Genomic DNA, 114,544 nt, shown 5'->3' with positions numbered 1-114,544 from the left:
TTCATATTGCCCTGGGGGCAAAAATGACTGATAAAAGAGTCGTTGACCTGCGCAGCGATACCGTCACCCGGCCCACGGCCGCCATGCGTGAGGCCATGCTGGCTGCACCGCTGGGTGACGACGTTTTCGGCGACGACCCGGCCGTCAATGCGCTGCAGGAAAAGATTGCCGGATTGCTGGGCTTTGAGGCCGCGCTCTTCGTGCCCACCGGGACGCAGAGCAATCTTTGCGCGATCCTCTCCCACTGCCAGCGCGGTGACGAATACATCGTCGGCCAGATGGCGCACTGCTACCGCTGGGAAGGCGGCGGCGCGGCGGTGTTCGGCAGCGTGCAGCCGCAGCCGCTGAACCACCACACTGATGGCACGCTGGCGCTTGCCGAGATCGAGGCAGCGATCAAGCCCGACGACGCGCACTTCGCGCGCACCCGGATGCTGGCGCTCGAGAACACCCTGGGCGGCAAGCTGCTGCCGTTTGCGTATGTGCAGCGGGCGACCGTGCTGGCGAAGAAGCACGGCCTGGCCCGCCACCTGGACGGTGCGCGGCTCTTTAACGCCGCTGTGGCGCAGGCTGCGCAAACGGGCAGCAACCCGCTGGCGGAGGCGCGCCGCATTGCGGATTGTTTTGACAGCGTATCGGTTTGCTTCAGCAAAGGCCTGGGCGCGCCGGTAGGTTCGGCCCTGTGCGGCTCGCGCGAATTCATCGCGCGGGCGCACCGCATCCGCAAGATGGCCGGCGGCGGCATGCGGCAGGCGGGCATGCTGGCTGCAGCAGCGTCGCATGCACTGGACCACCATGTCGGACGTCTCGCGCAAGACCACGCCCTGGCCAAATACCTGGCCGACGGCCTGGCGGGCATTGACGGCCTGCAGGTAGAGGCACCACAGACCAACATTGTGTTTGTCGACCTGACCGGCGCGGCGCGGGACCGGTCCGCTGCCTTGCTCAAGCACCTGGCCGGCCAGGGCATTGAGGCCACGGGGCTGTACCGCCTGCGTTTTGTCACCCATCTGGACGTGGACACTGCCGGCGTGGACCGTGCCATCGCTGCCATCCGGCAGTTTTTTAACTGAAAGGACTTAGCCATGCCTGACTTTCAACACCTGTTGCTTTTCATCGCGGCTGGCTGGCTGCTGAACCTGACGCCGGGCCCTGATGTGCTTTACATCGTGACCAATTCACTGCGCTCGGGCGCGCGCGCCGGCATTGTTGCCGGCCTCGGCATCACGGCTGGCTGCTTCGTCCACATCTTCGCGGCGGCCGTGGGCGTCGGTGCCTTGCTTGCCACTTCGGCCACGGCATTCACCGTGCTCAAGTGGATAGGCGCGGCGTACCTGCTGTGGATAGGTGCGAAAATTTTGTTTTCCAGGGCACCGCAGGCCACCACCGACCTCGCCGCGGCGGCTGCCGCCCAGCCGGAGCGGCGCCTGAAAGCGGTGTTCATGGGCGGCTTCTGGACCAACGTGCTGAACCCCAAGGTGGCGATTTTTTTCCTGGCCTTCGTGCCGCAGTTCATCGCCCCCGGCACCGACAACAAGGCCCTGGCCTTTGTTTTGTTGGGGGTGCTGTTCAACCTGAACGCCATTCCGGTCAATTCGGGCTGGGCCCTGGCCGCGGCCTGGATGGCCCGGCGCGATGCCGTGCAGCGCGGGATGCACTGGCTGGACCGTGCAGCCGGTGCCATGTTCATTGCCTTCGGCCTCAAGCTCGCCTTGACCGACCATCCAGCGAGCTGAGTCATTTTCTTCCAGCCCAGAATAAAGAAACGAGACACGCCATGCCCAACACCCACAAGATCACTCCGCAGGAAGCCCTGCAGCGCACCATCGAACACCGCGAAATCTTCCACGACGAAATGCTGCACATCATGCGGCTGATCATGAGCGGTGAGATGTCGCCCGTGATGATGGCCGCGCTCATCACCGGCTTGCGCGTCAAGAAGGAAACCATCGGCGAGATCACGGCCGCCGCGCAGGTGATGCGCGAGTTTTCGACGAAAGTCAATGTGGCCGACAAGACGCATCTGGTCGATATCGTAGGCACCGGCGGCGACGGCTCGCACACCTTCAACATCTCGACCTGCTCCATGTTCGTCGCGGCGGCGGCTGGCGCCAAGGTCAGCAAGCACGGCGGGCGCAGCGTCAGCAGCAAGTCGGGCAGCGCTGATGTGATCGAGTCGTTGGGCATCCATATCGGCCTGTCGCCTGAAGCCATTGCGAAATGCATCGACGAGGTCGGTGTGGGCTTCATGTTTGCGCCCAACCACCATCCGGCCATGAAGAACGTTGCGCCCATCCGCAAGGAACTCGGCGTGCGCACCATCTTCAACATCCTGGGCCCCCTGACCAACCCGGCCAGCGCGCCCAACATCCTGATGGGCGTGTTCCATTCGGACCTGGTCGGTATCCAGGTTCGCGCTTTGCAGCGCCTGGGCGCCGAGCACGCGCTGGTGGTCTACGGCAAGGACGGCATGGACGAGGTCAGCCTGGGCGCGGCCACCGTGGTTGGCGAGCTCAAGAACGGTGAAATCACCGAGTACGAAATCCATCCTGAAGACTTCGACATGCCTATGGCCAGCAACCGCGCATTGCGCGTAGACACCCCCGAGCAGTCCAAGGCCATGCTGCTGGGCGTGCTGGACAACCAGCCGGGCGCGGCGCGCGATATCGTGGTCCTGAACGCCGGGGCGGCGCTGTATGCCGCCAATGTGGCCGACTCCATGAAGGCTGGCATCGTGCTGGCGCGTGCGGCGCTGGAGTCGGGCGCGGCCAGAGCCAAGCTCGATCAGCTGGTCAGCCACAGCCAGAAGCTCGCCTGACGGCTTGCCGGCTGCGCAGCTATCTATTCCCGTGCGGTCACGCGCGCGTCGGTTGCGGCGAAATGCAGGCCGACCGTGCTGCCTGGTTCGGCCACGCTCAGCAGGGCGTCACTGAACACCAGCAATTCACCCAGCGGCGTGAGCACCACGCTTTCGATCCGGCTACCCAGATAAGCCTGCCGCAGGACTTTTCCTGTCAGCGTGCTTGCTTCCAGTTCGCCGATACGGATGCGGTGTGGGCGTATGGCCAGCGCCACAGCGCCGTCCGGCATGCCTAGCGGCGGCACCACCCGCACATCAACCTGGTCGGCGCGGAAGAAATGCTGGCCCTGCAGTGTGACCAGTTCGCCGTTGATCAGGTTGGCGTCGCCGATGAAGTCAGCCACAAAACTTGAGACGGGCGCTTCGTACAAATCGCGCGGCGCGCCCATCGTTGCAATGCGTCCCTTTTGCATGACCACAATGCGGTCCGACACCGCCAGCGCTTCTTCCTGGTCGTGCGTCACGTAGACCACGGTGAGCTTGAGGTTCTGCTGAAGGTCGCGGATGTCCTGGCGCACCTTGCGGCGCAGCTTGGCATCCAGGTTCGACAAGGGCTCGTCAAACATCAGCACGGCCGGCTCCAGCACCAGTGACCGTGCCACTGCCACACGTTGCTGCTGCCCGCCGGACAGCTCCGACGAGAGCCGGTCGGCGTAATCGGCAATGCCGAGCAGATCCATCTTGGCTTTTGCCAACGCCACGGCCTGCGGTTTCTTCATGCCGGATGCGAGCAGGCCGTAACACACGTTCTCCAGCGCACTCATGTGCGGGAATAACGCGTAGGACTGGAAAACCAGGCTCACGTCGCGCTGGTTGGCCGACCTGCCGGTCACGTCCCGTCCATCGATGCGGATCACGCCCTCGGAAGGTAGCTCCAGGCCGGCGATCAGCCGCAGCAGTGTTGTCTTGCCGCAGCCGGAAGGCCCCAGCAAGGTCACCAGCTCTGCCTTGTCGATGGTGAGATCAAGCGGATGCAGCGCAACCACCTTGCCGAAACGCTTGACGACGCCTTGAAACTCCACAGCGGCGGGGGACGGGGTCATGGCAGGGCCTGTTAAAAAATAAGTGAAACGAAAAAGATGTGACGATGGCGCAGAGGCTCAAGCGGTCGACACCGCGCGCCGCCCCAGCTCCGCATTGCCAATGAAGCGCTGGATCAGCAGGACACAGGCCAGCATGATCACGATGAGCACGGACGAATAGGCAATGGCCAATGCGTATTCGCCGACTTCGACACGGCCCGCGATGTAAACCGTCGCAAGGTTGTGCTGGGCGGTCGCCAGGAAAATCACCGCGCTGACGGCTGTGATGGCATGCGTAAAACTGAACACCAGGCTGGCAATGATGGCCGGGCGCAAGAGCGGCAGGATGACCCGCGCGAACGTGCGTGATGTGCTGGCGCGCAATGTGGCGGATGCTTCGTCCAGCGACCGGTCAAGCTGCGACAGGGCTGATACCGTGGCCCTCACGCCCACCGGCATGTTGCGAAACACCAGGCACAGCACGATGATGGCGAAGGTGCCGGTGAATTCAAGGGGCGGCACGTTGAAGGCGACGATATAGGCCACGCCGATGACGGTGCCCGGCACGGCGAAGTTCACCATGGTCAGGAACTCGAAGGCCCGCCGACCCTTGAATGCATGTCGGCTCACGACATAACCTCCCAGCAGGCCCAGCGCGGTGGTCAGGGGTGCGGCAACAGCGGCAACGCCGAGCGTGGTGAACAGGCTGTTCCACGCCGAGCCCGAAAACACCAGGCCCCCGGCGCCCCAACTCAGCCCAAACCCGGTCTGAAAGTGCTGCAGCGAGGGCGTCAGGTCAAACCTTCCGATGTCCTTGACCACGCCGCCGATCAGGATGATGCCGTATGACAGCACGGTCAGCGCGACCCAGGGCAGAACCAGCGCCAGCGCCCCCCACTTGACGCCGGTGGGCAGTGCGGCGGGCAGGCCGCTATCGCCTTTTCCGCTCACGGATGTATAGGAAGCTTTGCCGATCCAGCGCTGCTGCAGTGCAAAGATGCCGACCGTCAGCAGCAGCAGGGTGACGGCGAGGATGGCGGCGCGCGAAGCGTCGTGCTGCGCCCCGGCGATGGCGAAGAAAATCTTCGTCGACAGCACCTCGAAATTTCCGGAGAGCACCAACGGGTTGGCAAAGTCCGCCAGGCTTTCCACAAAGCCCAGCAGGAAGGCATTGGCAATGGCGGGGCGCACCAGGGGCCAGGTCACGGTGCGAAATACATGCCACGGCGAACCCCTCAGCACCTGGCCGGCTTCTTCCAGCGTCGGGCTGACCAATCGCAAGGCGCCGCTGATCAGCAGGAAGGCCAAAGGCGTAAAGCAAATCACCTGCGCCAGCAGTACGCCCGGCAGGCCGTAGATCCAGCGCGACCTTGCAATGCCGAACCAGTCGCTCATCAGCTGCGTCACCATGCCGGTGCGGCCGAAGAGAATGATGATGGCCAGGCCGATGACGAAAGGCGGCGTGACCACCGGCAGGATGGACAGCACGCGCAGGCTGCCGCGAAAACGCTGACCGCCGCGCTCGGCCAGCAGGGCCAGCGCAAAACCGAAAAGCGTGCTTCCGATGCCTGCAAGGGTGGCCAGCACGATGGAGTTGATGGCCACGCCGCAACGGACGTTGCCGGCGATGCAACCCGCGCCCCAGATGTCCTCGCTGAAAAACCGGGCGGCGGCAGTCTGGATCAGCCAGTTCCCCCGCTCGTCCACAAAAGCCGCCAGCAGCATGCGCCCGATTGGGTAAATGACAAAAATGGCCAGCAGCAGGGACAGGATGCAGACAATGCCGGAAATGGCGGCATCACTCTTGAAAGCGCCGGCGCGTGTTGCCAGTAGGCTTGCGACGGCGGCCAGCACGCACCCGCCGGCAACATAAGCTGAGCTCTGGGTCCACGGCATCAGCAGCACGCCCGCTGCAATGCCCAGTGCTGCCAGCAGCCAGCTCAGCGGATCAGCCCGCACGCGTGGGGCGGCTGCCATCACTGCAATGGGTGTAGTCAAGGTGCGACGTGATTCATCAATGAGCAATGGAATTGCGGGATGTGCTCAGCGCTCACTTGGGCAGTGCCCCGATGTCCTTGTCCCATTTGCCCAGCAGGCGCGAGCGTTCGGCCGAAGCGCCGTACTTGGCGAAGTTGTAGTCGATCAGTTTGACGTCGGCCAGCTTGGGCGCCTGCGGCGGCAAGGATGCTTTTTTATTGGAGGGGTTCTGGTACGAATGCGCGACCGTGGCAATGTCCTGCGCTTCAGGTGTCAGGGCCCAGTCGTACCATTTTTTGGCGTTGGCCAGATTTTTGGCACCCTTGATGATGCTCATGCTGCCGATCTCGTAGCCCGTACCCTCGCACGGTGCGACCACCTTCAGGGGCGCGCCTGCCACGGCGTGCGTGACGGCGTCGTGCAGGAAGGTGATGCCGATCATGCTTTCGCCGGTGGCTGCCGCACGGGCCGGCGCAGCGCCCGACTTGGTGTATTGGTTGATGTTGCGATGAAGGGCCTTCAGGTAGTCGAACGCCTTGTCTTCTCCCATGATCTGCACGAGTGTGGCGAGCAGCGTGTAGGAAGTGCCCGAGGAGTTGGGGTTGGCGACCTGGACTTCCCCCTTGAACTCCGGCTTGATGAGATCTGCCCAGCATTTGGGTTCGGGCAATTTGCGTTTGGCCAGCTCGACGGTATTGAAGCTGAACCCCAGGGCGCCGGCATAAACGCCGACCGTGCGGTACTTGGAGGCCTCGGCTTGCCGTACTGCCCAAGGGTGCAGGTCGGCCAGTTTGGGCGATTTGTAGGGCTCGGTCAGACCTTCTTCAGCGGCCTGAAGATGAGGGTCGCCCGTGCCACCCCACCACACGTCACCGCGCGGGTTGGCTGCCTCGGCCTTGATCTGGGCATAAGTTTCGCCCGAGCTCTTGCGTGTCATTGACACCTTGATGCCGGTGGCCTTTTCGAAGGCGGTCACCATGGGCCGGCACCATTCTTCCTGGACGTTGCAGTAAACCACCAGTTCTTCGGCTGCGCGGACCGAAGGCGATATCGCGCACGCCATGGCCGCCAGAAGCAATCCCGGAACGAGTGATTTGAATGTGAACTGTCTCATCTATGTCTCCTTCTTTATGTCGTCAATAGCGCCTGGGGGTGCGGCGTTGAGGCCACCTTAGCAGCCGTCAGCGCAGCGGTATACCCGTTAAAACGCTTAGTTCGGAGGCCAGCCTGGCGTTGGTGGCCAGCACCGCGCTACCTTGGGTCAGTCCGCCTTCGGCCCAGAAATCGTTAACGCGGCCGCCTGCCTCGCGCACCAGCAGCAGGCCAGCCGCGACGTCCCATGAATTGATATGCGCTTCGGCGTAGGCTTCGCAGCGCCCGGCGGCCACATAGGCCAGCCCCAGCGCGCCGGAACCCGCGCGGCGCACCGAACAGCCCGCATGCATGCACTGGCTGACCAGCGCGAGGTAGGGGTCTGGCGACAGGCGCGAAGACCAGCCAATTTCGACCGTGGAGGCGGCCAGCTCGGCCAGCTCGCTGACCTGGAGCCGAACGCCGTTGCACCATGCGCCATGGCCGTTTTGCGCGATGAAGAGCTCGTCGTGCATGGGCTCATAGATGGCGCCGGCTTCGAGCTCGCCGTTGACCATCAGGCCCAGGGAGATGCAGAAATGCGGGATGGCCCGGGCGAAATTCGCCGTTCCATCCACCGGGTCGACAATCCAGAGGCGAGCTGTGCCGCCGGTTTCTCCTCCTGCTTCCTCCCCCAGCACGGCGTCTCCCGGAAAGCGCCGTTCGATCTCCGCGCGCACATACTGTTCTACCGCACCGTCGGTGACGGTCAGGTAGTCCTGCCGGCCCTTGAGCGAGTAGGCGGGCTTGTCTGGCGCGTTGAAGGCGTCGCGCATCATGGCGCCGGCCGAACGGACAATTTCTTCAATGGCATCAGTGAGTGCGGTCATGGGAAGGGTGTAGGGGATATCCGATGGAAGTCGCCTTGTGTGCGAGCCGGGTCAGGCGTGGCACCTAAAGCGGGTAAAACGAAATGTTAGTGCCGGGGCGTATCCGGCTGTAGCGGGTTTGCGCTAAGACGCCGCGAAACCTGGCCCTGCGAGTCGCCCGGCCGCATCTGCCAAAATCGGGGCATGTCCGATATCCTGAACCAAATCATTGCCGTCAAGCGTCAAGAAATTGCCGATGCCATCCGCCGCAAACCGCTGGACGTGATGCGCGAAGATGCCGAATCGCGTGTCCTGACGCGTGACTTTGTGGGTGCGCTGCGCGCCAAGATCGCAGCGGGTCAGCCCGCGGTGATTGCCGAAATCAAGAAGGCCAGCCCGTCCAAAGGCGTGCTGCGCGCCGACTTCATTCCAGCCGACATCGCGCAAAGCTATGCCGAAGGTGACGGCGAGATCAGCGCCGCCTGCCTTTCGGTGCTGACCGACAAGCAGTTCTTCCAGGGCGGCATTGATTACCTGAAGCAGGCGCGGGCCTCCTGCAGTCTGCCGGTGCTGCGCAAGGACTTCATGGTGGACCCTTACCAGGTGTATGAAGCGCGCGTCATGGGCGCTGACTGCATTTTGCTGATTGCTGCCTGCCTGGACGACGCGCAGATGCAATCGCTTGAAGCGCTGGCCATGTCGCTGGACATGGCGGTGCTGGTCGAGGTACACGACGAAGCCGAACTGGAGCGTGCGCTCAAGCTCAAGACGCCGCTGATCGGCATCAACAACCGCAACCTCAAAACTTTCGAGGTCTCGCTGGACACCACGCTGGGCATGCTGGCCAGGGTGCCGGCGGACCGCCTGCTGATTACCGAGTCGGGCATTGCCACGCCGGCGGACGTGCAGCGCATGCGTCAGGCAGGTGTGAATGCATTCCTGGTCGGCGAGGCCTTCATGCGCGCGGAAGAACCCGGCCTTGCACTGGCTCAATTGTTCGGTAAAAGATAGGCTGTAAAGCCATGAACCAGCTGCTTGACGCCATGAAGGCGCCTTTGCCCAACCGGCTTACCACTGCTGACCCCGCCGCCTGGCCGGTAGCGCCCGGCTGGCGGCCGACCACCGATGCATTTTTTGGCAGTCCCACCGGCGAGAAGTTGCTGGGCTTTCTGCGAGGCCGCCTGGCGGAGGGTGTGACGATCTTTCCGCCGCAGCCGTTGCGCGCGCTGGAGCTTACGCCGCCCGAAGAAGTGCGTGTTGTCATCCTCGGTCAGGATCCGTACCATGGGTTGGGCCAGGCCGAGGGGCTGGCGTTTTCCGTCGCACCCGGTGTGGCCCTGCCGCCCTCGCTGCGCAACATCTTCAAGGAGTTGCAGCGCGACCTCGGGACGCCGCCGCCCCAGTTTCCGGTGCCCGGCGGCAGCCTGGTGAAGTGGGCGACACATGGGGTGCTGTTGCTCAACACCTGCCTGACGGTCGAGGAAGGGCTGCCGGCCAGCCACGCCGGCAAGGGCTGGGAGGTATTGACCGATACCCTGATCCGCCAGGTGGCGGAAGGCGACCACCCGGTGGTGTTCATGCTGTGGGGTGCACATGCCCAGAGCAAACGGTCGTTGATTGATGCGAAGCGTCACAAGGTGCTGGTGGCCAACCACCCGTCGCCGCTGTCGGCCATGCGGCCACCCTTGCCCTTTATTGGTTGCGGCCATTTCTCACAGGCGCGCGACTGGCGTGATGCACACCCAAAGGCCTGATTTGCTATTGTTTTAATAGCTGCTCGCGCTTGTCCTGTTTGGTTTGAAGGCCGAAAATCCATAAATTCTGAAGATGGGCTAAAACTCCGCCGGAAGGCTGCCCACGTAGTCGCGCCGGATATTGACCGTGCTTTGCAGGCCCAGCGCCTCGAAATGGCGGCGCAGCCAGCGTTTGGCCGCGCCCTGGCCCATCTCAAACAGTTTTTCGATCATGGCCGTATCGGCCGACATCTTGCTGGACGAGGGCAGGCTTTCCAGCGCCTCGCCGCCGTCGATGCGGTGCAGCAGCAGGCTCTTGTATTTCTCGCCCTCCTGCAAGCGGCCATCGGCCAGCAGGCGGTTGATGAAATCGATGGTCCGCATCTGGGACAGCAGGCTGGCGTTGAAGGTCAGCTCGTTCACCCGGTCTGCGATGTCGTGAGGCGTGTGGGGAATCTCGGGGCGCCGCAAGGGGTTGATCTGGACAACGATGATGTCGCGGCTGCTGCAATCACTGATGAGCGGCAGCAGCGAGGGATTGCTCGAAAACCCGCCATCCCAATAGTGCTGGTCGTCAATTTCAACCGCCTGAAACAGCGTGGGCAGGCAGGTGGACGCCATCACCGCCTGCAAAGTCAGGCGTTTGCCGGCAAAGATCTCTGCCCGGCCGGTGGTGACGTGGGTTGCCGATACGAAAGCCTTGGTTGTGTGCATGGCCGCAATGGCGTGAAAGTCGATTTCTGCCTCCAGCAGTTTGCGCAAAGGGTTGATGTCCAGCGGATTAGACTGGTAGGGTGACATCCACTGTGTCATTGCACTATTCATTAAGTTTGCACTCACTTTGTTAGCGGCCCAGCCCCCAATGAGCATCTTGCTGATGCTGTCAGCCATGGAGCCGAGGCTGCCCATGGCGGCAACGCCCTGCCAGACCCGGCTGAGCGACGCACGTGCCGCCTCCCGCGGGTTGGTTTTTTCGGGGGAATTGTCTTTTTGGGCGGTAGCGAATCCGTGTGCCAGCGCTACGGCGTTGACCGCCCCGGCGCTGGCACCGCTGATGCCGTCAAACTCGATGCGCTCGTCCGCCAGCAGGGCATCCAGCACGCCCCAGGTGAATGCACCGTGCGATCCGCCGCCTTGCAAAGCAAGATTGACCCGGCGCAGGGAAGACGGCTCAGCGGGGGAGGAAGGCAGTGCGGGTACGGTGACAGTGCTCATGCGTAGACGGTCTCACGTTATCCAGGTTGGCCGGTGGCGCGGGAGGGTGCCCGGGACGGCAATATCCATGCGACTCACTCTGGCATTGATGAAAGGCTGCCACATCATGCCCGAAGCCTGGCCGCAGCCGCCACGGGAGTGCGGCAGGGTCTGGGGATTAGGGCCGGACCGGGTTATGCCGCGTTTTCGGGGGCTTTCCGCGGTACCCACGGGCATCCCGGGGTGAAGGTTTGGTCGGGAGATGCGCTGGCGAGGCATGCGGCAGCTTTTTTTAATGCTTTTTGCCATGCCTTGGCATTTCGTCCGACATAAAACCGTGGCATAATCCGAGGTTCGCTTGAAGGATGGGTGCCCGAGTGGCTAAAGGGGGCAGACTGTAAATCTGTTGGCTAACGCCTACGCTGGTTCGAATCCAGCCTCATCCACCAGATTTTGTTTTGATTTTGGCAAGCGGGCGGCGCAAAGTAATCACGTAAAAGTGTGTCGCGTAAAGCGTGTTTTGGGTCGTAAGTGATTTTGGTGTGAGTTGAATTTGGCAGAGCTGCGCGGGAGTAGTTCAATGGTAGAACCCTAGCCTTCCAAGCTAATGACGCGGGTTCGATTCCCGTCTCCCGCTCCATAAAGCTGCTTTATGGTTCTGCTTTTGAATCTTGCGCCGGGTTGCAATTGTGGTTTTGAGTTCAGCCCTTTTGGCTCAGTGGTAGAGCACTCCCTTGGTAAGGGAGAGGTCGCGGGTCCGATTCCCGCAAAGGGCACCAAATTTTGAGTCGGTGTGGCGTACGAGGCGCTGTTGCTGGCTGTAGTGGTAACTGGTTTTGTAACTCTTTATAAATTTCTGGAGTTGAAAAAATGGCAAAAGGTAAATTTGAGCGGACCAAGCCGCACGTCAACGTAGGCACGATTGGCCACGTGGACCATGGCAAGACGACGCTGACGGCGGCGATCACGACCGTTCTGGCATCCAAGTTCGGCGGCGAAGCCAAGGGCTACGACCAAATTGACGCGGCGCCCGAAGAAAAAGCGCGCGGCATCACCATCAACACCGCCCACGTCGAGTACGAAACGGCCAACCGCCACTACGCCCACGTCGACTGCCCAGGCCACGCCGACTATGTGAAGAACATGATCACCGGCGCMGCCCAGATGGACGGCGCTATTYTGGTKTGYTCSGCCGCTGACGGCCCCATGCCCCAGACCCGCGAGCACATCCTGCTGGCCCGCCAGGTGGGCGTGCCYTACATCATCGTGTTCCTGAACAAGTGCGACATGGTTGACGACGCTGAGCTGCTCGAACTCGTCGAAATGGAAGTGCGCGAGTTGCTCGACAAATACGATTTCCCTGGCGACAAGACCCCCATCATCCACGGCAGCGCCAAGCTCGCCATGGAAGGCGACAAGGGCCCCCTGGGCGAAGAAGCCATCATGAAGCTGGCCGAAGCGCTGGACACCTACATTCCCCTGCCAGAGCGCGCTGTTGACGGCGCCTTCCTGATGCCCGTGGAAGACGTGTTCTCCATCTCCGGCCGCGGCACCGTCGTGACCGGCCGTGTCGAGCGCGGTGTGATCAAGGTCGGCGAAGAAATCGAAATTGTCGGTATTGCCGACACGCAAAAGACCACCTGCACCGGCGTGGAAATGTTCCGCAAGCTGCTCGACCAGGGTCAAGCTGGCGACAACGTCGGTATCCTCTTGCGCGGCACCAAGCGCGAAGACGTCCAGCGCGGCCAGGTGCTGTGCAAGCCCGGCTCCATCAAGCCACACACGCACTTCACCGGCGAGATCTACGTTCTGAGCAAGGACGAAGGCGGCCGCCACACGCCATTCTTCAACAACTATCGCCCCCAGTTCTACTTCCGCACGACGGACGTGACCGGTGCGATCGAGTTGCCAGAAGGCAAGGAAATGGTCATGCCAGGCGATAACGTGTCGATCACCGTCAAGCTGATCAACCCGATCGCCATGGAAGAAGGCCTGCGCTTTGCCATCCGCGAAGGCGGCAAGACCGTCGGCGCCGGCGTCGTTGCCAAAATCATTGCGTAATTTGTAAGGTTTGATGGAGGGGTATAGCTCAATTGGCAGAGCGTCGGTCTCCAAAACCGAAGGTTGTAGGTTCGATTCCTACTGCCCCTGCCACCCGGCTTTGATGAGTGTCGATGCTGAGGGTGGTTTGAAAAGATAAAAAGCAAGCCCGCCAGGAGTCAAAAACTCCAGGTGGGCTTAAGCGTCTGCAGAGACGCATGAAGATTGAACAGGAAATCGGCGACCATGGCCTCTTCTCAAGTTGAAACTGTCAGTACCAACGCCGACAAGGCCAGGTTGGCTGTGGCTGTCGCGCTGGTGCTGGCCTCGCTGGTGGGCTTCTATTTCTTTGCCAAGCAGGGTCAATTAGCCCAGTGGGGTGCCTTGATTGCTGGTTTGGTGGCGGCGGTTGCTGTGTTCATGACTTCGGAGTCGGGCAGGCAATTTGTGGCTTTTGGGCGCGACTCATGGCGCGAGGTCCGGAAAGTTGTCTGGCCGGCTCGTAAAGAAGCCATCCAGATGACGGCCTATGTATTCGGTTTTGTGGTGATCATGGCCTTGTTCTTGTGGCTTACGGACAAAACGCTCGAATGGGTGTTTTACGACCTGATCCTGGGATGGAAAAAATAATGAGCGATCTGAACGGCACGGTAGTCAGCGAAGTGGCGGCGGGAACGTCTCTCACGCCGACCCCAGGCATGCAGTGGTATGTCGTCCATGCCTATTCCGGCATGGAAAAAGCGGTCGAGCGCAACATCGTTGAGCGCATCAACCGCGCGGGCATGCAGTCCAAGTTTGGTCGTTTCCTGGTGCCCACTGAAGAGGTGGTTGAGATCAAGAACGGTCAGAAGAAGACGACCGAGCGCCGATTTTTTCCGGGCTATGTGCTGGTTGAAATGGTCATGGATGATGAGACCTGGCATCTGGTGAAACACACCAACAAGGTGACGGGTTTTGTCGGTGGCGCCAAGAATCGTCCGGCCCCGATCTCTGAGGAAGACGTTCAGAAGATCGTCAGCCAGATGCAGGTTGGCACCGAGAAACCGCGCCACAAGGTCGAGTTTGAAACGGGCGAATACGTCCGCGTCAAGGATGGTCCTTTCACCGACTTCAACGGTACGGTCGAAGAAGTCAATTACGACAAAAACAAGGTTCGCGTTTCAGTCACGATTTTCGGACGTGCAACGCCGGTAGAGCTGGAATTCAGCCAGATCGAAAAAACGTAATTTCGATTCGGTAAATAATTTCGCGCCTTGCAACTCGGCGCGAAACGGTCCTTGCGGATTGTTTTTGAGTTGTGTAACCCCCGGGGAGCCCGGACCTGCCTTGGCAGCGTTCAGGCGTTATGACCCGCAAGGAGAAAAGTATGGCGAAAAAAATCGTCGGCTTCATCAAGCTGCAAGTGCCAGCTGGTAAGGCCAACCCGTCCCCCCCGATCGGCCCTGCGCTCGGTCAGCGTGGCCTGAACATCATGGAATTCTGCAAGGCATTCAATGCGCAGACCCAAGGTGTTGAGCCAGGCTTGCCACTGCCTGTGGTGATCACGGCATTTGCCGACAAGAGTTTTACCTTCGTCATCAAGACGCCTCCGGCAGGCGTCCTGATCAAAAAAGCCATCAAGCTCGACAAGGGTTCGTCCACGCCGCACACGGTGAAGGTCGGCAAGATTTCCCGCGCACAGCTTGAAGAAATCGCCAAAACCAAAATGAAAGACATGACGGCTGCTGACCTCGACGCTGCAGTTCGTACGATTGCTGGCACGGCCCGCTCCATGGGCGTGTCGGTGGAGGGTGTTGTATGAGCAAACTGACCAAACGCCAAAAAACCATTGGCGACAAAATCGACAGCAACAAGCTGTACGCAATCTCCGACGCCCTTGGCCTCGTGAAGGAATTTGCTGTCGCCAAGTTCGATGAATCCATCGACGTGGCTGTGCAGCTCGGCATCGATGCCAAGAAATCCGACCAGGTCGTTCGCGGTGCTGTCGTGCTGCCAAACGGCACCGGCAAGACCAAGCGCGTGGCCGTGTTCGCCCAGGGTGCCAAGGCTGAAGAAGCCAAAGCCGCTGGCGCAGACATCGTCGGCATGGACGATCTGGCTGCCGAAATCAAGGCAGGCAAGATGGACTTCGACGTGGTGATTGCTTCCCCTGATGCCATGCGTATCGTGGGTACGCTGGGCCAAGTGCTCGGCCCCCGCGGCCTGATGCCCAACCCCAAGGTTGGCACCGTGACGCCTGACGTGGCGCAAGCCGTCAAGAATGCCAAAGCCGGCCAGGTCCAGTTCCGTGTCGACAAGGCCGGTATTGTTCACGGCACGATTGGCCGCCGCTCGTTCGACACCGCCAAGTTGCAAGGCAATCTGGCTGCACTGATCGACGCGTTGCAAAAAGCCAAGCCGGCTTCGAGCAAGGGTGTGTATTTGAAGAAAGTTGCGGTTTCGTCAACGATGGGTGTGGGCGTTCGCGTCGACACGCAAACCATCGCGGCGTAATCGCAGAAATTTGGGTGCCCCGCAAAGGGCGCCCAATGTGGTGGGCTGCCGGGGTTCGTTCCGGCAGGTCATCAAAGACCGTTGGCGTGGCAGGCTTTTTGGGCTTGCCGCTTAATCGAAAGACAGCCAACGCAGATGGCGGTCCCGCTGCAGATGGTTTTGCAAAGAATCTGAAACAGTTGGTCGCTGAACATGAGCGTGTTGAAGGTTGAAGGTGGTGAAAGCCGCTGGAAGCTGACCACACATTTTTAAGGAGTAGACCTTGAGTCTCAACCGCAGTGAGAAACAAGCCGTCATTGATGAAGTGACTGGCCTCGCCGCTAAAGCTCAAACGCTCGTGATGGCGGAATACCGTGGTATCACGGTCGCTGACATGACCCGTCTGCGCAGCCAAGCCCGCGACAAAGGCGTGAACCTGAGTGTTCTGAAGAACACCCTGGCTCGCCGTGCCGTGGCAGGCAGTGCATTCGAAGTCGTGTCCGACCAGATGACGGGCCCGCTGATCTATGGCTTTTCCACAGATGCTGTGGCTGCTGCAAAAGTAGTCGCTGACTTCGCAAAAACCAATGACAAATTGGTGATTCGCGGTGGTGCATTTGGCGGTAAATCCCTGGACGTGAACGGCGTGAAGCAACTGGCCAACATTCCTTCCAAGGAAGTGTTGCTCGCCCAGTTGTGTGGCTTGCTGATGTCGCCTATGTCGCGTACGGCCGTTGTGCTGGGCGCCCTGGCGGCCAAAAAGGGCGGCGGCGCAGCCGATGCCCCCGCAGCAGCTGAAGCTGTAGCAGCGTAATTTGTACCCAACTTTTTAGGAAATTCAAAATGGCATTCGATAAAGACGCATTTTTGACCGCGCTGGATAGCATGACGGTCCTCGAACTCAACGAACTGGTGAAATCCATCGAAGAGAAATTTGGCGTGAGCGCAGCTGCGATGGCTGCTCCCGCTGCTGGCGGTGGCGGCGGTGCTGCTGCAGCTGCTGAAGAGAAGACCGACTTCAATGTCGTGCTGCTCGAAGCTGGCGCCAACAAGGTGTCGGTCATCAAGGCCGTTCGCGAAATCACCGGTCTGGGCCTCAAAGAGGCCAAGGACCTGGTTGACGGCGCTCCGAAGAACGTCAAGGAAGGCGCTCCAAAGGCTGACGCAGAAGCTGCGAAGAAGAAGCTCGAAGAAGCTGGCGCGAAAGTCGAACTCAAGTAATTCTTGGTGTTTGAGAAGGCTGGAAGACCGTAGTCGGGCTTCCAGCCTTTCGTGTTTCAAGGAACACACCGAAAAGCAGACTTAACCGTCTGCTTTCCAGTGTTCTTCGAACCCTGACAGGCCTGCAGCCTGTTCAGTGTTTTGTAGAAACACTGGAAAAATGATTGATACCAGTCCTTTTTCCAGTGTTTTCTGACCCCGACTGCAGAAAACGCCTTGGTTCGGGTGACGTGCAATGCGTCACCGTCCGCCATGGTTGGTAGTGGCCAACCACCAAGCTGCCTGAATACGTGGTGTATTCGGGCACGAGAGTCGCCAGAGCCCATCAACGCGGAGAACTCATGGCCTATTCCTACACCGAACGTAAACGCATCCGCAAAAGCTTCGGCAACCGCGAAAGCGTGTTGACTGTTCCCTATTTGCTGCAAATGCAGAAAGACGCGTACACAGCGTTCCTGCAAGCCGACCGTGCGCCTCAAAAGCGGACCGTTGAAGGCCTGCAGGCAGCGTTTGAAAACGCCTTCCCCATCGTCTCGCACAATGGTTTTGTCGAGATGAAGTTCATCGAGTACAACCTGGCCAAACCCGCATTTGACGTGCGCGAGTGCCAGACTCGTGGCCTTACTTTCGCCTCGGCCGTACGTGCCAAGGTGCAGCTGATCATTTATGACCGCGAATCCTCCACATCGCAGTCCAAGGTGGTCAAGGAAGTCAAAGAGCAAGAGGTCTACATGGGCGAAGTGCCGCTCATGACCGACAAGGGCTCTTTTGTGATCAACGGGACCGAACGCGTGATCGTGTCCCAGTTGCACCGGTCGCCTGGCGTGTTTTTTGAACACGACAAGGGCAAGACCCACAGCTCGGGCAAGCTCCTGTTTTCGGCCCGTATCATTCCCTACCGCGGTTCGTGGCTCGACTTCGAGTTCGACCCCAAAGACATCCTGTACTTCCGGGTTGACCGTCGTCGCAAGATGCCTGTCACGATTCTGCTTAAGGCCATTGGCCTGAACCCGGAATCCATCCTGGCCAATTTCTTTGTGTTCGACAATTTCCGCCTGATGGATAGCGGTGCACAGATGGAATTCGTAGCCGAGCGCATGCGCGGTGAAGTGGCCCGTTTCGACATTACCGACAAAAACGGCAAGGTCGTGGTCGCGAAAGACAAGCGCATCACGGTTCGCCATACCCGCGAGCTGGAGCAAAGCGGCACCACGACGATCAGCGTTCCCGAAGATTTCCTGATCGGCCGTGTGGTCGCCAAGAACATCGTTGATGCTGAGACCGGTGAAATCATCGCCAAGGCCAATGATGAACTGAGCGAAGTGCTGCTGAAGAAGTTGCGCGTTGCCGGCGTGCAGGACCTGCAGGTTTTGTATACCAATGAACTCGACCAGGGTTCGTACATTTCCCAGACTTTGCGCTCCGACGAAACCGCAGACGAGTTTGCTGCGCGCGTTGCCATCTACCGCATGATGCGCCCCGGCGAGCCACCCACCGAAGATGCCGTGCAGGCCCTGTTCCAGCGCTTGTTCTACAACCCGGATACCTACGATCTGTCCAAGGTCGGCCGCATGAAGTTCAATGCCCGCGTGGGCCGTGATTCGTCCACTGGCCCCATGGTCATGACCAACGAGGACATCCTCGCTGTCGTCAAGATCCTGGTGGACCTGCGCAACGGCAACGGTGAAGTCGATGATATTGACCACCTCGGCAATCGCCGCGTGCGTTGTGTCGGCGAACTCGCTGAAAACCAGTACCGTACCGGTCTGGCACGTATCGAAAAGGCCGTGAAAGAGCGTCTCGGCCAGGCCGAGCAAGAGCCGCTGATGCCGCACGATCTCATCAACAGCAAACCGATTTCGGCTGCGCTGAAAGAGTTCTTCGGTGCATCGCAACTCTCGCAGTTCATGGACCAGACCAACCCGCTGGCCGAAATCACCCACAAGCGCCGTGTATCGGCTCTTGGCCCGGGCGGTTTGACCCGCGAACGCGCCGGTTTTGAAGTGCGCGACGTGCACGTGACCCATTACGGACGCGTCTGCCCGATTGAAACGCCTGAAGGTCCGAACATCGGTCTGATCAACTCGCTGGCCTTGTATGCCCGCCTCAACGAATACGGTTTCATTGAAACCCCGTATCGCCGTGTGGTGGACGCCAAAATCACCGACCAGATCGACTACCTGTCGGCCATCGAAGAAGGCAAATACGTCATCGCCCAGGCCAACGCGGCTCTGGACGATGCCGGCAAGCTGACCGGTGACCTCGTGTCTGCCCGGGAAAACGGTGAGTCCGTACTGGTGGGCGCAGAACGCGTCCAGTACATGGACGTGTCTCCTGCACAGATCGTCTCGGTGGCGGCTTCCCTGGTTCCGTTCCTCGAGCATGATGACGCCAACCGCGCGTTGATGGGCGCCAACATGTCCCGTCAGGCCGTGCCTGTACTGCGCCCTGAAAAGCCGCTGGTCGGCACGGGCATTGAGCGGGTTGCTGCGGTTGACTCCGGCACCGTGGTGACTGCCAATCGCGGCGGTGTGGTGGACTACGTTGATGCAACCCGTATCGTGGTGCGCGTCAACGACGCAGAAGCCCTCGCCGGCGAAGTCGGTGTGGACATCTACAACCTGATCAAGTACCAGCGTTCCAACCAGAACACCAACATCCACCAGCGTCCTATTGTTAAGATCGGCGACAAGCTGGCCAAGGGTGACGTGATTGCCGACGGTGCATCGACTGACCTGGGCGAAATCGCCATTGGCCAGAACATGCTGATCGCGTTCATGCCATGGAACGGCTACAACTTCGAGGATTCGATCCTGATCTCCGAGCGCGTAGTGGCCGAAGACCGCTACACCTCGATTCACATCGAAGAACTCGTCGTGATGGCCCGTGACACCAAGCTGGGTGCCGAAGAAATCACGCGCGACATTCCCAATCTGTCCGAGCAACAGCTGAACCGCCTCGACGAGTCCGGCATCATTTATGTCGGCGCTGAAGTCCAGCCGGGCGACACGCTGGTCGGCAAGGTCACGCCCAAGGGCGAGACCACGCTGACACCGGAAGAAAAGCTGCTGCGCGCCATCTTCGGCGAAAAAGCCAGCGATGTGAAAGACACTTCGCTGCGCGTGAGCCAAGGCTCGCAAGGCACCGTGATCGACGTGCAGGTCTTCACCCGTGAAGGCATCGTGCGTGACAAGCGCGCCCAGCAGATCATTGACGACGAACTCAAGCGCTTCCGCCTGGACCTGAACGACCAGTTGCGCATCGTCGAGGCCGATGCGTTCGACCGTATCGAAAAACTGCTGATAGGCAAGGTTGCCAACGGCGGCCCGAAGAAGCTGGCCAAGGGCACCAAGATCGACAAGGCCTATCTGGCCGATGTCGAGAAGTACCACTGGTTTGACATCCGTCCTGCCGATGACGAAGTGGCTGCGCAGCTCGAAAGCGTCAAGAACTCGATGGAGCAGACGCGCCACAGCTTCGACCTGTCTTTCGAAGAAAAGCGCAAAAAACTCACGCAGGGCGACGAGTTGCCAGCGGGCGTGCTCAAGATGGTCAAGGTTTACCTGGCCGTCAAGCGCCGCCTGCAGCCTGGCGACAAGATGGCCGGCCGTCACGGCAACAAGGGTGTCGTGTCCAAGATCGTTCCGGTCGAAGACATGCCGCACATGGCCGATGGCACACCGTGCGACATCGTGCTGAACCCGCTGGGCGTGCCTTCACGGATGAACGTGGGCCAGGTGCTTGAGGTGCATCTGGGCTGGGCCGCCAAGGGCCTGGGCCATCGCATCGGGGACATGCTGCAAGCCGAAGCCAAGGTGCAGGAAATCCGCAAGTTCATGGAAACGATCTACAACAAGTCAGGCCGCGCAGAGGACCTGGCGAAGTTGTCGGATACCGACATCATCGAGATGGCCGGCAACCTCACCACTGGCGTGCCTTTTGCCACTCCCGTGTTTGACGGTGCTTCCGAGGCCGAGATCATGGGCATGCTCCAGCTGGCGTATCCGGACGACATTGCCAAGGCCAAGGGCCTGACGGCAACGCGTACCCAGGCCCAGCTGTATGACGGCCGTACGGGTGATGCGTTCGAGCGCACGACCACGGTGGGCTACATGCACTTCCTGAAACTTCACCACCTGGTGGACGACAAGATGCATGCACGGTCGACCGGTCCTTACTCGCTCGTCACCCAGCAGCCGCTGGGCGGCAAGGCGCAGTTCGGCGGACAGCGTTTCGGCGAGATGGAGGTCTGGGCGCTGGAAGCGTACGGCGCCGCCTACACGCTGCAGGAAATGCTCACCGTCAAGTCGGACGACGTGCAGGGCCGTACCAAGGTCTACGAAAGTATCGTCAAGGGCGAGCACGCGATCACGGCCGGCATGCCCGAGTCGTTCAACGTGCTGGTCAAGGAAATCCGCTCGCTCGGTATCGACATCGAACTCGAACGCAGCTAATCAACAGGAAAGAAAAGGATTTAACTCATGAAATCATTACTCGACCTGTTCAAGCAATTCACGCCGGATGAGCATTTTGATGCCATCAAGATCGGCATGGCTTCGCCCGAGAAGATCCGTTCGTGGTCTTTCGGCGAAGTGAAGAAGCCTGAAACCATCAACTACCGTACCTTCAAGCCAGAGCGCGACGGTCTTTTTTGCGCCAAGATCTTTGGCCCCATCAAGGACTACGAATGCCTGTGCGGCAAGTACAAGCGCCTGAAACACCGCGGTGTCATCTGCGAAAAGTGCGGCGTTGAAGTCACACAAACCAAGGTTCGCCGCGAGCGCATGGGTCACATCGATCTGGCCGCACCGTGCGCGCACATCTGGTTCCTGAAGTCGCTGCCGTCGCGCCTGGGCCTGGTGCTCGACATGACGCTGCGCGACATCGAACGCGTGCTGTACTTTGAAGCATATGTAGTCACCGACCCCGGCATGACCCCGCTGAAGAAATTCAGCATCATGTCGGAAGACGACTATGACGCCAAGCGCAAGGAATACGGTGATGAATACACCGCCAAGATGGGCGCGGAAGGCATCAAGGACCTGCTCGAAGGGCTGGATCTCGACGTTGAAATCGAGAAGCTGCGCAACGACCTGACCGGTTCCGAAATCAAGATCAAGAAGAACGCCAAGCGCTTGAAATTGATGGAAGCGTTCAAGAAGTCCGGCATCAAACCGGGCTGGATGGTGCTCGACGTGCTGCCTGTGCTGCCGCCGGACCTGCGTCCGCTGGTGCCACTGGACGGCGGCCGTTTTGCGACCTCCGACCTGAACGACCTGTATCGCCGCGTGATCAACCGCAACAGCCGTCTGCGCCGTTTGCTGGAGCTGAAGGCGCCTGAAATCATTGCCCGCAATGAAAAGCGCATGCTGCAGGAAGCTGTGGACTCGTTGCTCGACAACGGACGCCGCGGTAAGGCCATGACGGGCGCCAACAAGCGCGCACTGAAGTCTCTGGCCGACATGATCAAGGGCAAGTCAGGCCGTTTCCGCCAGAATTTGCTGGGCAAACGCGTCGACTACTCCGGCCGTTCCGTGATCACCGTGGGCCCAACACTCAAGCTGCACCAGTGCGGCTTGCCCAAGCTCATGGCGCTGGAACTGTTCAAGCCCTTCATCTTTGCGCAGCTTGAGTCGCGCGGCATCGCCACGACGATCAAGGCAGCCAAGAAGGAAGTCGAATCCGGCACGCCAGTGGTGTGGGACATCCTGGAAGAGGTGATCAAAGAGCACCCTGTGATGCTGAACCGTGCGCCTACGCTGCACCGTTTGGGCATTCAGGCCTTTGAACCCATCCTGATCGAGGGCAAAGCCATCCAGCTGCATCCGCTCGTCTGTTCGGCCTTCAATGCCGACTTCGACGGTGACCAAATGGCTGTCCACGTACCACTGTCGGTAGAAGCACAGATGGAAGCCCGCACCCTGATGCTGGCTTCGAACAACATCCTGTTCCCTGCCAACGGCGAACCGTCCATCGTTCCTTCGCAGGACGTTGTGCTGGGCCTGTACTACACGACCCGCGACCGTACCAACGGCAAGGGCGAAGGCCTGGTGTTCTCCGACACCGGCGAAGTGCGCCGGGCATTTGACGCGGGTGAGCTTGACCTGAACGCCCGCATCAGCGTGCGCCTGACCGAGTACACCAAAGACAAGGCCACCGGCGAATTTGTGCCGTCGACCAAGCTGTGGGAAACCACGGGCGGCCGTGCACTGCTGTCCGAGATCCTGCCCAAAGGTTTGCCTTTCTCCAACATCAACAAGGCGTTGAAGAAAAAGGAAATCTCCAAGCTGATCAACGTGTCTTTCCGCAAGTGCGGATTGAAAGAGACCGTGGTGTTTGCCGACAAGCTGCTGCAGTCGGGCTTCCGCCTGGCGACAAAAGCCGGCATCTCGATCTGCATCGACGACATGCTGATCCCCAAGGAAAAGCCCGCCATCATTGCGCGCGCACAAAAGGAAGTCAAAGAAATCGAGCAGCAGTATGTCTCGGGTCTCGTGACGTCCGGCGAGCGCTACAACAAGGTGGTCGACATCTGGGGCAAGTCCGGCGACGAAGTGTCCAAGGTGATGATGGCCCAGCTTTCGAAAGAAAAAGTACTGGACCGCAACGGCAAGGAAGTCGAGCAGGAGTCCTTCAACTCCATCTACATGATGGCCGACTCCGGCGCCCGCGGTTCCGCTGCGCAGATTCGCCAGGTCGCCGGTATGCGCGGTTTGATGGCCAAGCCAGACGGCTCCATCATCGAAACGCCGATTACCGCCAACTTCCGTGAAGGCCTGAACGTGCTGGAGTACTTCATCTCCACCCACGGTGCCCGTAAGGGTCTGGCCGATACGGCGCTGAAAACGGCCAACTCCGGCTACCTGACGCGCCGCCTTTGCGACGTGGTTCAGGATCTGGTGGTCACCGAAGAAGATTGCGGCACGCAAGAGGGTTCCCTCATGCGCGCCATCGTCGAAGGTGGTGAAGTCATCGAATCGTTGCGCGACCGTATCCTCGGCCGCACAGCGGTCGAAGACATCCTGCACCCGGAAAACCGCTCGGTGCTGGCCAAGGCCGGGGTCATGCTGGACGAAGACCTGATCGAAGAGCTCGAAGCAGCCGGCGTGGACGAAGTGAAAGTGCGCACGGCACTGACCTGCGAAACCCGTTTCGGTCTGTGCGCCAAGTGCTATGGCCGAGATCTGGGTCGCGGCGGCCTCATCAACATCGGCGAAGCCGTCGGTATCATCGCCGCGCAGTCGATCGGTGAGCCCGGCACGCAGCTGACGATGCGGACCTTCCACATCGGCGGCGCCGCATCGCGCGCAGCGATTGCCTCCAGCGTCGAAGCCAAGTCCAACGGCGTGATCGGTTTCAATGCGCCGATGCGCTATGTGACCAACAGCAAGGGCGAGCTGGTCGTGATCGCCCGTTCCGGCGAGATCATCATCCATGATGAACACGGCCGTGAGCGTGAGCGCCACAAGGTGCCGTACGGTGCCACGTTGACCGTCAAGGCCGACCAGACCATCAAGGCCGGCGCCATTCTGGCCAACTGGGATCCGCTGACGCGCCCCATCATTACCGAGTTCGCCGGCAAGGTGGCCTTCGAGAATGTGGAAGAAGGCGTGACGGTTGCCAAGCAGGTTGACGATGTGACGGGTCTGTCCACCCTGGTGGTGATCGATCCGAAACGCCGCGGCGCCACGAAAGTGATCCGTCCGCAGGTCAAGCTGATTGACGCCTCCGGCCATGAAGTCAAGATCCCCGGCACCGATCACTCGGTGACGATTGGCTTCCAGGTGGGTGCGCTGGTCCAGGTGCGTGACGGCCAGGACGTGGGCCCCGGCGAAGTGCTGGCCCGCATCCCGATCGAAGGCCAGAAGACCCGCGACATTACCGGCGGTCTGCCGCGTGTTGCCGAGCTCTTCGAAGCCCGTACGCCGAAAGACAAGGGCACGTTGGCTGAAATGACCGGTACTGTGTCCTTCGGTAAAGAAACCAAAGGCAAGGTCCGCTTGCAGATCACTGATCCTGAAGGCAAGGTCTGGGAAGACCTGGTTCCGAAGGAAAAGAACATCCTGGTGCACGAAGGCCAGGTGGTCAACAAGGGCGAGTCGATTGTGGACGGCCCGGCCGACCCGCAAGACATCCTGCGCCTGCTGGGTATGGAAGAGCTGGCACGCTACATCGTCGACGAAGTGCAGGACGTTTACCGTCTGCAGGGCGTGAAGATCAACGACAAGCACATTGAAGTGATTGTTCGCCAGATGCTGCGCCGCGTGGTCGTTGAAAACGTGGGTGACTCCAGCTACATCGCTGGTGAACAGGTCGAGCGTTCTGCCATGCTGGATGCCAACGACGCCCTGCGCGCTGACGGCAAGATTCCGGCAACGTTCAGCAACTTGTTGCTCGGTATCACCAAGGCTTCGCTGTCGACCGATTCGTTCATTTCTGCGGCTTCCTTCCAGGAAACCACCCGCGTGCTCACCGAGGCTGCCATCATGGGCAAGCGCGACGAGTTGCGTGGCCTGAAAGAAAACGTGATCGTCGGCCGCCTGATTCCCGCCGGTACCGGCATGGCCTACCACGAGGCACGCAAAGCCAAGGACCAGATGGACGACGCAGAGCGCCGCGCCATCGCTGAAGCCGAAGCGGCCGAGCTCGAAGCCATGCCCGCCGCAGCCGAAGCGGGTGGCGACAGCGCGGCTTCCGAGTAAGCCAGACTGACTCCCGCGCCGTAAAAGGCGCCAGGCCCCACATCCCGCAAGGGTGTGGGGCTTTTTTTATGGCAGGACGTCCGTCGCGTGGCAATCATGCAGGCGGGGATCTAAGCGAAATTGGGGTTTTGCGCATATCGGACGTGCGCAATCAGCTATAAAAATCATAGCGTTTGGTGGCAATCAAAAACAGCCTGCAAGCTTGCCGATTGAGCCCAAAAACAGTTAACCTCGCGGCAGTCGCCCGCCGAGCTGTCGGGTGAGTGTCAGCTCATGTCGCACCAAGGAATATCCATGCCTCTTAGCACGCTTGTTTTCGTCATTGTGTTTGCCTTGCTGGTTTTCTGGGCCGTAGGCGCCTACAACCGGCTGGTTCGGCTGAAAAACATCATTGCCAACGCTTTCGCCCAGATCGATGTGCAGCTCAAGCGCCGCTACGACCTGATTCCCAATCTGGTCGAAGCCGCCAAAAAATACCTGCAGCATGAGCAAAGCACGCTTGAGGCGGTGATGCTTGCGCGCAACCAGGCGCGCACGGCCAGCGATGCGGTGCGCAGCCGCCCGGCCAATGCTGGCGCCGTTGTGGCGCTGGCCGCCGCCGAGCAGTCGCTGGACGGCAGCCTGGGGCGGCTTTTTGCCGTAGCCGAGGCCTACCCCGAACTCAAGGCCGACCAGACCATTCGTGAACTCAGCGAAGAGCTCACCAGCACCGAAAACAAGGTCGGTTTTGCCAGGCAGGCTTATAACGATGCCGTGCTGGACTACAACAATGCGCAGGGGCAGTTTCCCGCGCTGCTGATTGCCCGCACGTTCGGTTTTGCGCCCTCAGCCATGCTGCGCGCAACCGAAACACCGGCCGAGCGTCAGGCTGTGCGTGTCCAGTTCTGAAAACGTGGCCCCCACGCTTGTCACTTCGTGTATCACGCGAGGCCTTGCAGGCCGCGGCTCKCGAGACGCTTCGCCTCTGTCGCCTGTCCAAAGCTGCTCAAGCAGCTTTGGAGCCGCAGGCTCCAGCCCCTCGGGGGTCGCTACGCCTGCGGCCCGGCAAAGCCGGTTCCGCGGCCCTGGCTGGTTTGGATCCTCTGTAAGCTGCCTGCGTGCTCCTCGGGTATTGAAGGGGCGGGCTGTGAATGCGCTTTTTTGAGCGCCAGGAGACAGCGCGCGGGCAGACCACGCGGCTGCTGGTGCTGTTCGGCTTGACAGTGCTTGCACTGGTTGTGGCGGTCAATGCCGCGCTGGCGCTCACCTGGCGCCTGGTGGCCCCCGGCTTCAGTGGCTACCCCGGCTACTTCTTTGCGGTCAACACGGGCATGACCCTGCTGTTCGTGTTTGGCGGCTGGTGGCTGGAAACCTCTGCGCTGAAGGGCGGCGGTGAGAAGCTGGCGCGCCGTGCGGGTGCCCGGGAAGCCTGGCCAGCCAGCCGGGAGGCCGAACAAAAGCTGTGCAACATCGTGAGTGAGCTTGCCATTGCCGCCAGCATGCGGCCGCCCCAGGCCATGGTGCTCGACCGGGAAGAGGGCATCAATGCGTTTGCCACCGGCTGGAATGAGGACGACTCGGTGGTGGCGGTAACGCGCGGTGCACTGGAGTATCTGACACGCGACGAGCTGCAGGGCTTGGTGGCACATGAATTCAGCCATATACGCGAAGGCGATACGCGTCTGAACATGCGGCTGGCCGGTATGGTGTTCGGGCTTGAGATGGTCTTCAACCTCGGACGCAGCATGTGCGCGCAGAACGACAGCGGCGGGCGTTCTTTCCTTGCCTTGCCCGGCTTTGCCATCATGACCACAGGCTCGCTCGGATGGCTTGCGGGGCGTGCACTGAAGGCGGCGGTGTCGCGCCAGCGCGAGTTCCTGGCAGATGCGCGAGCCGTGCAGTTCACGCGCAGCAAGGATGGCCTGGGTGGCGTGCTGCGCAAGGTGGCGGGCCAGCAGGCGCAGGGGCTGATGCCGCGCAGCGTGCACCCGGCCGTGCAGCACATGCTGCTGGTGGGCCTTCGTGCAGATACCCACTGGTTCGCCAGCCATCCTCCATTGGCCGAGCGCATTCGCCGCATCTATGGCCGGTCAATGGAGGCGCTACCCACGCAGCGCGATGATGAAATGCCGACGCGGCCGGACGCCATTTTCTAGATTCGCCATGGCAGCAATAACTTTCCAATAAGCACATCGCCATTGGGTTGAACGGCAGGGCTCCAACTGCTGCCGAAGTACTGGATACTCCCTATAGGGTGCAGGGAGCGCGACGTTAAATTGTCAGTTGAAAAGACGGCTGCCCCAAAACGACAGGAGAACCTATGAGAACGTTACGTCTTCCAATATTCAGGAGCTTCAAGCGCCTTGCGCTGCCCTTGCTCTGCCTTGCGCTCAGCCCCATGGCGCAGGCGCAAAACGCCGGCACCAAAGAAGCGCTCTACGCCAGGGGTCTGGCGGCAACCTGCGCCAACTGTCACGGTACCAATGGCAAAGTGGTTCAGGGTTCCGCGGTCACTTCGCTTGCAGGCCTCGACAAGGGTTACATCGTTGCGCAGATGAACGCCTTCAAGGCCGGTACGCGGCCCGCCACGGTGATGCACCAGATCAGCAAGGGCTTCAACGACGCGCAGATCGAGTCGCTGGCCAGCTACTTTGCTGCACAGAAGAAGTAAGGAACAGACACCATGAATACGTCTCCTCACACTGTTTCGCTGGCGGGCTTCAAGCGCCGCTCTTTCCTGCAGTCAAGCGCTGCCCTGGGCCTGCTGGGCCTGGCCGGTTGCGCCAGCACCTCGATTCCTTCCAAGGCCAAAGTGGTTGTTATAGGCGGCGGCTACGGCGGCGCCACAGCTGCCAAATATGTGCGCCTGCTCTCGGACAACAAGATCGACGTGGTGCTGATCGAGCCGCAGGACGCGTTTATCTCCTGCCCTATCTCCAACCTCGTGCTCAGCGGCGGCAAGCAGATCGGCGACCTTACGACGTCGTATGCGGGCCTGTCGCGCAACCACGGCGTCACCGTGGTGAAGGACTACGCCAGCGCCATCGATACCGCGAAGAAAACGGTTACGCTGGCAGGCGGCGCCACCATCGCCTATGACAAGCTGGTGGTCTCGCCTGGTGTCGAACTGATGTTCGGCAGCATCGAGGGCCTGAAAGACGCCAATGCCTCCGGCCAGGTCCTGCAGGCCTGGAAGGCCGGCGCGGAAACCGTGGCGCTGCGCCGGCAGCTTGAAGCCATGCCCGACGGCGGCGTTTACGCGATCACCATTCCCGAAGCGCCATACCGTTGCCCACCCGGCCCGTACGAACGCGCCAGCGTCATTGCCGGCTACTTCAAGGCCGCCAAACCGCGCAGCAAGGTGCTCATCCTTGATGCCAATCCGGACGTGACATCCAAAGGGCCGCTCTTCAAGAAAGTGTGGGCCGAGCAGTACAAGGGCATCGTCGAATACCGGGGCCAGCACAAGGCCACGTCGGTCGATGCGAAGGCCGGCCTTATCAAATTTGATGTGCAGGACGACGTGAAAGCCAACGTGCTCAATGTGCTGCCCGCCATGCGTGCCGGCACGATTGCCGTGCAGGCAGGCCTCAACAACCAGGCCAACAACCGCTGGTGCGGCGTTAATTACCTGACGTTTGAATCCACTGCCGCAAAGGACGTGCATGTTCTCGGCGACTCCATTCAGGTCGCGCCGGCCATGCCCAAGAGCGGCCACATGGCCAACAACCATGGCAAAGTGGCGGCCGCCGCCATCGTGGCCCAGCTCTCGGGCTGGGAGGTCAACCCCGCGCCCATGCTCACCAATACCTGCTACAGCTTTGTCGACAACAAGAATGTGATCCATGTGGCCAGCGTGCATGAGTATGTGGTGGCAGAGAAAACTTTCAAGGCGGTAGCCGGCTCCGGCGGCGTCAGTGCCGGGCCTACCGAGCTTGAGGGCGTCTACGCGCTGAACTGGGCGAGCAATATCTGGGCAGACAGTCTCAGTTAGCCCCCACGGTCGTTCGCTTCGCGTAACTCCCTGCCCCCCGAGGGGGCCGCTGCGCCTGCGGTCCGGCAAAGCCGGTCCCGCGGCCCCTGCTTGCAATTCGGGGTGGCGCGGCGGGGACTTGCTACTGGTCTAATACAGGTTGCCGTCCCCTTCGGGCGGTATCCGTGAGACAAATGCAAGACAACCCGACCCAAGTCCCCCTGTGGCGCCAGCTTCAGGGCGCTGCTTCCCTTTTAATGGCCGTGCGTGATGGCCAGTCCATGACCGCCGCGCTGGAAGATGTGGATGCCGCGTTGCGGCCCGGCGTCCAGGCGCTGGGTTTTCACACGCTGCGCTGGCTGGGCCGCGCCGAGGCCTTGCGCCAGCAACTGGCGCGCCGCCCGCCGCCGCCCGAGGCAGATGCGTTGCTGTGTGTCGCCCTCGCCTTGGCCTGGAACGAAATCGATGTCAGCTGGCCGGAACAATTTTCCGGCGGGCCGCCCCCAGGAAAATTAGCCCCTTCTTCTTCTGAATGGGGCAGCGCACCGCCGAAGGCCCGCGAAGCGACAAGCGCGGGGGCCAGATACACGGCACACACGTTGGTCGACCAGACCGTTGAAGCCGCCAAGCGCGGCGACGCCACACAGCACCAGGCCAGCTTTATCAATGGGTGCCTGCGCCGGTTCTTGCGCGAACGCGAGGAGCTGGTGGCACGCACCGAGAAAAGCCCGCAGGCCGTGTGGAACCATCCCCAGTGGTGGATAGACCGGGTGCGCAAGGACCACCCCGGGGACTGGCAGGCCATACTGCAGGCCAACAATACCCAGGCACCGCTGATCTTGCGCATTAATGAGCGAAAAACGACTCAAGCCCAATACCAGCATGCGCTGGCAGCTATCAATATTGAAGCAACACCGGTCGGCAGGCAGGGAGTCATCCTCGCCCGTGCGCAGGCCGTGAGCTCGTTGCCGGGCTTTGCGGAAGGGCATTTTTCGGTTCAGGACGCCGCGGCGCAGCTGGCTGCGCCTTTGCTTCTGGATGGTTTGAAAGCCGAGGGCGGTGAAGCCGGGAGGCTGAAAGTGCTGGATGCCTGTGCTGCACCGGGCGGCAAAACCGCTCACCTGCTTGAACTGGCCGATTGCGACGTGACAGCGCTGGACATTGATGCGCGCCGCTGCGAGCGCGTGAAGCAGAATCTGCACCGCCTGGGTCTGCAGGCTGACATCCGTGTCGGCGATGCCGGCCAGCCTGATTCCTGGTGGGATGGGCAGGCATTCGACGCGATCCTGCTGGATGCACCCTGTACGGCTTCGGGCATCGTGCGGCGCCACCCGGATGTACGCTGGCTGCGCCGGCCCACGGACATCACCCAATTGGCCGACATCCAGGCGCATTTGCTTAAAACGCTCTGGCTTTTGCTCAAGCCCGGCGGGCGCCTGCTGTATTGCACCTGTTCAGTTTTTCGCGCGGAAGGCGACAACCAGATACAAACGTTTCTTACGCACCACACCGACGCCTTATTAAAGCCTTCGCCGGGGCATTTGCTCCCCCAAAGTGGCGTCGGAGCGACGGTCTTCCCGGACAATTTGATGCGTGAACACGACGGTTTCTATTACGCCCTCCTTGAAAAACGCAGCCGCTGACAGCTGGCGGCGTGCGGTGGGCATCATGGGGCGTTTTCTGCCAGGGCTGTGCCTTTGCATCGCGATGGCCGCACCGGGACCGGCGTTGGCCACCGAGATCACGCAGCTGCGCGTGGAGCGCGGTGACGATGGTGTTCACCTGTCCGCGCAGGTCCGGTTTGAGCTTCCGGCGGTCGTGGAAGACGCCCTGCTCAAGGGGATCCCGATGTTTTTTGTGGTCGAAGCCGACATTTACCGCGACCGCTGGTACTGGACGGACCCGCGCGTGGCCAGTGCGGCCCGCACCGTTCGCCTGGCATACCAGCCATTGACCCGCCGCTGGCGCGTCAACATTGCTTCGGGCCTCATCACCAGTTCGGCGGGCCTGCGCGCCACACTGAACCAGAATTACGAGACCCTTCCCGAGGCCCTGTCTGCCATCCAGCGCGTGGCGCGCTGGAAAATCGCCGATGCGGCCGAGGTCGACCCCGACGCCGCCCACAAGCTTGATTTCAGTTTCAGGCTCGACCTGACGCAGCTGCCGCGCCCCTTCCAGATCGGGGTAGCCGGGCAAAAAGACTGGAATATCTCCGCGCAGGTCAGGGAGCGGCTGAAACTGGAGCCCGCCACGCCTGTGGTCTCCAGCGCCGAGGGCGTCAAGTGAACCTGCAGGTCAGCGGCGGCTCCCTCAAGAGCAGCAAGGCTTTTCGCTGGACGGTCGGTGTCGGGGTGGGGGCCATCGCGGCGCTCGGCCTGGTGCTGATGTTCCTGCTGACGCAGGCCACCGGCAATCGCGAGCTGTACGAGCGCAATTACGCACTGCTCTTTGTGCTCAACGTGGCCGTTGCCGGCTTGCTGCTGCTGGTCATCGGATGGATTGTGGCGCGCCTTGCACTGCGGCTGTACCGCGGCCGCTTCGGCAGCCGGCTGCTGGTCAAGCTGGCCGCCATCTTTGCGCTGGTCGGCCTCATGCCGGGGCTGATGATTTATGTGGTGTCCTACCAGTTTGTGTCGCGGTCGATTGAAAGCTGGTTTGACGTGGAAGTGGAGGGGGCGCTGGCGGCCGGGTTGAACCTGGGCCGGGCCACGCTGGACACCCTGGCCGCCGACCTTGGCAACAAGACACGACAGGCCGCCACCCAAATTTCCGAGACGCCGGACGCCATGGCTGGCCTCGCACTTGAACGCCTGCGCGACCAGCTCCAGGCCAGCGATGTGGTGCTCTGGAGCCCCTCGGGCCAGGTGATCGCCAGCGCAGGTGAGTCGCGATTTCTGCTGAAACCCGAACGCCCTTCGGTGCAGCAACTGCGCGCAGCACGCACACAGCGCGTCGTCACGCAGATTGAAGGCCTCGATGAGGTGGTGTCTGCCGGCAACGGCGAGCTGGCCGCAGGTGGGGCTGCCGGTACCGCGCCGGGGGCCGTTGCGCGGGTCAAGGCGATTGCCGTGGTGAACAACCCCAATGTGAACGTGCTGGGCGACGCGCGGTTTTTGCAGGTGACCCAGCTGCTGCCTGAGGGCCTGGTGGCCAATGCTGTCGCCGTCCAGGAAGCTAACCGCGAATACCAGGAGCGCGCGCTGGCACGCGGAGGCCTGCGCAAGATGTATATAGGCACACTCACGCTCAGCTTGTTCCTGGCCGTATTCGGTGCGGTACTGCTGGCCGTGGTGCTGGGCAACCAGCTGGCCAAGCCGCTGCTGGTGCTGGCGGAGGGCGTGCGCCAAGTGGCCCAGGGCGACTTGACACCCAAGGCCGCCCTGCAGGGCAAGGACGAGCTGGGCGGGCTCACGCGTTCTTTTGCCGACATGACACAGCAGCTGGCCGATGCCCGCTCGGCAGTGCAGCAAAGCATGAGCCAGGTTGATGCCGCGCGCGCCAACCTGCAGACCATTCTGGACAACCTCACCGCCGGCGTGATCGTGCTGGATGTGCATGGCCGCATCCAGTCCAGCAACCCTGGGGCTACCCGCATCCTGCGTGCGCCGCTGGCGGCATACCACGGAAAATCGCTGGGCGAAGTGCCAGGCCTGGGCCTGTTTGCCAAAGATGTGCTGGCCCAGTTCACCGATTACCTCAGCGATGGTGCGCCGCACGGGCTTGAGCATTGGCAGCAGTCTTTTGAGCTCAACGCGGCCGTGCCCGGTGCGCCCGACAACGCCATCACGCTGATCGCCCGTGGCGCCAAGATGCCGGGCACCGAAGAGTTTTTGCTGGTGTTTGACGATGTTTCCGAAATGGTGTCGGCCCAACGCGCGCAGGCCTGGGGCGAGGTGGCGCGCCGCCTGGCCCACGAGATCAAGAATCCGCTCACGCCGATCCAGCTGTCGGCTGAGCGCCTCGAAATGAAACTCACCGGCAAGGTCGGCGAACCCGAGCAGCTGTTGCTCACCAAATCCGTCAAAACCATCGTCGACCAGGTCGACGCGATGAAGCGGCTTGTGAATGAATTCCGCGACTACGCCCGCCTGCCGGCAGCCGAACTCAAGTCTGTTGACCTCAATGCATTGATCAACGATGTGATGCAGCTCTACCTCAGTGACGATCACAGCGAACTGCGCAGCGGCAGTGCCGCGGTTCCGGTCGTTACAGAGCTGGACCCCAAGGCCCCGAAAATCCAGGGCGACGATCAGCAGCTGCGCCAGGTCATCCACAACCTGCTGCAGAACGCCCAGGATGCGCAGGAAGGCAAGGAGGACGGACGGGTTACGCTCAAGACCGAATACTCTGAAACGTCCAGGCGTGTGCGTCTGACGGTGCGCGACAACGGAACGGGCTTCCCCGAACATATCCTTAAACGCGCGTTCGAGCCCTACGTCACGACCAAGGTAAAGGGCACGGGTCTGGGGCTCGCGGTCGTCAAAAAAATTGCAGATGAACACGGAGCCCGTATCGATATTTCAAATCGCGTAGCAGACGGTTTGGTGCAAGGGGCACAAGTGTCGTTATCATTTGCAGTTGTGGCTTAACAACACATTCAGTAACACTTCGATATCCGCACGGCATTCGCAATAACAGGCAGGCAGCAATTCAATCATGGCAAATATTCTGGTGGTCGACGACGAGCTGGGCATACGCGACCTTCTCTCAGAAATTCTTAATGACGAAGGGCATCAGGTCGAGCTCGCCGAGAACGCCGCTCAGGCCCGCGCCGCCCGCGGACGTTCCAGGCCCGACCTCGTGCTACTGGACATCTGGATGCCCGACACTGACGGCGTGACGCTGCTCAAGGAGTGGTCTTCCAGTGGCTTGCTGACCATGCCCGTCATCATGATGAGCGGCCACGCCACGATCGATACGGCAGTCGAGGCTACCAAGATCGGTGCCATGGCGTTTCTTGAGAAACCCATCACCCTGCAAAAACTCCTGAAGGCCGTGGAGCAGGGCCTCACCAAGGCAGCTCCCCGCAAACCCGCCGTAATGAACAGCAGCCCCGCGGCACACGCAGCCGACCTCACGGTAGAAGCCGTGATGACCGGCGGGACCTTGCCGACACCCGTCGACCTGGGTCCTCAGGCCACACAAAGCTTTTTGCTTGAAAAGCCCCTGCGCGATGCACGTGACGAATTTGAAAAAGCCTACTTCGAATTTCATTTGGCCAAGGAAGGCGGCTCCATGACCCGTGTGGCGGAGAAAACCGGCCTTGAGCGTACCCACCTCTACCGAAAGCTCAAGCAACTCGGCGTGGATCTGACCCGCGGCAAACGCGGCGTCTGACTCGCCGGCCCCCAGCGGGCCGGGCCTCCCTTTCTGGTGATATATAATCTGAGGCTCAGGCCCGGTAGCTCAGTCGGTAGAGCAGAGGATTGAAAATCCTTGTGTCGGTGGTTCGATTCCGCCCCAGGCCACCATATTCCATGCGCCCCAGCGCCCTTTTAGGGTTCTGGGGCGTTTCTACAATTCTTGTAGGTTTTCTACAATCCCATGACTTCCAGGTTGTTCGGTGTTAGCTTGGAAAGCTTCAAAGCAACCTTCGACCTGGAAAGGTCGCGCATAGGATCAGTGGATGGTTTACGGGCGTTGGCAATACTGATGGTATTCAACGTCCATTTTTTTGGCTTCTATTCCGCCCAAAACTACTTCCTGGCCAACGACAGTCTGCTGAGCAGGGTGATTGGCATCCTTCGCGCAGGGCATTTGGGTGTTGATCTGTTTTTTGTGATCAGCGGATATTTAATCTATCTGAGCATTCGCGGTAAGCGCCAAGGGTTTTCATTCTTTAAAAAACGCGCACTTCGGTTGCTTCCTGTTCATGTCCTTGTTTGCCTCTACGTTGCAACCGGTACCACAGGAATCAGCATTGGAATTGTGGCGTTGAATGCCAGTTTTCTTGCCCCCCTATTTGGAGTACCACTACTTAACGATGTAACGTGGTCATTAACATGGGAATGGCTTTTTTACCTGTTCATTTTTGCAGCGGCGGCACTGAACTTTAAAAACGAGATTTGGTTGATTGTCACGGTAGCTCTACTTGCAGCCAGTTTCCCATATCTGGCACGTGAAGTCATTGGCTGGCCAGTGTTTTTCCAACCGGAGCGATTCATTGGATTTTTGTTTGGTGTCGCCCTGGTCTTGTTTCAAAGGTTTAAGGAGTCAATTGTCCAGTCGGCTGTCTGGCAGGCTGCAGTAGGCACGTCATTTTTGGGCATTTTGATTTTGCAAATAATTTGGTCTCTTTGGAGCGGACGAATTGTGACTTATCCTTTTCAAGCAGGTTTTTACATAATTGCGGGTATTTTTTTTACCGTCATTTTGCAAGCTTGCTTACAGGAAGGAAGTAAAGTGCAGCGGTTTTTTGCTCATACATTGTTGCGCTTCATTGGGAAAATCAGCTACTCTTTTTACATCATTCACGCGATAGTAATCGGCACTTTTCTTAACCGCTTTTCGCCCGCTGATTCAATCGGCATGGTGTTTTTTTATTACGCCGTGGTTCTATGCGCCGTCATAATTTTGGCTAGTGGACTGTATTACCTGCTTGAAAAACCATACTTCAATAGAGCCGTTGAAGGCTGAGTTTCGATTTTGGCGATGATGACAAGCCTGCTGGCGTCCGGTTTCACCCGCGTTCCCGTTCGGGCTTTCAACGGAACTCAACAGCCTTCGAGTGGCCCGTCGCTCATGTCCAGCCTCCATCGATGACCAGGTCCTGCGCCGTCATCATTTCACTGTCATCGGAAGCCAGGAACATTGCTGCCTTCGCAATATGTTCAGGCATCAAATCCCCCGGCAGGCATTGCGCACGGGCCAGGTCTGCCTTGGACTCGGGTGTGACCCACAGCCGCAACTGTTTTTCCGTCATGGTCCAACCCGGCACCAGGGTGTTCACCCGAATGCGGAAGGGCCCGAAGTCTCGCGCCAGGCTCCTGGTGAGCCCTTGCACGGCCGCCTTGCAGGTGGTGTAAACCGGCATGCCGCCTTGCTTGAGCATCCAGCTGACCGAGCCGAAGTTGACGATGGAGCCACCGCCCAGCGCTTTCATGTCCGGCGCGACTTCCTGTGCCGCGAAGAACTGGTGCTTCAGGTTCACGGCGACACCCGCGTCCCAGGATTGCGGTGTCGTGTCCTCGATCAGGTGTCGCTCGTCGTTGGCCGCGTTGTTCAGCAACACCCGGATCGGCCCGATCTGGGAGCGAAGCACTTTGATCGCCTGGCGCATTTCGTCAGTGTCGGTGACGTCGCTGCGCATGAAATGCACGCGCTTGCCGAGCTCCTTCGCCACACTTGCCTGAAGGGCGAGTGCGTTGTCCACGTCGATGTCGATGAACCCGACCTTCGCATCTTGCGCTGCGAACTGCCGCACCAAGGTGGCACCGATGCCGGTCGACCCCCCGGTGATGAGGACGGACCGGTCTTTCAGGCTGGGATAGCGAGTTTGCATGTTCATGTGAATCGTCTCCTAAATTGCGATGTGCAGCGGCGGGGGGCACGCGCGATGCTAGGCTCGACTCGGGCCCGGCACCAATTCAATTTCCGGTGCGAGCGATAGCAATCCGCGCATCGTGCGCTCATGGATGCACACCTCAGGGGACGGGGTCAGTCCCCCACCCAACGCAGCTCGGAGGCGCGCAGATGGGCGAGCATGGCAGCCTGTGCGGCTATCGGATCGCGTGCATCCAGAGCGCTGAGAATAGCTTCATGTTCCTTCAGCGCAGCCTTCCAGGTGCGTGGGTTCTCGTATTTCGAAGACAGCTTGGCCGAGATCGGGCTGTGCCGTTCATCGAACAACTCGGCGATGATGCGGGCCATAACCGAATTACCACTCATCTGCGTGAGCGTCATGTGAAAGCGTCGATCAAGATCCAGCGGGGCGCGGTTGCGATCCGTTTCAGCCCTCATTCTCGTGACGATCGTCCTAAGCTGCTTGAGCTGCTCAGGGGTGCCGCGCGCGCAGGCAAGGATCACCACCGCGCTCTCCAGGGCGGAGCGCGTCTGCATCAGTTCCCTTGGGCTCTCGCCGAGTGCGGGTGTGGCCTTCCCGGAAGTGCGTTTAGGTTGAGGGCAGACGTAGACACCCGAGCCGCCACGGATCTCGACACTGCTCTGGACGTCCAGGGCAATCAATGCCTCGCGCAGCGAAGGGCGGGACACGCCCAGGAGCAATGCCAGCTCGCGCTCGGCCGGCAGACGGTCGCCGACCTGGAACGATCCTTTGGCGATCAATTCCCTGATCTGATCGGCGATCTGCTGATACAGGCGGCGGGGTTCGGCAGGCTTGGTAACTCTCATGACGGGGAAGGTGTAACGAAAGGATCATACCGTCGGGCGGTGCCCCTGCGTGGCCATGGCCGGTAAGTTGTGGTGGAAAAACCTTGTCTGGTCAGACCAAAATTGGTACATTCAAAAAATTGGCATGACCAAATTTATCAACCTTCAACGCTTCGATCTCGCTTCGATCCGGCTCGTGGTGCTTTGCGCCGAGTCCGGTTCATTGTCGGAAGCTGCGCGTCGCTGCCACTTGTCCCTGTCGGGCGCCAGCCACCGGCTGAAAGCTTTCGAGGACGCGGTCGGGGAGCCCGTCTTCCAGCGCCACCGCCGGGGACTGCGCATCACCATCCGTGGGCGCCACGTGGTGTACTGCGGCATGCAGCTTCTGGACTGGGTCGACCGCCTGGCCGGGCCGGCCTTGTTTGATGGCGAGATGCCGGAACGAATTTTGAACGGAGTATCAGAGGCTGCGAAAGTACCGCTTCCGCTGCTGGGAGTCTCCCCAGGTTTTCCGAGATTCGAAAGCTCGCTGCCGAGAGTGGTCAGTCCAAATTAGCAAATATATCGTTACCGGCCTGACCCCTGCACAAGGCCAATCATGCTGACGTGATCCGTGAAGGAACGCGGATTCCGGTTCCTCGCCCACGATGGAAAGTACGTCCTCGTTTCCATCGTCCGCGACAGTATTACTCTCTCCGATCCTGAGTTCCACAAGCGCGAAGCCACGTTACTTGGCGGCCGCAACGCGACGGTCGAGGATTTCCGGACTGTCATGTCGCCCCGCTCCTGGAGCTCGCCGTCCGTGTTGGCGTCGCAGGCAGGCTGACCCGCCTGCGGCGCCTTGGGCCCTGAGGGGCGATGCAGCCTTCGAAGCGGCGCAAGTCAAGGGAAAGCCCTGATGCGGTCCGTTATGGCCAGACCAAAAATGAATTGGTTAAGTTTTGGCCTGGCCAAATGCTTCGCGCAATCCTGCGCCGTTGTCAGCTCGCCGGCTTCAGAGACCGGCTTACTCTAAACAGGAGACAAGCATGCAAACGAGACGAGATATTCTGGCCGCGGGCGCGGCCGCAACACTGGCCGGCCTGGGCGCGCCGGCGCTGGCGCAGACCTACGAGCCGGCCTGCTTCAAGCCGTTCTCCGGCAACACCAAGACCATTCAGTATCCGGCCAAGAAGGGGCCGTACCGTATCGCGCTGGCCAATGGTTATGCTGGCAACAGCTGGCGCATCCAGATGATCAAGTCGCTGAAGGCTTATGCAGCAACGCCGGAGATGAAGCAACACATCAAGGAGCTGAAGGTCGTGTCCACCGGCACGGACGTGGCTGCTCAACTTGGTGCCATCGACAACTTCATCAATGCGGGTTTCGACGCCATCCTCACGATCGCGGTGTCGCCCACCTCGTTCAAGCCGGTGATCAAGCGCGCCAAGGAGGCCGGTGTCGTGCTGATCCCGTTCGACAATGTGCTCGACACCGACGAGGTGATTCAGGTGAACGAAGACCAGCTGGAGATGGGCCGCCTGATGGGCCGCTGGCTGGAGAAAAATGGCGTGACCAGCGGCAAGGTGCTGGAGATCCGCGGCCTGCCGGGCAACTCGGTGGACCGCGACCGCCACCTGGGTTTCCGCGAGATCATGGACAAGCACAAGCAGGTCCAGATCATCGAAGTGGTGGGCAACTGGGACGACGGCACTTCGCAGAAGGTAGCGGCCGACGCGATTGCCGTGCATGGCCGCTTCAACGGCATCTACACGCAGGCTGGATCCAACGGCACCATTCGTGCGCTGATCGAGGCCAAGCACCCGTTCGTGCCGATCGGTGCGGAAGGGGAAAATGGCTTTCGCAAGATGGTCTATCAGCACCATAAGGACGGCCTCAAAGGCGCTTCGGCCGCGCAGTCGCCTGGCCTGGTCTCCGTGGCCCTGAAGGCGGCCATCGCCGCACTGCAAGGCCAAAAGCTGCCGCAGTACATCTCGGTGCCCATTCCCTACGTGGAATACCAGAACATGGCACCCGGCAAGAACTTCTACCCGGATTTGCCCGACACCTTCTACGTGGCCAACGAGTTTCCGCCTTGCAACATCAACCTGACGGCGCCGGACATCATGAAGCAGAGCGAGGGAAATACCTGAGATCAGCCTTGGAGTTTTAACGCCGGGCTGTGTGGCCGCGCCCGGCTTTTTCCTGTTTGGAGGCTTTTCTTTTCGTGACCCAGAAACTCTTGCTCGAACTCCAGGGCATCACCAAGCACTACGGCGGCGTATGTGCGCTTGACAGCGCGGACTTTGCTTGTACGGCAGGTGAAATCCACGCTGTTCTGGGCGAGAACGGTGCCGGCAAGTCGACCTTGATCAAGATCATCGCCGGCGTCGTTCAGCCCGACGCGGGTCGCATCCTGCTGGACGGCAAGGAACTGCGGCTGGACTCTCCGAACGCCGCGCGCGAGCGCGGCATCGTCTGCGTGTTCCAGGAACTGTCGCTGGTCCCGGACTTGTCCGTGTGCGACAACATTTTCCTGTCCAGGCCCCCGATGAAGTACGGCCTGATCGACGCCAGGACTCAGCAAGAGCGAGCTACCGAGCTACTCTCCTTGCTGGGTTGCGGCGACATCCATCCCATGGACCGCGTGCGCGACCTGCCGCTATCCCGCCGGCAGGTCGTCGAAATTGCCAAGGCGCTAGGTGCGCAGCCGCGCCTGCTCATCCTGGACGAGGCGACCTCCGCCCTCAGCAGCGAAGACGTGGAACGCCTGTACCGCCTGCTCTTCAGTCTGCGAGACCAGGGCGTCGCAGCGCTGTTCATCTCGCACCGCATGCACGAGGTCAAGGCGCTCGCTGGTACCTGTTCGGTCTTTCGCAGTGGTCGCCGCGTCGACACGTTTGCCAACGGCACGCGGACCGACGCTGAAGTGGTGCAACTCATGATCGGTCGTGACGTCGCCAAGTCGTACCCGCCCAAGACCGGTCCGGCCACGGATGCACACCCGGCTGTCACGGTCAAGTCCTTGAGCTGGGAGCCCAGCCTCCGGGACATTTCGCTGGAGATTCTGCGAGGCGAGATCGTCGGCCTGGGAGGGCTGGACGGACAGGGGCAGCGCGAATTGCTGCTGGCGCTTTTCGGCGTGCTTAAGGGTGTGCACGGCGAAATCGAGGTTTTTGGTCAACCGGTCGCCAATCTGGCGCCACACATATGCAAGCAACCCGGGCTGGGGATTGCCCTCATCCCGGAGGATCGCAAGACCGAAGGGTTGGTCTTGCCCATGAGTATCCGTGAGAATGCGAGCCTTGCCCGGCTGGAGGCGCTCACGCGCTACGGCTTGCTGAGCCCGGGGGGCGAGCAGGCGGCCGTGGCGCAGATGGTGGACAAGTTGCGCATCAAGATCGGTTCCGTGGAAGACCCGGTGCAGACCTTGTCCGGCGGCAACCAGCAGAAGGTGGTGATCGCCAAGTGGCTGATGACCCAGCCGCGCGTGCTCCTGCTGAACGATCCCACACGCGGCATCGATGTGGCCACCAAGCAGGAAATCTATGTCCTGTTGCGCCAGCTTGCTTCCCAGGGCGTGGCCATCCTGCTCTACTCCACCGACTACGAAGAACTGATCGGCCTGGCGGACCGCATCCTGATCATGTACGAAGGACGCATCGCGCGCACGCTTGTCGGGGAGGAGATCACCGAGCAGGCGATTGTGGCCTCATCCCTCAACGTATCCCTCGCTTCAACCGAACCGGAGGCCGTCACATGAACAGGGAAGAATGGCTGCGAGGGCTGCGCCGCAACAGTGGTCCGCTGAGTGCGCTGGTGGTGTTCATCCTGATGTTTTCGCTGTACCTGCTGGAGCATCCGCGCTCGATATCGGTCGGCATCGTCACCACGGCCTCGAACAAGGCGGCGCTGCTGGCCATCGTTGCGATGGCCCAGACCCTGCCTGTCATCACGCGCGGCCTGGACCTCTCCGTGGGGATGGTGATGGTGCTCACCAGTTGCCTGGCCTCCGTCGTGGTGAACGGTGCGCCTTGGCAAGTGGCACTCGGGGTGGTGCTGGTATTGGCCTCCGGGGCGGCGGCCGGTGCCCTGAATGGTGCAATCGTCGTATTCGGGCGCCTGCAGCCGATCATCGTCACGCTCGCCACGGGCGCAGTGTTCTTCGGCCTGGCCTTGCTGCTGCGTCCTGCGCCGGGCGGGGAGGTCAGCGAGGGCTTGTCAGACGCGCTGACCGGTCGTCTCTTCGGCACGATTCCCACAACGCTGGTGTTGCTGGCCGTGGTCATCGTGCTGGGCTGGATGCCCTTCAGGCGCACGGTCATCGGCCGCGCCTGTTATGCCGTGGGGTCGTCCGAGCAGGCGGCTTATCTTTCGGGCGTTCCGTCGCAGCGGGCCAAATTCATCGCGTACACCGCCGCGGGACTGCTTTCAGGGCTTGCCGGGTTGCTGCTGTCGCTGATCTCCCTGTCGGGCGAGGCCAGCTCGCCGCAGGCGGGCCTGTACACCCTCAATTCCATCGCGGCGGTCGTGATCGGCGGAACCTCGCTCTATGGGGGCGCAGGGGGCATGGTGGGATCGGTGTTGGGTGCCTTCGTGTTGCGCACCATTGGCGACCTGCTGTTCGTGTTCAATGCGCCTGCGCTTTGGCAGCCGCTGTTCGAAGGACTCATCCTTCTGGCTGCTGTGTGCGTCGGCGCGCTCCACGTGCTTCGCCTGCGAAACCGCCTGGACCTGTTCTGATGACCAGCCTCTCCGTTGACACTCCGCGCTCCTCCGCCACCAGCAAGCGTGTGTTCCAGCGACTGCTGTTGAATCCGCCGGCCATGGTGGCCCTGTGTTCGCTGGCCCTTCTGCTGGCCGCCAGCGTCGTCAACAGCAACTTCCTGATGCCGGGCTACCTGCTGCTGCAACTGCAGATCGCCGCCTTCCTTGGCATCACAGCCGCCGGGCTCATGGCCGTCATCCTGTTGGGCCACATTGACCTGTCGGTGCCCTGGACCATCACCACCGGGGCAATGATGGCCGCCGCCGCGGGCGCCACCTATGGCGCCGGCTGGGCGATCCCCGCAGGCATCGCCTGCGGCGCGTTGATCGGCCTGGTCAATGGGTTGGGGGTTGCGATCCTGCGCATCCCTTCGATGATTTTCACGCTGGGCGCGAACGCCGTGCTGCAGGGCTTGATGGTCCTTTACTCAGGCGGGCATGCACCGGTGCACGGCGCTACCGAGCTGATGCGTGCATTGGGCGTCGGCAGGACGTTTGGCGTGCCCAATGCCGTGTGGACCTGGGTGGCCGTCTCATTGCTGTTCTACCTGGTGCTGACGCGCACTGCCATCGGCCGCTACGTGTACATCATCGGCAACACCGAGCGCGCCGCCTACCTGTCCGGCGTGCGCACCGGCAAAGTCATCGTGCTGTGCTTCGTGGCCTGCGGGGCTCTGGCAGCGCTCGCCGGCATACTGCTCGCCGGCTACTCGGCCAACGCCTACCAGGCCATGGGTGATCCCTACGTACTGCCCGCGATCGCCGCGGTCGTGCTGGGCGGCACCAACATCCTGGGCGGCCGCGGCAGCTACCTGGGCACCGTTGCAGGCGTAGTGTTCATCGTGCTGCTGCAAAGCGTGCTTGCGGTGCTGCAGATGCCCGAGGCGGGCCGCCAGATCATTTACGGCGCGCTGATCCTGTGCATGCTGCTGCTGTATGGCCGTTCGGCCAGGGTGAGGTGATCTTGGCTGACCGCTATGGCATCCGGGGCGATTTCCTGCTGCACGATGTGCGTTTTCGCGGACTGGTTCCGCCGAACGGGTTTGTAGAAAAGCTCTTCACCGGCACGCGTTGGGCGGAGGGCCCCGTGTATTTTCCGGCCGGCGACTTCCTGCTGTTCAGCGACATCCCCAACAACCGCGTCCTGCGGTGGGTGCCTGACGGCGCAGGCGAGGGCAACGTAGTAGAGTTTCGCAGGCCCTCCAACTTCGCCAACGGCCATACGCGTGATGGCGAAGGCCGCCTGATCAGCTGCGAGCATGGCACGCGCTGCGTCAGCCGCACCGAGCTCGATGGCAGGCGCATCGTGATCGCAAGCGCCTTTGAAGGCAAGCGGCTGAACTCGCCGAATGACGCCGTTGTCGCGCCCGATGGCGCCGTGTGGTTCTCCGACCCGACCTACGGGATCCTGTCCGATTACGAGGGTTATGCGGCCGAGCCCGAGTACGGTGGCCGCTACGTGTTCCGGGTCGACGCCGGGAGCGGGCGAATGGAAGCTGCCGCCACGGACTTCGTGCAGCCCAATGGATTGGCGTTTTCTCCGGACGGCACCCTGCTGTATGTGGCGGATTCCGGGGCATCGCATGATCCGCAGGGGCCACGACACATTCGGGTGTTTGACGTGGCAGCCGGCGGCCGGCTGCGAGGCGGCGAAGTCTTCGCCACCGTGGATGCGGGCATACCGGACGGCCTTCGCGTGGACCTGCGCGGCAATGTGTGGACCAGCGCCGGAGACGGCGTGCATTGCTTCTCGCCGCAGGGCGAACTGCTTGGCCGGATCCTCGTTCCCGAGCCGGTGGCCAATGTAGAGTTCGGCGGGCCGCGAGGTAACCGCCTTTTCATCACGGCCACGACGTCGCTGTACGCCTGCTACCTGGCGACGTCTGGTGTCTGGGCACACAGCCTGGTGTAGCTCACGACTCGCGGCGACTCTGAGAATGATGAGCCGCAGCTGGGCCCGCCGCTGTGGCTTGCAGCGGGCCCCGACTGTCAGTGTCAATACTTGCGGTTCGGGAATTCCTTGGCAGCCACTTCGGCCGGGAACACGCCCTCGATCGACTTGATCCAGCGTGGCAGCGTTTGCCCCGAGGCGGCTTTGGCTGCCGCTTCCATCAGCTGGGGACCAAGCAGAGGGTTGCACTCCACGCTGACATTCATCTTGCCGGCGATCATCGCCTCGAAGGCGCCCTTGACCGCATCCACGCCGATTACCAGGATATCCTTGCCCGGCTTCAGGCCCGCTTCCTCGATGGCCTGAATCGCGCCGATGGCCATGTCGTCGTTGTGCGCGTACAGCACGTTGACCTTCTTGCCTTCAGCCTTGAGGAAGGCCTCCATGACTTCCTTGCCCTTGGCGCGGGTGAAGTCGGCGGTCTGCGAGCGGATGATCTTGTAGCGCGGATTGGCTTTGAGCCCTTCCTCGAAGCCTTTCTTCCGTTCGATCGCGGGATCGGAGCCCACGGTGCCCTGCAGTTCGACGATGTTCACGTCGCCCGTGGTGTTCTTGGTGTTATCAAGCAACCACTGGGCGGCGCGCCGGCCTTCCTCGACGAAGTCCGAACCCACGAAGGTGGTCCAGGTGGAGGGATCCTTCACCACCACACTGCGGCTTTCCAGAATGACGGGGATCTTGGCGGACTTGGCCTCCCGCAGCACGGTATCCCAGCCCGTCGTGACGAGCGGCGCGAGGATGATGACGTCCACCTTCTGGGCGATGAAGGACCGGATTGCCTTGATCTGGTTCTCCTGCTTCTGCTGTGCGTCAGAGAACTTCAGTTCATAGCCGGCCGCGCTGGCAGCGGCCTTGACGGAGTCCGTATTGGCTGTGCGCCACTCGCTTTCGGCGCCGGTCTGCGCGAAGCCGATCACCAGCTTCTTGCCTTTCGCCTGGCTCCAGGCCGGTGTCGCCCAAGCGTATGCCAGGCCGGCGGCCGCCATGATGGCGGCAAAGCTGCGTCGTTTCATCGGGTTCATCTTGTGTCTCCTGTCTTCGTATCTGTTCGATCGGGTGCAGCACTCTTGCCTTACTGACCGCCCGGTGCTGTGGCGGGCGGCTGAACTCAGCCGGGATACCAGACCATGCGAGGGTCGTCGGGCGCTCGTTGGTACGTCCACGCGGACTCGACCATCCGGGCCATGTCGAACTGGGGGCGCCAGCCCAGCAGGAACTTCGCCTTGGTGTTGTCCAGCCACGTGGAGTGGTAGGGTGTGCGGACTGGCACGAGCGGCAGGCCCCGCGTGCGTGCCAGGTATGTGCCAAGCTCGCCATAGTCGAGTGGCTCGTCCATGCACACGTTCATCAGTTGCTGCCGGGCGCGTGGTGCGTCCAGGGCCAGCAAGATGGCATCCACAAGATCGCATACATGGACGAAGTTGCGCTTCACCGGTTGCCCATCCGGATCAAGCATCACCGGGACGGCGCCGCTGCGTACATGGTCGCGCGCTTCGCTCTGTGTCACCAGGTCCCGCCAGCGCGGGCCTCCGAACACGTCGTCGCCGAAGGACAAGGTGAAGCGGAAATCGTCTTTCTCCATGATCCAGGGTGCACGCAGGCAGCAGCCGTTCAGGTCATACTGGGCCTGGTACTGCTGGAGCATTACTTCTTCCAGTACTTTGGACAGGGCATAGCATCCAGGGTAGGCGGTATGCGGCTGGCTTTCTACCACCGGTACGGGGTGCGCGTAGTGGAAATGCCCGACAGCGGCGTCGCCGCCGACCAGCACGAATTGCCGGAAGGTGGTGCTTGTCCGGCAGCCCTCGAGCAACCAGAACATGCCCTTGACGGCGACATCCATCACCTCGTCCGGCGTTTCCTTGCTTGTGGCCAGGTGCAGCACGTGTGTCACGCCTTCGAGCGCGCGCTGCACGTCCGCGCGATCCTGAATGGAGCCCCGCACGCACTCCAGGCGTTCGCGGGGCTGCAACACACGGTTGTGGCAGAGCGCCCGCACGCGGAAGCGCTCGAGACTGGCGTCCTCCAGTACTCGCTGGATGAACGCGCGGCCCACCTTGCCGGTGGCACCCGTGACGAGAAGGAGTCCGGAAGAAGGTGGTTGCATTCGGGCCCTCTGAATGGCGCGGATGATAGCAAGCCGGCCCTGCTTTGGCGATCATGTTTTGGGCTTGATCCATACACGAATTCGTATGGGTTGCAACCTATATCGATCCGGAGTTGTCCTCCTGGCTGTGCGCTTCAGAGGAGAAAAGACTTCGCTGCAAACGACATGGCGAAGCCAGCAGGAAAGAAAGTGGACTTGGCCTCGGGCGCGAGCCTTCACCGATTAGAGAGGGTGGCGGCTCTCTACGACGCCGGCGCCGTCCCTGTTTCTCGCCGGGTCACTGCGTTCGGGCGCTTGCACCGAGTGAAAACCACTTGCCGGGGAGGTGCCGGTTATTTCCGATCCATCGTTGCTTCTCTGTGGGCTTCGCGGGTCTGCGGTGTTGGTTGGTCAGGCCAATATTGACACATATGTAATATTGGTCTTACCCTGATCCGCGATCCTGCCGGAGACGTGTCACCGTCCAATGGCGTCTCGATCAGCGTCAACACTGTGTCAGCCATCACTGACTTACCGTATGACAGGGTTCGTTCCGGAACACCCATCAACCCGACAAGGAGGGGACCATGAAGGAGACAGTAAGCAAAGGCCTGAGGCACTGTGCGGTAGCAGCGGCGGCGCTGGCATGACGTGGCTCGCAACGGCGCGCGGGGGGCGTGGTGCCGTCGATCAGGCGCTGCAGGCTGCGATCGAATCCGCCGAACGCAACGCCTCGCCCGGCAAACGGCCCATCGTCGAGACACATATTCATTTCTGGCAGATGACGCGGCCCGGCGGTGTGCCATGGCCCACAGCGGCGGAAGGGCCGATCTTCCGCGACGTGCTGCCGCCGGAGTACAGCGCATTCGCCAGGTCCCAGGGCGTGGTGGCGGCCGGGATCGTGGAAGCGAGCGGCATTGTTCAGGACAACCAGTGGGTCCTCGACCTCACCAAGAACGATCCGTTTTACGCGTTCTTCGTCGGGAATCTCGAGATTGGCGCGCCGAACTTTTCCGCTGACCTCGCGCGTTTCGCAGCTGACCCGCGCTTTGTGGGAATCCGCGGCTATCTCACCGGCCCGGCTGAGGGCATCACGCTCAGCGCGGCACAGCTTACCAGCCTGCGCGACCTGGCAGCGCGCGGTATGACGCTCGACATCATCAGCCGGGGGACCAGGAACCCGAAGAGCCAGGTGCAGGCGCTTTGTACCGCGGTGCCCAATCTGCGCGTCATCATCGACCATTTGGGCGGCGCAACCGGGCCGGCGGTGGACCCCGCCTGGGCGTCCGACGTTCGTCACCTCGCCAGCGACTGCCCGAATCTGTACATGAAGTTTTCGTCGTTCTATGACATGTACGCTCCCGGCGACGTGGTTTTTCCGTCTCCCACCGACCTCGCTTCGTACAAGCCGCACTTCGACGTGCTGATGTCCGCGTTCGGCAAGGACCGCCTGATCTGGGGCAGCAACTGGCCGGTAATCACCCTGCACGGGACTTTCGAAGCCCAGATCGCTGTCGCCGAGGCGTATCTGGCCCCGTTCGGTGCCGGCGTGCGCGACAAAGTGATGTTCAAGAACGCCCTCGCGTTCTATCGCCGGCACAAGGCGTAGCGGACCAGAGAAACTGCCGGCTCAGCTCCGACGGCTTTCCCGCCACGAAGCCGGCGTTGCTCCCAGTTCCCGTTTGAACACTGTATTGAGGTACTGGACGGAACGAAAGCCGCTCGCCCGCGCGATGTCATCGATGCCCATTTGCGTGTTGCTGAGCAACTGAAAGCAACGCTGCAACTTGTACAGCAGGATTTCGTCGTGGACGGAGCGCTTCAACTCGCGGCGAAAGTACATCTCCAGCGATGAGCGCGAAAGCCCCACCGTTTCGGCAACCTGCTCCGTCTTGATGCCCTGGCAGGCGTATTGACGGATGTAATGGAGAGCACGCATCACGGTTGCGCTGTGTTCGACGTCGCGCGCGGTGGACGCGCGCGAATGCACGCCAGCCGGGGGCACGACCACACGCACGTCGTTCACCGGCGAGCCGCTCAGGGCTTGGTGCAACAGGTGCGCCGCGCGATGGCCCATTTCGTGGGTTCCCTGGCTGACCGAGCTGAGCTGGATTCTCGTCAGGTGCTGGCCCAGTGTGTCGTTATCGATCCCGATGATGGCGACTTCGTCGGGAACTGCGATTGCGCCGACGATGCAAGCCTGCAGCACCTGCCGTGCGCGCGCGTCTGTGACGGCGACTATGCCAACGGGCTTGGGCAGGCTTTGCAGCCAGGAGAGCAGTTTCCTTGTCGCGCTGCCCCATGTGGGCGCGCTGGTTGCCAGGCCCCGGTGGATCTCACCAGCCAACCCATCGCGGGCAAGGCGGGCAGTGAACGCTTTTTCGCGCTCCTGGGCCCAACGGTTGAGTGGCGATTCCGGCAGGCTGTAGCAGGCAAAACGAGAAAGCCCGGACTCCACCAGGTGGGTCAGCGCATGCGCGACCAGTTCGCGGTTGTCCGTCGCAACATACGGCACATCGACGGGGTAGCACGCTGGATCCTCGTAGGAGCCCCCGACGGCGACGACAGGTACGCGTACTCCTGTGAGGGCATGCGCCACGGCCGGATCGTCGTAGTCCGCGATGATCCCGTCGCCGTCCCAGTCGTGGATGCCGTCAAGCCGAAAGCGGAAATCCTCTTCAAGGAAGAGATCCCAGGCGACGCGCGTGTGGTTCACATAGTCGCCGATGCCCGTGATGATCTCACGGTCGTACACCTTGCTCGCATGGAAGAGCAATGCCACGCGCAGCACGGTGGGGCCACTTTGACGTAATGACGATTTCATGGTCGGGTCGGTTGACCATGAGGATACCGGCATATCGGACAGATTGCTGCGCTGCAGAAAGCAATTTCGCAAGCTGCCCTCGCAAATTTCGCAATCGCGGGCGGAGGCCGGCGGTTCTAGGATGGTGCCATTGGAAGCTGTTACCCACCACAAACATGAACTTTCTCGAATCCATCGCACCCGTACGCTATGAAGGCCCTCAGGCCACGACGCCCCTGGCCTACCGTCACTATGACGCCAGTGCCGTCGTGCTAGGCAAGCCGATGGCACAGCACCTGCGGCTTGCCGTCTGCTACTGGCACACTTTCGTGTGGCCCGGCAGCGATGTCTTCGGACAAGGCACGTTTGCGCGGCCCTGGCATGCCGGTGGAGACGAGTTGACGATGGCGCGGAAGAAAGCGGACGCAGCCTTTGGCCTGATTTCCCGGCTCGATGTCCCGTTCTACACTTTCCATGACACCGATGTGGCGCCGGAAGGCGCGAACCTGGCCGAGTACCGCAGCAATCTGTCCGCGATGGTGGATGTGCTCGCCCAGAAGCAGAAAGAAACCGGCATTTCGCTGCTATGGGGGACTGCCAACCTGTTCAGCCACCCCCGCTACGCAGCCGGCGCAGCGAGCAACCCGGACCCCGACGTCTTCGCGTACGCGGCGACGCAGGTTTTCAGCGCACTCAATGCCACCCAGCAGCTTGGCGGTGCCAACTACGTGATGTGGGGTGGGCGCGAAGGCTATGACACCCTGCTCAATACCGATCTGCAGCGCGAGCGCCAGCAGCTGGGCCGATTCATGCAATTGGTGGTGAACCACAAACACAAGATCGGTTTCAAAGGGCAACTGCTTATCGAGCCCAAGCCGCTGGAGCCGACCAAGCACCAATACGACTTCGACAGCGCCACTGTGTATGGCTTCCTGAAGGAGTTCGGCCTGGAAAAGGAGATCAAGCTCAACATCGAGGCCAATCACGCCACGTTGGCGGGCCACAGCTTCCAGCACGAGATCGCAACCGCTGCCTCCCTCGGAATTTTCGGCAGCATCGATGCCAACCGTGGCGACCCGCAGAACGGATGGGACACCGACCAGTTTCCCAACAGTGTGGAGGACCTCACGCTGGCACTCTACGAAGTCCTCCGCGCCGGCGGAATCGGCAGTGGCGGGTTCAACTTCGACGCGAAAGTGCGGCGCCAAAGCATGGATCCGGTTGACATTCTGCACGGGCATGTGGGTGCGATCGATGCGCTGGCGCTGGCACTCAAGAGTGCCGCGCGTTTGATGGAGTCCCGCGAGCTTGAGCAGTTCCGCCAGCAGCGCTACGCGAACTGGGACGGTGAACTGGGGCGGCGCATCATCACTGGCGACATGAGCCTCAGCCAGCTCGCCGAACATGCCTTCGTCAACGATCTTCGGCCCAAGCCTGTGAGCGGCCGTCAGGAGTGGCTGGAAAACCGGGTCAATGCCGCGATCTTCGCCGGCGCGGCCTGAAGAACCGAACGCAGGAGCACTCAGTGAGTTTGACGGTCGGCTTCAAAGACGTGAGCAAGAGCTTCGGCCCCGTGCAGGTACTGCATGGGGTCAGTTTCGAACTCGCACCGGGCCGGGTGTACGGGGTGCTTGGAGAAAACGGAGCTGGCAAGTCGACGCTGATGAAAATCCTGGCCGGCTACGAGGCCGCCAGTGAGGGTGTGGTAGAGGTGGGCGGGCATGTCGTACGTTTCAAGGGGCCGCGCGAGGCCGAAGCGGCCGGTGTGGTGATGATCCATCAGGAATTCAACCTTGCTGATGACCTCACCATTGCGCAGAACATATTCCTCGGCCATGAGCGCAAGCGCTACGGGCTGCTGGATGAAGACCTGATGACCAGGGAGGCGGGCGCCGCATTGCGTCAGGTTGGCCTGAATTGCAGCCCCGCGCGCCGCGTGGGCGACCTCATCGTGGCCGAGAAACAGCTGGTGGAGATCGCACGCGCGCTCAGCCGGCGCGCGCGCGTACTGGTGATGGACGAGCCCACCGCCACATTGACGCCCTCCGAGACCGAGCGCCTGTTTTCCCTCATCGGGCAATTGAGAGCGGCAGGCTCCACCATCCTCTATATTTCCCACAAGCTGGACGAAGTCGAACGCATCACCGACGAGGTGGTCGTCATGCGCGACGGTCGCTTCGTGGCTCGCCGGTCCACGCAGAGCGTGACACGCCAGCAGATGGCCAGCCTGATGGTGGGGCGCGAACTGGCCGATCTCTTTCCGGGCAGGCTTCCCGTGGCGGCCGGCGCGCCCGTCCTGCTGGACGTGAAAGGACTGACCGTACCCGGGTGGTGCCACGACGCAAGTTTCCAGGTGCGCGCCGGGGAGGTGCTTGGCTTTGCAGGGCTGGTCGGTGCGGGCCGGACCGAGCTGTTCGAAGGGCTCCTGGGGTTGCGCCCCTCCAGCGCGGAATCTGTGCAGGTAGCGGACAAAACCTGGATGCGGCGCAATCCGCGTTCGGCCGCACGGCTGGGGCTCACGTATCTCAGCGAGGACCGCAAGACGCGTGGCCTGCACCTGCGCATGGGGCTGGCGCAGAACCTCACGCTGATGGCGCTGGAGCGTTATGCGAAGCCGCTGCTCGACCCGCAGCGGGAACAGGCAGCCCTCGTGGCCGCGACCACGGCATTTGGCATCCGCACGCAACGCTCTGACATACCGGCTTCCGCCCTGTCCGGCGGCAACCAGCAGAAGCTGGCGCTCGCGCGGGTGTTACAGCCCGATCCCAAAGTCGTGGTGCTGGATGAACCGACGCGAGGAGTTGACGTCGGCGCCAAGCGCGATATCTATTTCCTGATCCAGCGGCTGGCCAGCGAAGGCCGCGGGATCATCGTCGTGTCCTCCGAGCTGCTCGAGCTGATCGGGTTATGTCATCGCGTCCTTGTGATGCGCCAGGGAAGGCTCACTGCCGAGCTCGCGCAGGATCAGCTGTCCGAAGAACTGTTGATTGCCCATGCAACTGGAACCCACTGATACCGCCGCCGCTCCAGTGCCTGTCGCCAGGCCGGCACTGCGCAAATGGCCCTCTTTCACGGGAGCCGGGCCACTGGCCGGGTTGGCACTTATGTGCATCGCGGGTGCGATTCTCAACGAGAACTTCGCCAGCCTCGACAATGCGATGAACGTGCTCACCCGCACGGCTTTCATCGGAATCATCGCGGTGGGGATGTGCTTCGTCATCATTTCCGGCGGCATCGATCTCTCGGTGGGATCCATGGCCGCGCTGATTGCGGGCAGCACGATCCTGCTGATGAATGCGACAGCAGGCGCCGGCTGGAACCCCATGGCGGCCGTGGTGACCGGCATGGCCTTCGCAGTCGTACTTGGCGCACTGTTCGGCTTGGGCCACGGGCTGCTCATCAGCAAGGGTCGTATCGAGCCTTTCATCGTGACGCTGGGAACGCTGGGCATCTTCCGCGCGTACCTGACCTACTTCTCCAACGGCGGCGCCATCACGCTCGACAGTGCACTGGTCGATGTTTACAGCCCGGTGTATTACGGCAGCTGGCTGGGGGTGCCGGTGCCCGTGTGGGTATTCGCCGCTGTCGCTTTGCTGGGAGGCCTCGTTCTCAACCGCACTGCCTTTGGCCGTTACGTTCAGGCCATCGGTTCCAACGAGCAGGTTGCGCGCTACGCGGCCGTCGAGGTGGACCGCGTCAAGGTTCTCACATACATGTTGCTGGGCATTTGCGTGGGTATTGCCACCGTGCTCTATGTGCCGCGCCTGGGTTCGGCCTCGCCGAGCACCGGGCTGCTGTGGGAGCTGGAAGCCATCGCTGCGGTCATCGTCGGAGGCACTGCCTTGCGTGGCGGCGCCGGCGGCATCACCGGCACCGTAATCGGCGCCGTGCTGCTCTCGGTGATCGGCAACATCCTCAATCTGACCAGCATCATCAGTGTGTACCTGAACGCGGCGGTGCAGGGCTTCGTGATCATCGCCGTCGCGTTCTTCCAGCGCGGGCGCAAGTAACCGGTTCCCCACAGGTGGCAAGGCTGCCGTTTCTCACAACATAAGGAGACAAACCATGAAATCACTGATAAGTCTGATGGCCGCAGGCGCCACAGTTCTCGCGGCGCTGGGTGCGGCGCCCTCCGCCATGGCCCAGGGCAAGCCCCACATCGGCGTCTCGATACCGGCCGCCACGCACGGCTGGACGGGCGGGGTCGTGTACTGGGCCAACCGGACCAAGTCCGAGCTGGAAAAGCAGTACCCGGGCCTGAAAGTCACCATCAAGACGGCCGGGTCTGCTTCGGAACAGGCGAACCAGGTACAGGACTTGCACACAGCCAACAAGATCGACACCCTCGTGATCCTGCCATTCGAGTCGGCGCCGCTCACGCAACCGGTCGCGCAGGTCAAGGGCAAAGGCGTGTACGTCACGGTTGTCGACCGCGGCCTGACGGATGCGAATGCGCAGGACGCCTACGTTGCCGGCGACAACCCCGGCTTCGGCAAGGTATCGGCGGAGTACATGGCCAAAGCCCTGGGCGGCAAGGGTAACGTCGTAGTACTGCGGGGCATTCCCACGGTCATCGACAACCAGCGCGTAGACGCGTTCACGGCTGTGATGAAGAACTATCCCGACATCAAGGTTCTGGATGCCAAGCACGGCAACTGGAACCGCGACGATGCCTTCAAGGTGATGCAGGACTACTTGACCCGTTTCAAGCAGATCGACGCCGTCTGGGCCTCGGACGATGACATGGCGGTCGGCGTGCAAAAGGCAATCGCGCAGGCCAAGCGAACCGATGTCAAGCTCGTGCTGGGCGGCGCAGGTTCCAAGGACTACATCAAGAAGGTCATGGACGGCGACAAGATCGTGACGGCCGACGTCACCTACTCGCCCGCCATGATTGCCGATGCGATGAAGCTAACGGCCGCCGCACGGGTGAAGGGTGAGAAACTGCCGGCCACCACCATCATCCCGTCGGTGCTGGTGACCAGGGAAAACGCCAAGCAGTATTACTTCCCCGATTCCCCGTTCTGAGGCAGCCATGGCAAGACCTGTCACTCTTTTTACCGGGCAATGGGCGGACCTGCCTCTCAAGGAGCTGGCACCCCTGGCACGCAGCATGGGCTACGACGGCCTGGAGCTGGCATGTTGGGGCGACCATTTCGATGTGCAGGCGGCCCTGGCGAGCGATCGCTACGTGCAGGACCGGCGCGATCTGCTGGAACAGCACGGGCTGCGCTGCTTCGCCATCGGCAACCACCTGGTGGGCCAGGCGGTGTGCGACCTCATCGACGAGCGGCACAAGGCCATCCTGTCGCCGCAAGTCTGGGGGGACGGCGATCCGGAAGGCGTGCGGCAGCGCGCCGCGCGGGAAATGCAGGACACCGCGCGTGCCGCCGCCAAGCTGGGCGTGAAGGTGGTGACGGGCTTCACCGGCTCGTCCATCTGGCATTCGCTGTACGCGTTTCCGCCCACTTCGCAGGAGTATTGGGACAAGGGCTTCGTCGACTTTGCCAACCGGTGGAAACCCATCCTCGATGTGTTCGAGCAGTGTGGCGTGAATTTCGGGCTGGAAGTGCACCCCACGGAAATCGCCTTCGACATCGCTTCGGCGCAGCGCGCCATCGACGCCGTGGGAGGTCACAAGCGTTTCGGTTTCAACTTCGACCCCAGCCACCTGGGCTACCAGGGCGTGGACTACGTCAAGTTCATCCGGACATTCGGTGACCGCATCTATCACGTGCACATGAAGGACGTGTGGTGGGGCCGGGGCGACGGCACCGTGGGGGTCTTCGGCGGGCACACCAATTTCGGCGACGCGCGCCGCCACTGGGACTTTCGCAGTGTCGGGCGCGGGCAGATCGACTTCGAATCCATCATCGTCGCGCTCAACGACGTGGGTTACAACGGGCCCTTGAGCGTTGAGTGGGAAGACAGCCGCATGGATCGGGTGCATGGCGCCACAGAAAGCGCGGCCTACAGCAAGCGGCTGGACTTCAAACCTGCCGCGGGTGCTTTCGATGCCGTGTTCGACAAGGCCAAGCAGGGCGGGATGGCGGGCTCATGAGAAAACTGCGCTATGCAATGGTGGGCGGCGGGCAGGGTGCTTTCATCGGCGCTGTGCACCGCAAGGCCATGGCGCTGGATGGGCAGATGGAGCTGGTGGCCGGTGCACTGTCCTCCGATGCTGAGCGCGCGCGCGCATCGGGCCGCGACCTCGGCCTGCGGGATGAACGCAACCACGGTCGCTGGGAAGACCTGCTGGAAGGCGAACTGCGGCGCAGCAAGGACGAGCGCATCGATTTCGTTTCCATCGTCACGCCCAACCATGTGCATTTCCCCGTCGCCCGCGCGTTCGCCGAGGCGGGCATCCATGTGGTGTGTGACAAGCCGCTGGTCCATACCAGCGAGGAGGCAGCGGAGCTCGTTCGGGTTGTCAAGCGCAGCGGCTCCATCTTCGGTGTAACGTACAACTACACGGGCTATCCTATGGTGCGCGAGGCGCGTGACATGGTTGCGTGCGGCGCGATCGGCGTGGTGCGCAAGGTCATCGTCGAATACAACCAGGGCTGGCTTGCCACCCACCTGGAGGCAAGCGGGCAGAAGCAGGCCGACTGGCGGACGGACCCGGCGCGCAGCGGCGTGGCCGGCGCCATCGGCGACATCGGCTCGCACGCGGAGAACCTTGTGGCGACGGTGACGGGGCTGGAGCTGGAAAGCATCTGCGCGGACCTCACCATCTTCGTGCCGGGCCGGCGCCTTGACGACGACGGCAATGTCCTGCTGCGGTTCAAGAACGGCGCCAGGGGCGTGCTGATCGCGTCCCAGATCGAGGTGGGCTGCGAGAACGACCTGCGGCTGCGCGTGTTCGGCACCACCGGTACGCTGGATTGGCGCCAGGAGGAGCCCAACCGGCTGCTGCATGCCCCCATCGACGGCCCGGCCCGCATGTTGACGCGGGGCTCGCCGTGGCTCGGTGAGGCAGCCCGCCGCGCGACACGACTGCCCACGGGGCACCCCGAGGCCTTTATCGAAGCCTTTGCCAATGTCTACCTGGGAGTGGCTGCGCACATCCGCGCGCTGCAATCCGGCAGTACACCGGATCCGCTGGACGCCGACTATCCCCGCCTCGAAGATGGCGCCCGCGGTGTGCGGTTCATCGAGAAGGTGGTGCAGTCTGCGGCCAGTACGGCCAAGTGGACGCCGTTCGGGGACTGACCGATGTTCATGGGCATTGATCTGGGCACCTCCAGTGTCAAGGCGGTCGTGCTGGACCGTGGCCACCGCCTGGTGGCCAGCGGCTCCGCGCCGCTGTCGGTGGATGCCCCCCATCCCTTGTGGCGCGAGCAGCATCCTTCCGAATGGTGGCGTGCGTGCGATGCCGCCGTAGGTGCCGCGTTGCAGGAGTTGCGGCGCGGCGGCCGCACAGGCAGCGAGATCGAGGCCATCGGCCTGACCGGGCAGATGCACGGCGCAACCTTGCTGGATGGGCGCGGTGAAGTTCTGCGGCCGGCCATCCTCTGGAACGACGGCCGGGCGGCGGCGGAATGCGCGGAACTGGAGCGGGCGGTGCCGCAGTCGCGGCAGATCACCGGCAACCTGATGATGCCGGGTTTCACGGCGCCCAAGCTGCTTTGGGTGTCCAAACACGAGCCCGGCGTGTTCGACCGGATCCGGCAAGTACTGCTGCCCAAGGATTGGCTGCGCTGGCGTCTGACCGGCGACTATGCGACCGATCTGTCCGACGCATCCGGCACGCTGTGGCTGGATGTCGGAAGGCGCGAATGGAGTCACGAGCTCCTGGCCGCTTGCGGTCTGTCCTCCGACTGCATGCCCAGGTTGTATGAAGGCCCGGAGGTCACCGGAACCCTGCTGCCCGAGGTGGCGCAGCATTGGGGCTTGCGCGAAGTGTCGGTGGTGGCCGGCGCCAGCGACAACGCCGCAGGCGCACTGGGCGCCGGCGTGGTCAACCCGGGCGACGCGATGCTGTCCCTTGGAACGTCCGGCGTGGTGTTCGTGGCTACCGGCGCTTTTGTCGCGAATCCGCAGCAGGCGGTGCACAGCTTCTGCCACGCGCTGCCGCAGGCCTGGCACCTGATGTCCGTGATGCTGTCGGCCGCCTCGTGCCTTGAGTTCACAGCGGGGCTGCTGGGAGAGCGCGACGTGGCCGTGCTGCTTGCGCAGGCGGAGCAGCGCGGCTTGCGTGAAGATACGCCGTTGTTCCTGCCTTATCTGAACGGCGAACGCACGCCGCACAACAATCCGCATGCCAAAGCCGTGTTCTTCGGCATGCACGCAGGCACGCAGCGCGAAGACATTGTGAATGCCACGCTCGAGGGTGTGTGCCTGGGCATGGCGCAGGGGATTGCCGCGCTGCAGTCGGTTCAGCCTGGCCTGGCGTGTGTCAGCCTGATTGGCGGCGGCTCGCGCAATGCCTATTGGGCTCAAATGCTGGCCGACGCTACCGGCCTGCAGGTAGTCCGGCACGCGGATGCCGAGGTTGGCCCGTCGCTGGGCGCGGCCCGGCTGGCCTGGCTGGCCTGCGATCCGGGCGAAGCGGCGGGAATATTTCGTGCGCCAGAGGTGACTGGCGTATTCGAGGTGCGAGCGGCCGAGCGCACGCGGATGCAGGACCGCGCCGCCCGTCTGGCAGGGTTGTACAGCAGCCTCGCACCTCACTTTCAGCCATAGAAAGTGGAGTCACCACCCGTGCGTTGGCGTGGCGATGGCATCGGCCACAACCTGCAGGCGCAGCTCCGGCCAGGTTTCGAAGTCAGGATGCCTGCGGAAGGTAGCTGGGTCTGGCCGCCGTCATCCCGGCTTTGACATGTTGGGTGATTTCATCGGCCAGCACTTCATCAGCCCCCGATTCGAGTCCGTCGAGCGCACGCTTGACGATGTCTTCAGGGCTGGACTTCGGAACCTCGAAGCCGCGCGTGAGGTCGGTATCTACATAGGCCATGTGCAGCCCCAGCACCTGCGTCTTTTGCGCCGCCAGTTCACTGCGCAAGGCATTGGTGAGCGACCAGGCCGCGGACTTGCTGGCTGAATAAGCTGCCAGCTCACCGCCGTTCACCCACGAGGCTACCGACAACACATTGAGCAGGGCGCCGCCGCCGTTGCCTTTGAGCAATGGCGCGAAGGCCTTGCTCATGCGCAACACGCCGTAGACGTTGGTCTCGAAGATGCGCCGGGTGATATCTTCACTGTCGGCCGCCAGAAAACCGCCCGGCTGGGCAATGCCGGCATTGTTGATTACCAGCGTGACATCCGACGCCAGTGCCGCGGCGGCCGCTACGTCTTCCGGCTTGGTGACGTCGAGCTTCAAAGCCTGAACGCCTGGCAAGGTGATGGTGGCAGGGTCGCGAGCGGCCGCGTAGACCTTGCGGGCATCGCGGGCGAGCAGCTCGCGCGCGAATGCCAGGCCGATGCCGCGATTGGCGCCGGTGACGAGAACAACAGCGTTTTTGATTTGCATGAGAAAACTCCAGTAGGTGGGAAAAGCTGATGAGGGAAAACTGGCTCACTTGACCTTGATGACGACCTTGCCTTTTGCACGGCCCGCCTCGACGTAGGCCAAGGCCTCGTTGGTTGCTTCGAACGGAAAGACCCGGTCCATCACTGGACGGATGGCTCCAGCATCGAAGAGCCGCGTGATCTCGCGCAGTTGGCTGCCACTTGCCTTCATGAAGAGGAACGCGTAGTCAACTCCACGGCTCTTTGCCCTGCGCCGGATGCCTGAACTCAGCATGCGAATCACCAGCTTTACGAATGCAGGAGCACTGCTTTCCTTGCCGAATGCGGGATCGGGTGGGCCGGAGATGGAGATGAGCTTCCCGCCGGCCTTGAGAATCCGCAGGGATTTTTCAAGCGTCTTGCCGTCCTGGCTGTTCAGGACCACGTCGTAGTCGCGCAAGATGTCTTCGAAGTCCTGCGTCTTGTAGTCGATCACGACGTCCGCGCCCAGACTCTTCACAAGTGCGACATTGCCCGTGCTGGTCGTCGTGGCGACGGTGGCGCCCAGGTGCTTGGCCAACTGGATGGCAAAGGTGCCAACGCCTCCTGAGCCAGCCTGGATGAAGACCTTCTGCCCTTTTTTCAGCTGGGCCTTTTCAACCAGTGCCTGCCAGGCCGTCAAAGCCACCAGCGGGATGGACGCGGCTTCTTCCATCGTGAGCCCCGCAGGTTTGAGCGCCAGGGATGCCTCTTTGACCGGGACAAATTCCGCAAATGTGCCAATCCGGAAATCATCGGACCGCGCATAGACCTCATCGCCCGGCTTGAACTGCCGCACGCCTGGGCCGACCTTGACGACCACTCCGGCGACGTCGTGGCCCAGAATGAGAGGCAGGCGATAGGGCAGTATGAGTTTGAACTCGCCGTCGCGGATCTTGAAGTCCAGCTGGTTCACGCCAGCGGCATGCACCTGGACCATGACCTCGTCATCGCGCAGCTCCGGGCTCGGCATGTCCGTCAACCGCAAACTGCTCTTTTTTCCATAACGTTCAACGATGAATGCTTTCATGATGTTGTCACTGTTGGCATCACGTCGAGCCGCAGATCTTTTCGAATCCCGGCATCCACCAGACCCGCAGGCGCAAATGTCCGGAGCAATCGCAGGCGACTCGCGAGTCCGCCAGCGGTGTATCGGAGTTTGGGGCGAGCGGCACTGGCAGCTTTCAGCACGACGTCCGCCACGACGCCTGGCTGTTCCGCAGTTGCCATCACTTCCTTCACGCGCTGGCTCACGGCAGCGCGAACCTCGCGGTACTCATCGAGCTGAGCGTCGGGTTCCAGGAAGTTCGCGTCGAACGGCGTCTTCGTGTATGCAGGCTCGATGACCGAGACCCGGATGCCCCTCGTGCGCAGCTCATGGTCAAGCGACTCGGAGTAGCCTTCGATGGCATGCTTCGTCGCCGCATACAGTGCCCCGTACGGCATTGGCAGGAAACCAAGCACCGAGCCGATGTTGATGATGCGTCCCGCGCCCTGTCGGCGCATGTGCGGCACGACGGCGCGCGTCATTCGGACGATCCCGAAGAAGTTGGTGTCGAAGATCGCCTGGGCCTGCGTGATCGAACTTTCCTCCGCACCAGCCGGGGCGACGCCGAAGCCCGCGTTGTTGACCAGCAGGTCGATGCGGCCCTCAAGCTGAATCAGCTGTTGCACCGCGGCTTCAACCGACGCGTCCTGGGTCACATCCAGGGCCAGCATCTCGAAGGGCTGCCCGCCCGTCCGGCCGCCGCGCCGGCTGGTGCCGTAGACCTTGTAGCCGGCTTTTGCAAGCCGCTCTGCCGTCTCTTTTCCGATGCCTGAGGAGGCGCCCGTCACAAGGGCAATTTTGTTTTGGGTGTTCATGGTGTTGTTCTTTCAGTGTGAAGTGAATTTGAAATGATGATCGTCATATATGATGGCGAAGAAAAAAGCAGGCGTGGCTCAAAAAAGGAATTCAGTGGGAGACCGGTACCAGCTGCTTCAGCGCGGCTTCGCAAAAGCTGTCCGCCAGCGCGGGCTCGTCGACCACGCGCGCCAGCAGCAAGGTGCCGACCATGGTGGCGACCGTCGCCAGCGCGCGCTCGTGGGCGCCGGGCTGGCCCCAATCGGGTGACTGGCGGGCGACGAAATCCACCATTTCCTTGACATGCCGGGTGGTCGCGCGGCGCACTTCAGGCGCCTGGCGCGGCGTCTCCGAACCCAGCGCGGCCAGGGGGCAGCCCATCTCAACCTGCTCCCGGTGCTCCGGTGAGAGGTAGGCGCGCAACATGGCCGCCATGGCCTGTTCAGGCGGCGAGCCGGCCGCAACACCCGCCACCACGGCCGCCGATTCGGCACAGGCCCGCGTTGCGGCTTCGGCCAGCATGGCCTCGCGCGACGCGAAGTGGGCGTAAAACGCACCATGGGTCAGGCCGGCCTCTTTCATGATGTCGGCCACGCCGGTGCCGCTATAGCCGCTGCGGCGTATTGCCCGCGCGGCTACGGAGACGATACGTTCGTGGGAGGCCTCCTTGGCGGCCGTTCTGGCGTTGATCTTGGTGTTTCGCATGATACGCATCATACATGATTTGCAACTATGCGTGCCAAGGCAATTTTGATCGCTGACTTGTTGAATGTCCTTCACGCGACGCCAGGATGGACAACAGGGAAGGAAGGGACGGTGCTGCGCGCAGGCCAACGTCCAGAAAGCCGGAGGCTTCCTGGACGTTGCAATGCGGTTTAACGAGAGATGCACACGCCGGCTGGCGGTGCGGCGCTGCTTAACCCGCGGAGTGTGCCCTGCCGTGTGCGGCAGGTACGTTGAAGTCGCTGGGGTAGGAGTTGTCAACGCTCAGCTTGTAGCCTTCGTGCTGTGCCTGCTCCAGTTCAGCGCGGACTTCGGCGCGGGTCTTGGTGCCTGCAACGGGGGTGGCATCAGTGCCAGGATAGCTGCTGTCGCTGTTGACCTGGTATGACGCGCGCGGTGATTGCAGCAACTCTGCGCGGACGTCGGCGCGGGTCCTGGTGCTGGCGGCGCTCACTTCATTGCCGGGGTAGTTGCTGTCCTGGGCAAAGCTGTTCGCCGAGGCGAGCGCTGCAAGGGCAAGAACGGATGCGGAAACAAGTTTCGTCGATTTCATGGTGAATTTCCTTTAAGAACAATTGTGAAAACAGGTCGGACGGGCGTTCTGCCCGTGAGGCCTTCATCGCTGAGTCGCTTTGAATAGGTGGCTCACCGATGTATCAAACCTTGTTCCGCGGCGCAGATACACAAGTGCGTATTGGCAGAACATTCAATTGTCGAAACCGGAACAATAACGGCGTGTAGTCCTGGAACTTTTTGGTGTGCAAAAAGTTCGTTCACGTCTTCGCGATTGGCGCAACGTGTTTGGCGAGGGGTGGAGTTTCACGGCATACGCCGGCAAACCGGGCAAAGGCTGCCGTTGATACATGGGGCCGCAAGGCCGCATTTCCACACCGGCCGCTGGCGTGAGTGCTTTTGCCGTGCGCCCGGCGCAGGCTCAGTCCTGCCGCGCTTCCATCTTTTTGAGCACAGCGCGCGTGTACTCGGTCATGAACTCCAGAAACACGCTGGTGCGGGCAGGAATGAATTTGCGGCTGGGCAGCGCTGCATACAGCGTGTTTCTTCCCGTGATCCAATGCGGCAAAACCCGCTGCAGCTCGCCGTTCTGGAGGTACTTCGCCACGATGTCGATGGCCTGGATGCTGATGCCGGCGCCGTCAAGGCAAGCCCGAATCAGCGCGGTGGTGTTGTTGACCAGCAGCGCGGGTTCGATCTGAACCTCCACTTCCCGGTTGTGTTCCTCCGGGTTGATGAGGCGCAGGGTGCGGTGCCGGTTCGCCTGGAGCTTGACGCGCAGGCAGCGGTGGCTGGCGAGATCTTCCGGTTGCAGCGGAATGCCATGCTCCCGCAAGTAGTCGGGCGAGGCGCACAGGATGCCGTCCGAGGAGGCGATGGGCCGCGCAATGATGTTGGCGTCGAAAGTATCAGCGGCGCCCAGCAGGGTCAGGTCGTAGTCTTCAATGGGCGGCACCAGTGGCGAGTCCGCATGGATGTCCAGCACGACCTTGGGGTAGCGCCGCCCGAACTCGGCCACCAGCGGCGCCAGCACATGGGTGGCGAACACCGGCGGCGTCAGGATGCGGATGACGCCTGACATTTCCTGGGCGTGCGCCTGGGCGGCGGCGTGGGCTTCATCAATGTCGTTCAGGATATGGCGCACGCGGGCCAGGTAGGTTTCCCCCGCATCGGTGAGTGCCAGGCGGCGGGTGGTGCGCTGCAGCAGCCGCACCCCAAGGTGATCTTCCAGGTCGCCGACCAGCCGGGTCACCACGGCGGAAGACATGTCGAATTTGCGCGCTGCCGCTGCAAAACTCCCGTCATCCACCACTTGCTGAAAAACGCGCATTGATTGAAGCCGGTCCATGGTTTACCCCTAAATAATGCCTCTATTGTTGCTGATTCGACAGTAATGCATTGTTGAAATTGCTATTTTTTGATTGATTTGAATGGAATAAAGTTCATACATCGATGAGCCGAAGCCCACTACAAGGCGACTCACCGAGGCTGGACAGACGGGAAGATGAGCCCGCCATGCCCGGAACGTCACTTAACTTTGAGAGGATATTCATCATGAAATCGAACTTTATCGCCGCTTCCGTTGTGGCTGTTGCCGCCCTGACTTCCGTGGCTGCTTCTGCCCAAACCTTCAACTCCTATCTGTTTGACCAGATGCAGGCACCTGCGACCAGAACCCGCGCGGAAGTCAAAAGCGAAGTGGTACACGCCCAAAATGCCAGCTCTGCTTCCAGCTACAACGGCGCCACCGCCCAGCAAAACCTCGGCGCTCCCCGCGCCGAGAAGGCCGGTGCAGCACCCCAGGCTGCTGCTGAACTCGTGAAGACCAGCCAGCAATAAGCCTGCTAAGGCGCCGGTAGCAGCCGGCTTCAGCACTATCGCCCCGGTAGCCAAAGGTTGCCGGGGCGATGGCATTTGGGCGTACGGGATTCACTCAGGTCCGCATACGGAAGTATCCCGGCCGCACTCTAGAATCCCAGACACCTTGAAGACCTCCAACGCACCTTACGCCTTTGCTTTTGTCGCCGCACAGCTGTTGGCCCTGCCGGGCCTGGGTCTGGCGCTTTACCTGTACACCGTTGGCAAGGTGGCGGGCAGTGGTGGCTGGCTGCTGGGCGTGTTCGAACTGCTGTTTTCAGGCGTGGTGGTCCTGCCCGCGGTGTTGCTGTGCACGGTGCTCTTGCTGATTGCTGGCTTGTTCTCCCGGGTGCGGCCATGGGCTTGCCTCGTGCTGTTGCTGGTCAATGCGGCCGTGCTGGCTGTTGGCTGGACGATCAGTCCAGCCACCGAAGCCGCCGAGCTGCTGGTCTGGGTCGCCACAGCGCTTTCGGCCGCGGCTGCTGCTGCGCTGGCGTGGCAGGCGTTTTCACCGGTGACAAGGCCTGAGCGGAACATGCTGTGGGGCCAGCTCCTGCTGGCTGTTGGGCTTGGGATTGGATTGGGGCTGGCAGGCGGCGGCAGTGTCCCGGCTCCGTCACCTGCCGAGCCGGACCCCATGGCAGCGATACCGCCGGAGCGCGTATTCAAGGGACTGTTGGAGGGTAAGCCGGTGCACCTCGCGGTGCATGATTGCAAGGTCTACCGCGCCATACCAAAGGAGGCCAGGGAGCCCGGAAAGGGCGGCGAGGGCGACTGGCAGATGGTGCTCGAACCCGATCTCTATCCCTTCTTCACGTATTGCGAGCGGCAATCGCTGCAGGCAGACAACGGTGTCGTCACCGTCACCCTCGGACGCATCGCCTTCGGTGCAGGGGGCTGCTGCGCCACGGGTGGCACTTACCGCTCCAGGGATGGCGAGCTGTGGAAGAAGCTGTGAAGTCCGCCGAATAACGGTGCCGAATAGGGCGCCGAATAAGCTGCGTTCGAATCCGCAGGTCATCGGGGCGCTATAAAAACAATAGCTGCTTGCGCAGGACCCGCTTGGGTCAAAGCCGTTTTTCGCTTTGAAAATAGCCTTTTTTGGTTGTCCGGGGGACGACAAAAATCCGGAAAAATCCCTGCCAGGACGCGGTTTCAGGGCCTTTTTGTTTGCCAAATGTGCCGGTAGCCCAATAAGAACAGGCGCGAGCAGCTATCAAAAAGATAGCGATTCATCGATGCCCCCAGCCAGCCCAACCGTTATCTAACCCGCAAGCGGCGCCCAGTGGTTGTCCAGCCGCACATTTTTGACCGCCGGCAAAGCTGTGTGGCCTGCGCCGTCGCGTGTCAGTGCGGCGAGCCGCCCGCCTGCCCACAACATGGCGTCAGCCTGGCCCGCGGCCGGGGCCGACGTGACGGCGCAGGCTTCTTCCAGCGGAAAAAAACCTGTCCAGCGCCCATCGGCCTGCCACACGGCCACGCCGTTGGCGCGCGGGCAACCCACGGCAAAACCGCCCGCGGCCCAGGCGATGTCGCCGCCGTAACCGGCCAGCACGCGCCCGTCAGCAGCGGCGCAGGTTTGCAACTTCTGGCCGTCAAAAAGCGCCAACACAGGCGCGGCGGTTTTGGTTGCCGTGTCGTCATGCTCGGCCTGCAGTGCGATGCCCAGGACACGCGCCCCGCCTGCCGCCGGTGCGCGGCCCCAGGCCATGTGCCGCAGGCTCAGGCGTTTGTCGGCCAGTCGCCACTGTCCCAGCAGCGCGCCGCGTCGTGTGTCCAGCCGCACCAGCGAGGCATCCATGCGGTCCATGTGAATTTTCAGCCGGCCGGTTTCAGGCAGCGCGGGGATGCCGCCGTTCGCCACGACCAAACTGCCGTCGTCATCCAGCAAAAGTTCATGCGGGTCCATGCCGTGGGTCGGCCATTCGCCAAATTTCTCCAGTGTGGCGGCATCACGCAGGCCGATCAGGCCTTCACCGGTTTCGAGATTCGTTTCTGTGGTGTAGAGCGTTTTGCCGTCGGGGCTGGCGATCACGTGGCCATTGAAGGCGCGGTCAGGGTCGGTCCAACCCCAGGCGATGGCCTGGCCGGTGTCTTCGCCTTCGGGCCTCCAGCGCAGCAGCCAGTCGCCCGGCCGGCGGGCCACCGCCAGCAGCGTGCCGCTGCGCTCGACCCACACGCCATGGGCGCGCGTCGGCACATTGAGTGCGGCGCTGACCTGAAGCGCGGCGCCGCGGTACGCCAGCACACCGACCTGGTAGCCGTGCGTTGCCTCCCAGGCGGCGGCCAGCTGTTGCGAGGGGGTCGCCGTAGTGGCAGCTGCCAGGGCCGGTTGGAGCCAGGCACTTGCGCTGGCCGCCAGCATCAGCCATTGCCTGCGCCGCAGTGTTGTCAGGGCCTGTGCGTTCTTCATGATGGGGCTTCTAGTCGCCGTCGGCGTCCGAAAAGCCGATGCTCACTTCCAGCGCGGGTGCGATGTCGGCTTCGGCGAGTTTTTTCAGGTCGGCCAGCGAGCGCCCGGCGCTGCCCATGCCGGCCTTGTTGGCGGGCGATGCGCTTTGCATGGCTTTGTCGGTTTTGTTCACCGCTTGCGCGAGCTGGTTGGCCGGCTCGTTGCGGCCCAGTCCGCGCAAATAGGTTTCCAGCGGCGCCAGGCCGGCGCCGGGCAAAGGGGCTTCACGCGCCTGCGATGCGCCCAGTGTGCGCAGCGCCTGCCATTGCGCGGCCCAGCGCGCCGCCGTCTGGCCGCTGGCGCTGCGCGCGTAGGCGGCATTGCGGTTGCCTTGCACCCCGGCCATGCGGGGCTTTTCCATCTCGGCCCAGCGCAGGCGTTCCAGCGCACCGGTCCACTGATTGACCAGCTCGCTCATCGCCGGCCCATTGCTTTCTTCCGACTCGCCGGGTTTGCGCGCCGCCAGTTCGCCGAAGGCTTTGGCCAGCGTGTCGGCTTCGCGCTGGATGTCGGCGGCCACCTGCACCGCGTAGCGGCAGGCCGGTGTGGCGGGTGCAGACGACGAAACAGGCTGGCTCCACAGCAGCCACTCCAGCGCCGGCAGGCCTTTGGCCGGCGAGCCTATGCTTTCCAGGGCGGTGGCATCTTGCGGCGCTGACTGAATTGCCCGCTTGATGAGCTCGGGCCGCGTCGGCGAAAAGTCGATTTGCCGCGCCGAGCGCCGCTGCACCAGCGGGCCGGCCTGCACGCCGCTCAGACGGTCCCAGGCGAGCGCGGTGGTTTTCCAGCGCTCTTTGGCTTGCTCCAGTTTTTCGGGTGCGGTGGTGGCGGTCGCGTCGCACACGGCTTGCATTGCCGCAGGCAGGCCGCCGGCCTGCTCGGCAAATGCGGCGGCTTGCGGCGCATACCAGAAGCGATGGATGCCGCGCATGAAATCACCCGCCGTGTAAAACGGCACGGCAACGTTGGGCGCGACCACTTGCGCCTGCGCCGCGCCGCCGGCCAGCAGCATGGCGATGGCCGGCACGGCTCTGCGCCAGGCCGGCTGCAACAAAGAGGTGAGGGAATTCATCGGGCTGCTCCCTGGTTCAGGCGCTTGATGTCTTCATGGCACTCATAGCGATTCAAGGAATTTCACCAGCGCGGTGCGTTCCTGCGCATTCATCCGCAGGACTTTGTCCTTGCTGGCTTTGGCTTCGCCATCGTGCCAGAGCACGGCTTCCAGCGCGCCGCGCGCGCGGCCGTCGTGCAGCAGGCGGTTGTGGCCGTTCACGTCGGGCACAAGGCCGATGCCCCACAGCGGCGGCGTGCGCCATTGGCGGCCATCGGCCAGGAAGTCGGGCCGGCCGTCGGCCAGGCCTTCGCCCATGTCGTGCAGCAGCAAGTCGGTGTAGGGCCAGATGGTCTGGCCCTGCACGGCCTTGCTGCCCAGCCGCGGAAATGGGCTTTCGCCGGTGACGTAGCTCGGGCGGTGGCAGGCGGCGCACTGTGCGTCGGCAAACAGTTTCTGGCCGCGCACCACCTGGGCATCGCGCGGATTGCGGCGCGCCGCCGGTGCCAGTGTGGTTTCATAAAACACCACGTCGTTGAATGTTTTCTCGTCAATCTCGCTCGCCTTGCCCCGTGCGCCGCGCGGCGCCGCCAGGCAGTCTTTCTGGGCGGCTGTGCAGGTCTCTTTCGGAAAGACCGGCGAGGTGATGCCCATGTCGCCGAGGAAGGCGCCCGCGGTCTGGTGGGCCAGGGTGGCGACGTTGGCCTTCCAGCCGAAGCGGCCTGTGCGCATCTGCTGCGTCGGCGCGTCCCACACCTGGTTGACGACGCCGCGCACCGGGCTGTCGGAGGCGGCTTGCTCGCGCGCATTGCGCAGGATTTCCGCTTCGGGAATCGCTTCGAGCAAACCCACGCCGGCCATCTGCGGCGCGATGCGCGGGCTCACCATCACATCTTTGGCCATGGGGCCGTAATGGAGTTTGCTGAAACCGTAGCGGGGTTTTTGCAACTGGTAGGGTGTGCCGTCGGCAAACTTGCCGCGCACCACGTCGTAGCGCAGGGATATCTGCCCCTCGGGCATCACGCCCTGCACCGCGAAATTGGAAAACTGGTCGCCGTACACCGGATCCGGCAGCGGCCCGCCGTGTGCGTCCTTGCCCGGCACCGACAGGCGCAGCAGCAGGCCGACCGGCTGGTCGGCCAGGCCGCGGTTGAAGTCGGGCGGTGCGCCGCGGCCGTCCTGCACATGGCAGCCGCCGCAGGAGCGGGCGATGAAGTGCGGGCCCAGGCCGTCACGCGCGGTGGTGGAGGAGGGCGCCTGCACCCAGTTGCGCTTGAAGAAAGAATTACCGATGACAAAACGCGTGCGTTCCTCGTCGCCCAGGTTGGCCAGCGGAAATGAAAACGCGTTGTGGCCGGTGGCAAACACCGTGGTGTCGCCGCCGGTTTTCTCGTCGTCGGGCGCCGTGCCGGCTTGCGCACCCGGCCCTGCCGACGCCCAGAAGGCCAGTCCTGCCAGTCCCGCTGCGGCCACGCAGGCAAGCACTGCACGCGCAGGGCGCGTGACCATCCGGGACGACGCGGCCTTGGCCATTAAGGTTTGACCAGCGTCAGCTTGGTGATGCCGGCGGCGTTGGCGGCTTCCACCAGGTCCTTGCTTTGCTGCACCAGGCTGTCGACGGTTTTTTGCACGCGCAGCCGGCCGGGTGCGTCTTTGGCGCCGACGATTTCGCGGTCAAACGGTGCCTGAATGCCTTCGGCGGCGGCGACGGATGCTGCGATCTGCTTGCTGGTGCGGTCTGCCAGTGCCGGGTTTTTCACCGCCACCAGGTCACGCAGCGACGGGCCGGCCAGCGTCGTGCCGTCGGCGCGCTTGTACTGGCCCAGCCAGGTGTTCTGGATGCCTTTGGCGTTGTTCACCACGTCGCGGTGCGTATTGTCGGAAAAGCATGAGTGCTCATCTTCCTGGTCCTGGCTGGCCAGGGCGACTTCGAGGCGTTCACCGGCGAGTTCACCGCGCGAAAGCGAGCCCAGGCCGACAAACATCTTGCGCACCGACTCCATGCCGCCGCGCTCGAACTTCGCGCGGTAGGAGGTCGACGTGGGCGCCCAGGCTTTGGTGAGGGTGCCGAGGTCGTCGACCAGCAGTTCGGTCACCACCTTGAGGTACTGGCGGCGGCGGTCGGCGTTGGGTTTCTTGCCGTCCACAAAATCTTCAAACGAACGGTTGCCTGGGCCGGTGGTGCTCAGGTCCTGGCCCCACAGCAAAAATTCAATCGCGTGCCAGCCGGTGGCGATGTTTTCTTCGCCGTTGCGCTCGTTCAGGCTGGCCAGCCGTTTTTTGTTGATCACGGCCTTGCGGTTGTTGATGATGCCGGCGTTGGGTGCGTCTTTCACGTAGTCGACATAGGACTCGTCCATGGGCCAGGCATTGATGCGGCCTTCAGGGCCGTTTTTGTCATCGATCGGGCCGCCGTAAAAACGGAAGGCCTCGGTCTGGCCGTAATACTCGCGCGCGTCCAGCCAGGCCTTGCGCGCGGCCTTGAGGCCGTCGTCAGACGGTGCGTCGGTAAAAGCCTGCACTGCTTTTTGCAGGATGAGCGTGCTGGCCAGCGTGTCGTCATAGTTTGATTGCACCAGGTGGGCGTAATGCTTTGCCACGGCGGCCGCCGTGGTGGCTGGTGCCGCCACTGTGCCAGGCGCGGTACCGGCCGCTGCCGTTGCTGCGGGCTGGGCCATGGCCGGCACGGCAAGCAGGGCCACCAGGGCGGCAAGGATGGCGGGTTTGATTGCTGGTTTCACGACGACTCCTGTGTCTTTGTTAATCGGTCAAAGTGCGATTATACAAATGAGAATCGTTATCGTTATCAATAAGGTGACTTTCTGTGACGCTGTGCGGACGCCCGCCGGACCGCTTGTTCAGGGCCCGCGGCGTTTACCCGGTTTGCGCGCCTCATAGCGTTTCATCAGCGGCGTGACAGAAATGCCGTGGGCAATCACCGAGGCGACGACCACCGCGAGCGTGATGGAAAGCAGCCGTTGCGCCAGCGCGGGCGGGAGGTGGTGGTTGATGGCATAGAGCAGGTAATACAGCGAGCCGATGCCGCGAATGCCGAACCAGGCCATCAGGCGGCGCTGCGAACCCCTGACCGGCGTTCCCAGCAGTCCGATAAAAACCGCCGCCGGCCGGATCACCAGGAACAGCGCCGGGATAAACCACAGCACTTCAGCGCGAAAGCGTGTGGTGGCGACCAGCACGCCCACCGCCAGCACGATGGCGACTTCCACGAAGCTTTCCAGCTGGCTGTTAAAGCGCTCTACTGCGCGCATCATGTGGGCGGGCGCTTCCGCGCCCGAGGCTTCCTGGTCATCGGGGCTCAGCGTTTCATCGGGTGCGGCCGCAGCCTGGGGTACGGGCCGCGCATCGGGCTCGTCGATGCGGCGCAGCGCCAGGCCCGCCGCAAACACCGCCAGGAAGCCGTAAGTCTGAAAGAGCAGCGCCAGGCCGTACGTCAACCCGATGAGTCCCAGCGCGATGAATTCGTCCGAGCCCAGCGCTTCGCGGTGGCGCATGCGCAGGTAAAGAATGGCGCGGCCCACCAGCGTGCCCAGCAGCCAGCCCAGGGCCAGGCCGCCGGCCACGGCCCACAGCACATCGACGGCCCACCAGCGCCAGCCGCCTTCGCCGAGTTCGTGCAGGCCCAGCAGGCCCAGCCCGAGCATCACAAATGGAAATGCGGTGCCGTCGTTCAGGCCGCCCTCACCGGTGAGGCCGAAACGCAGGCGGTCGCGGTCGCCCGGGTTGGCCACCTGCACGTCGGAGGCCAGCACCGGGTCGGTCGGCGCGAGGATGGCGCCCAGCAGCACCGCGGCGCCCACGGGCAGCTCCAGCACATAAACGCCCAGTGCGGTGATGGCGGCCACGGTGACCACCATCGACACGGTTGCGAGTTGCACCGGAATGCGCCAGCGGCCATCCCGTACGCGGAACTCGAGCTTCATGCCGGCGGTGAACAGCGAGATCAGTACCGCCACCTCCGTGAGGCGCTCCAGCAGCACCGTGTTCTTGAGGGCGTCGAGTTTGAGCAGCCCCAGTCCAACGGGACTGACCGCCACACCAACACCGAGGTACAGCATGGCGGCACTCAGAGGTAACCGTGCAATGAAAGAGCCGCCCAGTGTCATGGCAATCAGCAGCGCACCGGCCACGATGCAGGCCAGCGTGAAAGTGGTGGGCTCGGCAAAAGTCATCGCCCCACCTTACGGCAAGCGCAGGCGTCCCGGTATCAGCCGACGCGCCGTTGCCGTGGTGCCTGGATGCGCCCTGTAGACACGTTTGTGTCCGATTTTTTTAAGCGAAAAGCGCTCTGAGGCCAATAAATAAAAGCGCGATAAGCTATAAAAACTATAGCAAACCGCGGAATGCCGTTCCAGCGCCTACCAGTCCACCAGGCTCAGGCCGATGCTCAGAACATTGCGCTTTCGGTTGTAGTCCACGAGGCTGTCACCGTAGCCGCTGAAAAGCTGCACGTGGTAGCGCAAGCCGGTGTAGTTGGGCGACGAGGCCGGCGCCATCATCCAGTCAAACCGGGCCGAGCCGCGGGCTTCCTTGCGCAACGAGTGGCGCAGCGTGACGCCCACCGTGTTGGCTTTGTTGATCTGCCAGCTGCCCGTGACTTCCGCGCGGCCCACATAGTTTTCGATGCCGGGGTTGTCGTCATTGCCCGAGGACTCCTTGAGCCGGTCCCAGATACGCCCCTGAAGGATCAGGCCCGAGTCCTGGCCCAGTGTTTTCTCGGCGGCGCCCATCAGGTAGACGCGGTTCCAGCTGCGCGACAGCGGCAGCGACTGGCCGTTGGACTGGTGCACCAGCCCCAGGCCCGAGAGCCGGTAGTTCCAGCCACCGGCCAAAGGGATCTGGTGCGGGTAGATGTAGATCACCTCGGGCTCGTGGTCGGTGGTGCGAAACGGCCGCGAGATGCTGCCGTTGAACAATTGCCAATAGCTTTGCTGCGTGTAGCCGAACCATACCGAGTCATGGTCGTCGTCGTCGTTGTCGCCGCTTTTCAGCAGGCCTTTGGCGACCTTGGTGCGCACCGACAGCTGGATTTTGTTTTCAGTGCGCATATAGGGCACAGAGGTCAGCGCGGTATGCCCTGCGGCGGGTGACGAGGGTTGCGTGTTCACGCTGTCGGCGGTGGAGACGGCCAGCGTGATTGGCCGGTAGCCGCGCAGCGAAAACGTATCGCAGTCGGTGCCGCGCTGCAGTTCCCAGAAGCGGGACAGTTCCGAGTACCTGGTGTTTTTGCAGCCGATCGGCTTGCCGTCCGGCGCTTCGGTGTTCAGTGATGGCAGCAGCAGCACCGGGGTGGCCGGCTGGCCGGTCTGGGCATTGGCCGGCGCTGTGGTCAGGCTGGGCGCGGGCGTGTTGGCGGGCGTTTGCGCATCGGCCCATTGCTGGAAGCAGGTGAGCTGCGCCGCAGGGTCGCCCTTCATGGCCTGGCAGGTTTGCCAGCCTGTGCTGGATGGGCGGTTTGCCGGCGTGGCCTGTGCATGTGCCGCAGCCGTGGTGCCAAGACCCAGGAGGGCCAGAAGCACCGTGCAAAGCGATGCAGCAGCAGGATTGAGAGATTTCAGTGGCATGGCTCGGTCTTGAAAATTGCGCTGTTCAGGGTAGCCGGGTCAGCGTGAAGGGCACATCGGGTGCATTGTCCGGGGCGCTGCTGCTGGTGTCTTTCCAGGTGCCCTTGAAGGCCTTGCCGCAAGAACCTTCGACCATTTCGCCGTTCCAGGTGCCGGTGATGCTGACATTGTCGGAGGACTCGTCGAGCAGCAACATGCCGCCCTCCAGGTCACCGGCCAATGCGGCCTTGGCCGCATGTCCGGCAATGGCTTTGGAACCGACGGCCGGCCCCAGGTCGCGGCTCACGATGCCGGCCAGGCTTTCGGCGAATTCGGCATGCCGTTCCAGCAGCATGGTGGCGCGGGCCGGCAAGCCGGCAGGTGGGCGGTCAAAGCGCACGGCCCACAGGCCATGGAGTTGTGCGGCCTTCATCTCCGTGGCGGCCGGGCAAGCGGCGGCAGGTTTCGTTTGGGCCGTAGCGCTAGTGGATATTGCGCAAGCGGCGATTAAAAAAAAAGCGGGTCGAAGAAAAAGCAAAGTCATGAACAAGTGAGTGCACGGCCTGGTCGTGCGGTACGGGCTGTAGCAACGCAGCAAGGCGGACGGAGCGGCCAAGGCTGCAGTGCAGGGGGTGAAACGGAAAACTCGGGCACGCGAGTGCGGGGTTGATGCAACGCGCAGGCCGTGGAGCTTGCGCACTATCTCACGAATACATCTCAATCAGGTAAAGCACCGGTAAAAACCCGTGGCCTGAAACGGTTTGTAACCACGGCACTGAAAACGCCTTCATGCGGCCCGGCACCTGATCTCGCGCCGAATTAACCACGGAACAGGGCAGCGCTAGCGCGTCTCTGCCGCCGCTGCCGCCGCCGCAATCCCGTCTGCTGACTTCTTCGCAAACTCCGCACGCAAGGCCTTGATCTTTTCGCGCGGGTCTTCCTTCACGGTGGCCTTGTCCAGCGCCATCTCGGCGATGAAGCGGCTGGGTGCGCCGGGAATCATGTCGCGGCCCTTCTTGCGTTTGCGCAGCCAATTCACCGCCAGCGTGCGCTGCGCGCGGGTGATGCCCACGTACATCAGGCGGCGCTCTTCCTGCAGGCGCAGTGCGATGCTGTCGGTGTTGACTCCGTCATCGTCTTCCAGCTTGAAGGGCAGCAGGCCTTCGTTCACGCCGGCCAGTACCACGTGTGGCCATTCCAGGCCTTTGGCGGCGTGCAGGGTTGAAAGGGTGACCACGTTCTGGTCGCCTTCGCGTTCGCTGATGGTGGAAAGCAGTGCAATCGTCTGCACCACTTCCAGCATGGTTTTGGTTTCGGCTGCCACCACGGCACCAGATGTGTCGTCAATCTGCCCGCCGCAGCGCTGGGCCACCCAGTCGCAAAAATCCATCACGTTGGTCCAGCGCGCGGCGGCCAGCTTTTCGCTGTCTTCGCCGTCGTACAGGTGCTTCTCGTAGTCGATTTCCTTGAGCCAGTCGTTCAGAAAAGCGCGCGCGTCTTCGGCGCCCACAGTGCGTTTGGCGCGGTATTCCAGGTCGTTGAGGTAGCGGCCAAACTCGTGCAGCGAGCCGACGGCCTTGGCCGGCAGAACCGAGCCCAGCGAGTTGCTGAAGAGCGCTTCGAAAAGACTTTGCTTCGACTGGCTCGCGAAGGTGCCGAGTGCGCCCAGCGTGGTGTGGCCGATGCCGCGCTTGGGTGTGGTCACCGCGCGCATAAACGCCGGGTCGTCGTTGTTGTTGACCAGCAGCCGCATCCAGCAGCAGAGGTCTTTGATCTCGGCGCGGTCAAAAAAACTTTGCCCGCCTGAGACCTTGTAGGGGATGTTGGCCTTGCGAAAGGCTTTCTCGAAAGGCTTGGCCAGATGGTTGGCGCGGTACAGCACGCAAAAATCTTTCCACTCCTTGTACTGCCCGCCTTCTGCCTGCAAGCTGCCTTCGGCACGCAGGCTCTGGATGCGGGCCACCACGCGTTCGGCTTCGTGCTCTTCGCTGTCGCAATCGATCACGCGCACCGGCTCGCCTTCGCCGAGCTCGCTGAACAGCGTCTTGGGAAACAGCTTGGGGTTGGGGCCGATCACGTTGTTGGCCGCGCGCAGTATGGCGCTGGTGGAGCGGTAGTTCTGCTCGAGCTTCACGACCTTGAGGTTGGGGTAGTCCTGCGGCAGCTTTTTCAGGTTGTCCAGCGTGGCGCCGCGCCAGCCGTAAATCGACTGGTCGTCGTCGCCCACGGCGGTGAAGCGGCCGCGCGGACCGACCAGCAGTTTGAGCATCTCGTACTGCGTGGCGTTGGTGTCCTGGTATTCGTCGACCAGCACATGGCCCAGCGACTGCTGCCATTTTTCGCGCACGCTGTCGTGCTCGCGCAGCAGCTTGAGCGGCAGGCCGACCAGGTCGTCGAAGTCGACGCTCTGGTAGGCCGTCAGGCGCTCTTCGTAGTGCGCCATCACGCGGGCGATGGCGCGCTCTTCGTCGCCATTGGCCTGCACCATGGCTTCTGCTGCATTGAGGCCCATGTTCTTCCACAGGCTGATGGTCCATTGCCATTGCCGCGCCGTGGCCGCATCGGTGCTGCCGCCGGCGTCCTTGATGATGCTGGTCACATCGTCGCTGTCGAGAATCGAGAACTGGGGTTTGAGGCCCAGCGCCGCGCCGTCCTGGCGCAGCATGCGCACGCCCAGTGCGTGGAAGGTGCAGACCAGCACGCCCTTGGCGCTTTTGCCGATCAGCGCCTTGGCCCGTTCGCGCATTTCAGCGGCGGCCTTGTTGGTGAAGGTGATCGCGGCAATCTGCTCAGGCTTGAGCCCTGACTGGATCAGCCGGCCTATCTTGTGTGTGATCACTCGCGTCTTGCCGGAACCGGCGCCCGCCAGTACCAGGCAGGGACCATGCAGGTAGTTCACGGCTTCTTGTTGGGCGAGGTTCAGGCCGTGGGTCATGAAAACAATCGATTCCAAGGGGAAAAATGCGCGGGACCGGCCCTGTCAGGGACAGCCAGGGAACGGCAAATCATAGCGGCTGCCCTTTTGGAGCCTGTAGCTCGGTTTGGACCGCACCGCAGGTTTCATGCCTGGCGCTTTAGCTGGATGAAAAAAGACCGCGCCCGCACGGAACCACCACAAGCCCCGGATTCAAGCAATAAATGCTTGCAGCGCAGTGCTGGTCTGCGCTGGCAGCTATCGAATCAATAGCATAGGAGCAGGCGCGGCTTCATGCGTTCCGGCTCGCCGGGGCGAACCCACCCTGCGTCAACGACAGTGCCTGGGCTGCCTGCTGCAGCAGCAGGCGCACGGTTTTCTGGTCGGGGCCGACGTGGCGGTCTATGCGCCGCACGTAAGGGCAGGTCAACGCGGCCAGGGCGCTGTGGTCGGGCCCGAAGATGGGGCAGGAAATATCGGCCACGCCGAAAGACTGCAGACTGTCGCGCTCGAAATAGCCTTGCTCCCGGATGACACCGAGGGCGGCAGCCAATGCATCGGACCCGATCGGCACTTCGCCTTCGAGTGCGGTGTGCTGGGTCAGCATTTGCTGAGTCTGGCTGGCATCCGCGAAAGCCAGCAACACCCGGCCCGAGGCGGTATCGACCAGCCCGACATGCACGCCCACGCGGATCGTCATGCTCCAGGTGCCGGGGCCGTTGACCTGTGCGGTGATCAGCACGTTGCCCTGGTCATAGACGCCCATGTGGCAGGCCTGCTCAGCCTTGTGCGCAAAGGCCTCCATGATGGGAATGGCCTGGGTCACCAGCCGGTTGAGCGGTGGATGCATGTGCGCCAGCGTGAAGAGTTTCAGGCTCAGCGAGTAGCGGTCGCCCGAGAGCGAGCGCATGACATATTGCCGTGCCACCAACCGCTCCAGCATGCGGTAGATCTCGCTCGCGTTGCGGTCCATTTCCTTGACGATCTCCGCGCGCGTCAGGCCCTGCGGCTGGCGAGCCAGCAACTCAAGGATGTCCAGGCCCTTGTCAAGCGCCGGTGCCCGGTAGCGGTCGTCGGCAAGAGGCGGGGATGCGGTGACGACGGCGTCGTTCGTGTTCTGGTCATTCGTCGGGAGAACGGAATATTTTTGTGTCATGGCGGCAGGGTGGGTGAGGTCAAAGGCATTGCAATTTTGATATGTAACGCAGCGCTCTTGATATGGCACGCGGCGCTCGCGAAGACTTTCGCCTTCATTGTTTTAGATTTATTTACTTTTGCACTTAATGTTCATCAATAAATTAAATCTTGACCTAGGGAAAGTCCGGGGCTTGGAAAGATGAGCAAATTTCTATGATTCACACCGCTTCAATCCATAAGTGAATAGATTGTTCATCAATGAACCATTTGTAACAATAAGTTTCCTGATTTTGGTGCCTTCGCCTCATTGAACGGTTCCGTCAACGCAAAAAGGTTTTTGTCATGCACCCAGGAAGTTTGGAAGGAAAAACAGTATCGATCTGCGCGGCCGCCCAAGGCGTCGGCCAGGCCCGTACAACGGTTTGCCTGGCCCCGGGTGATTCCGGGCGTTGCTGCAGCGCCTGGTTTGGGCGCACTCCGGGCCGGTCGACGGGCCGTCTGGCCACGGTCAACGACATCGCGCCGATCTGAGCGAGCACCGCGCCTGTCCGGAACCGCCCATGACACCTCTTGTGAGCATCAGCAACCTGTGCAAATCCTTTCCGGGAGTGCGCGCGTTGCACAACGCCCGGCTTGAGGTTGCCGCAGGCGAGGTGCATGCGCTGATGGGCGAGAACGGCGCCGGGAAATCGACCCTGATGAAGATACTGGCCGGGGTCTACCAGAAGGATGCGGGCGAGATCAGCATCGACGGTCAGGCGGTCGAGATTGCCAGCCCGCGCGCTGCGCAGGCGCTGGGCATCGGCATCATCCACCAGGAACTCAACCTGATGAGCCATCTGAGCGTGGCGCAGAACATCTTCATCGGACGCGAGCCGCTCGGGCGGCTGGGGCTGTTCATCGATACCGAGAAGATGGCCCGTGACACGAAAGCGATATTCGACCGCCTGAACCTGAACCTGGAACCGCACACGCTGGTCTGCGACCTGACGGTGGCGCGCCAGCAGATGGTGGAGATCGCCAAGGCGCTGTCGTTCGACTCGCGCGTGCTGATCATGGACGAGCCCACTGCCGCGCTGAACAATGCGGAAATCGACGACTTGTTCCGCATCATCGGCCAGCTCAAGCGCCACGGCGTCGGCATCGTGTACATCTCGCACAAGATGGACGAGCTCAAGCGCATCTCGGACCGCGTGACAGTGATGCGCGACGGCCAGTACATCGGCACCGTGCCGACTGCCACCACCAGCATGGACACCATCATCGGCATGATGGTCGGGCGCGCGCTGCTTGAAGACGAGAGGCCGCCGGCAACCGGTCAGGGCCGGGAGACCGTGCTGGAGGTGCGCGGGCTCAATCGCGGCCGTACGATCAAGGATGTCAGCTTCACCGTGCGCAAGGGCGAAATCCTCGGGTTTGCCGGCCTGATGGGCGCGGGCCGAACCGAAGTGGCGCGTGCCGTGTTCGGCGCCGACAAAAGGGATTCGGGAGAGATCTGGGTCAGGGGCCGCCAGATCGGGGTGCATAGCCCGGCCGACGCGGTTGAGCACGGCATCGGCTACCTGTCGGAAGACCGCAAGCACTTCGGTCTGGCCACCGGCATGGATGTGCAGACCAACATTGTGCTGTCGAGCTTGCGGCGGTTCTTGAGCTTCGGGTTTCTTCTCAAGCCCGCGGCCATACAGGACACGGCTGCGAAGCTGATCGCGCAACTGGGCATCAAGACCCCAAGCGCGCTGCAGAAAGTGGCGCTGCTGTCGGGGGGCAACCAGCAAAAAATCGTCGTCGCCAAATGGCTGGTGCGCGACTGCGAGATCCTGTTTTTTGACGAGCCTACGCGCGGCATTGACGTGGGCGCCAAGAGTGAAATCTACAAGCTGCTCAATGCGCTGGCGGCGCAGGGCCGTGCCATCGTGATGATCTCCTCCGAACTGCCCGAGGTGCTGCGGCTGAGCCACCGCATCGTGGTGATGTGCGAGGGCCGCATCACCGGCGAGCTGGCGGCATGGGACGCGACCCAGGAAAAAATCATGCAGCTCGCCACCCAGCGCGAAGCCACGGCTACCGTTTCCGGCACGGTTGCCGCTGCTGCCTTCTAAGAATACCGGAACCACCATCCATGACCGTCTCCAAGTTGCTGCAAGGTTTCAAAACTGCAGCTTTTAGCAGCAACACCCGTCAAAAGCTGTTGGCATTTGCCAGCTTGCTGGGGTTGCTGATTTTCTTCAGCATGGCCTCGTCCAGTTTCATGCAGACCGACAACATGGTGGGCATTTTGCAGGCCACTGCGGTTAACGGCGTGCTGGCCATCGCCTGCACCTTTGTCATCATCACCTCGGGCATCGACCTGTCGGTGGGCACCTTGATGACCTTTTGCGCCGTCATGGCCGGGGTGGTGCTGACCTATTGGGGCCTGCCCTTCTACCTGGGCGTGCTGGCCGCCATTTTCTTCGGTGCGTTCTCTGGCTTCACCTCGGGCGTGCTGATTGCCAAGCTGAAGATCCCGCCTTTCATTGCCACGCTGGGCATGATGCTCATGCTCAAAGGCCTGTCGCTGGTCATCACCCAATCCAAGCCAATCTATTTCAACGACACGCCGGAGTTCTCGGTCATTTCCCAGGAGTCGTTGATCGGTTATTTCTTGCCCGATCTGCCCATCCCCAATGCGGTGCTGATCCTGTTTGTGGTGGCGGTGGTATCCAGCCTGATCCTGAACAAGACGGTGCTGGGGACCTACACCTTCGCGCTGGGCAGCAACGAAGAGGCGGTACGCCTGTCGGGCGTGAATGTGGACCGCTGGAAGATCATTGTCTACACGCTCAGCGGCGCGATTTGCGGCGTGGCCGGGCTGCTCATCGCCTCGCGCCTGAATTCCGCGCAGCCGGCGCTGGGCCAGGGTTATGAGCTGGACGCGATTGCCGCCGTCGTGATCGGAGGCACCTCGTTGAGCGGTGGGGCGGGCACGATCCTGGGCACCATCATCGGCGCCTTCATCATGAGTGTGCTGACCAACGGGCTGCGCATCATGTCGGTGGCCCAGGAGTGGCAGACGGTGGTGACGGGCCTGATCATCATCGTGGCGGTGTATGCCGATATTTTGCGAAAGCGCAAGTAAATGAAAGCAAGTGCGGTTTCAGCCGCTATCCGCCTGCGTGCAGTTCTTACGAAGGAGAAACCCAAACCCCAGGCCCTGCCAACGTTTGATTTCTGATATTTCATTGCAACACCCATAACGATCCGGAGATGACCATGATTTTGAAACGAACACTTTTGAGCCTTGCGCTGGGCCTTGGCCTGGCTTCCACCTTGAGCACGACGGCGCTGGCCGCCGACGAGATCTACATTCCAATGATCTCCAAGGGCTTTCAGCACCAGTTCTGGCAAGCCGTCAAGGCCGGCGCCGAGCAGGCCGGCAAGGACTACAAGGTCAAGGTGACCTTCGAAGGCCCCGAGAGCGAGAGCATGGTAGACAAGCAGATCGACATGTTCGCGGCGGCGCTGGCCAAAAAGCCGTCGGCCATCGGCTTTGCCGCGCTGGACAGCAAGGCGTCGATCCCGCTGCTGAAAAAAGCCCAGGCCGCCAAGATCCCGGTCATCGCCTTTGACTCGGGCGTGGACAGCGATATTCCGGTAACCACGACCACCACCAACAACGTGGCCGCCGCCGCCCTCGCTGCCGACAAGATGGCCGAGCTGATCGGTAAAAGCGGCGATGTCGCCCTGGTGGTGCATGACCAGACCAGCCGCACCGGCATCGATCGCACCGACGGATTTGTCAACCGTATCAAGTCAACCTATCCCAACATCAAGATCGTCAGCGTGCAGTACGGCGGCGGCGACCAGCTCAAATCGACCGAGATCACCAAGTCCATCCTGCAGGCCAACCCCAACCTGAAGGGAATTTTCGGCGCGAACGAAGGCTCGGCCATCGGCGCGCTGAACGGCGCCAGGGAAATGAAGCGCAAGGTGGTGATCATCGGCTACGACTCCGGCAAGCAGCAAAAGGCCGCCATCATGGATGGCTCGATGGCCGGCGCCATCACCCAGAACCCGGTCGGCATTGGCTACAAGACGGTGGAGGCGGCGGTCAAGTCCCTCAAGGGCGAAAAGCTCCCCAAGATCATCGATACCGGCTTTTACTACTACGACAAGACCACCATCAACGATCCCAAGATCGCTGCGGTTCTGTATGACTGATGGGTGCGGCGGCCTCAGGGCCACGCGCTGAAGCGCTTCTTCACCAGGCAAACAGCAGTCCCCAGGCAATCATTCATGAGCACTATCCAATCCATGCGTGTCGTCGATGTGCGCTTTCCCACGTCGCGGCATCTCGACGGCTCGGACGCGATGAATCCGGACCCGGACTATTCGGCGGCCTATGTGGTGCTGGAAACCGGCGAGCCGGGGCTTGAAGGCCATGGCCTGACTTTCACCATCGGCCGTGGCAATGAAGTCTGCTGCGCCGCCATAGAAGCCATGCGCCACCTGGTGGTCGGCCTCGACATGGACTGGGTGACCGAAGACATGGGCCGCTTCTGGCGTTACATCACCTCGGACAGCCAGCTGCGATGGATCGGCCCCGACAAGGGCGCGATCCACCTGGCGACAGCCGCGGTGGTCAATGCCGTGTGGGACCTGTGGGCCAAGCAGGAGGGCCTGCCGGTGTGGAAGCTGGTGGCCCGCATGAGCCCGGAAGAGATCGTCAGGCTGATCGACTTCCGCTACATCACCGACTGCATCACGCCGGCCGAAGCGCTGGCACTGTTGACGCGCCAGGCCGCCGGCAAGGACGCGCGCCTGAAGACGCTCGAGCAGGAAGGCTACGCTTGCTACACCACTTCCGCCGGCTGGCTGGGCTATGACGACGAAAAGCTCAGGCGCCTGGCCCAGGAGGCGGTGGACGCCGGCTTTTCGCACATCAAGCTCAAGGTGGGCCGCGACCTGCAGGACGACATCCGGCGGGTGCGCGTCGCCCGCGAGGTACTCGGCCCCGACCGCACCCTGATGATTGATGCTAACCAGGTGTGGGATGTCAACGAGGCGATTGAGTGGCTGGGCCACCTGGGCTTTGCCAAGCCCTGGTTCATCGAGGAGCCGACCAGCCCCGACGACATCGAGGGTCACCGCCGCATCCGCGAGGCGGTGAAGGGCGACATGCAGGTCGCCACCGGCGAGATGTGCCAGAACCGCGTCATGTTCAAGCAGCTCATCATGCAGGGCGCCATTGACGTGGTGCAGATCGACGCCTGCCGCCTGGGCGGGGTCAACGAGGTGCTGGCCGTGATGTTGATGGCGGCCAAATATGGGCTCAAGGTTTGTCCGCATGCCGGCGGCGTCGGCCTGTGCGAATACGTGCAGCACCTGTCGATGATCGATTACCTCTGCATCGCCGGTACCAAGGAAGGCCGGGTGATCGAATACGTGGACCACCTGCACGAGCATTTCGTGGACCCCTGCGTGATTCGCCATGCCGCCTACATGCCGCCGCAGCGGCCAGGTTATTCGATTGAGATGAAGCGCGAATCGCTGGCGCAGTACGCCTTCAAGGGCTGATGGCCGCTACACACCCTCGGCTGAGCCTGACCATAACCAACATCTGACACCGGAGCCCTTGATGAATTTGCACCTTCAAAACAAGATTGTCATTGTCACCGGCGGGGGCGCCGGAATTGGCGGGGCCATCAGCCTGCAGCTGGCACGCGAAGGCGCCGTGCCGGTGATCTTCGGCCGCAGCCCCTTGTTGCCGGAATTTTCCGCGGCCTTGCGGGATCTCGGTGCACGCCACGGGTTTTTCCAGCTCGACCTTGAAAGCGAATCGGCCTGCCGGACCGCGGTGCAGGGCGCCGTGGCCGAATTCGGCGGCATTGATGCGCTGGTCAACAACGCCGGCGTCAACGACAGCGTCGGCCTGGAGGCCGGCCCCGAGGCCTTCAAGCGCTCGCTGCAGTCCAACCTGATGCATTACTACCTGATGGCGCACCTGTGCCTGGACCAGCTCAAGGCCAGGCGCGGCGCCATCGTCAACATTTCCTCCAAGACGGCGCTCACCGGGCAGGGCAACACCAGCGGCTATGTCGCGGCCAAGGCGGCCCAGCTGGGGCTTACACGCGAATGGGCTGCCGCGCTGGCGCCGCATGGCGTGCGGGTCAATGCGGTGCTGCCGGCCGAAGTCATGACACCGCTCTATGAAACGTGGCTCAAGACCTTTGCCGACCCTGCAGCGGCGCTGGCCGACATCACGGCCCGGATTCCCCTCGGCCAGCGCATGACGACCGACCGCGAAATTGCCGACACGGTGGTGTTCCTGCTGTCCGATCGCGCCTCGCACACGACGGGCCAGTGGATTCATCCCGATGGCGGCTATGTGCATCTGGACCGCGCCTTACCTGTCGGCTGACCGTCATGAACAGACATCCATACGGCCAAAACGCCATGCGGCGTTGCCAGCTACCGAGCCCTGAAAAGCGCGATGAAGCTCGCCGCAGATTTTCCCCGCCCGAACCGGGTTCGCTCTGGGCAGCCATGCCGGCGAATGGGCATATCCGGACTTTTTAACTGACTCAACCTAACCATAGCAAAGAGAGACAAATCATGAAAGCTGCTTTCCGTAGTGTGTACCTCGGCGTGGCCTGCGCGGCCGTGCTGGCGCCGCAGTTGGCCTCGGCCCAGTCCAGCGTCACCTTGTACGGACGTGCCGTATCCGGCCTGGCCTATATTGACAATGTGTATGACCCGGTGGCCAATGCCAGCTTCTCCAAAGCCATGGTGGCCAGCAACCAGTGGGGCACCAGCATGTGGGGCATGAAGGGCAAGGAAGACCTGGGCGGCGGGCTGGCGGCCAACTTCCTTCTCGAAAGCGGGTTTGAACTGAAAAACGGCTCGGTCGGCTCGGCATTGTTCAACCGCCGCGCCTATGTCGGTCTGTCCAACGCCAGCTGGGGCAGCTTCCGTCTTGGCAAGAACCTGTTCATCAGCAACGACGTGTGGGACCTGGACCCGACTGGCCAACAGTGGGTGGGCAGCGCCACCCTGGTCAGGGGCCGCAGCTGGCCCGGTGCCAGCAACGTGGTCGAGTATTCAACGCCTGATATGGGCGGCTTCAGCGCCACCGGGCAAATCTCGTTTGGCGAACAGGCTGGAAACAGCAAGGCCAACCGCGGCGAAGGCATATCGATGACCTATGCGAACCAGGACCTGATGCTGCGCGCCATCTATTCCCAGCGCCGTAATGCTACCGCCACCTTCACGGATGTTTTCAGCACCTCCAAGGAAACCATCATAGGCGGCACTTACAAGTTCGGCCCGGCCAAGCTCTATGCAGCCTACGACTACATCACCGCACCCGACGCGGCCCTCACCGCCGCGTCCAAGCTCAAGCATGCCTGGGTTGGCGTTCGCTACGATGTGACCCCGGCGCTCACGCTGATCGGTTCGGTCTTCCACGTCAAATCTGACCGGGTGGCCGGCAAGGCCACGCTGGGCATGGTGGGTGCGGACTACAACATGTCCAAGCGCACGCTGCTGTACGCGTCATTCGGTAGCGTCAGCAACTCCAGTGGTGCCAACTTCGGGGTGGACGGGGGGATTTCGGGAAATCCGGCGGTCAACCAGGGGCAAAGAACCGTTTACGCGGGTATCGCGCACAGCTTTTAAAGGGCAACGCTGCCGGGCGAGTTCCATGCGTTCGGCGGCAGGCCGGCAGGTTCAGATCGGGATCACCTGACGCGGACCAGCTGGCCAGCCACTTTTTGCTATTAAAAATATAGCTGCTTGCGCAGGCGCTGCCTGCGCCGCAGCTATTTTTTATGCTCAATCGGCGTGCTAGCGGGGCCGTGCTACGCACCCGTATGCAAGGGCGTGGGCGACAATCAGCGCCGTGCTCAGCATTCTTTTCGTCACCTTTCCTTTTTTTGCCCTGGTGCTGTGCGGCTACCTTGCCGCACGCCGGGGCCTGCTCCCGCAGCTGGCCATTCCTGGCCTGAACACCTTCGTGTTGTATTTCGCACTGCCCTGCATGCTGTACCGCTTTGGCGCCGGCACGCCGATTGCGCAGCTGCTGGACGCGAGCCTGGTGGCCGTCTATTTAGTGTGTGCTCTGTTGATGGTGGCTTTCACCGTGATGCTCACGCGCAAGGGCCGCATTGCATGGAACGATGCGTCTTTTGGCGCGCTGGTGGCGGCCTTCCCCAACACCGGCTTCATGGGTGTGCCCCTGCTGGTGGCGCTGTTGGGTGCGCAGGCCGCCGGACCGGCCATCGTCACCATCCTGGTTGATTTGCTGGTGACAAGCTCGCTGTGCATCGCGCTGTCGCGGCTGGACTCGGCCGACATTCATGGCGCCGAGGTCGCCGCGCAGAATGCGCTCAAGGGCGTGGCGCTCAATCCCATGCCGTGGGCCATCGTGCTGGGCGCGCTGTCGTCCGGCTTGGGTGTGATGTTGCCCGCGCCGGTGATGCAGACCGTCGGGCTGCTGGCCGATGCGGCCTCGCCGGTAGCGCTGTTCACCATTGGCGCGGTGCTGGCGCGTTCGCAGATGAACAGCACGGCAGCCACACCCCTGAAGGAGTATGTGCCGGTTGCTCTCATCAAACTGGTGGTGCACCCGGTACTGGTGGGCCTCGTCGGGCTGGGCGCCATCGCAGTGGGCGTGCCTTTGCAGCCTTTTGCTTTGACCGTCATCGTGCTGGTGGCGGCGCTGCCCAGCGCCAGCAATGTGGCGTTGCTGGCCGAGCGTTTCGGTGCGGACAACGGCCGCATCGCGCGCATCATCCTGTTGTCGACGGTGCTGGCCTTTTTCAGCTTTTCGGCAGCAGTGACCCTGCTGACCTGAGCCAGGTACCAGGCCTTTTCGGCTGTCGTTACAAAAAAACCTGAAAAAAGATGGCCCCGCGCTGTCGATTCCGCTCTTTCTGTTCGTCGTACCGGTAAGAGCAGGATTTTTCTGCCTGGGTTGTCCGGGCTCTCCGCTCCCAACGCAACTAACGCAACTTCAAGGAGTCCGAAATGAAATTCATGGTTCTCATCAAAGCCGACAAACACAGCGAAGCCGGTGAAATGCCCAGTGAACAACTGCTGGCCGACATGGGCAAGTTCAACGAATCGCTGGTCAAGGCCGGCGTCATGCTGGCGGGCGAGGGGCTGCATCCCAGTTCCAAAGGCGCGCGCGTCAGATTTTCCGGCAGCAAGCGCACCGTCATCGACGGGCCTTTTCCCGAAACCAAAGAACTGGTCGCCGGTTTCTGGATGCTGCAGGTCTCGTCCAAAGAAGAGGCCATTGAATGGGTCAAGCGCTGCCCGTTGCCACCTGAGAGCGAGGCCGAAATTGAAATCCGCCAGGTGTTTTCGGCTGAAGACTTTGGCGCGGAATTCACGCCCGAGCTTCGCGAAGCCGAAGAACGCCTGCGCCGGCAGGTGGAGGCGCAGTCCGGCGAAAAGTCCTGAAAACGGGCGTCCGGCTGCCGGGCCCGTGTTTGAGGTAAAAACCGGGTTCCAAGGAGATTCCACGCATGCAATACATGATCCTGCGCAAATCCGACGCGAGCACTGAAGCCGGCGAGCTGCCCAGCCCCGCACTGCTGGCCGCCATGGGCGCCTACAACGAAGAACTCGCCAAGGCCGGCATGCTGCTGGGCGGCGAGGGCCTGCAGGCAAGCTCAAAGGGCGCGCTCATCCGGTTTTCCGGTGGCAAGCCCACGGTCATCGATGGCCCCTTCACCGAAGCCAAAGAGCTGATCGCCGGTTTCACCATGATTGAGGCGGCTTCCAGGGATGACGCACTGGAATGGCTCAAGCGCTGGCCTCAAGAGGATGCGGATGGCAATACCTCGCTGGAAATCCGCGAGGGTGGCTGCCCCGGCGGCCTGCGCGGCGTCGCCGGGGAAGGCGCGCCGCCGCTGCCCGAGGGGTTCCGCCGCTTCATGATTTTGCTCAAGGCCAATGACCGCGCCGAAGCCGGCATCGTGCCCGACAACCAGTGGCTGGGGCGCATGGCCCAACACAACGACGATGCCGTCAAGGCTGGCGTGCTACTCATGGGTGAAGGGCTCAAGCCCAGCGCCAGCGCCTCCCGCATGAAGTTCACCCGAGGCAAACCCAGCGTGATGGACGGGCCGTTCGCCGAAGCCAAGGAGTTGCTGGCCGGCTTCTGGATCATCCGGGCGCGTTCGCTGCAGGCTGCGGTGGACTGGGCGCTGAGTTACCCCTTTCCGTTTCGCGATACGGAAGAGGTTGAGGTCGAGATCCGGTTGCTATATGAGGCGGCAGATTTCGCCCCGGCCTAACGTTCAGGGCTTCGGTCAAAAATATTTGAAATTTTTTTCACCGGGCGTGTCGATTTCGCATTTTTCGTTCGTCGTACCAGTGAGCAGACGTTTTTTTGGGGCCGGAGAGGCCCGATAAACCCGGCGCTCGCCCATTCATCGAAGTGAACGAACACCAACTTAAGGGAATAGAACATGTTCAAGACCATCGCCATCATTGCAGCCGTCGCCATTGTGGTGTTTATCGTGGCCGTGCTGATACTGGCCTCCAACAAGCCCGACACCTTCCGCGTCCAGCGCCAGACCACCATCCAGGCGCCACCCGAAAAAATCTTTCCGCTGATCAACGACTACAAACAGTGGGCCGCCTGGTCGCCCTGGGAGAAGAAGGACGCCGCCATGAAGCGCAGCTTCAGCGGCCCGGCCACCGGCAAAGGTTCTGCCTACGCCTGGGAAAGCAAGGAAGTCGGCACGGGTGACATGCTGATCACCGAGTCCGTACCGTCTTCCCTGGTCAAGATAGACCTGAACTTCAGCAAACCTTTCGAAGCCCACAACAAGGTGGTGTTCACTCTCCAGCCGCAAGCCGGTGGCAGCTTGGTCAGCTGGGATATGGCCGGCCCCGCGCCCCTGATGGCCAGGGTCATGCATGTCTTCTTCGATATGGACAAGATGGTGGGCAAGGATTTCGAAGCCGGCCTGGCCGACCTGAAGGCTGCTGCAGAAAAGTAAGCCCGGCTCACCCGCCCCACACTCAAGGAGTATTCAAATGCGATTCATGATGCTGATGATCCCCAAGGGCTACGAAACTGCCGACGCAGGCACCATGCCCAGCGCCGACGCCGTCGCCGCGATGATGAAATACAACGAAGCACTGCAAAAAGCCGGCGTGTTGCTCGCGCTGGACGGCCTGCACCCGCCCTCCATGGGCGCGCGCGTGAGCTTTCCGGGCGGCAAGGCCCATGTCAGCGACGGCCCCTTTGCCGAAGCCCGTGAGGTACTGGGCGGCTACTGGATGATCAACGTGGCCTCGCGCGAGGAAGCCATCAAGTGGGCAACGCGCTGCCCGGGCGGCGAGAACGAAATCATCGAAGTGCGCCAGGTGCAGGAGATGTCGGACTTCCCGCCCGACGTGCAGGAAGCCGCCGCCGGCTTCGTCGAGATGCAGCAGGCCCCCAGCGGGAAAAGCAAAAGTACCAGCAAAGGCAAGGGCGCCTGAAGCCGCATGGCGTCGCATGAAACCCACCGTGCCATCGACGCAGTCTGGCGCATCGAATCGGCCAAGGTCATCGCCAAGGTTGCACGCATGGTGCAAGAGGTGGGCCTGGCCGAAGAGATCGCGCAGGACGCCTTGGTCACGGCGCTTGAGCGCTGGCCGAAGACCGGTGTTCCGGACAATCCGGGCGCCTGGCTCATGGCCGTCGCCAAGCACCGCGCCATCGACTACCTGCGGCGGCGCAAGCTGCTCGCGCTCAAGCATGAAGAGCTGGGCCATGAACTTGAGCTGGAGCAGGAAATGGCCTTCGCCGATGTAGACGAGCCCGGCTCCGGGGACGAGGGCGATGACGCCTATGGTGACGACCTGCTGCGCCTGATCTTCACCGCCTGCCACCCGGTGCTGTCGACTGAGGCGCGCATCGCGCTCACGCTGCGGCTGCTGGGCGGTCTCAGCACCGACGAAATCGCGCGCGCCTTCCTCGTGCCCGAACCCACCGTGGCCCAGCGCATCGTGCGCGCCAAGCGCACCCTGGCCGAGGCGCGGGTGCCCTTTGAGGTGCCCGGCCCTGCCGAGCGCGAAGCCCGGCTGGCTTCGGTGCTTGAAGTCATCTACCTGATCTTCAATGAAGGCTATTCAGCCACGTCGGGCGGCGACTGGATGCGGCCCGCGCTGTGTGACCAGGCCTTGCGGCTGGGGCGTGTGCTGGCCGAACTCGCGACGCAGGAGCCTGAGGTTCATGGCCTGGTGGCGCTGATGGAAATCCAGGCCTCGCGCGCCAAGGCGCGCACCGGGCCGTCGGGTGAGCCCATCTTGCTGCTGGAACAAAACCGTGCGAGCTGGGACCATATCCTGATCCGCCGCGGCTTTGCCGCATTGGCACGCGCTGAGGCGTTAGGCGGCGCGCTGGGGCCGTATGCGTTACAGGCCGCGATCGCCGCTTGCCATGCGCGTGCGCCCACCGGTGCGGACACCGACTGGCAGCGCATTGCCGCGCTTTACGATGCGCTGGCGCAGCTCATGCCCTCGCCGGTGGTGGAGCTCAATCGCGCCGTGGCGCTGGCCATGGCCTTTGGCCCGGCGACGGGGCTGGAGGTGGCCGATGCGCTGCTGGCCGAGCCCTTGATGAAAAACTACCACCTGCTGCCCAGCGTACGCGCCGACTTTTTGTTCAAGCTCGGCCGAATCGAAGAGGCCCATGCGGAGTTCGAACGCGCCGCCTCGCTCACGCGCAACCTGCGTGAGCGCGAACTGCTGCTGGCGCGCGCTGAAGCCTGCAAGCCCGACGCCACGCCGCGCCTTTCCTGAGGCGCTCAGGCTGCCGGCTTGCGGCCGCCCAGCATGCAGGCGATGGCGGCCAGCTGCAGTAACACCGTCGCGCCAAAGTAAAGGCCTGTGCCCGCACCCAGATGCGCCGGGCTTCCGTTGGCCGTCACCAGCAGCAGCGCAAACGTAGCAGGCGCCAGCGCCCACAGGCCCTGCGACATCGCCACGATCAGCGCCACCACACGCGGAACATCTTCCTTGACGAACTCCACCTGCGCCACCAGCGGCGGCAGCGAGGTCGCGTTGCCGATGCCGACACCAAACAGCACCACGCCCAGCAGGATCAGCGCCGTTTGGTGTTCCGCCGCGCAAGCTAGCAGCAGTGAGCCCGCGATCTGCACCGCGTAGCTCACGCTGGCGACGACGCGTCGGTCGGCATCGGCAGGCATGAATTTGCCAACCACTGTTCGGCCACCGATGGCGCAGGCCGTGGCCAGCGCCATCGCCAGGCCTGCGCCCTGGGTGCTGAGTGCCGACACCAGCAGCGAATACAAATGCGTGATCAAGCCAGCTTGCGCAAACAGGCTGAGCGCCATGGCCGCGGCCAGCGTGCGAAAGCTGCGGTCGCGCCACAGCAGGCGGCCTGGCAGCGGCTTGGCGTGTGCCGAGGTGATGCTGCGTGCTGGCGTGCCTGGCGCGTCACCATCGGGCTGCTGGCCCATGTGCTCAGGCGTCTGCGCGATCACGCAAAAACAAAGGCAAACCACGATGGCCAGCATGGCGCCGCCCACCAATACGGTGGCGGCAGTAAAACCCATCACCGCAATCAGCGCACCCCACAGCGGCGAGAAGATCACGCCACCCAGGCTTGCGCCGTTGTAGGCCTTGGCCAGCGCCAAGGGCCGGCCGCGCACAAACCAGGGCGAGATGATGGCGTTGATGCCCGCCGCACCCATGGTGACCCAGCCGCCGCCCGTCAACATGGCGGCCATAAACAGTTGCCACGGCTGTGCAGCCAAGGCCCAACCCAGCAGGCCGACCGCCAGCGCTGCGCAGCCTGCGGCGGTAGTGGCTGCAACGCCCAGCCGGGCATGAATACGCGGCAAGCAGGCCACCACGCCCGCGCCAAAGAGGAAGTGAAACGTCACGGCCGCCGACACCAACGGCAGCGCCCAGCCGGTGCGCGCGATCACCGCATGCAGAAAAATCGCCGGGCTGTAAAAGCCCACGCCCCAGCCAAAGATGGCGAGCACAAAGGCGGCCCGCACCACGGTGGTTCCGTAAAACGCGCGTGGCGCTTGGGGTCGCAGAGTTGGGGTCATTGGCAGTTCCATGAGGTTCTCCTTGTGAGAAGGCAGCGGTTGCTGCATGGCCTTCATGGTGCGGCGAAGCCCTGCCTTGATGCTTCGTCACAGAGCGAAGCATGGGCGGCGCGATGCTGCTAAGGTTGACCCTACAAGACGTCAAACATCATGATGAACACCAACCAAATCGCCCACATCGCCTCGCTGGTCGGCGAGCCGGCCCGCACCGCCATGCTGATGGAGCTGCTCGACGGCCGCTCCCTCACTGCCCATGAGCTGGCCGGGGTCGGCAATGTCTCACCACAAACCGCCAGCCGACACCTGGCCCTGATGGTCGAAGGCGGCTTGCTGTGCGTAGAGCAACACGGCCGGCACCGTTATCACCGCCTCGCCTCGGTGGAAGTGGCACGTGTGCTCGAAGGCATCACGCAACTGGCCTCCCAAAATGCCCCCGCGCCACGCCGCGCCGTAGTGCCCGGCCCCAAAGACGCCGCCATGCGTATGGCCCGCAGCTGCTACGACCACATCGCCGGCCGCCTCGGCGTAGCCATCGCCCATCACCTGCTGGCCGATGGCGCCATCACCTTTGACGGCGAGGCCGGCCACGTCACCGCCAAGGCCGGCGCCGTGCTGGCGCGGCTGGGCATTGAGCTGTCAACCTCGCCCACCAGCATCAACACCAAACGGCCTTACTGCCGCCCGTGCCTTGACTGGAGCGAGCGCCGCTTTCATGTCGCCGGGCAACTCGGCACGCTGATCTGCAACCACAGCCTGGAGCGCGGCTGGCTCTTGCGCCGACAGGGTATGCGCGCGCTGGAGATCACACCTAAAGGTGCGGTGGCGCTGCGCGACTGGATGGGGCAGGAGGACTGGCGGCAAGTGACGGAGGGAGAGACCTTCCCAGCGCGGCAGGAGCAACGGCGCGCAGCCGCCTGAACTCGGCGCCCGTTCATGCCACAGCCTTTTGCGGCATACATTACGTCAGGCGCTTCACTCAAATCCACTTCTGCCAGATTTTCCATGACACTCTACGTTGAGAGCACTGACTTTGACCAAGACTCCCTGCCCAAAGGCTGGGACGAGGGGTCGTTCAAATACTGCAACTTCAGCAAGCTTGATATAGAAGGTAGCGGTTTCAGCGGCGTTCTCGTGGGCTGCGTCGTCGAAGAATCGGAGTGGTATTGGAGCTTGTTCAATACCGCCACATTTGTGAATGTCAAATTCAGAAAATGCATCTTTCGCGGCGCCTCATTTGCAGGTTGCAGCTTCACTGAATGCCAATTCATCGACTGCTTGTTTGTCAAAGATAGCCTGGACGGGGGCTGCAGCTTCACTGAAAACCGCTGGTACGCATGCACGCAGTCTGGCTGCACAGGCCTCATCGTCAATGCGGTCGCTCAATCGCCGGCCCTCCAGTGAGCAAACGCCCAATCTCTTCAATCGAGAGGACGTGTCCCTTGGTTTTTGCGGTTAGATTCGCCAGCTTGTCCTGTCGCATTTCGCGTCATACATTACGTGAGAGGTCAAAGTCATATGCCTGATGCTTCCGAGATTGAAGTTATCAAGTTAGGTCGTCGTATTTTGCGGCGTACATTAAGTTAGGTCTCACCATGCGGTCGCCCGACATTGAGCTGACGAGTCGAGAGCAAGAGCTGTTCGCTCAAATTCACTTCCACTCCAGGGTGCATGAGGACTTTCGCGCATCGATCATGCCGATGGTCGCTTTAACCGAAACTTTGCTGAAGCGCGGCGCGGTTTCCGAAGTTCGGCGCTTGTACTTTACCGACCCGGAGCGGAATCCCGGTGGCCGTGGCAAGTCCCGCCAGGACATATTCGAGAAGAACGGGACCTCTGGACCAGAGATCCTGGCGCATCCCCACTTCATGAAGTATCTCGAGTACTTTGTGTGCGGACCAAATCTTCCTGCTGCGGTTATCGCGGAGTTCAAAGAAGCTGCGAGCTTCTCAGGTTACTTGACTGGGGGAGATGTTCTTGATCTGATCCCGAAGGCGCGAGCGGTAGTCCGTTCGGAACGTCTCGAACCGCATGACGCATCCGACGAGTTTCACAAGCTGGTGCTTGAGTGCGGAGCTATGCCCTCCAGTGCCGAATCAATCCGAAGCGCGGTACGCGCCATAAAGGTGAGCAGATGAGACTTAACAGGTCGTTCGACACGGACACGCAGCGGCATTGCGCCGCGAGGTGCACGCTTCCCCCGACGCCTCGTGGCGCAATGCCGCTGCATGCCGGTCAACTTCGACGTTAGGCGCGGAATGAGGAAGCAGAGAATGGAACGTCGCATGCTATACATCCCTGTACTCCAAATCGACACGAACCTCATCAATGCTCGGCAAAAGCTTGGTGCGGTAAATCTACTCGAACGGTGGTACGCAGACGAGGTAATTCTGATCAACATCTCCTCTGTCGCCCACGACGAGGCACAGGCGGATGGAGATCCGCTCCGCGTCAAGAAAGCCAACGAGCAGATCTACACCGCAACACCTCCGGTTCCGGAGAACGATCCGCTGTTTGAGAAGGTTCAGACCGCTCTGTTCCCACAGGGACCTAAGGATGAGAATCAGCGCAACGACATCCGCATCGTGTGCGAAGCTGCCAAGTACCATGCCATCTTGGTCACGGCCGACGGAGCTTCAAAGACTCAGCCGGGAGGCATCCTTGGTAATCGTCACAAGCTCGGCAACTTGGTTCAAATCATGTCGCCAGAAGAGGCTGTCGCCTTCGTGCGCTCGAAGATTCGTGAGCGAGACGAGTTCAACGAACGGTCTGTCAAGGAGTTCGGCGGCGAACTCCCACCTTGGACAGGCAAGGACTGAATCGCCGCCCAACGAACCGCCCACCATCCATCAAATCGCAATCGGGTCCACATCAATCGCCCAGCGGATCAGGCTTTTGAATTCAGCCTGCTGGCGCGTTTCAAACAGCACCGGCTGCCACACCGCCAGGAAGCGCTGCAGCGCCGCGCGTGACGGGCTTTCAACCAGCATTTGCGCACGCTCGATATTGGCCACGCGCTGTATCGTCATTGGCACGGCCGGGTAAGCGGTGACCTGTTCGTGCCCTGTGAGTTGTTGCGCCTCGGCCTGGGCCGCTGCTGCGTTCAGGAATCCTTGCGCCACGTCTTGCGCGCGTGCCTCGGCGCGCACCAGCGCTGAAAAACCGAAGGGCGACATGCCTGCCGCTTCGCGCTCGGCCAGCTGCTGCGCGACAAAACCCGGGTAGTCGTGCTTTTTCAATGCTTCAAAAAGCGGATGGGCGGGATGGAAGGTTTGCACCCACATCTCGCTGGCTTCACTGTGGCGCGCGTCGCGGCCGGCGCGGCCCCCCGCCTGCATCAAGAGGCTGAAGAGGCGCTCGGGCGCACGGAAGTCGCTGGAGAACAGCGCCCCGTCAGGGTTGATGGCCGCCACCAGCGTGATGTGGCGAAAGTCGTGGCCCTTGGCGATCATCTGCGTGCCGACCAACACGTCGACCTCGCCCGCATGCACGCTGGCCAGCTGCGATTCGAGCGCCCCTTTGAGCCGCGTCGTGTCAGCGTCGATACGGGCAATGCGCGGCGGCTCGCCGTCTGGCCGCTTCACGCCGGCCAGTAATTCGGCCAAATGTTCTTCCAGCCGTTCGGTGCCGCGTCCTACGGGCGCGATGTCGATGTTGCCGCAGCTCGGGCAGGCGCGCGGCACACGTTCGGTGAAGCCGCAGTGATGGCAACGCAGGGTGCGGTCTATCTTGTGAAAAACGCGGTAGGCGCTGCAGTGCGGGCACTCGCTTTTCCAGCCGCAGTCGTGGCAGGCCAGCACAGGCGCATAGCCGCGCCGGTTTAAAAAGATCAACGACTGCTCGCCACGGGCTACGCGCTGCGCGATGGCATCCAGCAGCGGCGGCGCAATCACGCAGTGCTTGGGCTGGTGGTTCATGTCCACGCGCCGAACTGTGGGCAGGCCTCCTGAAGAGCTCGTCGCTGAGGAATTTTCCGACGGGCCGCCCCTAGGAAAATTGGCCCCCTCGGGGGGCAGCGCATTACGCGAAGCGAAAAGCGTGGGGGCCACGTCACCGATACGTTCACTCATCGTGAGGCGTTGGTAGCGGCCCGCCAGTGTCGCCTGCCAACTCTCCAATGATGGCGTGGCCGAACCGAGCAGCACCCTGCAAGGACCATGGTCATGCGTGGCGTCCTCGGTCTCTATCTTGGCGCGGTAGACCGCCAGGTCGCGGGCGGAATAGCGTGCGCCCTCTTGTTGCTTGTAGCTTGGGTCGTGTTCCTCATCGACCACCAGCAGGCGCAGATTCGGCATGGAGGCAAACACCGCCATGCGCGTGCCCAGCACCAGGCGCGCATGGCCGGCGTGGGCCGCCAGCCAGCTTTTCAGGCGCTGGGCTGGGGTCAGGCCGCTGTGCAAGGCCACCACGCGCTCTTTGCCCAGGTGGGCAAAACGCGCTTCAAAGCGCGATTGCAGCTGGGGCGTGAGGTTGATCTCGGGCACCATCACCAGCACCTGGGCTGTGGGGTCCTGCTCCAGCACGCGGGCCGCGGCGCGCAGGTAGACCTCGGTTTTGCCGCTGCCGGTGGCGCCGAACAGCAGCGCGGGCCGGGTATCGTTGTCAAATTCAGCCAGGGCAAGAGCCTGCTGCGCACTGAGCGGCATCAGAGCCGCGGTGTCCTGCGGGCCGCTGGTGTCCGCAACCGGGCGCTTGAGCCGCCGCGCCAGCTGAACATTGCTCAGGTCGCGCAGTTGCGGCGGCAATGCCGCCAGCGCCACCTCGCCCAGGGAGCGCTGGTAATAAGCGGCGGTGAACGTCACCAGTTTTTGCCAGGTCGCCGAAAGAGGCTGCAGCCCTTCCAGCACACCGGTGACATGACGCGTCTGTATTTCCAGCAGCGTTCCACTGTCAGGCACGACCTCCCACACCACCCCAAGGACTTCGCGTTTACCCAGCGGCACGCGCACCAGGGCACCCACAGCAAGCGGCAACTCGCTTTGGTAGGTCAGTGGCCCGCCAATGGAACTGTGCGCGGGCGCGGCAACGGCAACTTGAAGCCAATAGCTCATTTGGAGTAACTAAATGTGTTTACTTCTTGAGAAGTACATCCAGATAGTGCGCTAAGTCCTTGATTTACCATCGCTTTACAGATTTCCAGATTTTCTGTGGATAACTTTGTTGATAGCTTGCCGTGGCGCGTCGCGAAGCCTTGTAAATCAAGGCTTTTCTTAAACTGCCCGGAAAAAAAGCAATTTAAAGTCTCTATATAAATCAACAACTTACGTCCGCTATTGCTTTGATAGCGAAGCATGCCGCCTGCGTTCACCATTGCGGCACCGCAACACGAATTTTGTGCATAAGTCCGGGCGCCATCGCCCGGTTTTGTGCTAGCCATGGTTGAAATCATTCGTCCAGTGGCCTTTTCTGGACGTAGGCGGAAAGTTTAGGTACCAGCGGCGCGCATGCTGCGAGAGTGAGCGTGTACTGCGCGCACCAGCACTTCCACACTTTCGGGGGGCGTGTGCTGGCTGATGCCATGCCCCAGGTTGAAAATATGGGCCGGTCCAGGCTTGCTGGCATCAATATGGGGCTTGCCAAAGCTGTCCAGCACGCTTTTCACTTCGGCTTCTATCTGGGTCGGGTTGGCAAACAGCACGTTGGGGTCCAGGTTGCCCTGCAAGGCTTTGGCATGTGGTCCGTTTTCACCGACCAGCGCGCGCGCCCTGGCCAGGTTGACCGTCCAGTCCAGTCCCAGCACTTCGCAATCGAGCTGCGCCATGGCTTCGAGCCACTGGCCGCCGCCTTTGGTGAAGACGAGGCGGGGGATCTTGACGCCCTCGTGCTCGCGTTTGAGCTGGGCCAGCACGCGGGCCGTGTAGGCCAGGCTGAAGGTTTTGAAGGCTGCGTCGGCCAGCACGCCGCCCCAGCTGTCAAAAATCATCACGGCCTGGGCGCCGGCTTCGATCTGTGCGTTCAGGTAGGAGGCAACCGCGTCGGCGTTCACGGCAAGCATTTTGTGCATCAGGTCCGGGCGCTGGTACAGCATGGTCTTGACCAGGCGGTAGTCGTCGGAGCCTGCGCCTTCGACCATGTAGCAGGCCAGCGTCCAGGGGCTGCCCGAAAAGCCGATCAGCGGCACGCGGCCGTTCAGCGCCTTGCGGATCGACGTGACGGCGTCAAAAACATAGCGCAGCTTGTTCATGTCAGGCACTTCCAGCTTGGCCACCGCAGCTTCGTCACGCACCGGCGTGGCAAAGCGCGGGCCTTCACCGAGCGCAAACGACAGGCCCAGGCCCATGGCATCGGGCACGGTCAGGATGTCGCTGAACAGGATGGCTGCATCCAGCGGGTAACGCTCCAGCGGCTGCAGCGTGACTTCAGTGGCGTAGTCGGTGTTGGTGGCCAGGCCCATGAAACTGCCGGCCTGGGCGCGCGTGGCGCGGTACTCGGGCAAATAGCGGCCGGCCTGGCGCATCAGCCAGACGGGAGTATGGGTGGTGGCCTGGCGCAGGCAGGCGCGCAAAAAGGTGTCGTTTTGAAGGGGTGCGAACATGCCCTGATTGTCTCAGGTGTGAGGCGGGCCCTCCCATCGCGGGATATCCGCAGGGGTGGCACTTGTGCGGGTTCGGATTTACCATGGCCTCATGGGCCCCGCCGGGTCCGAAAGAGGTGTTTCATGCGCATGAACGACCAGGAGTATTTCCGCAGTTGCATCGCCAAGGAGCGGCACCTTGCGCAACTGCTGGGCCATGCGCACATCGAGGAATGCTACGAAAGCGCAGGCACCCTCTGGGACAGCAATCAGGCTTTGCCGCAGTGGACGCGCGACTGGCGTGCCTGTGGCCCGCTGATGACGGCCTACGGCATCACGGTGAGCTATGACGCCGGGGGCGCGACGCTCGGGTCCACGACGGTGCATTTCGCGGACCACCCTGGCCGCGACCGCGCGGTGATGTACGGCATCGTCAAGGAGGTGATCTTCCGGCTGGAACACCACAAGGCCGCGCCTTTGCCTGCCGTCACCGTTAAATCCGAAGTGTCTTGATGAAGGCTTCGAGCTCGTCGATGGGCAGGGGCTTGCAGAACAGATAGCCCTGGTAGCAGTCGCAACCGTGGCGCGACAGAAAGTCGCGCTGGGCTTCGGTCTCAACGCCTTCCGCCACCACGCCCAGCCCCAGGCTTTGCGCCAGGCCAATGATGGTGCGTGCGATGGCAGCGTCGTTAGGGTCGCGCAGGATGTCTTCCACAAAAGACTTGTCGATTTTCAGTTGGTCCAGCGGCAAGCGCTTCAGGCATGAGAGTGAGGAATAGCCCATGCCGAAATCGTCAATGGAAAGGGTCACGCCCATCTTCTTGAGCCGGGCCATTTTTGTGATGGTGACATCCATGTTTTCGGCGAGCAGGCTTTCGGTCAGCTCCAGTTTGAGCTTGTGCGGGCTGACTTTCGTCTCCTTGAGCGCAGCCATGACAAGGTCCACGAACTCCGGGTGCCGGAATTGCCGCACGCTCACATTGACGGCCACGCTGAAGGCTGCGGTTTCAGGACGATGGGCCCACGCTGCGAGCTGGCGGCAGGCTGTCTCGAGCGCCCATTGGCCCAGCGGCAATATCAGTCCGGCCTCCTCAGCCGCCGGAATGAACTCGGACGGCTGTACCAGGCCACGCCCGCCGTGCTGCCAGCGCAACAGCGCCTCGACGCCCGTCATGCGCCCGTCACGCCCCACCTGCGGCTGGTAGTACAGGAGGAACTGCTTTTCACGCAGGCCCTGGCGCAAGTCCGACTGCAGCGCGGCGCTGGCGGTGACGGCGGCCTGCATCGCCGGGTTGAAAAAGCAGATGGTATTGCGCCCCGACATCTTGGCCTGGTACATGGCCAGATCGGCCTGCTTGAGCAGGTCCCCGATGTTGTCCAGGGTCTGGTTGAACGAGGTAATGCCGATGCTGCAGGTGCTGTAGTGCTGGTAGCCCGCCAGGCTGTAGGGCTCGCTCAGCGCGGCAAGAATCCGCGTGCCCACCGCTTCAGCTTTTGCGGCCGCTTCGCGAGGATCCTGGCCCAGGTCCTCCAGCATGACCACAAACTCGTCCCCGCCCAGCCGTGCCACCGTGTCGGGCTGCTCCAGGCAGGCCGCCAGGCGCTTGGCCACCTGTTGCAGCAACAGGTCTCCCTTCTGGTGGCCCATGGTGTCGTTGAGCGTCTTGAAATTGTCCAGGTCGATGAACATCAGCGCGGCTTCGCGCGGGTGCCTGTAATTGTGGGTGAGTGCTTTTTGCAGCCTGTCCATCAGCAGCTGGCGATTGGGCAGCTGCGTCAGCGGGTCGTAGAAGGCCAGGTGCTTGATTTCACTCTCCGCCACCTTGCGGCGCGTGATGTCGCGCCCCACCGCAACCCAATGGGTAAAGAAAACGCCGGCGTCGTCCGCGACCGGCACGATGTCGACTTCCATCCAGAAGTGCCGGCCGTTTTTCTTGTAGGTGATGAGTTCGGCCTGGACGGGTTCGCCTTTCTGAAAGGCGGCGCTGATGCGCTCCAGTTCGCTGCGTTGGGTTAACGGCCCGCACAGCAGGCGCGGCGAATGGCCGAGGGCCTCTTCCGGGCTATAACCGGTATGTTGCTCGAAGGCGTTGTTGACAAAGATGATGCGCAAGCCCGGTTTTCCGGAAGGTACCGCTTCCGTGATGAGCACGATATCGTTGAGGCGGGAGATGCTTGTCTCCAGCAGCATGAGCTGTTCCCTGGCCTTGCGTCGTTCGCTGATATCGCGAAAGTAGATGGCGACTCCGTCCGGAAACGGGTACGCGCGGATCTCGAACCATTTGTCCAGCGGTGCATAGAGCGCTTCAAATTCCACCTGGTAGTTGCCCGCAACCGCGGCCCGGACCTGCTCGGAAAACGAGGTGTTGATGGCGCCCGGAAATTCCTTCCAGATGCTTTTGCCCAGCAGGTCCTTGCTGGGTCGGCGGAGCAGCCGCGCGCCTTCCCGGTTGAGGTAGGTAAAGCGCCATTGCGGATCCAGCGTGTAAAACCCCTCGGTGATGCTTTCCAGCGTGATGCCCAGGCGGGTGGCCAGCCGCTGGGCGTCTTCTTCGGTCTGCTGGCCGGCCGTACCGGCTGCGCTGTCCCCAGGTTCCTCATGTCCTTCTGCCCCTGCGGTTCGCAGCGCATGCTGCTGCAGGTTCAGTTGCGCAGCGATCAATCCGGCAAGCGTGTCCTGGTCTTCCTCTTGCGCTGCGTCCAGGTTCCGCGGAACCCTGTCCATGACGGCCAGTACGCCCAGCAAAACGCCGTCGCCGCCGGCCAGCGGCACACCGCGGTAAAAGTTGATGCCGGGAGCACAACGGGCAGGTATCAGCGGCTGGCGCGGCGGGTTTTCCAGCGTGGCGACGCAGAGCGTCACCAGGCCTTCACGCTCATGCGGAGCGAAGCCGGTGCCCGACCTGAAAGCCGGCTGCCCGTTTTCCATCGCCACCATGATGGCAATCGGCGTGGCGCAGGAGCGGGCCGCCAGCCGGGTAAGCCGGTCGGCGTTGGTTGGACGCGTGGCATCGTGCTCTTCGCCACCCTGCGGCAGGACGTGCAGCGCAAACGCTGGATCGACAGTGGAAACGGACACGGGAGCAACACCTGCTTTTCAAACTACAGCCTTTGATGCTGATGCATAGCGCCGTGAATTAGCGTCAGCGGCGTGTGAGATTTGCAAGTGTTGACCATAAAGCGTTGCAAAACGTTCTGTTGCGTACCCGGAAGCGAATTTGTCCTACGCTGCTCTCTGTCGCTGCCTCACCGTACCTGGCGGTAGCGCGTTGCATGCTGCAACACCTCTCATCGCCCATCGCTCCTGCCTCCTCAGGTTTCCCGATTTTCGTGATCTTTCCTCTTCAGCGAAGCACAAATGCCCCCTCTTGAACTCGATCAATTGCAGCAATGCCCCGATATCGACACTTTGCAAACGGTCCTGAGAAACATGTGTTCCCGTTTTGGCTCCGTCACCCAGCTCAATATCCTGCCGGCCTCCCACGCCGGCAAGCAACAGGCCCTGTGCTTCCTGCGCATGGCCACAGCCGAGGAAGAACAACGCCTGATGAGTGGCCTGGGCATCGGCAGGTTTGGCGGAGAGCTTGTGCTGGTGGTGGATCTGCAGACCACAGAGCCCCTGGCGGCACCCAAATTGTCCGGCTCGGCCGCATGAGTGCCGCCCGGCCGGACCCCTGACGGGATGCTTATCCGGCCGCTAACGGGCCGGCCGAGGGATGCCTGAGCAGCAGCCTGTCGAGGGCAGCCAGTGTGCCAAAGGATTCGGCGAAGTCGGCAAACAGCGTGGCATTGTCGGGTGCCGCGGCCTTGCCTTGCCATGCAGCGCGGAACTGGTCGAAGATTTCGCCAAAACTCCTCTGGCCATCCACCAGCGAAAGAATCTTCGCGCCGTATTTTCCGGGATTGACCATGACCGCGATGCCTGAATGCTGGTGCCTGAGCATGAAGGGCTGGCCCCGGTTGCTGCCGAACACCTGCGCGGCAAGTTCGCCGGTCAGGGGCTCGTGGTAGAAAAACGGCACGTATTCCGCATCGCCATAGGGCGCCTTGCAAGTGTCACCGTGCGTGACGTATAGCGAATGGGTGATGAGGGTACCGGCCATCAGTTCGGCCATTTCGTACTGCTTGCGCCGCGGCAGTTTGCGCAATGCCGCGGCCATGGCCGGCGGCTTGCTTCCCAGCACCATGTGCGGCAAATAAGGCGAAAGGCCGCGCTGTACATCGGTGAACTCCAGGTGCATGCCGTGTCCGCTCTTTGCGCCATGCGCTTCGCCGCCCAGCCAGTCAAACAGCTCGCCCACGCTGTATGAGCGGTCCTGCGAATGCAGCAGCAGGTCGTAGATGCCTGCGTCGCCCATCTTGTGGTCGTGGTGCAGGTCTTCGCTGCGCTTGAACCAGTTGGTGGCGGGCAGGCTAGCCAGCAAGTCGCGCGTGTTGGCGATTTTCCGCTGCGCATCCGCCTCGTCGCCGTTGACCAGGCGCATGAGTTCCTGCATCTGGTACACGCCGGTGCGGCCCGTGGTGGCATACACCATGAGTCCGATGGCGCCATCGTCCTTGAGCACGCTGCGCAGCGCCTTGAATCCCAGATCGGGATCGGCCAGATGGTGCAGCACGCCGCTGCAATTGATGTAGTCGAAGGTGCCGAGCTCTGCCGCCAGGGCCGGCAGGTTCAGCAATGAATCGTGAACCCAGGTGATGTTTGCCAGCCCGCGAATCTGCGCGCGCTCCTTCGCCAGTGCGATGCTGGCTCCACTCATGTCGAGATGCACGATTTGTGCGTCGGTGTCGCGCAACTGCTCGGCCAGGAAAATGGTGGCGTCGCCGGTGCCGCCGCCTGCCACCAGCGCACGAAAGCCATTCTGGAACGACTGCTTCCCCGCAAAGCAATAGTGATTGATCATGGGCAAATCTTCCAGCCAGGTCCGCACCAGGCGCTTGTGGTCGTCCTGCGGATTGCAGGGCGGATAAGGCAGCGCCTCATACTGGTTTCTGACTTCGGGCAAATAGTTGTCGGGCATGGAGGCTTCCGGAAAAACGATTGGCAAAAGCCTATTGTCTCCGCCCAGGATCGCCCCGCGCCGGAAACCTCTCTCCCATCCAGTGGCCGCGCGGAACCGGCTTTGCCGGGCCGCAGCGGCCGCCCCCTGCAAGGGGGGATCCGGCTACACGCAGTGAGCCGAGAAGGGGGTGAACCTACCTGACGGGCAAGAACTGGAGGAACGTGCCGCCCAGCAAGTTCTGAACATAGGTGATCACCGCGCGCCGGTACTTCTCCGTCAGCACTGAGGCCAGCAGATCCAGCCGGCCAATGATTTTGCCGAACTCGCGCTCAAAGCTCAGGTTGCGCTCGCGCTCGGTGATTTCATCGGCCAGCAGCAAGGGCTGGCCTGCGGCATTGCGCCGGTTGGACAGCATCCATACGGCGATTTCAATGTTGCGGGCGGCGTTGTAGATGTATTGCGCATCCAGGCTGTCGGTCAGGTAATACGCTGTTTTCCCGCCGTGGGCCGTGACCACCATGTCGGCGCTGGCATAAATGAACGCCGCCACGCGGTCGCCCTTGAAGTCGGGCCCCAGCGCCAGCGACAGCGCGGCGATGTCGCGCTTGCCCTGCAGTTCGGGCCAGGGCGTACGGGTATCGACCGCCACGCGCAGCTGGGCAAGGGCCGCGTCGCGCCCGAGCGTACTGGTTTTCCGCCATTCCGCCGGGTTGCGCCGGTACAGCTTGTCGGCCAGGCGCAGCAAACCCTCCAGGTTATCGCGCATGCCCAGGGTGGCCATGCGGTTCACGTCCGACTGGCCGATCTCGCTGGCGGCCATCGGGGCGGCCTGTGCTTCGCCCTTGTGCGTGGGCGCCTGGCTGGCGCACCCGGCCAATGCAGCCAGGGCCAGCAGCAAGGGAGGGCGGAAGAATGAAAAAATGGAAGGAGAAATGGCTGGTGCGGGAAGGGAGATGGGTGCCGTGCGCAAGGACATGGGGCATTTTCAGCGGCTGCGCCGCGCCGCGCAAGCATGGCTTTCCCGGGCTGCCGCCGGCTGCAGGGGCAAGCTCAGGCGGAAGCCGCGCCCACTTGGGCAATCGGGTGCAACAGTCCGCGGGATAGCAGCACCCGGTGGTCAATCTTGAGGCAGTGGTCCTGTACCACCAGCAAGCCCGCCGCTTCCGCCTTCGCAGCTGCCGTGGCGTTGGAAATTCCGAGCTGCATCCACACGGCCCTGGCGCCTATCGCAATGGCTTCGTCGACCACTGGCGGAATATCTTCGCTGTTGCGAAAGCAGTTCACCAGGTCGATCTTTTCGTGCTGCGCGGCTTCGGTCAGCGTCGAATAGGCCTTTTCGCCAAGAACCTCGGCGGCGTTCGGGTTGACCGGGATGATGCGGTAGCCATTGGCCTGCATGTAGCGCGCCACATCAAAGCTGGCGCGGTGAGGCTTGGGCGACAAGCCCACCACCGCGATGGTGCGGCAGTGGTTGAGGATATGCGGCATGCGCTCCGCAGGTGGCAAGGGGTTCATGGCTGGTTCATGCCTTGTATTTGACGGAGCAGCCATAAGCCCGGCTGGTTGCTACGCTCAAGGGCTTGCCGCCCAGCGCTTCGGTCAGGCCCTGGCGCACGTAATTGGTGGCGGTCTTGATATCGTCAACGCGGGCAGAAGGGATGCTGTCAATACCGCCTGCGTAAATCAGCTGGCCCTGCGGACTGATGATGTACATGTGCGGTGTCGTCTTGGCGCCGTAAAGCTGGCCGATCCTGCCTGAATCGTCCATCAGTGTCGCAGTCGGCTGGCCCTGTTTCTCGGCCATCCAGCCGGCCAGTTTGGCCGGCGCCAGGTAGTCGCTGCTTTCGGCCTCCGTGGAGTTGATGGACAGCCACACCACGCCTTTGGCGGTGAACTCCTTTTGCAGGCCTTGCATGTTGCCGCTGTAGTGCTTGCGCACAAAAGGGCAGCCCGGATTGGTCCATTCCAGCACCACCAGCTTGCCTCTGTAATCGCCCAGGTTGCGGGTCTTGCCAGCCGTGTCGGGGGCTGAAAAGTCGGGGGCTGCCTGGCCGACACTTGCTGTGGCCGCCTGCACGGAAAAGGCGGCCGACGCCAGCCAGGGGGCGGCAACGAGAGCGCCGGAAAAGTTGCGGCGGGTAAGTGCCCGGACGGGCTGCAGAGGGGTATTCAACATGGCTTGAACTCCTTCAGGAAGAAATAATCAACAACACGACAACAGGTTCTTTACAGCTTGGCCAGTTCGGCCCTCATGTCGTCCACCGACAAAATCTCCGACAGCACGAGCGGCGCGCGGCCGGGCTTGTAAATCACATATACCGGTACACCGTTGCGGCCCAGTTGCTTCAGTGCCGCTGTCACTGCCGGGTCGCGCCGCGTCCAGTCGGCACGCAACAGCGCCACGTTCTTCGTTTCGATGTCGGCCAGAACCGAGGCATTCGAGAGGGTGGTCTTTTTGTTGTACTGGCAGGTCACGCACCAGGCGGCGGTGAAATCCACGAACACACTTTGCCCTTGCGCGGTGAGCTGGTCAACCCGGCCCGGCTCCCAGGCTTGCCAACCGCCCACTGCCGGTGTTGCCGACACCAGGGCCGCAGGTTTGGTGATGTTCGGGCCAATGGCCCACAGCCCCAGCGCACCCAGCGCCACGGAAAAGGTTGCCAGCAGCGTGCGTGCCGTGCCGCGCAGGGTAAAGGCCCAGATCGCCAGTGCCATCAACACCAGCAAGGCCAGCAGTGCACCCGCGCCGTCGATGCCGCTTTGCTGGCCCAGCACCCAGACCAGCCAGGCGACTGTGGCAAACATCGGGAAAGCCATCAGCTGCTTGAAGGTCACCATCCAGGGGCCGGGACGCGGCAGCATTCTTGCCACGGCCGGTATGGCGCTCGCCGCCAGATAAGGCGATGCCATACCTATACCGATGGCCGCGAAAATCGCGAGCGCTTCAAGCGCCGGAAGCCCCACCGCATAGCCCAGCGAGGCGCCCATGAAAGGAGCGGTGCAGGGCGATGCAATGGCGGTGGCCAGGACACCCGACAAAAATGCGTTGACGGTGGGATTTTTCGCCTGCCAGCCGGCGAGCCGGCCCGGCAGGACATTGCCGAATTCAAACAGGCCCGCCAGGTTCAACCCCAGCAAGGTGAACAGTGCCGCCAGCAATGCCACTACCGCCGGGTTCTGCAGCTGAAAGCCCCAGCCGAGTTGCTCGCCCGCGGCGCGCAAACCCAGCAGCAGCGCACCCAGCGCCAGGAAAGACACCACAACGCCCACGGTGTAAGCCAGGCCGGTGGTCAGGCGCGTGGCCTGGTCCTTCACCTGCACAAAACCCACCACCTTGATGGCCAGCACCGGAAACACGCAGGGCATGAGGTTGAGGATCAGGCCGCCGAGCAATGCACCCAGCATGGCGGCGATGAGGCCAACCGGTGGTGCGCTGGTTTGCACGGGTGCCGCACCGGCCGACGCGTTGGCGCGCAAGGCCGCTTCAAGTGCCGGCGGCACGACGGTGGCAGCCGCTGGCGCAGGCCAAGGGCCTTTGACCGGCGCGTCAATGCGATAGGCGGCGTTCTCCAGGGCCACCACCAGCGGCATGCTGGCCGGGCTTTCGGTGCGCTGGCCCGACAGGGGCACCTGGGCCGTCCACACCGCGCCTTGCCAAGCCTGTTGCCAGGGGGCGGCGGGCTCGATCACGCTACCGGTTTCGGGGTACAGCGCCAGTGTTTTGCCCTGCAGGGCAGCGGGCAAGCCGGCCAGGGAAATGCTGATCGCCTTGCCTTCGACTGCCACCTGGCTGGCGCCGGCGGCCAGAGTTTTGGGCGTGGCGGCGAACGTGTCCTGAAACAACTGGCCGCTGGCCGCGGTCGAGCTTCGCACCGGGATGCTCAGTGAAAAGTCACCCTCTTGCGGAATGCATTCCTTGCGGCACACCAGCCAGGACGCCTTGAGTTTGACGTCCAGCTGCCTGGCGGCGAAACCGGGCGCCACGGTCAAAGGCACGGGCAGCAGCACCGCCTTTTCATAGCCGTAGTTGGCCAGCGTGCCAATCGGGATTTTTTTGGGCGTCGGCCAGGCGATATCGCCTGCAGTGATGCCGGCGGGCAATTGCCAGTCGAGCTGCGTCGGCAGCCCGGAATCACCGGAGTTTTTCCAGTAGGTATGCCATTCGGGCTGGTGCGTGAGCCGCAGCCCCACCCAGACCGGCTTGCCGGGCTCCACGCCTTGCGGCGCCCAGGCCAGCAGTTCGGCACTGACCTGCTCCGTTGTGACCACCGCACCGGTTGTGCCCGGGGTGCCTTTGCCCAGAATGTCGCTAAAGGCCTTTTGGGCGCTGGCGGGCACGGGGATTGCGCAAGCAGCTATCAAAAATGTAGCGGCTAGCTTGGCAAACGGAAAACGCAGGGCATTCATTGTGCAAGTGTGAGCGGGTGGCGCAGAGATTAGTTCCTGGAAGGCTAGGAGGCAAGACAGCGTGCGGGCATCGCTCGATGACGGTTAGTCCGTTTTCACGCTGCCTTATTACAGCCGTTTTCAGAGTCAGCCCAGATAATAGGGGCATGCCGCGCATTGTCCTCGCCACCCTCAACGCGAAGTACATCCACGCTTCGCTGGGCCTGCGCTACCTGCTGGCCAATATGGACCTGCATGGCGGCCCCGGCCTTCGCGCACAAACGTTGCTGCGCGAATTTGTGATCCAGCAACGGCCCATGCAGATCGTCGAGGAGTTGCTGGCGCTCGATCCTGAAGTCATCGGCCTCGGCATTTATATATGGAACGTGGTGGAAACCACCCAGGTCGTGCGCCTGCTCAAAACCCTGAGGCCCGGCATCAAGGTGGTGCTGGGCGGACCCGAGGTCAGTTACGAGACGGGCGAACAGGAAATCTGCCGCCTGGCCGACCATGTGGTGACCGGCTGGGGCGATGTGAGTTTTCCCAAGCTCTGCCGTGCCTTGCTCGAGGGCCCGCAACCGCTGATGAAGGTCGTTGCGGGGGAGCAGCCGGCACTGGAGGCGCTGGCCCTGCCTTATGGCGAATACACCGACGAAGACCTGGCCAAACGGTTGCTGTATGTCGAAGCCTCGCGCGGCTGCCCCTTCAAGTGCGAGTTCTGCCTGAGCTCGCTCGACAAGACCGCCTGGGCTTTCGATCTGGACGCGTTTATGGCCGGGATGGACGCACTTTACCGGCGCGGCGCACGCAACTTCAAGTTTGTGGACCGCACGTTCAACCTGAAGGTCGAGAACTCGGTGCGCATCCTGCAGTTTTTCCTGGACCGGATGGCGCCTGACCTGTTTGTGCATTTTGAAGTGGTGCCCGACAGCCTGCCCGACCGGCTCAAAGCGCTGATTGCGCAGTTCCCGGCAGGTTCGCTTCAGTTTGAGGTCGGCATCCAGAGCTTCAACCCCGAGGTGCAGCAGCGCATTTCGCGCAAGCAGGACAACGCCAGGACCGCGGACAACCTGCGCTGGCTGGTGAACGAGAGCCAGGCCCATGTGCACGCAGACCTGATCTTCGGTTTGCCCGGCGAGACGCTGGAGAGCTTCGCCGAGGGTTTTGATCGCCTGCATGAACTGGCGCCGCATGAAATCCAGTTCGGCATCCTGAAGCGCCTGCGCGGCACTCCGATTACCCGGCACACGGCGGAGTTCGCCATGGCGTATGACCCGCAGACGCCGTACACGATTCTGCAGAACTCCACGATTGACTTTGTCACCATGCAGCGCATCAACCGCTTCGCAAGGTATTGGGAAATGCTGGCCAACTCAGGGCGTTTTGCACGGGGGCTCCAGCTGCTCCTGGCACCGGGCTCGGCATTCGGCCATTTTCTGCATTTCAGCGACTGGCTCTGGGCCAGCACCGGTAAAACCCATGAGTTCGCACCCGAAAAGCTGGTGGATTTTTTGTTTGAGCATCTCACCGCAGTGCGGGGCCTGGTCAGCGCAGAGGTGCTCAGCGCACTGTTGGCCGACTACCTGGCCAGCGGCGCACGCGGCCGCCCCAATTGCCTGGCCGATCTGCTGGGTGCCGCCAAGCCGGTTGCACCCGTGCGTTCCAGCCGACAAGGCGCAGCGCGGCAAGGGCGCCATGTGAGCCAACAATCCGGTCTTCAGGACGAGGTGGGCGCCCACCGGGAAGCTATTCAGAAAGCTGCTGCAGCGGCTTGACGGGGCCAAAGGCCCTGTCTTTAAAGCATTTCGTCCGGTGCAAAGGGCCCGATCAGCTTGAGCATCAGTTGCAATCCCCAACTGGCATCCGGCTCGATCAGGGAGTCCTTGAGGGGCGAGCCCTGCGGCGCACGCCAGACCAGCCGGCTGTTCTCCAGCTCGACACGGTAGGCGCCGGAAGCCAGCGTGGGCTCGATCAGCCGCGTGGCCTCGGCGGAGATGGCTCGGTTGCGGATGACTATGGCCACTTCGCTGTTTTGCAGCTGCGAGCGCAGGTCCAGGTTCATGGAGCCCACGACCAGCAGGCGGTCGTCCATGACGACGACCTTGGAATGCAGGCTGGCACGTGAGCCGCCGGTGGAACCGCCCGTGGATCCCCCCGCGATCGCTGCCGAGCCGAAGCTGCTGAAAGAGCCTTCCTGCTCGGCGCGCATCTCGTAAATCTCGATGCCCATCTCCAGCAAGGCCTTGCGGTAGCGCGCRTAACCGACGTGGGCAGCCGGCGCGTCGTTGGATGCCAGTGAGTTGGTGAGCACCCGCACACGAATACCGCGTTGCCGGAGGTCGGCAAACTGCTTCATCATGCGTTCGCCGGGCACGAAGTACGGCGAAACGATCAGCAGGTTGTTTTTGGCCTGCGACATCAGTTGCAGCAGCCCGTCGACCGTGGTGTCCTGCGATTCTTCAGTGGTGTCGGCGTCGGCGGCGATCTTGGACGCCTTGTCCACCAGCAGCACCGAGGGTGCCCAGGTCCAGGTTAAGAGCCGCAGGTCGGTCGAATCCGGCAGCGTCGGCAATGCAGAGGTCGCCCGTTCCGGCCGGGTTGAGGGGGGTACCGCGCCGTCACCCGCCTGGAGGGTAGCGGCCTGTGCCGTGCCTGCGGGAGAAGAACGGTTTTCAGGGGCCGGCGGCTTGCGCTTGAGTGCGTCGATTTCCTTTTCGGTCATCAGCGACTGCACCGGGTATGCCAGCGGGTTGTTCCAGTACTGGTCAAAGCTGCGCGACAGATCTTGCGCGATGCGGCCGGCCGCCAACACGTCGATGTCCACAAAATTGGTACCGGTGCTTTGGCCGAAGTAGGTTTCGCCCAGGTTGCGTCCGCCGGTAATGGCCACCGCGTTGTCCGCCACAAAAATCTTGTTGTGCATGCGCCGCTGCATGCGCGCCGTGTCCTTGAGGTTGCCCAGGATTCGGAACATCAGCGAGCCACGGCCGCCCAGCAGGGGGTTGAAGAGGCGCAGCTCGATGTTTTTTTCAAACGCCAGCTTCAGCACCTGCGCGTTTTTGCCCGAGGTGTTGAAGTCGTCCAGCAGGATGCGGATGCGCACGCCGCGGCCGGCCGCCTCGCGCAGCGCGTCAAACATGCGTTCAGTGGTTTCGTCGGCAAAGATCGCGTAGTACTGGATATCCAGTGTCTTTTGCGCCGCCTTGATCAGCGTCATGCGGCTGGTGAAAGCCAGTTCTGCGTCGCCGACCAGCGCAAACCCCGAATCGTTTCGCGTGCCGGCCTTGGCCGCACGGGCTGCCACCAGGCTGCCCAGGCGCGTTTCGGCCGGGTTGGCCAGCGCGGTGGAAACCGGGCGGTCGACCTCGCTGGGTAGCGAGGCGCAACCCGCTATCCAAAGAGCGGCGAAGGCCATGGCCAGCCCCTGCAACGCGCGCCAGCCTGTGTGCGGGATCAAGCGGATGCCGGGAAGGGCGCGGGAAGTGGTCTGCATGGTGCAGGCCACTTTAGCGTAAGGAGATGTATTTGGTGCCGCCGGTCCCTGCGTTCGCGCCTATTTTTCTTGTAGGCGCGAGGCTTGACTACACTGACCGCGCCGGAAACACGCGAAGCCGGCGCGTTAAGACGACAGCGTTTCCCAACGCTGCAGTGCGGCCATCAGCTCTTCCTCGATCTTGCTGTTGCGCGCGTTGAGTTCCGCCGCCCGTTTGGCATTCGTGGTGTAGAGCGTTCCGTCATAGAGCTCCTGCTCGATGGCTTTTTGCTGCGACTCCAATTGCTGGATCAGCGCCGGCAGGCCGTCGAGCTCGCGCTGCTCCTTGTAGCTCAGCTTCTTTTTTGATAGCGGCTCGCGCTCGTCCTTATTGGGCTGCGGGCTTGTTTTGCTTGAAGTTTTGCTGCCGGCGGGGCTGCTGGCGGGCTTGTTGGCACCGGTGATCTGCGCTGCGCGTTTGGATTGCGTGATCCAGTCCGTCACGCCGCCTTCGTACTCACGCCAGAAGCCCGGGTTCTCGGGCGTACCTTCATAGGCAATGGTGCTGGTGACCACGTTGTCCAGGAAGCGCCTGTCGTGGCTGACCAGGAACACCGTGCCTTCGTAGTTTTGCAACAGGTCTTCCAGCAATTCGAGGGTGTCGATGTCCAGGTCGTTGGTGGGCTCATCGAGCACGAGCACGTTGGCCGGCCGCGCGAACAGGCGCGCCAGCAGCAGCCGGTTGCGCTCGCCGCCTGACAGGGTGCGCACCGGTGAATTTGCGCGCTGGGGCGAGAACAGGAAGTCGGTCAAATAGCTCTTGACGTGTTTTTTCTGGCCGTTGATTTCGACCCACTCGCTGCCGGGGCTGATGAAGTCTTCCAGGGTGGCGTCCAGGTCCAGGCTGTCGCGCATCTGGTCAAAGTACGCGACCTGCAGGTTGGCACCCTGGCGAATCTTGCCGGGCGGATTCGTCACGTCGGGCTGCAGCTCGCCCAGGATGAGCTTGAGCAGCGTGGTCTTGCCGGCGCCGTTGGGTCCGAGCAGGCCGACCTTGTCGCCGCGCAGCAAGGTGCCGGTGAACTTGTTGACGATGAGCTTTTCCGAACCGGGATGGCCGAAGCTCTTGCTCACGTCGGTGAGCTCGGCGACGATCTTGCCGCTCTTCTCGCCGCTGGAGACATCCAGGTTGACGCGGCCCACCGCATCACGCCGTGCGGCACGGTTGTCGCGCAGGGCTTCGAGGCGCCCAATGCGGGCCACGCTGCGGGTGCGGCGCGCTTCGACACCTTTGCGGATCCACACCTCTTCCTGCGCCAGCAGCTTGTCGGCCTTGGCATTGATGACGGCTTCCTGGGCCATCTGCTCTTCTTTTTGCACCAGGTACTGGGCAAAATTGCCGGGGTAGCTGTTCAGTTTGCCGCGGTCGAGCTCGACGATGACGGTGGCGACCTGGTCCAGGAAGGCCCGGTCATGCGTGATGGTGATGATGCTGCCGTTGAAATTGACAAGCAGGTCCTCCAGCCAGGCGATGGAATCGAGGTCCAGATGGTTGGTCGGCTCGTCGAGCAGCAGCACGTCGGGTTTGGCGACCAGCGCCTGGGCCAGCGCCACGCGTTTTTTGGTACCGCCCGAGAGCGAGCCGACGATGGCGTCCTTGTCCAGGTGCAGGCGGTGCAGGGTTTCCTCGACCCGCTGCTCCCAGGTCCAGCCGTCCAGCGCCTCGATTTCCGACTGCAGGGCGTCCAGGTCGGTGTTTTCGTCGGCTGCGAGATATTGCTCAACTACATGCCTTGTGCGCGCCAGTCCTGCGCTGGCAGCTATAAAAACCGTAGCATGCGGGTCCAGGCTGGGTTCCTGCGGCACGTAGGCAATACGCAGGTTCTGCTGCAGTTGCAGCGTGCCGTCATCGGGTTTTTCGAGGCCGGCGAGAATTTTCAGCAGGGACGACTTGCCCGTGCCGTTGCGTCCGATCAGGCCGATGCGCTGGTTGGTTTCAAGGGAAAAATCTGCGTGATCCAGCAGTGCGACGTGCCCAAAAGCGAGTTGGGCGTCCAGTAAGGTAATAAGTGCCATAAGGGGGCAGATTATCCGCCCCTGCCGTGACGCGGTTTCTTTATAKGCTCTTCATCGGCCCCGCAAGCCCGCCCTTGGCCACATACGTGCCATCCGTTAAATACAAGTTATTACGTGGGTGGCCGGTGTCGCATCTGCGCCCTATCGCTTGCCACGCCTCGCCGATATAGTCGTCCGTTCCGGCGATTCGATCGCTGAAGGAGGGACCTTGGAACTGCAAATCAATGGCCGGGCCGTTCAGGCCGACGCCGACCCCGGCATGCCCTTGCTCTGGCTGCTGCGCGACGTGCTGAACATGACGGGCACCAAGTTCGGATGCGGCGTGGCCGCGTGCGGCGCCTGCACGGTGCGGGTGGACGGCGAAGCGGTGCGGTCCTGCGTCGTCCCGGTGTCCGCCGTGGTGGGCAAGCGCATTCAGACCATTGAAGCGCTGGGTGCGCCGGACAAGCCCCACGCCCTGCAGGTCGCCTGGATTGCCGAACAGGTGCCCCAATGCGGCTATTGTCAGTCGGGCATGCTGATGGCGGCCGCCGCCCTGCTCGACAAAATCCCCAAGCCGACAGATGCGGACATCGATGCCGCCATGACCAATATCTGCCGCTGCGGCACTTACCAGCGGATCCGGGTGGCCATCAAGCGCGCGGCCGGCATGGCGCCCGGCGGCAAGGGCCCAACACCTAGGGCTCAATTTTCCGCCGGGCCGCCCCAAGGAAACGAGCCCCGGAATATGCAAAAAAGGGGCAGCGCCTTACGCGAAGCGAAAAGCGTGGGGGCCACGTCCTCATGAAGAGAAGAGCCTGGCTGCTCAGTGCAACCGGTGCGGCAGGCGCATTGCTGGTGGGCTGGAGCCTGTTGCCGGCGCGCTCCCGGCTGGGCAGCCCGGCCAAGCCCTGGCCTGCGAGCATTCCCGAGCTTGATGGCGCGGTGTTCAATGGCTGGGTCAAGATACGGGCGGACGGCGGTGTGGTGCTGGCCATGCCGCGCAGCGAGATGGGCCAGGGCGTGCACACGGCGCTGGCCATGCTGGTGGCCGAAGAGCTTGACGTGCCGCTGCAGCGGGTGACCGTGGCGCAGGCGGGTTCTGATGCCATTTACGGTAATGTCGCGATGCTGGTGGGCAGCCTGCCTTTTCATCCACTGGACGTCGATGACTTTGCCAAAGAAGGCGCCCCCAGGGTTCGCCCTACTCCGGTCAGGATCGGCGAGTGGATGATGGGCAAGGTCGCCCGTGAGCTCGGCATCAACGCGACAGGGGGTTCCTCAAGCCTGGCGGATGCCTGGGACGTGGTGCGGCTGGCCGCTGCCACGGCCCGTGCGTCCCTGCTGGGGGCCGCCTCGCTGGACTGGAAATTGCCGGTGGATGAGCTCACAGTCAAAAACGGCGTGATTTCGCACCCTTCAGGTCCCTCATCCCACTACGGTGAACTGGCGAAATTTGCCGCAGCGACTCCGCCGGGCGACGTGACACTCAAAAGCCGCGGGGACTGGAAGCTGATAGGGCGGGGCGCCCAGCGTCTGGATTTACCTGCCAAGGTTAATGGCACGGCCGTTTTTGGCCTGGATGTCCGGTTGCCGGGCATGGTGTATGCGGCGATCCGGCTTTGCCCCATGCTGGGCGGTTCAGCGGGTGCGATCCAGGTCAATACGGCGCTCGCCTTGCCTGGCGTGGAGCGCCTGGTGCGGCTGCCGGCCTATGCGGGCTCTACTGCCGGCTTTGCCGTGGTGGGTAAAACCTGGTGGCAGGTCCAGCAGGCGGCCTTGATGGTGCCGGTCGAATGGCAGCAGCGACCCGCTGGCGCGCTGGACACCCGCGCGATTGAACAATCGCTGGAAGCCGCTCTGGCACGCGAAGAAGGCCATGTCTTTTATGAAAAAGGCGATGCCGGCAAGGCCGAGGCATCCGCTGTGCGAAAAATCGAGGCACTTTATCGCGCGCCCTACCTGGCCCACGCCACGCTTGAGCCCATGAACTGCACCGCGCAAGTCATGGACGGCAAGGTATGGCTCTGGGCGCCGACCCAGGTGCCGCAGATGGCTGTGGCCGTTGCCGCACGGGTGGCCGGGGTGGCTCAGGAAGATGTTCATGTCACCGTCACCTTGCTGGGCGGCGGCTTTGGCCGCCGGCTGGAGGTCGACTGTGTGGCACAGGCGGTGCGCATTGCCGTGGAATGTGGTGGCCGGCCCGTACAACTGATCTGGTCGCGCGAAGAAGACACTACGCACGATTTTTACCGGCCCATGCAGGTCGCCAGGCTGAGGGCCTCCCTGGACGAAAAGGGCGACGTCACCTGCCTGTCCATCAAGTCTGCCGGCGACGCCATTACGCCTAGATGGCTCGAACGCAACCTGCCGGCCCTTTCCGGACCCTTTGATACCCCCGACAAGAGTGCTGCGGAAGGTTTGTTCGACCTGCCTTACGGCTTTGCCAGCCAGTCCATGTCACATGTGGCCACGCGCTCGGGCGTA

96 protein-coding genes, 5 tRNA genes and 2 pseudogenes (1 of these 103 cut by a window edge) are annotated in these 114,544 nt (G+C 62.3%); 66 read left to right on the top strand and 37 right to left on the bottom strand.

Going from position 1 to position 114,544, the window contains the following annotated elements; translation table 11 throughout:
* The first annotated feature begins 23 nt into the window (after positions 1-23).
* Genes ltaE through trpD form a run of 3 tightly spaced genes read left to right on the top strand, consistent with a single transcriptional unit; the run spans position 24 to position 2,818 of the window.
* The gene (gene ltaE, locus AC1DY9_RS14525; RefSeq protein WP_457282290.1) at positions 24-1,073 is read left to right on the top strand and encodes a low-specificity L-threonine aldolase; all 1,050 of its coding nucleotides are present in this window, start codon (positions 24-26) and stop codon (positions 1,071-1,073) included.
* Positions 1,074-1,085: 12 nt separating this feature from the next.
* A complete protein-coding gene (locus tag AC1DY9_RS14520; protein WP_457282289.1) occupies positions 1,086-1,736 on the top strand; it encodes a LysE family translocator in 651 nt (216 codons plus the stop codon).
* Between the two features lie 41 nt (positions 1,737-1,777).
* On the top strand, positions 1,778-2,818 hold the full coding sequence (gene trpD / locus AC1DY9_RS14515) for an anthranilate phosphoribosyltransferase (protein ID WP_457282288.1): 1,041 nt from the start codon (positions 1,778-1,780) through the stop codon (positions 2,816-2,818).
* Between the two features lie 23 nt (positions 2,819-2,841).
* Here trpD and AC1DY9_RS14510 read toward each other — a convergent pair whose 3' ends face one another.
* From AC1DY9_RS14510 to AC1DY9_RS14495, 4 genes are all read right to left on the bottom strand, one after another.
* Complete coding sequence (locus AC1DY9_RS14510; RefSeq protein ID WP_457282287.1) at positions 2,842-3,903, bottom strand: ABC transporter ATP-binding protein; 1,062 nt, start codon at positions 3,901-3,903, stop codon at positions 2,842-2,844.
* Between the two features lie 57 nt (positions 3,904-3,960).
* The gene (locus AC1DY9_RS14505) at positions 3,961-5,859 is read right to left on the bottom strand and encodes an ABC transporter permease (protein ID WP_457282286.1); all 1,899 of its coding nucleotides are present in this window, start codon (positions 5,857-5,859) and stop codon (positions 3,961-3,963) included.
* 73 nt (positions 5,860-5,932) lie between these two features.
* Positions 5,933-6,973 (bottom strand): ABC transporter substrate-binding protein, encoded by a 1,041-nt coding sequence (locus AC1DY9_RS14500; protein WP_477666891.1) that lies wholly within the window; start codon positions 6,971-6,973, stop codon positions 5,933-5,935.
* A gap of 67 nt (positions 6,974-7,040) precedes the next feature.
* Positions 7,041-7,820, bottom strand: a complete 780-nt coding sequence (locus AC1DY9_RS14495; RefSeq protein ID WP_477666890.1) for an inositol monophosphatase family protein — start codon at positions 7,818-7,820, stop codon at positions 7,041-7,043.
* A 183-nt stretch (positions 7,821-8,003) separates the two neighbouring features.
* Between AC1DY9_RS14495 and trpC the strand changes: the two genes are divergently transcribed.
* Together trpC and AC1DY9_RS14485 are read left to right on the top strand one after the other, a co-directional pair.
* Positions 8,004-8,810 (top strand): indole-3-glycerol phosphate synthase TrpC, encoded by an 807-nt coding sequence (trpC, locus tag AC1DY9_RS14490; RefSeq protein WP_477666889.1) that lies wholly within the window; start codon positions 8,004-8,006, stop codon positions 8,808-8,810.
* A gap of 11 nt (positions 8,811-8,821) precedes the next feature.
* Positions 8,822-9,553 (top strand): uracil-DNA glycosylase, encoded by a 732-nt coding sequence (locus tag AC1DY9_RS14485; RefSeq protein WP_457282282.1) that lies wholly within the window; start codon positions 8,822-8,824, stop codon positions 9,551-9,553.
* 78 nt (positions 9,554-9,631) lie between these two features.
* Here AC1DY9_RS14485 and AC1DY9_RS14480 read toward each other — a convergent pair whose 3' ends face one another.
* Positions 9,632-10,747, bottom strand: coding sequence for a patatin-like phospholipase family protein (locus AC1DY9_RS14480; protein ID WP_457282281.1), 1,116 nt, complete (start codon positions 10,745-10,747; stop codon positions 9,632-9,634).
* Between the two features lie 342 nt (positions 10,748-11,089).
* Here AC1DY9_RS14480 and AC1DY9_RS14475 point away from each other — a divergent pair.
* The 23 genes from AC1DY9_RS14475 (at position 11,090) to AC1DY9_RS14365 (ending at position 35,749) form a co-directional block, all read left to right on the top strand.
* Positions 11,090-11,175 (top strand) — tRNA-Tyr (locus AC1DY9_RS14475).
* 117 nt (positions 11,176-11,292) lie between these two features.
* Positions 11,293-11,366: transfer RNA gene (locus tag AC1DY9_RS14470), tRNA-Gly, on the top strand.
* Positions 11,367-11,430: 64 nt separating this feature from the next.
* Positions 11,431-11,505 (top strand) — tRNA-Thr (locus AC1DY9_RS14465).
* Positions 11,506-11,596: 91 nt separating this feature from the next.
* On the top strand, positions 11,597-12,787 hold the full coding sequence (gene tuf, locus AC1DY9_RS14460) for an elongation factor Tu (RefSeq protein WP_436155802.1): 1,191 nt from the start codon (positions 11,597-11,599) through the stop codon (positions 12,785-12,787).
* Positions 12,788-12,804: 17 nt separating this feature from the next.
* Positions 12,805-12,880: transfer RNA gene (locus tag AC1DY9_RS14455), tRNA-Trp, on the top strand.
* A 132-nt stretch (positions 12,881-13,012) separates the two neighbouring features.
* Positions 13,013-13,396 (top strand): preprotein translocase subunit SecE, encoded by a 384-nt coding sequence (gene secE, locus AC1DY9_RS14450; RefSeq protein WP_457282625.1) that lies wholly within the window; start codon positions 13,013-13,015, stop codon positions 13,394-13,396.
* Positions 13,397-13,464: 68 nt separating this feature from the next.
* Positions 13,465-13,992: a transcription termination/antitermination protein NusG gene (nusG, locus tag AC1DY9_RS14445; RefSeq protein WP_228778638.1), complete on the top strand. Its 528-nt coding sequence runs from the start codon at positions 13,465-13,467 to the stop codon at positions 13,990-13,992.
* Positions 13,993-14,132: 140 nt separating this feature from the next.
* Positions 14,133-14,567, top strand: a complete 435-nt coding sequence (rplK, locus tag AC1DY9_RS14440) for a 50S ribosomal protein L11 (protein ID WP_007871338.1) — start codon at positions 14,133-14,135, stop codon at positions 14,565-14,567.
* Entirely contained in the window at positions 14,564-15,259 is a 696-nt protein-coding gene (gene rplA / locus AC1DY9_RS14435) for a 50S ribosomal protein L1 (protein ID WP_457282626.1), read from the top strand. Before rplK ends, rplA begins: the two co-directional genes overlap by 4 nt.
* 262 nt (positions 15,260-15,521) lie before the next feature.
* Positions 15,522-16,052 carry a 50S ribosomal protein L10 gene (rplJ, locus tag AC1DY9_RS14430; protein WP_457282627.1) on the top strand — a complete coding sequence of 177 codons (531 nt, stop codon included), beginning with the start codon at positions 15,522-15,524 and terminating at the stop codon, positions 16,050-16,052.
* Between the two features lie 29 nt (positions 16,053-16,081).
* Complete coding sequence (gene rplL, locus AC1DY9_RS14425; protein WP_431094480.1) at positions 16,082-16,459, top strand: 50S ribosomal protein L7/L12; 378 nt, start codon at positions 16,082-16,084, stop codon at positions 16,457-16,459.
* A 341-nt stretch (positions 16,460-16,800) separates the two neighbouring features.
* A complete protein-coding gene (gene rpoB, locus AC1DY9_RS14420; protein WP_457306669.1) occupies positions 16,801-20,913 on the top strand; it encodes a DNA-directed RNA polymerase subunit beta in 4,113 nt (1,370 codons plus the stop codon).
* A 27-nt stretch (positions 20,914-20,940) separates the two neighbouring features.
* Positions 20,941-25,161 carry a DNA-directed RNA polymerase subunit beta' gene (gene rpoC, locus AC1DY9_RS14415; protein WP_457282629.1) on the top strand — a complete coding sequence of 1,407 codons (4,221 nt, stop codon included), beginning with the start codon at positions 20,941-20,943 and terminating at the stop codon, positions 25,159-25,161.
* Between the two features lie 294 nt (positions 25,162-25,455).
* A complete protein-coding gene (locus AC1DY9_RS14410; protein ID WP_457282630.1) occupies positions 25,456-26,049 on the top strand; it encodes a LemA family protein in 594 nt (197 codons plus the stop codon).
* Positions 26,050-26,291: 242 nt separating this feature from the next.
* Complete coding sequence (locus AC1DY9_RS14405; protein WP_457282631.1) at positions 26,292-27,296, top strand: M48 family metalloprotease; 1,005 nt, start codon at positions 26,292-26,294, stop codon at positions 27,294-27,296.
* Between the two features lie 164 nt (positions 27,297-27,460).
* Positions 27,461-27,811 carry a c-type cytochrome gene (locus tag AC1DY9_RS14400; protein ID WP_477666888.1) on the top strand — a complete coding sequence of 117 codons (351 nt, stop codon included), beginning with the start codon at positions 27,461-27,463 and terminating at the stop codon, positions 27,809-27,811.
* Positions 27,812-27,823: 12 nt separating this feature from the next.
* On the top strand, positions 27,824-29,134 hold the full coding sequence (locus AC1DY9_RS14395; RefSeq protein ID WP_477666887.1) for an FCSD flavin-binding domain-containing protein: 1,311 nt from the start codon (positions 27,824-27,826) through the stop codon (positions 29,132-29,134).
* Between the two features lie 173 nt (positions 29,135-29,307).
* On the top strand, positions 29,308-30,756 hold the full coding sequence (rsmB, locus tag AC1DY9_RS14390; RefSeq protein WP_477666886.1) for a 16S rRNA (cytosine(967)-C(5))-methyltransferase RsmB: 1,449 nt from the start codon (positions 29,308-29,310) through the stop codon (positions 30,754-30,756).
* Positions 30,737-31,399: a DUF4390 domain-containing protein gene (locus tag AC1DY9_RS14385; RefSeq protein ID WP_457282634.1), complete on the top strand. Its 663-nt coding sequence runs from the start codon at positions 30,737-30,739 to the stop codon at positions 31,397-31,399. The genes rsmB and AC1DY9_RS14385 overlap by 20 nt, the downstream gene beginning before the upstream one ends.
* The gene (locus tag AC1DY9_RS14380) at positions 31,396-33,702 is read left to right on the top strand and encodes an ATP-binding protein (RefSeq protein ID WP_477666885.1); all 2,307 of its coding nucleotides are present in this window, start codon (positions 31,396-31,398) and stop codon (positions 33,700-33,702) included. Before AC1DY9_RS14385 ends, AC1DY9_RS14380 begins: the two co-directional genes overlap by 4 nt.
* 67 nt (positions 33,703-33,769) lie before the next feature.
* The gene (locus tag AC1DY9_RS14375; protein WP_457282636.1) at positions 33,770-34,450 is read left to right on the top strand and encodes a response regulator; all 681 of its coding nucleotides are present in this window, start codon (positions 33,770-33,772) and stop codon (positions 34,448-34,450) included.
* A gap of 58 nt (positions 34,451-34,508) precedes the next feature.
* Positions 34,509-34,584, top strand: a tRNA-Phe gene (locus tag AC1DY9_RS14370).
* Between the two features lie 73 nt (positions 34,585-34,657).
* Positions 34,658-35,749 (top strand): acyltransferase family protein, encoded by a 1,092-nt coding sequence (locus AC1DY9_RS14365; protein ID WP_477666884.1) that lies wholly within the window; start codon positions 34,658-34,660, stop codon positions 35,747-35,749.
* 103 nt (positions 35,750-35,852) lie between these two features.
* Here AC1DY9_RS14365 and AC1DY9_RS14360 read toward each other — a convergent pair whose 3' ends face one another.
* Both AC1DY9_RS14360 and AC1DY9_RS14355 read right to left on the bottom strand, forming a co-directional pair.
* A complete protein-coding gene (locus AC1DY9_RS14360) occupies positions 35,853-36,620 on the bottom strand; it encodes an SDR family NAD(P)-dependent oxidoreductase (protein WP_457282637.1) in 768 nt (255 codons plus the stop codon).
* Positions 36,621-36,769: 149 nt separating this feature from the next.
* Entirely contained in the window at positions 36,770-37,462 is a 693-nt protein-coding gene (locus AC1DY9_RS14355) for a FadR/GntR family transcriptional regulator (RefSeq protein WP_457282638.1), read from the bottom strand.
* Positions 37,463-37,586: 124 nt separating this feature from the next.
* On the opposite strand from AC1DY9_RS14355, the gene AC1DY9_RS14350 reads away from it, so the two are divergent.
* The 7 genes and pseudogenes from AC1DY9_RS14350 to AC1DY9_RS14320 all read left to right on the top strand — a co-directional run bounded on the left by AC1DY9_RS14350 (position 37,587) and on the right by AC1DY9_RS14320 (position 44,099).
* Entirely contained in the window at positions 37,587-37,997 is a 411-nt protein-coding gene (locus tag AC1DY9_RS14350; RefSeq protein ID WP_477666883.1) for a helix-turn-helix domain-containing protein, read from the top strand.
* A gap of 66 nt (positions 37,998-38,063) precedes the next feature.
* Positions 38,064-38,216, top strand: a pseudogene (locus AC1DY9_RS14345) (dehydrogenase); the annotation flags it as partial.
* 253 nt (positions 38,217-38,469) lie between these two features.
* The gene (locus tag AC1DY9_RS14340) at positions 38,470-39,573 is read left to right on the top strand and encodes a sugar ABC transporter substrate-binding protein (protein WP_457282640.1); all 1,104 of its coding nucleotides are present in this window, start codon (positions 38,470-38,472) and stop codon (positions 39,571-39,573) included.
* Positions 39,574-39,647: 74 nt separating this feature from the next.
* Complete coding sequence (locus tag AC1DY9_RS14335; protein WP_477666882.1) at positions 39,648-41,183, top strand: sugar ABC transporter ATP-binding protein; 1,536 nt, start codon at positions 39,648-39,650, stop codon at positions 41,181-41,183.
* Complete coding sequence (locus AC1DY9_RS14330) at positions 41,180-42,163, top strand: ABC transporter permease (protein WP_457282642.1); 984 nt, start codon at positions 41,180-41,182, stop codon at positions 42,161-42,163. The genes AC1DY9_RS14335 and AC1DY9_RS14330 overlap by 4 nt, the downstream gene beginning before the upstream one ends.
* Positions 42,163-43,149, top strand: coding sequence for an ABC transporter permease (locus AC1DY9_RS14325; RefSeq protein WP_457282643.1), 987 nt, complete (start codon positions 42,163-42,165; stop codon positions 43,147-43,149). The genes AC1DY9_RS14330 and AC1DY9_RS14325 overlap by 1 nt, the downstream gene beginning before the upstream one ends.
* A gap of 2 nt (positions 43,150-43,151) precedes the next feature.
* Positions 43,152-44,099, top strand: coding sequence for an SMP-30/gluconolactonase/LRE family protein (locus AC1DY9_RS14320; RefSeq protein WP_477666881.1), 948 nt, complete (start codon positions 43,152-43,154; stop codon positions 44,097-44,099).
* Positions 44,100-44,182: 83 nt separating this feature from the next.
* Here AC1DY9_RS14320 and AC1DY9_RS14315 read toward each other — a convergent pair whose 3' ends face one another.
* Together AC1DY9_RS14315 and AC1DY9_RS14310 are read right to left on the bottom strand one after the other, a co-directional pair.
* Positions 44,183-45,160 carry an ABC transporter substrate-binding protein gene (locus AC1DY9_RS14315; protein ID WP_457282645.1) on the bottom strand — a complete coding sequence of 326 codons (978 nt, stop codon included), beginning with the start codon at positions 45,158-45,160 and terminating at the stop codon, positions 44,183-44,185.
* Between the two features lie 86 nt (positions 45,161-45,246).
* Positions 45,247-46,245, bottom strand: coding sequence for an NAD-dependent epimerase/dehydratase family protein (locus AC1DY9_RS14310; protein WP_457282646.1), 999 nt, complete (start codon positions 46,243-46,245; stop codon positions 45,247-45,249).
* A gap of 625 nt (positions 46,246-46,870) precedes the next feature.
* Here AC1DY9_RS14310 and AC1DY9_RS14305 point away from each other — a divergent pair.
* Positions 46,871-47,833 carry an amidohydrolase family protein gene (locus AC1DY9_RS14305; RefSeq protein WP_477666880.1) on the top strand — a complete coding sequence of 321 codons (963 nt, stop codon included), beginning with the start codon at positions 46,871-46,873 and terminating at the stop codon, positions 47,831-47,833.
* A gap of 21 nt (positions 47,834-47,854) precedes the next feature.
* On the opposite strand, the gene AC1DY9_RS14300 is transcribed toward AC1DY9_RS14305, so the two are convergent.
* Positions 47,855-49,048: a XylR family transcriptional regulator gene (locus AC1DY9_RS14300; protein ID WP_457282648.1), complete on the bottom strand. Its 1,194-nt coding sequence runs from the start codon at positions 49,046-49,048 to the stop codon at positions 47,855-47,857.
* Positions 49,049-49,203: 155 nt separating this feature from the next.
* Here AC1DY9_RS14300 and xylA point away from each other — a divergent pair, with 155 nt between their 5' ends.
* Genes xylA through xylB form a run of 7 tightly spaced genes read left to right on the top strand, consistent with a single transcriptional unit; the run spans position 49,204 to position 57,712 of the window.
* Positions 49,204-50,529 carry a xylose isomerase gene (xylA, locus tag AC1DY9_RS14295; RefSeq protein WP_457282649.1) on the top strand — a complete coding sequence of 442 codons (1,326 nt, stop codon included), beginning with the start codon at positions 49,204-49,206 and terminating at the stop codon, positions 50,527-50,529.
* 23 nt (positions 50,530-50,552) lie between these two features.
* Positions 50,553-52,040 (top strand): sugar ABC transporter ATP-binding protein, encoded by a 1,488-nt coding sequence (locus tag AC1DY9_RS14290; RefSeq protein WP_477666879.1) that lies wholly within the window; start codon positions 50,553-50,555, stop codon positions 52,038-52,040.
* Positions 52,027-53,037: an ABC transporter permease gene (locus AC1DY9_RS14285; RefSeq protein WP_457282702.1), complete on the top strand. Its 1,011-nt coding sequence runs from the start codon at positions 52,027-52,029 to the stop codon at positions 53,035-53,037. Before AC1DY9_RS14290 ends, AC1DY9_RS14285 begins: the two co-directional genes overlap by 14 nt.
* 55 nt (positions 53,038-53,092) lie before the next feature.
* Entirely contained in the window at positions 53,093-54,055 is a 963-nt protein-coding gene (locus tag AC1DY9_RS14280) for an ABC transporter substrate-binding protein (RefSeq protein WP_457282651.1), read from the top strand.
* A gap of 7 nt (positions 54,056-54,062) precedes the next feature.
* Positions 54,063-55,088, top strand: a complete 1,026-nt coding sequence (locus tag AC1DY9_RS14275) for a sugar phosphate isomerase/epimerase family protein (RefSeq protein ID WP_477666878.1) — start codon at positions 54,063-54,065, stop codon at positions 55,086-55,088.
* Positions 55,085-56,239, top strand: a complete 1,155-nt coding sequence (locus tag AC1DY9_RS14270) for a Gfo/Idh/MocA family protein (RefSeq protein ID WP_477666877.1) — start codon at positions 55,085-55,087, stop codon at positions 56,237-56,239. Before AC1DY9_RS14275 ends, AC1DY9_RS14270 begins: the two co-directional genes overlap by 4 nt.
* Positions 56,240-56,242: 3 nt before the next feature.
* Positions 56,243-57,712: a xylulokinase gene (xylB, locus tag AC1DY9_RS14265; RefSeq protein WP_477666876.1), complete on the top strand. Its 1,470-nt coding sequence runs from the start codon at positions 56,243-56,245 to the stop codon at positions 57,710-57,712.
* A gap of 82 nt (positions 57,713-57,794) precedes the next feature.
* Here the strand turns inward: xylB and AC1DY9_RS14260 are convergent, their stop codons facing one another.
* From AC1DY9_RS14260 to AC1DY9_RS14235, 6 genes are all read right to left on the bottom strand, one after another.
* Positions 57,795-58,499: an SDR family oxidoreductase gene (locus AC1DY9_RS14260; protein WP_477666875.1), complete on the bottom strand. Its 705-nt coding sequence runs from the start codon at positions 58,497-58,499 to the stop codon at positions 57,795-57,797.
* Between the two features lie 45 nt (positions 58,500-58,544).
* Positions 58,545-59,546: an NADP-dependent oxidoreductase gene (locus AC1DY9_RS14255; RefSeq protein WP_477666874.1), complete on the bottom strand. Its 1,002-nt coding sequence runs from the start codon at positions 59,544-59,546 to the stop codon at positions 58,545-58,547.
* Positions 59,543-60,379: an oxidoreductase gene (locus AC1DY9_RS14250; RefSeq protein ID WP_477666873.1), complete on the bottom strand. Its 837-nt coding sequence runs from the start codon at positions 60,377-60,379 to the stop codon at positions 59,543-59,545. The genes AC1DY9_RS14255 and AC1DY9_RS14250 overlap by 4 nt, the downstream gene beginning before the upstream one ends.
* Positions 60,380-60,470: 91 nt before the next feature.
* The gene (locus tag AC1DY9_RS14245) at positions 60,471-61,076 is read right to left on the bottom strand and encodes a TetR/AcrR family transcriptional regulator (RefSeq protein ID WP_477666872.1); all 606 of its coding nucleotides are present in this window, start codon (positions 61,074-61,076) and stop codon (positions 60,471-60,473) included.
* A gap of 199 nt (positions 61,077-61,275) precedes the next feature.
* Entirely contained in the window at positions 61,276-61,635 is a 360-nt protein-coding gene (locus AC1DY9_RS14240; RefSeq protein ID WP_477666871.1) for a DUF4148 domain-containing protein, read from the bottom strand.
* A 381-nt stretch (positions 61,636-62,016) separates the two neighbouring features.
* Positions 62,017-62,943, bottom strand: a complete 927-nt coding sequence (locus tag AC1DY9_RS14235; RefSeq protein ID WP_477666870.1) for a LysR family transcriptional regulator — start codon at positions 62,941-62,943, stop codon at positions 62,017-62,019.
* A 206-nt stretch (positions 62,944-63,149) separates the two neighbouring features.
* On the opposite strand from AC1DY9_RS14235, the gene AC1DY9_RS14230 reads away from it, so the two are divergent.
* Together AC1DY9_RS14230 and AC1DY9_RS14225 are read left to right on the top strand one after the other, a co-directional pair.
* Complete coding sequence (locus AC1DY9_RS14230; protein ID WP_477666869.1) at positions 63,150-63,434, top strand: DUF4148 domain-containing protein; 285 nt, start codon at positions 63,150-63,152, stop codon at positions 63,432-63,434.
* Between the two features lie 145 nt (positions 63,435-63,579).
* Positions 63,580-64,410 carry a hypothetical protein gene (locus tag AC1DY9_RS14225; protein WP_477666868.1) on the top strand — a complete coding sequence of 277 codons (831 nt, stop codon included), beginning with the start codon at positions 63,580-63,582 and terminating at the stop codon, positions 64,408-64,410.
* Between the two features lie 306 nt (positions 64,411-64,716).
* Here the strand turns inward: AC1DY9_RS14225 and AC1DY9_RS14220 are convergent, their stop codons facing one another.
* From AC1DY9_RS14220 to AC1DY9_RS14180, 9 genes are all read right to left on the bottom strand, one after another.
* Complete coding sequence (locus tag AC1DY9_RS14220; RefSeq protein ID WP_477666867.1) at positions 64,717-65,865, bottom strand: DUF1513 domain-containing protein; 1,149 nt, start codon at positions 65,863-65,865, stop codon at positions 64,717-64,719.
* A 10-nt stretch (positions 65,866-65,875) separates the two neighbouring features.
* Complete coding sequence (locus tag AC1DY9_RS14215; RefSeq protein ID WP_477666866.1) at positions 65,876-66,976, bottom strand: imelysin family protein; 1,101 nt, start codon at positions 66,974-66,976, stop codon at positions 65,876-65,878.
* A 42-nt stretch (positions 66,977-67,018) separates the two neighbouring features.
* Positions 67,019-68,488 (bottom strand): di-heme oxidoreductase family protein, encoded by a 1,470-nt coding sequence (locus AC1DY9_RS14210; protein ID WP_477666865.1) that lies wholly within the window; start codon positions 68,486-68,488, stop codon positions 67,019-67,021.
* Entirely contained in the window at positions 68,488-69,633 is a 1,146-nt protein-coding gene (locus AC1DY9_RS14205; RefSeq protein WP_477666971.1) for an imelysin family protein, read from the bottom strand. Before AC1DY9_RS14205 ends, AC1DY9_RS14210 begins: the two co-directional genes overlap by 1 nt.
* Before the next feature lie 180 nt (positions 69,634-69,813).
* Positions 69,814-71,145, bottom strand: coding sequence for a cation:proton antiporter (locus AC1DY9_RS14200; RefSeq protein WP_477666864.1), 1,332 nt, complete (start codon positions 71,143-71,145; stop codon positions 69,814-69,816).
* Positions 71,146-71,331: 186 nt separating this feature from the next.
* Positions 71,332-72,537, bottom strand: coding sequence for a phospholipase A (locus AC1DY9_RS14195; protein ID WP_477666863.1), 1,206 nt, complete (start codon positions 72,535-72,537; stop codon positions 71,332-71,334).
* Positions 72,538-72,562: 25 nt separating this feature from the next.
* Positions 72,563-72,949, bottom strand: a complete 387-nt coding sequence (locus AC1DY9_RS14190; protein ID WP_457282668.1) for a hypothetical protein — start codon at positions 72,947-72,949, stop codon at positions 72,563-72,565.
* A gap of 408 nt (positions 72,950-73,357) precedes the next feature.
* Positions 73,358-75,451 (bottom strand): ATP-dependent helicase, encoded by a 2,094-nt coding sequence (locus tag AC1DY9_RS14185; RefSeq protein WP_477666862.1) that lies wholly within the window; start codon positions 75,449-75,451, stop codon positions 73,358-73,360.
* 271 nt (positions 75,452-75,722) lie between these two features.
* Entirely contained in the window at positions 75,723-76,586 is an 864-nt protein-coding gene (locus tag AC1DY9_RS14180) for an IclR family transcriptional regulator (RefSeq protein WP_457282670.1), read from the bottom strand.
* A gap of 541 nt (positions 76,587-77,127) precedes the next feature.
* Between AC1DY9_RS14180 and AC1DY9_RS14175 the strand changes: the two genes are divergently transcribed.
* The 12 genes from AC1DY9_RS14175 (at position 77,128) to AC1DY9_RS14120 (ending at position 89,350) form a co-directional block, all read left to right on the top strand.
* Positions 77,128-78,666, top strand: coding sequence for a sugar ABC transporter ATP-binding protein (locus tag AC1DY9_RS14175; RefSeq protein ID WP_477666861.1), 1,539 nt, complete (start codon positions 77,128-77,130; stop codon positions 78,664-78,666).
* Positions 78,667-78,686: 20 nt separating this feature from the next.
* Entirely contained in the window at positions 78,687-79,682 is a 996-nt protein-coding gene (locus tag AC1DY9_RS14170) for an ABC transporter permease (protein WP_457282672.1), read from the top strand.
* Between the two features lie 137 nt (positions 79,683-79,819).
* A complete protein-coding gene (locus AC1DY9_RS14165; protein ID WP_457282704.1) occupies positions 79,820-80,764 on the top strand; it encodes an ABC transporter substrate-binding protein in 945 nt (314 codons plus the stop codon).
* Between the two features lie 75 nt (positions 80,765-80,839).
* Positions 80,840-82,120, top strand: coding sequence for an L-fuconate dehydratase (locus AC1DY9_RS14160; protein ID WP_457282673.1), 1,281 nt, complete (start codon positions 80,840-80,842; stop codon positions 82,118-82,120).
* A gap of 61 nt (positions 82,121-82,181) precedes the next feature.
* Positions 82,182-82,964: an L-fucose dehydrogenase gene (locus AC1DY9_RS14155; protein ID WP_457282674.1), complete on the top strand. Its 783-nt coding sequence runs from the start codon at positions 82,182-82,184 to the stop codon at positions 82,962-82,964.
* 194 nt (positions 82,965-83,158) lie between these two features.
* Positions 83,159-84,220 (top strand): porin, encoded by a 1,062-nt coding sequence (locus AC1DY9_RS14150; RefSeq protein ID WP_457282675.1) that lies wholly within the window; start codon positions 83,159-83,161, stop codon positions 84,218-84,220.
* 223 nt (positions 84,221-84,443) lie between these two features.
* Positions 84,444-85,397 carry an AEC family transporter gene (locus tag AC1DY9_RS14145; protein WP_457282676.1) on the top strand — a complete coding sequence of 318 codons (954 nt, stop codon included), beginning with the start codon at positions 84,444-84,446 and terminating at the stop codon, positions 85,395-85,397.
* A 173-nt stretch (positions 85,398-85,570) separates the two neighbouring features.
* Complete coding sequence (locus AC1DY9_RS14140; RefSeq protein WP_457282677.1) at positions 85,571-86,008, top strand: YciI family protein; 438 nt, start codon at positions 85,571-85,573, stop codon at positions 86,006-86,008.
* A 65-nt stretch (positions 86,009-86,073) separates the two neighbouring features.
* On the top strand, positions 86,074-86,847 hold the full coding sequence (locus AC1DY9_RS14135; protein WP_457282678.1) for a YciI family protein: 774 nt from the start codon (positions 86,074-86,076) through the stop codon (positions 86,845-86,847).
* A 174-nt stretch (positions 86,848-87,021) separates the two neighbouring features.
* Complete coding sequence (locus AC1DY9_RS14130; protein ID WP_457282679.1) at positions 87,022-87,558, top strand: SRPBCC family protein; 537 nt, start codon at positions 87,022-87,024, stop codon at positions 87,556-87,558.
* Positions 87,559-87,595: 37 nt separating this feature from the next.
* Positions 87,596-88,045 carry a YciI family protein gene (locus tag AC1DY9_RS14125; RefSeq protein ID WP_457282680.1) on the top strand — a complete coding sequence of 150 codons (450 nt, stop codon included), beginning with the start codon at positions 87,596-87,598 and terminating at the stop codon, positions 88,043-88,045.
* Between the two features lie 6 nt (positions 88,046-88,051).
* Positions 88,052-89,350, top strand: coding sequence for an RNA polymerase sigma factor (locus AC1DY9_RS14120; RefSeq protein ID WP_477666860.1), 1,299 nt, complete (start codon positions 88,052-88,054; stop codon positions 89,348-89,350).
* Between the two features lie 5 nt (positions 89,351-89,355).
* Here AC1DY9_RS14120 and AC1DY9_RS14115 read toward each other — a convergent pair whose 3' ends face one another.
* Complete coding sequence (locus AC1DY9_RS14115) at positions 89,356-90,642, bottom strand: MFS transporter (RefSeq protein ID WP_477666859.1); 1,287 nt, start codon at positions 90,640-90,642, stop codon at positions 89,356-89,358.
* A gap of 141 nt (positions 90,643-90,783) precedes the next feature.
* Here AC1DY9_RS14115 and AC1DY9_RS14110 point away from each other — a divergent pair, with 141 nt between their 5' ends.
* The 4 genes from AC1DY9_RS14110 (at position 90,784) to AC1DY9_RS14095 (ending at position 93,446) form a co-directional block, all read left to right on the top strand.
* Positions 90,784-91,548 (top strand): ArsR/SmtB family transcription factor, encoded by a 765-nt coding sequence (locus tag AC1DY9_RS14110; RefSeq protein WP_477666970.1) that lies wholly within the window; start codon positions 90,784-90,786, stop codon positions 91,546-91,548.
* Between the two features lie 84 nt (positions 91,549-91,632).
* The gene (locus tag AC1DY9_RS14105) at positions 91,633-92,031 is read left to right on the top strand and encodes a pentapeptide repeat-containing protein (protein WP_457282683.1); all 399 of its coding nucleotides are present in this window, start codon (positions 91,633-91,635) and stop codon (positions 92,029-92,031) included.
* 191 nt (positions 92,032-92,222) lie between these two features.
* Positions 92,223-92,765 carry a hypothetical protein gene (locus tag AC1DY9_RS14100; RefSeq protein ID WP_477666858.1) on the top strand — a complete coding sequence of 181 codons (543 nt, stop codon included), beginning with the start codon at positions 92,223-92,225 and terminating at the stop codon, positions 92,763-92,765.
* Positions 92,766-92,900: 135 nt separating this feature from the next.
* A complete protein-coding gene (locus AC1DY9_RS14095) occupies positions 92,901-93,446 on the top strand; it encodes a hypothetical protein (RefSeq protein ID WP_457282685.1) in 546 nt (181 codons plus the stop codon).
* Positions 93,447-93,476: 30 nt separating this feature from the next.
* Here AC1DY9_RS14095 and priA read toward each other — a convergent pair whose 3' ends face one another.
* Genes priA through hemE form a run of 3 tightly spaced genes read right to left on the bottom strand, consistent with a single transcriptional unit; the run spans position 93,477 to position 97,162 of the window.
* Positions 93,477-95,678, bottom strand: a complete 2,202-nt coding sequence (gene priA / locus AC1DY9_RS14090) for a replication restart helicase PriA (RefSeq protein WP_477666857.1) — start codon at positions 95,676-95,678, stop codon at positions 93,477-93,479.
* Positions 95,675-96,016, bottom strand: coding sequence for a hypothetical protein (locus AC1DY9_RS14085; protein WP_457282687.1), 342 nt, complete (start codon positions 96,014-96,016; stop codon positions 95,675-95,677). Before AC1DY9_RS14085 ends, priA begins: the two co-directional genes overlap by 4 nt.
* Positions 96,017-96,052: 36 nt before the next feature.
* Positions 96,053-97,162 (bottom strand): uroporphyrinogen decarboxylase, encoded by a 1,110-nt coding sequence (gene hemE, locus AC1DY9_RS14080; RefSeq protein ID WP_457282688.1) that lies wholly within the window; start codon positions 97,160-97,162, stop codon positions 96,053-96,055.
* A gap of 123 nt (positions 97,163-97,285) precedes the next feature.
* On the opposite strand from hemE, the gene AC1DY9_RS14075 reads away from it, so the two are divergent.
* On the top strand, positions 97,286-97,654 hold the full coding sequence (locus AC1DY9_RS14075; RefSeq protein ID WP_457282689.1) for an aminoacyl-tRNA synthetase: 369 nt from the start codon (positions 97,286-97,288) through the stop codon (positions 97,652-97,654).
* Here AC1DY9_RS14075 and AC1DY9_RS14070 read toward each other — a convergent pair.
* Entirely contained in the window at positions 97,635-100,220 is a 2,586-nt protein-coding gene (locus AC1DY9_RS14070; protein ID WP_457282690.1) for a putative bifunctional diguanylate cyclase/phosphodiesterase, read from the bottom strand. The genes AC1DY9_RS14075 and AC1DY9_RS14070 overlap by 20 nt on opposite strands.
* Before the next feature lie 279 nt (positions 100,221-100,499).
* Between AC1DY9_RS14070 and AC1DY9_RS14065 the strand changes: the two genes are divergently transcribed.
* Positions 100,500-100,796, top strand: coding sequence for a hypothetical protein (locus tag AC1DY9_RS14065; RefSeq protein WP_457306745.1), 297 nt, complete (start codon positions 100,500-100,502; stop codon positions 100,794-100,796).
* Between the two features lie 31 nt (positions 100,797-100,827).
* Here AC1DY9_RS14065 and AC1DY9_RS14060 read toward each other — a convergent pair whose 3' ends face one another.
* The 5 genes from AC1DY9_RS14060 to AC1DY9_RS14040 form a co-directional block, all read right to left on the bottom strand.
* Complete coding sequence (locus AC1DY9_RS14060; RefSeq protein WP_457282692.1) at positions 100,828-102,162, bottom strand: class I SAM-dependent methyltransferase; 1,335 nt, start codon at positions 102,160-102,162, stop codon at positions 100,828-100,830.
* 175 nt (positions 102,163-102,337) lie between these two features.
* Complete coding sequence (locus AC1DY9_RS14055; protein WP_477666856.1) at positions 102,338-103,120, bottom strand: hypothetical protein; 783 nt, start codon at positions 103,118-103,120, stop codon at positions 102,338-102,340.
* Positions 103,121-103,194: 74 nt separating this feature from the next.
* A complete protein-coding gene (locus AC1DY9_RS14050) occupies positions 103,195-103,659 on the bottom strand; it encodes a CoA-binding protein (RefSeq protein WP_477666855.1) in 465 nt (154 codons plus the stop codon).
* A gap of 7 nt (positions 103,660-103,666) precedes the next feature.
* Positions 103,667-104,320: a thioredoxin family protein gene (locus AC1DY9_RS14045; RefSeq protein WP_477666854.1), complete on the bottom strand. Its 654-nt coding sequence runs from the start codon at positions 104,318-104,320 to the stop codon at positions 103,667-103,669.
* Between the two features lie 50 nt (positions 104,321-104,370).
* Positions 104,371-106,551 carry a protein-disulfide reductase DsbD family protein gene (locus AC1DY9_RS14040; protein ID WP_457282696.1) on the bottom strand — a complete coding sequence of 727 codons (2,181 nt, stop codon included), beginning with the start codon at positions 106,549-106,551 and terminating at the stop codon, positions 104,371-104,373.
* A gap of 146 nt (positions 106,552-106,697) precedes the next feature.
* Here AC1DY9_RS14040 and AC1DY9_RS14035 point away from each other — a divergent pair, with 146 nt between their 5' ends.
* Positions 106,698-108,305, top strand: a complete 1,608-nt coding sequence (locus AC1DY9_RS14035; RefSeq protein ID WP_477666853.1) for a B12-binding domain-containing radical SAM protein — start codon at positions 106,698-106,700, stop codon at positions 108,303-108,305.
* Between the two features lie 20 nt (positions 108,306-108,325).
* Here AC1DY9_RS14035 and AC1DY9_RS14030 read toward each other — a convergent pair whose 3' ends face one another.
* Positions 108,326-110,023 (bottom strand): phospholipase D-like domain-containing protein, encoded by a 1,698-nt coding sequence (locus tag AC1DY9_RS14030; RefSeq protein ID WP_477666852.1) that lies wholly within the window; start codon positions 110,021-110,023, stop codon positions 108,326-108,328.
* Between the two features lie 126 nt (positions 110,024-110,149).
* Complete coding sequence (locus AC1DY9_RS14025) at positions 110,150-112,078, bottom strand: ATP-binding cassette domain-containing protein (protein ID WP_477666851.1); 1,929 nt, start codon at positions 112,076-112,078, stop codon at positions 110,150-110,152.
* A gap of 208 nt (positions 112,079-112,286) precedes the next feature.
* Between AC1DY9_RS14025 and AC1DY9_RS14020 the strand changes: the two are divergent.
* Both AC1DY9_RS14020 and AC1DY9_RS14015 read left to right on the top strand, forming a co-directional pair.
* Positions 112,287-112,724: pseudogene (locus AC1DY9_RS14020) on the top strand ((2Fe-2S)-binding protein); the annotation flags it as partial.
* 137 nt (positions 112,725-112,861) lie between these two features.
* Positions 112,862-114,544, top strand: the 5' portion of a protein-coding gene (locus tag AC1DY9_RS14015; protein WP_477666850.1) for a xanthine dehydrogenase family protein molybdopterin-binding subunit. It continues 627 nt past the right edge of the window; only the first 1,683 of its 2,310 coding nucleotides appear in the window; its start codon is at positions 112,862-112,864; its stop codon lies beyond the right edge, outside the window.

This window comes from Polaromonas sp. P1_F6 (genome assembly GCF_056405695.1).
This window is presented reverse-complemented; position numbering and strand designations above follow the sequence as displayed.

What these genes read in the sequence shown, in the direction of transcription:
- ltaE (WP_457282290.1), top strand. Translation starts at nt 24, where the DNA reads ATGACTGATAAAAGAGTCGTTGACCTGCGCAGCGATACCGTCACCCGG.
- AC1DY9_RS14310 (WP_457282646.1), bottom strand. Translation starts at nt 46,245, where the DNA reads ATGCAACCACCTTCTTCCGGACTCCTTCTCGTCACGGGTGCCACCGGC.
- nusG (WP_228778638.1), top strand. Translation starts at nt 13,465, where the DNA reads ATGCAGTGGTATGTCGTCCATGCCTATTCCGGCATGGAAAAAGCGGTC.
- AC1DY9_RS14405 (WP_457282631.1), top strand. Translation starts at nt 26,292, where the DNA reads ATGCGCTTTTTTGAGCGCCAGGAGACAGCGCGCGGGCAGACCACGCGG.
- AC1DY9_RS14355 (WP_457282638.1), bottom strand. Translation starts at nt 37,462, where the DNA reads ATGAGAGTTACCAAGCCTGCCGAACCCCGCCGCCTGTATCAGCAGATC.
- AC1DY9_RS14185 (WP_477666862.1), bottom strand. Translation starts at nt 75,451, where the DNA reads ATGACCCACGGCCTGAACCTCGCCCAACAAGAAGCCGTGAACTACCTG.
- AC1DY9_RS14120 (WP_477666860.1), top strand. Translation starts at nt 88,052, where the DNA reads ATGGCGTCGCATGAAACCCACCGTGCCATCGACGCAGTCTGGCGCATC.
- AC1DY9_RS14085 (WP_457282687.1), bottom strand. Translation starts at nt 96,016, where the DNA reads ATGATTTCAACCATGGCTAGCACAAAACCGGGCGATGGCGCCCGGACT.
- AC1DY9_RS14195 (WP_477666863.1), bottom strand. Translation starts at nt 72,537, where the DNA reads ATGCCACTGAAATCTCTCAATCCTGCTGCTGCATCGCTTTGCACGGTG.
- rpoB (WP_457306669.1), top strand. Translation starts at nt 16,801, where the DNA reads ATGGCCTATTCCTACACCGAACGTAAACGCATCCGCAAAAGCTTCGGC.
- AC1DY9_RS14230 (WP_477666869.1), top strand. Translation starts at nt 63,150, where the DNA reads ATGAAATCGAACTTTATCGCCGCTTCCGTTGTGGCTGTTGCCGCCCTG.
- rplA (WP_457282626.1), top strand. Translation starts at nt 14,564, where the DNA reads ATGAGCAAACTGACCAAACGCCAAAAAACCATTGGCGACAAAATCGAC.
- AC1DY9_RS14220 (WP_477666867.1), bottom strand. Translation starts at nt 65,865, where the DNA reads ATGAAGAACGCACAGGCCCTGACAACACTGCGGCGCAGGCAATGGCTG.
- AC1DY9_RS14135 (WP_457282678.1), top strand. Translation starts at nt 86,074, where the DNA reads ATGCAATACATGATCCTGCGCAAATCCGACGCGAGCACTGAAGCCGGC.
- AC1DY9_RS14365 (WP_477666884.1), top strand. Translation starts at nt 34,658, where the DNA reads ATGACTTCCAGGTTGTTCGGTGTTAGCTTGGAAAGCTTCAAAGCAACC.
- rplK (WP_007871338.1), top strand. Translation starts at nt 14,133, where the DNA reads ATGGCGAAAAAAATCGTCGGCTTCATCAAGCTGCAAGTGCCAGCTGGT.
- AC1DY9_RS14245 (WP_477666872.1), bottom strand. Translation starts at nt 61,076, where the DNA reads ATGATGCGTATCATGCGAAACACCAAGATCAACGCCAGAACGGCCGCC.
- AC1DY9_RS14170 (WP_457282672.1), top strand. Translation starts at nt 78,687, where the DNA reads ATGACCGTCTCCAAGTTGCTGCAAGGTTTCAAAACTGCAGCTTTTAGC.
- AC1DY9_RS14040 (WP_457282696.1), bottom strand. Translation starts at nt 106,551, where the DNA reads ATGAATGCCCTGCGTTTTCCGTTTGCCAAGCTAGCCGCTACATTTTTG.
- AC1DY9_RS14255 (WP_477666874.1), bottom strand. Translation starts at nt 59,546, where the DNA reads ATGAAAGCATTCATCGTTGAACGTTATGGAAAAAAGAGCAGTTTGCGG.
- AC1DY9_RS14025 (WP_477666851.1), bottom strand. Translation starts at nt 112,078, where the DNA reads ATGGCACTTATTACCTTACTGGACGCCCAACTCGCTTTTGGGCACGTC.
- AC1DY9_RS14360 (WP_457282637.1), bottom strand. Translation starts at nt 36,620, where the DNA reads ATGAACATGCAAACTCGCTATCCCAGCCTGAAAGACCGGTCCGTCCTC.
- AC1DY9_RS14205 (WP_477666971.1), bottom strand. Translation starts at nt 69,633, where the DNA reads ATGGCCCAGCCCGCAGCAACGGCAGCGGCCGGTACCGCGCCTGGCACA.
- AC1DY9_RS14130 (WP_457282679.1), top strand. Translation starts at nt 87,022, where the DNA reads ATGTTCAAGACCATCGCCATCATTGCAGCCGTCGCCATTGTGGTGTTT.
- AC1DY9_RS14140 (WP_457282677.1), top strand. Translation starts at nt 85,571, where the DNA reads ATGAAATTCATGGTTCTCATCAAAGCCGACAAACACAGCGAAGCCGGT.
- AC1DY9_RS14095 (WP_457282685.1), top strand. Translation starts at nt 92,901, where the DNA reads ATGGAACGTCGCATGCTATACATCCCTGTACTCCAAATCGACACGAAC.
- AC1DY9_RS14260 (WP_477666875.1), bottom strand. Translation starts at nt 58,499, where the DNA reads ATGCAAATCAAAAACGCTGTTGTTCTCGTCACCGGCGCCAATCGCGGC.
- AC1DY9_RS14330 (WP_457282642.1), top strand. Translation starts at nt 41,180, where the DNA reads ATGAACAGGGAAGAATGGCTGCGAGGGCTGCGCCGCAACAGTGGTCCG.
- AC1DY9_RS14325 (WP_457282643.1), top strand. Translation starts at nt 42,163, where the DNA reads ATGACCAGCCTCTCCGTTGACACTCCGCGCTCCTCCGCCACCAGCAAG.
- AC1DY9_RS14155 (WP_457282674.1), top strand. Translation starts at nt 82,182, where the DNA reads ATGAATTTGCACCTTCAAAACAAGATTGTCATTGTCACCGGCGGGGGC.
- AC1DY9_RS14250 (WP_477666873.1), bottom strand. Translation starts at nt 60,379, where the DNA reads ATGAACACCCAAAACAAAATTGCCCTTGTGACGGGCGCCTCCTCAGGC.
- AC1DY9_RS14045 (WP_477666854.1), bottom strand. Translation starts at nt 104,320, where the DNA reads ATGTTGAATACCCCTCTGCAGCCCGTCCGGGCACTTACCCGCCGCAAC.
- xylA (WP_457282649.1), top strand. Translation starts at nt 49,204, where the DNA reads ATGAACTTTCTCGAATCCATCGCACCCGTACGCTATGAAGGCCCTCAG.
- AC1DY9_RS14175 (WP_477666861.1), top strand. Translation starts at nt 77,128, where the DNA reads ATGACACCTCTTGTGAGCATCAGCAACCTGTGCAAATCCTTTCCGGGA.
- AC1DY9_RS14495 (WP_477666890.1), bottom strand. Translation starts at nt 7,820, where the DNA reads ATGACCGCACTCACTGATGCCATTGAAGAAATTGTCCGTTCGGCCGGC.
- AC1DY9_RS14065 (WP_457306745.1), top strand. Translation starts at nt 100,500, where the DNA reads ATGCCCCCTCTTGAACTCGATCAATTGCAGCAATGCCCCGATATCGAC.
- AC1DY9_RS14485 (WP_457282282.1), top strand. Translation starts at nt 8,822, where the DNA reads ATGAACCAGCTGCTTGACGCCATGAAGGCGCCTTTGCCCAACCGGCTT.
- AC1DY9_RS14125 (WP_457282680.1), top strand. Translation starts at nt 87,596, where the DNA reads ATGCGATTCATGATGCTGATGATCCCCAAGGGCTACGAAACTGCCGAC.
- rsmB (WP_477666886.1), top strand. Translation starts at nt 29,308, where the DNA reads ATGCAAGACAACCCGACCCAAGTCCCCCTGTGGCGCCAGCTTCAGGGC.
- AC1DY9_RS14215 (WP_477666866.1), bottom strand. Translation starts at nt 66,976, where the DNA reads ATGAATTCCCTCACCTCTTTGTTGCAGCCGGCCTGGCGCAGAGCCGTG.
- rpoC (WP_457282629.1), top strand. Translation starts at nt 20,941, where the DNA reads ATGAAATCATTACTCGACCTGTTCAAGCAATTCACGCCGGATGAGCAT.
- AC1DY9_RS14520 (WP_457282289.1), top strand. Translation starts at nt 1,086, where the DNA reads ATGCCTGACTTTCAACACCTGTTGCTTTTCATCGCGGCTGGCTGGCTG.
- AC1DY9_RS14150 (WP_457282675.1), top strand. Translation starts at nt 83,159, where the DNA reads ATGAAAGCTGCTTTCCGTAGTGTGTACCTCGGCGTGGCCTGCGCGGCC.
- AC1DY9_RS14375 (WP_457282636.1), top strand. Translation starts at nt 33,770, where the DNA reads ATGGCAAATATTCTGGTGGTCGACGACGAGCTGGGCATACGCGACCTT.
- AC1DY9_RS14500 (WP_477666891.1), bottom strand. Translation starts at nt 6,973, where the DNA reads ATGAGACAGTTCACATTCAAATCACTCGTTCCGGGATTGCTTCTGGCG.
- AC1DY9_RS14305 (WP_477666880.1), top strand. Translation starts at nt 46,871, where the DNA reads ATGACGTGGCTCGCAACGGCGCGCGGGGGGCGTGGTGCCGTCGATCAG.
- AC1DY9_RS14160 (WP_457282673.1), top strand. Translation starts at nt 80,840, where the DNA reads ATGAGCACTATCCAATCCATGCGTGTCGTCGATGTGCGCTTTCCCACG.
- AC1DY9_RS14240 (WP_477666871.1), bottom strand. Translation starts at nt 61,635, where the DNA reads ATGAAATCGACGAAACTTGTTTCCGCATCCGTTCTTGCCCTTGCAGCG.
- AC1DY9_RS14410 (WP_457282630.1), top strand. Translation starts at nt 25,456, where the DNA reads ATGCCTCTTAGCACGCTTGTTTTCGTCATTGTGTTTGCCTTGCTGGTT.
- AC1DY9_RS14510 (WP_457282287.1), bottom strand. Translation starts at nt 3,903, where the DNA reads ATGACCCCGTCCCCCGCCGCTGTGGAGTTTCAAGGCGTCGTCAAGCGT.
- AC1DY9_RS14350 (WP_477666883.1), top strand. Translation starts at nt 37,587, where the DNA reads ATGACCAAATTTATCAACCTTCAACGCTTCGATCTCGCTTCGATCCGG.
- AC1DY9_RS14105 (WP_457282683.1), top strand. Translation starts at nt 91,633, where the DNA reads ATGACACTCTACGTTGAGAGCACTGACTTTGACCAAGACTCCCTGCCC.
- AC1DY9_RS14190 (WP_457282668.1), bottom strand. Translation starts at nt 72,949, where the DNA reads ATGAAGGCCGCACAACTCCATGGCCTGTGGGCCGTGCGCTTTGACCGC.
- AC1DY9_RS14180 (WP_457282670.1), bottom strand. Translation starts at nt 76,586, where the DNA reads ATGACACAAAAATATTCCGTTCTCCCGACGAATGACCAGAACACGAAC.
- priA (WP_477666857.1), bottom strand. Translation starts at nt 95,678, where the DNA reads ATGAGCTATTGGCTTCAAGTTGCCGTTGCCGCGCCCGCGCACAGTTCC.
- AC1DY9_RS14480 (WP_457282281.1), bottom strand. Translation starts at nt 10,747, where the DNA reads ATGAGCACTGTCACCGTACCCGCACTGCCTTCCTCCCCCGCTGAGCCG.
- AC1DY9_RS14075 (WP_457282689.1), top strand. Translation starts at nt 97,286, where the DNA reads ATGCGCATGAACGACCAGGAGTATTTCCGCAGTTGCATCGCCAAGGAG.
- AC1DY9_RS14100 (WP_477666858.1), top strand. Translation starts at nt 92,223, where the DNA reads ATGCGGTCGCCCGACATTGAGCTGACGAGTCGAGAGCAAGAGCTGTTC.
- trpC (WP_477666889.1), top strand. Translation starts at nt 8,004, where the DNA reads ATGTCCGATATCCTGAACCAAATCATTGCCGTCAAGCGTCAAGAAATT.
- AC1DY9_RS14210 (WP_477666865.1), bottom strand. Translation starts at nt 68,488, where the DNA reads ATGGCCAAGGCCGCGTCGTCCCGGATGGTCACGCGCCCTGCGCGTGCA.
- hemE (WP_457282688.1), bottom strand. Translation starts at nt 97,162, where the DNA reads ATGTTCGCACCCCTTCAAAACGACACCTTTTTGCGCGCCTGCCTGCGC.
- AC1DY9_RS14315 (WP_457282645.1), bottom strand. Translation starts at nt 45,160, where the DNA reads ATGAACCCGATGAAACGACGCAGCTTTGCCGCCATCATGGCGGCCGCC.
- AC1DY9_RS14280 (WP_457282651.1), top strand. Translation starts at nt 53,093, where the DNA reads ATGAAATCACTGATAAGTCTGATGGCCGCAGGCGCCACAGTTCTCGCG.
- AC1DY9_RS14200 (WP_477666864.1), bottom strand. Translation starts at nt 71,145, where the DNA reads ATGACTTTTGCCGAGCCCACCACTTTCACGCTGGCCTGCATCGTGGCC.
- AC1DY9_RS14110 (WP_477666970.1), top strand. Translation starts at nt 90,784, where the DNA reads ATGAACACCAACCAAATCGCCCACATCGCCTCGCTGGTCGGCGAGCCG.
- secE (WP_457282625.1), top strand. Translation starts at nt 13,013, where the DNA reads ATGGCCTCTTCTCAAGTTGAAACTGTCAGTACCAACGCCGACAAGGCC.
- rplL (WP_431094480.1), top strand. Translation starts at nt 16,082, where the DNA reads ATGGCATTCGATAAAGACGCATTTTTGACCGCGCTGGATAGCATGACG.
- AC1DY9_RS14400 (WP_477666888.1), top strand. Translation starts at nt 27,461, where the DNA reads ATGAGAACGTTACGTCTTCCAATATTCAGGAGCTTCAAGCGCCTTGCG.
- AC1DY9_RS14115 (WP_477666859.1), bottom strand. Translation starts at nt 90,642, where the DNA reads ATGGAACTGCCAATGACCCCAACTCTGCGACCCCAAGCGCCACGCGCG.
- AC1DY9_RS14395 (WP_477666887.1), top strand. Translation starts at nt 27,824, where the DNA reads ATGAATACGTCTCCTCACACTGTTTCGCTGGCGGGCTTCAAGCGCCGC.
- trpD (WP_457282288.1), top strand. Translation starts at nt 1,778, where the DNA reads ATGCCCAACACCCACAAGATCACTCCGCAGGAAGCCCTGCAGCGCACC.
- AC1DY9_RS14235 (WP_477666870.1), bottom strand. Translation starts at nt 62,943, where the DNA reads ATGGACCGGCTTCAATCAATGCGCGTTTTTCAGCAAGTGGTGGATGAC.
- AC1DY9_RS14275 (WP_477666878.1), top strand. Translation starts at nt 54,063, where the DNA reads ATGGCAAGACCTGTCACTCTTTTTACCGGGCAATGGGCGGACCTGCCT.
- AC1DY9_RS14270 (WP_477666877.1), top strand. Translation starts at nt 55,085, where the DNA reads ATGAGAAAACTGCGCTATGCAATGGTGGGCGGCGGGCAGGGTGCTTTC.
- xylB (WP_477666876.1), top strand. Translation starts at nt 56,243, where the DNA reads ATGTTCATGGGCATTGATCTGGGCACCTCCAGTGTCAAGGCGGTCGTG.
- AC1DY9_RS14060 (WP_457282692.1), bottom strand. Translation starts at nt 102,162, where the DNA reads ATGCCCGACAACTATTTGCCCGAAGTCAGAAACCAGTATGAGGCGCTG.
- AC1DY9_RS14300 (WP_457282648.1), bottom strand. Translation starts at nt 49,048, where the DNA reads ATGAAATCGTCATTACGTCAAAGTGGCCCCACCGTGCTGCGCGTGGCA.
- AC1DY9_RS14055 (WP_477666856.1), bottom strand. Translation starts at nt 103,120, where the DNA reads ATGTCCTTGCGCACGGCACCCATCTCCCTTCCCGCACCAGCCATTTCT.
- AC1DY9_RS14340 (WP_457282640.1), top strand. Translation starts at nt 38,470, where the DNA reads ATGCAAACGAGACGAGATATTCTGGCCGCGGGCGCGGCCGCAACACTG.
- AC1DY9_RS14035 (WP_477666853.1), top strand. Translation starts at nt 106,698, where the DNA reads ATGCCGCGCATTGTCCTCGCCACCCTCAACGCGAAGTACATCCACGCT.
- AC1DY9_RS14505 (WP_457282286.1), bottom strand. Translation starts at nt 5,859, where the DNA reads ATGGCAGCCGCCCCACGCGTGCGGGCTGATCCGCTGAGCTGGCTGCTG.
- AC1DY9_RS14050 (WP_477666855.1), bottom strand. Translation starts at nt 103,659, where the DNA reads ATGAACCCCTTGCCACCTGCGGAGCGCATGCCGCATATCCTCAACCAC.